Annotated in this window: 124 protein-coding genes, 6 tRNA genes and 1 pseudogene (2 of these 131 cut by a window edge); 100 read left to right on the top strand and 31 right to left on the bottom strand. The window is 36.4% G+C overall.

Annotated elements, in window-relative coordinates; translation table 11 throughout:
- From E4O07_RS04525 to E4O07_RS04750, 46 genes and pseudogenes are all read left to right on the top strand, one after another.
- A protein-coding gene (locus E4O07_RS04525; RefSeq protein ID WP_253687621.1) for a hypothetical protein crosses the window boundary here: on the top strand, positions 1–111 show its end. The gene continues 654 nt to the left of window position 1, outside the view; only the last 111 of its 765 coding nucleotides appear in the window; its start codon lies beyond the left edge, outside the window; it ends in the stop codon at positions 109–111.
- A 3-nt stretch (positions 112–114) separates the two neighbouring features.
- Complete coding sequence (locus E4O07_RS04530; RefSeq protein ID WP_253687622.1) at positions 115–297, top strand: hypothetical protein; 183 nt, start codon at positions 115–117, stop codon at positions 295–297.
- Between the two features lie 329 nt (positions 298–626).
- Positions 627–941, top strand: coding sequence for a BrnT family toxin (locus tag E4O07_RS04535; protein WP_253687623.1), 315 nt, complete (start codon positions 627–629; stop codon positions 939–941).
- Positions 913–1,185, top strand: coding sequence for a BrnA antitoxin family protein (locus tag E4O07_RS04540; RefSeq protein ID WP_253687624.1), 273 nt, complete (start codon positions 913–915; stop codon positions 1,183–1,185). Before E4O07_RS04535 ends, E4O07_RS04540 begins: the two co-directional genes overlap by 29 nt.
- A 146-nt stretch (positions 1,186–1,331) precedes the next feature.
- Positions 1,332–1,649 (top strand): hypothetical protein, encoded by a 318-nt coding sequence (locus tag E4O07_RS04545; RefSeq protein ID WP_253687592.1) that lies wholly within the window; start codon positions 1,332–1,334, stop codon positions 1,647–1,649.
- Between the two features lie 187 nt (positions 1,650–1,836).
- Entirely contained in the window at positions 1,837–2,121 is a 285-nt protein-coding gene (locus tag E4O07_RS04550) for a hypothetical protein (protein ID WP_253687625.1), read from the top strand.
- Between the two features lie 2 nt (positions 2,122–2,123).
- The gene (locus E4O07_RS04555; RefSeq protein ID WP_253687594.1) at positions 2,124–2,537 is read left to right on the top strand and encodes a type II toxin-antitoxin system VapC family toxin; all 414 of its coding nucleotides are present in this window, start codon (positions 2,124–2,126) and stop codon (positions 2,535–2,537) included.
- Positions 2,538–2,659: 122 nt separating this feature from the next.
- Positions 2,660–2,917 carry a DUF3781 domain-containing protein gene (locus E4O07_RS04560; protein ID WP_253687626.1) on the top strand — a complete coding sequence of 86 codons (258 nt, stop codon included), beginning with the start codon at positions 2,660–2,662 and terminating at the stop codon, positions 2,915–2,917.
- A complete protein-coding gene (locus E4O07_RS04565; protein ID WP_253687627.1) occupies positions 2,914–3,486 on the top strand; it encodes an SAP domain-containing protein in 573 nt (190 codons plus the stop codon). The genes E4O07_RS04560 and E4O07_RS04565 overlap by 4 nt, the downstream gene beginning before the upstream one ends.
- A gap of 161 nt (positions 3,487–3,647) precedes the next feature.
- Positions 3,648–4,442, top strand: coding sequence for a chitobiase/beta-hexosaminidase C-terminal domain-containing protein (locus E4O07_RS04570; protein ID WP_253687628.1), 795 nt, complete (start codon positions 3,648–3,650; stop codon positions 4,440–4,442).
- A 135-nt stretch (positions 4,443–4,577) separates the two neighbouring features.
- Positions 4,578–5,375: a TM2 domain-containing protein gene (locus tag E4O07_RS04575; protein ID WP_253687629.1), complete on the top strand. Its 798-nt coding sequence runs from the start codon at positions 4,578–4,580 to the stop codon at positions 5,373–5,375.
- Positions 5,376–5,534: 159 nt separating this feature from the next.
- Positions 5,535–5,717 (top strand): hypothetical protein, encoded by a 183-nt coding sequence (locus E4O07_RS04580; RefSeq protein WP_253687630.1) that lies wholly within the window; start codon positions 5,535–5,537, stop codon positions 5,715–5,717.
- A 166-nt stretch (positions 5,718–5,883) separates the two neighbouring features.
- Positions 5,884–6,162 (top strand): BrnT family toxin, encoded by a 279-nt coding sequence (locus tag E4O07_RS04585; RefSeq protein WP_253679545.1) that lies wholly within the window; start codon positions 5,884–5,886, stop codon positions 6,160–6,162.
- Entirely contained in the window at positions 6,104–6,394 is a 291-nt protein-coding gene (locus E4O07_RS04590) for a BrnA antitoxin family protein (RefSeq protein ID WP_371921951.1), read from the top strand. Before E4O07_RS04585 ends, E4O07_RS04590 begins: the two co-directional genes overlap by 59 nt.
- A gap of 111 nt (positions 6,395–6,505) precedes the next feature.
- Positions 6,506–7,948 (top strand): SEFIR domain-containing protein, encoded by a 1,443-nt coding sequence (locus tag E4O07_RS04595; protein ID WP_253687632.1) that lies wholly within the window; start codon positions 6,506–6,508, stop codon positions 7,946–7,948.
- Between the two features lie 84 nt (positions 7,949–8,032).
- On the top strand, positions 8,033–8,719 hold the full coding sequence (locus E4O07_RS04600; protein WP_253687633.1) for a hypothetical protein: 687 nt from the start codon (positions 8,033–8,035) through the stop codon (positions 8,717–8,719).
- A 135-nt stretch (positions 8,720–8,854) separates the two neighbouring features.
- Positions 8,855–9,895 carry a C45 family autoproteolytic acyltransferase/hydrolase gene (locus tag E4O07_RS04605; RefSeq protein WP_253687634.1) on the top strand — a complete coding sequence of 347 codons (1,041 nt, stop codon included), beginning with the start codon at positions 8,855–8,857 and terminating at the stop codon, positions 9,893–9,895.
- A 46-nt stretch (positions 9,896–9,941) separates the two neighbouring features.
- The gene (locus E4O07_RS04610) at positions 9,942–10,751 is read left to right on the top strand and encodes a hypothetical protein (protein ID WP_253687635.1); all 810 of its coding nucleotides are present in this window, start codon (positions 9,942–9,944) and stop codon (positions 10,749–10,751) included.
- A 329-nt stretch (positions 10,752–11,080) separates the two neighbouring features.
- Positions 11,081–11,395 carry a BrnT family toxin gene (locus tag E4O07_RS04615; RefSeq protein ID WP_253687623.1) on the top strand — a complete coding sequence of 105 codons (315 nt, stop codon included), beginning with the start codon at positions 11,081–11,083 and terminating at the stop codon, positions 11,393–11,395.
- On the top strand, positions 11,367–11,639 hold the full coding sequence (locus E4O07_RS04620; RefSeq protein ID WP_253687624.1) for a BrnA antitoxin family protein: 273 nt from the start codon (positions 11,367–11,369) through the stop codon (positions 11,637–11,639). Before E4O07_RS04615 ends, E4O07_RS04620 begins: the two co-directional genes overlap by 29 nt.
- A 99-nt stretch (positions 11,640–11,738) precedes the next feature.
- Entirely contained in the window at positions 11,739–12,545 is an 807-nt protein-coding gene (locus E4O07_RS04625) for a hypothetical protein (protein WP_253687636.1), read from the top strand.
- Positions 12,546–12,686: 141 nt separating this feature from the next.
- Positions 12,687–13,028 (top strand): hypothetical protein, encoded by a 342-nt coding sequence (locus E4O07_RS04630; protein WP_253687637.1) that lies wholly within the window; start codon positions 12,687–12,689, stop codon positions 13,026–13,028.
- Positions 13,029–13,138: 110 nt separating this feature from the next.
- The gene (locus tag E4O07_RS04635; RefSeq protein WP_253730588.1) at positions 13,139–14,239 is read left to right on the top strand and encodes an ISAs1 family transposase; all 1,101 of its coding nucleotides are present in this window, start codon (positions 13,139–13,141) and stop codon (positions 14,237–14,239) included.
- A gap of 72 nt (positions 14,240–14,311) precedes the next feature.
- On the top strand, positions 14,312–14,578 hold the full coding sequence (locus tag E4O07_RS04640; protein WP_371921952.1) for a type II toxin-antitoxin system Phd/YefM family antitoxin: 267 nt from the start codon (positions 14,312–14,314) through the stop codon (positions 14,576–14,578).
- Positions 14,568–14,882 (top strand): type II toxin-antitoxin system RelE/ParE family toxin, encoded by a 315-nt coding sequence (locus E4O07_RS04645; protein ID WP_253687640.1) that lies wholly within the window; start codon positions 14,568–14,570, stop codon positions 14,880–14,882. The genes E4O07_RS04640 and E4O07_RS04645 overlap by 11 nt, the downstream gene beginning before the upstream one ends.
- A 156-nt stretch (positions 14,883–15,038) precedes the next feature.
- A complete protein-coding gene (locus E4O07_RS04650) occupies positions 15,039–15,776 on the top strand; it encodes a class I SAM-dependent methyltransferase (protein WP_253687595.1) in 738 nt (245 codons plus the stop codon).
- Between the two features lie 105 nt (positions 15,777–15,881).
- On the top strand, positions 15,882–16,571 hold the full coding sequence (locus tag E4O07_RS04655) for a dihydrofolate reductase family protein (RefSeq protein WP_253687641.1): 690 nt from the start codon (positions 15,882–15,884) through the stop codon (positions 16,569–16,571).
- Positions 16,572–16,625: 54 nt separating this feature from the next.
- Positions 16,626–16,856, top strand: coding sequence for a tautomerase family protein (locus E4O07_RS04660; RefSeq protein ID WP_253687642.1), 231 nt, complete (start codon positions 16,626–16,628; stop codon positions 16,854–16,856).
- Between the two features lie 309 nt (positions 16,857–17,165).
- Positions 17,166–17,489 carry a nucleotidyltransferase domain-containing protein gene (locus E4O07_RS04665; protein ID WP_253687643.1) on the top strand — a complete coding sequence of 108 codons (324 nt, stop codon included), beginning with the start codon at positions 17,166–17,168 and terminating at the stop codon, positions 17,487–17,489.
- Positions 17,482–17,907: pseudogene (locus E4O07_RS04670) on the top strand (HEPN domain-containing protein). The gene E4O07_RS04665 and the pseudogene E4O07_RS04670 overlap by 8 nt, the downstream one beginning before the upstream one ends.
- A 377-nt stretch (positions 17,908–18,284) precedes the next feature.
- Positions 18,285–18,767 (top strand): hypothetical protein, encoded by a 483-nt coding sequence (locus E4O07_RS04675; RefSeq protein WP_253687644.1) that lies wholly within the window; start codon positions 18,285–18,287, stop codon positions 18,765–18,767.
- Positions 18,768–18,837: 70 nt separating this feature from the next.
- Positions 18,838–19,146: a hypothetical protein gene (locus tag E4O07_RS04680; RefSeq protein WP_253687645.1), complete on the top strand. Its 309-nt coding sequence runs from the start codon at positions 18,838–18,840 to the stop codon at positions 19,144–19,146.
- A 525-nt stretch (positions 19,147–19,671) separates the two neighbouring features.
- Positions 19,672–20,181, top strand: a complete 510-nt coding sequence (locus E4O07_RS04685) for a hypothetical protein (protein ID WP_253687646.1) — start codon at positions 19,672–19,674, stop codon at positions 20,179–20,181.
- A 17-nt stretch (positions 20,182–20,198) separates the two neighbouring features.
- The gene (locus E4O07_RS04690; protein WP_253687647.1) at positions 20,199–20,759 is read left to right on the top strand and encodes a GNAT family N-acetyltransferase; all 561 of its coding nucleotides are present in this window, start codon (positions 20,199–20,201) and stop codon (positions 20,757–20,759) included.
- Positions 20,760–21,100: 341 nt separating this feature from the next.
- Positions 21,101–21,592 (top strand): hypothetical protein, encoded by a 492-nt coding sequence (locus tag E4O07_RS04695; RefSeq protein ID WP_253687648.1) that lies wholly within the window; start codon positions 21,101–21,103, stop codon positions 21,590–21,592.
- A 74-nt stretch (positions 21,593–21,666) separates the two neighbouring features.
- Positions 21,667–22,152 (top strand): hypothetical protein, encoded by a 486-nt coding sequence (locus E4O07_RS04700; RefSeq protein ID WP_253687649.1) that lies wholly within the window; start codon positions 21,667–21,669, stop codon positions 22,150–22,152.
- A gap of 138 nt (positions 22,153–22,290) precedes the next feature.
- Complete coding sequence (locus tag E4O07_RS04705; RefSeq protein ID WP_253687650.1) at positions 22,291–22,743, top strand: hypothetical protein; 453 nt, start codon at positions 22,291–22,293, stop codon at positions 22,741–22,743.
- A complete protein-coding gene (locus E4O07_RS04710; RefSeq protein WP_253687651.1) occupies positions 22,706–23,497 on the top strand; it encodes a class I SAM-dependent methyltransferase in 792 nt (263 codons plus the stop codon). Before E4O07_RS04705 ends, E4O07_RS04710 begins: the two co-directional genes overlap by 38 nt.
- 12 nt (positions 23,498–23,509) lie before the next feature.
- A complete protein-coding gene (locus E4O07_RS04715) occupies positions 23,510–24,127 on the top strand; it encodes a transglycosylase domain-containing protein (RefSeq protein WP_253687652.1) in 618 nt (205 codons plus the stop codon).
- Positions 24,128–24,167: 40 nt separating this feature from the next.
- Entirely contained in the window at positions 24,168–24,800 is a 633-nt protein-coding gene (locus E4O07_RS04720; protein WP_253687653.1) for a hypothetical protein, read from the top strand.
- A 54-nt stretch (positions 24,801–24,854) separates the two neighbouring features.
- On the top strand, positions 24,855–25,859 hold the full coding sequence (locus E4O07_RS04725; RefSeq protein WP_253687654.1) for a histidine phosphatase family protein: 1,005 nt from the start codon (positions 24,855–24,857) through the stop codon (positions 25,857–25,859).
- 15 nt (positions 25,860–25,874) lie between these two features.
- Positions 25,875–26,159, top strand: a complete 285-nt coding sequence (locus E4O07_RS04730) for a DUF2087 domain-containing protein (protein WP_253687655.1) — start codon at positions 25,875–25,877, stop codon at positions 26,157–26,159.
- 18 nt (positions 26,160–26,177) lie between these two features.
- Complete coding sequence (locus E4O07_RS04735) at positions 26,178–26,843, top strand: HD domain-containing protein (protein WP_253687656.1); 666 nt, start codon at positions 26,178–26,180, stop codon at positions 26,841–26,843.
- A gap of 47 nt (positions 26,844–26,890) precedes the next feature.
- Positions 26,891–27,466 carry a hypothetical protein gene (locus E4O07_RS04740; RefSeq protein ID WP_253687657.1) on the top strand — a complete coding sequence of 192 codons (576 nt, stop codon included), beginning with the start codon at positions 26,891–26,893 and terminating at the stop codon, positions 27,464–27,466.
- Positions 27,467–27,526: 60 nt separating this feature from the next.
- Positions 27,527–28,111, top strand: coding sequence for a hypothetical protein (locus E4O07_RS04745; protein WP_253687658.1), 585 nt, complete (start codon positions 27,527–27,529; stop codon positions 28,109–28,111).
- Positions 28,112–28,170: 59 nt separating this feature from the next.
- On the top strand, positions 28,171–28,482 hold the full coding sequence (locus E4O07_RS04750) for a hypothetical protein (RefSeq protein WP_253687659.1): 312 nt from the start codon (positions 28,171–28,173) through the stop codon (positions 28,480–28,482).
- A 143-nt stretch (positions 28,483–28,625) separates the two neighbouring features.
- On the opposite strand, the gene E4O07_RS04755 is transcribed toward E4O07_RS04750, so the two are convergent.
- Positions 28,626–28,699, bottom strand: a tRNA-Val gene (locus tag E4O07_RS04755).
- A 123-nt stretch (positions 28,700–28,822) separates the two neighbouring features.
- Between E4O07_RS04755 and E4O07_RS04760 the strand changes: the two genes are divergently transcribed.
- The 14 genes from E4O07_RS04760 to E4O07_RS04825 all read left to right on the top strand — a co-directional run bounded on the left by E4O07_RS04760 (position 28,823) and on the right by E4O07_RS04825 (position 38,838).
- Complete coding sequence (locus tag E4O07_RS04760; protein WP_253687660.1) at positions 28,823–29,209, top strand: desulfoferrodoxin family protein; 387 nt, start codon at positions 28,823–28,825, stop codon at positions 29,207–29,209.
- 88 nt (positions 29,210–29,297) lie between these two features.
- Positions 29,298–30,317: a UDP-glucose 4-epimerase GalE gene (gene galE, locus E4O07_RS04765; protein WP_253687661.1), complete on the top strand. Its 1,020-nt coding sequence runs from the start codon at positions 29,298–29,300 to the stop codon at positions 30,315–30,317.
- Between the two features lie 12 nt (positions 30,318–30,329).
- The gene (locus tag E4O07_RS04770; RefSeq protein WP_253687662.1) at positions 30,330–31,013 is read left to right on the top strand and encodes a hypothetical protein; all 684 of its coding nucleotides are present in this window, start codon (positions 30,330–30,332) and stop codon (positions 31,011–31,013) included.
- A gap of 1 nt (position 31,014) precedes the next feature.
- Positions 31,015–32,352 carry a VanW family protein gene (locus tag E4O07_RS04775; RefSeq protein WP_253687663.1) on the top strand — a complete coding sequence of 446 codons (1,338 nt, stop codon included), beginning with the start codon at positions 31,015–31,017 and terminating at the stop codon, positions 32,350–32,352.
- A gap of 124 nt (positions 32,353–32,476) precedes the next feature.
- The gene (rplU, locus tag E4O07_RS04780; protein WP_253687664.1) at positions 32,477–32,788 is read left to right on the top strand and encodes a 50S ribosomal protein L21; all 312 of its coding nucleotides are present in this window, start codon (positions 32,477–32,479) and stop codon (positions 32,786–32,788) included.
- Positions 32,789–32,793: 5 nt separating this feature from the next.
- Positions 32,794–33,183, top strand: coding sequence for a ribosomal-processing cysteine protease Prp (locus E4O07_RS04785; protein WP_253687665.1), 390 nt, complete (start codon positions 32,794–32,796; stop codon positions 33,181–33,183).
- 29 nt (positions 33,184–33,212) lie between these two features.
- A complete protein-coding gene (rpmA, locus tag E4O07_RS04790) occupies positions 33,213–33,464 on the top strand; it encodes a 50S ribosomal protein L27 (RefSeq protein ID WP_253687666.1) in 252 nt (83 codons plus the stop codon).
- 79 nt (positions 33,465–33,543) lie between these two features.
- Complete coding sequence (obgE, locus tag E4O07_RS04795) at positions 33,544–34,692, top strand: GTPase ObgE (RefSeq protein ID WP_253687667.1); 1,149 nt, start codon at positions 33,544–33,546, stop codon at positions 34,690–34,692.
- Positions 34,689–35,945 (top strand): nicotinate-nucleotide adenylyltransferase, encoded by a 1,257-nt coding sequence (locus E4O07_RS04800; RefSeq protein ID WP_253687668.1) that lies wholly within the window; start codon positions 34,689–34,691, stop codon positions 35,943–35,945. The genes obgE and E4O07_RS04800 overlap by 4 nt, the downstream gene beginning before the upstream one ends.
- Positions 35,942–37,183, top strand: coding sequence for an LCP family protein (locus E4O07_RS04805; RefSeq protein WP_253687669.1), 1,242 nt, complete (start codon positions 35,942–35,944; stop codon positions 37,181–37,183). Before E4O07_RS04800 ends, E4O07_RS04805 begins: the two co-directional genes overlap by 4 nt.
- Positions 37,183–37,542, top strand: a complete 360-nt coding sequence (gene rsfS, locus E4O07_RS04810) for a ribosome silencing factor (RefSeq protein WP_253687670.1) — start codon at positions 37,183–37,185, stop codon at positions 37,540–37,542. Before E4O07_RS04805 ends, rsfS begins: the two co-directional genes overlap by 1 nt.
- A gap of 21 nt (positions 37,543–37,563) precedes the next feature.
- On the top strand, positions 37,564–38,151 hold the full coding sequence (locus tag E4O07_RS04815; RefSeq protein WP_253687671.1) for a chromate transporter: 588 nt from the start codon (positions 37,564–37,566) through the stop codon (positions 38,149–38,151).
- Entirely contained in the window at positions 38,151–38,714 is a 564-nt protein-coding gene (locus tag E4O07_RS04820) for a chromate transporter (RefSeq protein ID WP_253687672.1), read from the top strand. Before E4O07_RS04815 ends, E4O07_RS04820 begins: the two co-directional genes overlap by 1 nt.
- Positions 38,715–38,764: 50 nt before the next feature.
- A tRNA-Pro gene (locus E4O07_RS04825) sits at positions 38,765–38,838 on the top strand.
- Positions 38,839–38,915: 77 nt separating this feature from the next.
- On the opposite strand, the gene E4O07_RS04830 is transcribed toward E4O07_RS04825, so the two are convergent.
- Entirely contained in the window at positions 38,916–40,349 is a 1,434-nt protein-coding gene (locus tag E4O07_RS04830; protein ID WP_253687673.1) for a hypothetical protein, read from the bottom strand.
- 12 nt (positions 40,350–40,361) lie between these two features.
- Positions 40,362–42,458, bottom strand: a complete 2,097-nt coding sequence (locus E4O07_RS04835; RefSeq protein ID WP_253687674.1) for a translocation/assembly module TamB domain-containing protein — start codon at positions 42,456–42,458, stop codon at positions 40,362–40,364.
- Between the two features lie 280 nt (positions 42,459–42,738).
- On the opposite strand from E4O07_RS04835, the gene E4O07_RS04840 reads away from it, so the two are divergent.
- Positions 42,739–44,589 (top strand): AMP-dependent synthetase/ligase, encoded by a 1,851-nt coding sequence (locus E4O07_RS04840; RefSeq protein ID WP_253688119.1) that lies wholly within the window; start codon positions 42,739–42,741, stop codon positions 44,587–44,589.
- A gap of 123 nt (positions 44,590–44,712) precedes the next feature.
- Here E4O07_RS04840 and E4O07_RS04845 read toward each other — a convergent pair.
- The 10 genes from E4O07_RS04845 to E4O07_RS04890 all read right to left on the bottom strand — a co-directional run bounded on the left by E4O07_RS04845 (position 44,713) and on the right by E4O07_RS04890 (position 53,171).
- Positions 44,713–44,795 (bottom strand) — tRNA-Leu (locus tag E4O07_RS04845).
- Positions 44,796–44,861: 66 nt separating this feature from the next.
- Positions 44,862–47,441, bottom strand: coding sequence for a penicillin-binding protein 1A (locus tag E4O07_RS04850; RefSeq protein WP_253687675.1), 2,580 nt, complete (start codon positions 47,439–47,441; stop codon positions 44,862–44,864).
- Between the two features lie 203 nt (positions 47,442–47,644).
- A complete protein-coding gene (locus tag E4O07_RS04855) occupies positions 47,645–48,709 on the bottom strand; it encodes a lipid II:glycine glycyltransferase FemX (RefSeq protein ID WP_253687676.1) in 1,065 nt (354 codons plus the stop codon).
- A gap of 10 nt (positions 48,710–48,719) precedes the next feature.
- Complete coding sequence (locus E4O07_RS04860; RefSeq protein ID WP_253687677.1) at positions 48,720–49,631, bottom strand: LysM peptidoglycan-binding domain-containing M23 family metallopeptidase; 912 nt, start codon at positions 49,629–49,631, stop codon at positions 48,720–48,722.
- Positions 49,618–50,034: a hypothetical protein gene (locus E4O07_RS04865; protein ID WP_253687678.1), complete on the bottom strand. Its 417-nt coding sequence runs from the start codon at positions 50,032–50,034 to the stop codon at positions 49,618–49,620. The genes E4O07_RS04860 and E4O07_RS04865 overlap by 14 nt, the downstream gene beginning before the upstream one ends.
- A 54-nt stretch (positions 50,035–50,088) precedes the next feature.
- On the bottom strand, positions 50,089–50,259 hold the full coding sequence (locus E4O07_RS04870; RefSeq protein WP_002670897.1) for a DUF362 domain-containing protein: 171 nt from the start codon (positions 50,257–50,259) through the stop codon (positions 50,089–50,091).
- A 384-nt stretch (positions 50,260–50,643) separates the two neighbouring features.
- Positions 50,644–50,716: transfer RNA gene (locus E4O07_RS04875), tRNA-Phe, on the bottom strand.
- 91 nt (positions 50,717–50,807) lie between these two features.
- Positions 50,808–51,578 carry an exodeoxyribonuclease III gene (locus tag E4O07_RS04880; protein WP_253687679.1) on the bottom strand — a complete coding sequence of 257 codons (771 nt, stop codon included), beginning with the start codon at positions 51,576–51,578 and terminating at the stop codon, positions 50,808–50,810.
- 23 nt (positions 51,579–51,601) lie between these two features.
- Positions 51,602–52,348 (bottom strand): type I methionyl aminopeptidase, encoded by a 747-nt coding sequence (gene map / locus E4O07_RS04885; RefSeq protein ID WP_253687680.1) that lies wholly within the window; start codon positions 52,346–52,348, stop codon positions 51,602–51,604.
- Positions 52,335–53,171, bottom strand: a complete 837-nt coding sequence (locus E4O07_RS04890) for a DnaJ domain-containing protein (RefSeq protein ID WP_253687681.1) — start codon at positions 53,169–53,171, stop codon at positions 52,335–52,337. The genes map and E4O07_RS04890 overlap by 14 nt, the downstream gene beginning before the upstream one ends.
- A 123-nt stretch (positions 53,172–53,294) precedes the next feature.
- Here E4O07_RS04890 and E4O07_RS04895 point away from each other — a divergent pair, with 123 nt between their 5' ends.
- From E4O07_RS04895 to E4O07_RS04915, 5 genes are all read left to right on the top strand, one after another.
- A complete protein-coding gene (locus E4O07_RS04895; protein ID WP_253687682.1) occupies positions 53,295–55,157 on the top strand; it encodes a glycoside hydrolase family 2 protein in 1,863 nt (620 codons plus the stop codon).
- Between the two features lie 89 nt (positions 55,158–55,246).
- Positions 55,247–55,714: a glutathione peroxidase gene (locus E4O07_RS04900; protein WP_253687683.1), complete on the top strand. Its 468-nt coding sequence runs from the start codon at positions 55,247–55,249 to the stop codon at positions 55,712–55,714.
- 23 nt (positions 55,715–55,737) lie between these two features.
- The gene (locus E4O07_RS04905; RefSeq protein WP_253687684.1) at positions 55,738–56,082 is read left to right on the top strand and encodes a cupin domain-containing protein; all 345 of its coding nucleotides are present in this window, start codon (positions 55,738–55,740) and stop codon (positions 56,080–56,082) included.
- A 5-nt stretch (positions 56,083–56,087) separates the two neighbouring features.
- On the top strand, positions 56,088–58,112 hold the full coding sequence (locus E4O07_RS04910; protein ID WP_253687685.1) for a S1 family peptidase: 2,025 nt from the start codon (positions 56,088–56,090) through the stop codon (positions 58,110–58,112).
- A gap of 15 nt (positions 58,113–58,127) precedes the next feature.
- Positions 58,128–58,544 (top strand): OsmC family protein, encoded by a 417-nt coding sequence (locus tag E4O07_RS04915; RefSeq protein ID WP_253687686.1) that lies wholly within the window; start codon positions 58,128–58,130, stop codon positions 58,542–58,544.
- Between the two features lie 41 nt (positions 58,545–58,585).
- Here E4O07_RS04915 and pcnB read toward each other — a convergent pair whose 3' ends face one another.
- Positions 58,586–59,731 (bottom strand): polynucleotide adenylyltransferase PcnB, encoded by a 1,146-nt coding sequence (pcnB, locus tag E4O07_RS04920; protein WP_253687687.1) that lies wholly within the window; start codon positions 59,729–59,731, stop codon positions 58,586–58,588.
- 164 nt (positions 59,732–59,895) lie between these two features.
- Here pcnB and E4O07_RS04925 point away from each other — a divergent pair, with 164 nt between their 5' ends.
- Positions 59,896–60,927: a hypothetical protein gene (locus tag E4O07_RS04925; protein ID WP_253687688.1), complete on the top strand. Its 1,032-nt coding sequence runs from the start codon at positions 59,896–59,898 to the stop codon at positions 60,925–60,927.
- A gap of 89 nt (positions 60,928–61,016) precedes the next feature.
- On the opposite strand, the gene E4O07_RS04930 is transcribed toward E4O07_RS04925, so the two are convergent.
- Both E4O07_RS04930 and guaA read right to left on the bottom strand, forming a co-directional pair.
- Entirely contained in the window at positions 61,017–62,096 is a 1,080-nt protein-coding gene (locus tag E4O07_RS04930) for a family 20 glycosylhydrolase (RefSeq protein WP_371921963.1), read from the bottom strand.
- A gap of 24 nt (positions 62,097–62,120) precedes the next feature.
- The gene (gene guaA / locus E4O07_RS04935; protein WP_371921953.1) at positions 62,121–63,665 is read right to left on the bottom strand and encodes a glutamine-hydrolyzing GMP synthase; all 1,545 of its coding nucleotides are present in this window, start codon (positions 63,663–63,665) and stop codon (positions 62,121–62,123) included.
- Between the two features lie 93 nt (positions 63,666–63,758).
- On the opposite strand from guaA, the gene E4O07_RS04940 reads away from it, so the two are divergent.
- The 11 genes from E4O07_RS04940 to E4O07_RS04990 all read left to right on the top strand — a co-directional run bounded on the left by E4O07_RS04940 (position 63,759) and on the right by E4O07_RS04990 (position 72,744).
- Positions 63,759–64,136 (top strand): VOC family protein, encoded by a 378-nt coding sequence (locus tag E4O07_RS04940; RefSeq protein ID WP_253687691.1) that lies wholly within the window; start codon positions 63,759–63,761, stop codon positions 64,134–64,136.
- A 28-nt stretch (positions 64,137–64,164) separates the two neighbouring features.
- Complete coding sequence (pgk, locus tag E4O07_RS04945; RefSeq protein WP_253687692.1) at positions 64,165–65,424, top strand: phosphoglycerate kinase; 1,260 nt, start codon at positions 64,165–64,167, stop codon at positions 65,422–65,424.
- 5 nt (positions 65,425–65,429) lie between these two features.
- Positions 65,430–66,446, top strand: coding sequence for an N-acetylmuramoyl-L-alanine amidase (locus E4O07_RS04950; RefSeq protein ID WP_253687693.1), 1,017 nt, complete (start codon positions 65,430–65,432; stop codon positions 66,444–66,446).
- A 14-nt stretch (positions 66,447–66,460) separates the two neighbouring features.
- Positions 66,461–66,919 carry a GerMN domain-containing protein gene (locus tag E4O07_RS04955; RefSeq protein ID WP_253687694.1) on the top strand — a complete coding sequence of 153 codons (459 nt, stop codon included), beginning with the start codon at positions 66,461–66,463 and terminating at the stop codon, positions 66,917–66,919.
- Between the two features lie 95 nt (positions 66,920–67,014).
- Positions 67,015–68,064, top strand: a complete 1,050-nt coding sequence (locus tag E4O07_RS04960) for a flagellar filament outer layer protein FlaA (RefSeq protein ID WP_253687695.1) — start codon at positions 67,015–67,017, stop codon at positions 68,062–68,064.
- A 78-nt stretch (positions 68,065–68,142) separates the two neighbouring features.
- The gene (locus tag E4O07_RS04965) at positions 68,143–69,375 is read left to right on the top strand and encodes a tetratricopeptide repeat protein (protein ID WP_253687696.1); all 1,233 of its coding nucleotides are present in this window, start codon (positions 68,143–68,145) and stop codon (positions 69,373–69,375) included.
- Positions 69,376–69,441: 66 nt separating this feature from the next.
- A complete protein-coding gene (rpsT, locus tag E4O07_RS04970; protein WP_253687697.1) occupies positions 69,442–69,711 on the top strand; it encodes a 30S ribosomal protein S20 in 270 nt (89 codons plus the stop codon).
- A gap of 60 nt (positions 69,712–69,771) precedes the next feature.
- The gene (locus tag E4O07_RS04975; protein WP_253687698.1) at positions 69,772–70,098 is read left to right on the top strand and encodes an HU family DNA-binding protein; all 327 of its coding nucleotides are present in this window, start codon (positions 69,772–69,774) and stop codon (positions 70,096–70,098) included.
- Entirely contained in the window at positions 70,088–71,734 is a 1,647-nt protein-coding gene (gene lnt, locus E4O07_RS04980) for an apolipoprotein N-acyltransferase (RefSeq protein ID WP_253687699.1), read from the top strand. The genes E4O07_RS04975 and lnt overlap by 11 nt, the downstream gene beginning before the upstream one ends.
- Positions 71,721–72,137, top strand: coding sequence for a bactofilin family protein (locus tag E4O07_RS04985; protein WP_253687700.1), 417 nt, complete (start codon positions 71,721–71,723; stop codon positions 72,135–72,137). The genes lnt and E4O07_RS04985 overlap by 14 nt, the downstream gene beginning before the upstream one ends.
- 22 nt (positions 72,138–72,159) lie before the next feature.
- Positions 72,160–72,744 (top strand): CinA family protein, encoded by a 585-nt coding sequence (locus E4O07_RS04990; protein ID WP_253687701.1) that lies wholly within the window; start codon positions 72,160–72,162, stop codon positions 72,742–72,744.
- Positions 72,745–72,805: 61 nt separating this feature from the next.
- On the opposite strand, the gene E4O07_RS04995 is transcribed toward E4O07_RS04990, so the two are convergent.
- The 4 genes from E4O07_RS04995 to E4O07_RS05010 all read right to left on the bottom strand — a co-directional run bounded on the left by E4O07_RS04995 (position 72,806) and on the right by E4O07_RS05010 (position 77,058).
- Positions 72,806–73,744 (bottom strand): NADase-type glycan-binding domain-containing protein, encoded by a 939-nt coding sequence (locus E4O07_RS04995; protein WP_253687702.1) that lies wholly within the window; start codon positions 73,742–73,744, stop codon positions 72,806–72,808.
- A 24-nt stretch (positions 73,745–73,768) separates the two neighbouring features.
- Positions 73,769–74,707, bottom strand: coding sequence for an NADase-type glycan-binding domain-containing protein (locus E4O07_RS05000; protein WP_253687703.1), 939 nt, complete (start codon positions 74,705–74,707; stop codon positions 73,769–73,771).
- Between the two features lie 24 nt (positions 74,708–74,731).
- A complete protein-coding gene (locus E4O07_RS05005; RefSeq protein WP_253687704.1) occupies positions 74,732–75,670 on the bottom strand; it encodes an NADase-type glycan-binding domain-containing protein in 939 nt (312 codons plus the stop codon).
- An 86-nt stretch (positions 75,671–75,756) separates the two neighbouring features.
- Positions 75,757–77,058 carry an MSCRAMM family adhesin gene (locus E4O07_RS05010; protein WP_253687705.1) on the bottom strand — a complete coding sequence of 434 codons (1,302 nt, stop codon included), beginning with the start codon at positions 77,056–77,058 and terminating at the stop codon, positions 75,757–75,759.
- Positions 77,059–77,285: 227 nt separating this feature from the next.
- Here E4O07_RS05010 and gpmA point away from each other — a divergent pair, with 227 nt between their 5' ends.
- The 20 genes from gpmA (at position 77,286) to E4O07_RS05110 (ending at position 103,334) form a co-directional block, all read left to right on the top strand.
- Complete coding sequence (gene gpmA / locus E4O07_RS05015) at positions 77,286–78,029, top strand: 2,3-diphosphoglycerate-dependent phosphoglycerate mutase (RefSeq protein ID WP_253687706.1); 744 nt, start codon at positions 77,286–77,288, stop codon at positions 78,027–78,029.
- 14 nt (positions 78,030–78,043) lie between these two features.
- Positions 78,044–79,525 carry a M81 family metallopeptidase gene (locus tag E4O07_RS05020; protein WP_253687707.1) on the top strand — a complete coding sequence of 494 codons (1,482 nt, stop codon included), beginning with the start codon at positions 78,044–78,046 and terminating at the stop codon, positions 79,523–79,525.
- A gap of 19 nt (positions 79,526–79,544) precedes the next feature.
- A complete protein-coding gene (locus E4O07_RS05025) occupies positions 79,545–84,047 on the top strand; it encodes a 2-hydroxyacyl-CoA dehydratase (RefSeq protein WP_253687708.1) in 4,503 nt (1,500 codons plus the stop codon).
- A gap of 85 nt (positions 84,048–84,132) precedes the next feature.
- A complete protein-coding gene (locus tag E4O07_RS05030) occupies positions 84,133–84,717 on the top strand; it encodes a hypothetical protein (RefSeq protein ID WP_253687709.1) in 585 nt (194 codons plus the stop codon).
- Positions 84,718–84,759: 42 nt separating this feature from the next.
- A complete protein-coding gene (locus tag E4O07_RS05035) occupies positions 84,760–85,518 on the top strand; it encodes an ABC transporter ATP-binding protein (protein ID WP_253730589.1) in 759 nt (252 codons plus the stop codon).
- Between the two features lie 15 nt (positions 85,519–85,533).
- The gene (locus E4O07_RS05040) at positions 85,534–87,234 is read left to right on the top strand and encodes a hypothetical protein (protein WP_253687711.1); all 1,701 of its coding nucleotides are present in this window, start codon (positions 85,534–85,536) and stop codon (positions 87,232–87,234) included.
- A gap of 77 nt (positions 87,235–87,311) precedes the next feature.
- Positions 87,312–89,594: a tetratricopeptide repeat protein gene (locus tag E4O07_RS05045; protein WP_253687712.1), complete on the top strand. Its 2,283-nt coding sequence runs from the start codon at positions 87,312–87,314 to the stop codon at positions 89,592–89,594.
- Positions 89,591–90,961, top strand: a complete 1,371-nt coding sequence (aroA, locus tag E4O07_RS05050; protein ID WP_253687713.1) for a 3-phosphoshikimate 1-carboxyvinyltransferase — start codon at positions 89,591–89,593, stop codon at positions 90,959–90,961. The genes E4O07_RS05045 and aroA overlap by 4 nt, the downstream gene beginning before the upstream one ends.
- Before the next feature lie 99 nt (positions 90,962–91,060).
- On the top strand, positions 91,061–94,024 hold the full coding sequence (locus tag E4O07_RS05055; RefSeq protein ID WP_371921954.1) for a ligand-binding sensor domain-containing protein: 2,964 nt from the start codon (positions 91,061–91,063) through the stop codon (positions 94,022–94,024).
- A gap of 60 nt (positions 94,025–94,084) precedes the next feature.
- Positions 94,085–94,621, top strand: a complete 537-nt coding sequence (locus E4O07_RS05060; protein ID WP_253687715.1) for an adenine phosphoribosyltransferase — start codon at positions 94,085–94,087, stop codon at positions 94,619–94,621.
- 142 nt (positions 94,622–94,763) lie between these two features.
- On the top strand, positions 94,764–96,533 hold the full coding sequence (locus E4O07_RS05065) for a V-type ATP synthase subunit A (protein WP_253687716.1): 1,770 nt from the start codon (positions 94,764–94,766) through the stop codon (positions 96,531–96,533).
- Between the two features lies 1 nt (position 96,534).
- Positions 96,535–97,830 carry a V-type ATP synthase subunit B gene (locus E4O07_RS05070; RefSeq protein ID WP_253687717.1) on the top strand — a complete coding sequence of 432 codons (1,296 nt, stop codon included), beginning with the start codon at positions 96,535–96,537 and terminating at the stop codon, positions 97,828–97,830.
- Positions 97,831–97,840: 10 nt separating this feature from the next.
- Positions 97,841–98,455 (top strand): V-type ATP synthase subunit D, encoded by a 615-nt coding sequence (locus E4O07_RS05075; RefSeq protein ID WP_253687718.1) that lies wholly within the window; start codon positions 97,841–97,843, stop codon positions 98,453–98,455.
- Positions 98,452–100,326, top strand: coding sequence for a V-type ATP synthase subunit I (locus tag E4O07_RS05080; protein ID WP_253687719.1), 1,875 nt, complete (start codon positions 98,452–98,454; stop codon positions 100,324–100,326). Before E4O07_RS05075 ends, E4O07_RS05080 begins: the two co-directional genes overlap by 4 nt.
- Complete coding sequence (locus tag E4O07_RS05085) at positions 100,323–100,745, top strand: V-type ATP synthase subunit K (protein ID WP_253687720.1); 423 nt, start codon at positions 100,323–100,325, stop codon at positions 100,743–100,745. The genes E4O07_RS05080 and E4O07_RS05085 overlap by 4 nt, the downstream gene beginning before the upstream one ends.
- Before the next feature lie 335 nt (positions 100,746–101,080).
- On the top strand, positions 101,081–101,362 hold the full coding sequence (gene rpsF, locus E4O07_RS05090) for a 30S ribosomal protein S6 (RefSeq protein WP_253687721.1): 282 nt from the start codon (positions 101,081–101,083) through the stop codon (positions 101,360–101,362).
- A gap of 11 nt (positions 101,363–101,373) precedes the next feature.
- Positions 101,374–101,880: a single-stranded DNA-binding protein gene (locus E4O07_RS05095; RefSeq protein ID WP_253687722.1), complete on the top strand. Its 507-nt coding sequence runs from the start codon at positions 101,374–101,376 to the stop codon at positions 101,878–101,880.
- Between the two features lie 40 nt (positions 101,881–101,920).
- Positions 101,921–102,190 carry a 30S ribosomal protein S18 gene (rpsR, locus tag E4O07_RS05100; protein ID WP_371819637.1) on the top strand — a complete coding sequence of 90 codons (270 nt, stop codon included), beginning with the start codon at positions 101,921–101,923 and terminating at the stop codon, positions 102,188–102,190.
- Positions 102,191–102,318: 128 nt separating this feature from the next.
- A complete protein-coding gene (gene rplI, locus E4O07_RS05105; RefSeq protein ID WP_253687724.1) occupies positions 102,319–102,918 on the top strand; it encodes a 50S ribosomal protein L9 in 600 nt (199 codons plus the stop codon).
- A gap of 56 nt (positions 102,919–102,974) precedes the next feature.
- The gene (locus tag E4O07_RS05110) at positions 102,975–103,334 is read left to right on the top strand and encodes a hypothetical protein (RefSeq protein ID WP_253687725.1); all 360 of its coding nucleotides are present in this window, start codon (positions 102,975–102,977) and stop codon (positions 103,332–103,334) included.
- A gap of 100 nt (positions 103,335–103,434) precedes the next feature.
- Here the strand turns inward: E4O07_RS05110 and clpX are convergent, their stop codons facing one another.
- The 5 genes from clpX to E4O07_RS05135 form a co-directional block, all read right to left on the bottom strand.
- Positions 103,435–104,682 (bottom strand): ATP-dependent Clp protease ATP-binding subunit ClpX, encoded by a 1,248-nt coding sequence (gene clpX / locus E4O07_RS05115; protein ID WP_253687726.1) that lies wholly within the window; start codon positions 104,680–104,682, stop codon positions 103,435–103,437.
- Positions 104,669–105,268 carry an ATP-dependent Clp endopeptidase proteolytic subunit ClpP gene (gene clpP / locus E4O07_RS05120; RefSeq protein ID WP_253687727.1) on the bottom strand — a complete coding sequence of 200 codons (600 nt, stop codon included), beginning with the start codon at positions 105,266–105,268 and terminating at the stop codon, positions 104,669–104,671. The genes clpX and clpP overlap by 14 nt, the downstream gene beginning before the upstream one ends.
- A 43-nt stretch (positions 105,269–105,311) precedes the next feature.
- Positions 105,312–106,667, bottom strand: a complete 1,356-nt coding sequence (gene tig / locus E4O07_RS05125; RefSeq protein WP_253687728.1) for a trigger factor — start codon at positions 106,665–106,667, stop codon at positions 105,312–105,314.
- An 86-nt stretch (positions 106,668–106,753) separates the two neighbouring features.
- Positions 106,754–106,825 (bottom strand) — tRNA-Gly (locus E4O07_RS05130).
- Positions 106,826–106,859: 34 nt separating this feature from the next.
- Positions 106,860–106,939: transfer RNA gene (locus E4O07_RS05135), tRNA-Leu, on the bottom strand.
- 232 nt (positions 106,940–107,171) lie between these two features.
- On the opposite strand from E4O07_RS05135, the gene E4O07_RS05140 reads away from it, so the two are divergent.
- Entirely contained in the window at positions 107,172–107,720 is a 549-nt protein-coding gene (locus tag E4O07_RS05140) for a MarR family transcriptional regulator (protein WP_253687729.1), read from the top strand.
- Positions 107,721–107,798: 78 nt separating this feature from the next.
- Here E4O07_RS05140 and E4O07_RS05145 read toward each other — a convergent pair whose 3' ends face one another.
- On the bottom strand, positions 107,799–108,986 hold the full coding sequence (locus E4O07_RS05145; RefSeq protein ID WP_253687730.1) for a cystalysin: 1,188 nt from the start codon (positions 108,984–108,986) through the stop codon (positions 107,799–107,801).
- A gap of 10 nt (positions 108,987–108,996) precedes the next feature.
- The gene (locus tag E4O07_RS05150; RefSeq protein WP_253687731.1) at positions 108,997–110,373 is read right to left on the bottom strand and encodes an APC family permease; all 1,377 of its coding nucleotides are present in this window, start codon (positions 110,371–110,373) and stop codon (positions 108,997–108,999) included.
- A 197-nt stretch (positions 110,374–110,570) separates the two neighbouring features.
- Between E4O07_RS05150 and E4O07_RS05155 the strand changes: the two genes are divergently transcribed.
- Complete coding sequence (locus E4O07_RS05155) at positions 110,571–111,635, top strand: s-methyl-5-thioribose-1-phosphate isomerase (protein WP_253687732.1); 1,065 nt, start codon at positions 110,571–110,573, stop codon at positions 111,633–111,635.
- Here the strand turns inward: E4O07_RS05155 and E4O07_RS05160 are convergent.
- The 4 genes from E4O07_RS05160 to dnaB form a co-directional block, all read right to left on the bottom strand.
- Entirely contained in the window at positions 111,625–112,527 is a 903-nt protein-coding gene (locus tag E4O07_RS05160; RefSeq protein WP_253687733.1) for a hypothetical protein, read from the bottom strand. The genes E4O07_RS05155 and E4O07_RS05160 overlap by 11 nt on opposite strands.
- A 131-nt stretch (positions 112,528–112,658) precedes the next feature.
- A complete protein-coding gene (locus E4O07_RS05165) occupies positions 112,659–113,699 on the bottom strand; it encodes an OmpL47-type beta-barrel domain-containing protein (protein ID WP_253687734.1) in 1,041 nt (346 codons plus the stop codon).
- A gap of 40 nt (positions 113,700–113,739) precedes the next feature.
- On the bottom strand, positions 113,740–114,243 hold the full coding sequence (locus E4O07_RS05170) for an OmpA family protein (protein WP_253687735.1): 504 nt from the start codon (positions 114,241–114,243) through the stop codon (positions 113,740–113,742).
- 86 nt (positions 114,244–114,329) lie between these two features.
- On the bottom strand, positions 114,330–115,343 hold the 3' portion of the coding sequence (gene dnaB, locus E4O07_RS05175; RefSeq protein ID WP_253687736.1) for a replicative DNA helicase. Its footprint extends 324 nt past the window's final position; 1,014 of the gene's 1,338 nt are visible here — the last part of the coding sequence; the start codon falls outside the window, past its right edge; it ends in the stop codon at positions 114,330–114,332.

The following is a 115,343-nucleotide window of genomic DNA, read 5'->3' on the forward strand; positions in this document are numbered from 1 at the left end:
CCGATTGAGCAAAAGAATGGATATAAGGCAATAGACGCTATAACTGTAACTAATTTTGAAGATACTTGTTTTAAAGAACAAGAGTTAATAAATAATAATTTTAAGGAGTGAAAAATGAAAAATCAAAAAGAAAATGAAAATAACAAGAATAATGGAACTGGAAAAATTGAGAATGCCGCGAAAAAACCTGAGAGACCTCAGTTAAAGATGGTTAGAGAAGATTATAATCCTTTTGACGATTATATACAAGATAAAAAAGGAAAAAAAATTTCTAACGAAGAAAGAGGTAACAGCTAACACCCGCTTCAACCTGACATTGCGGACGAGCCGCAAATGCAGGTCAAGCGGTAGTTAGGTTGACAAGCTAACCGCTTGCGGAAAGACTTGTACTTAATCTGCAAATATATTAATTTGTATAGAAATTTATATATTAATAAAGTCTAAAACTGAAAATATAATTCTTAGATTTGCTAAGAATGAAAACAGCTTAATATATGCTAAAATAAAAAGTTAGCTATGGAGTTTATTTGAAATTTGTTAAATAAATAAAAGTTTCGTTTTTCATAATTTAAGCATATGCTTGACAATATATCCTTATAAATATATACTTTTGATAGGGATATTTTATGGGTAAAACTGTTATAAGTGAAAATCGTCGTTTTGAATGGGATGAAGAAAAGAATGAAATCAACTGTAAAAAACATGGTTTCGGGTTTGAAGAGATAACGGATGTCTTTGATGATCCATATTTTCTTGTCCGATATGATAAAAATCATTCTGTTGATGAAGAAAGATGGAATGGTATAGGTTGTATAAATGGAATGTTGGTTCTTGTAACTACTTTTACGGAACGTGAACGAATTAGAATTATTTCAGCTCAAAGAGCAGATAATGATTTGAAGGAGGTCTATTATGATTACATCAAAAAAATTAACGGCTGAACGAATTGCAGAAATTGAGAAATTCCCTATTACCTATGATGAAGATTCTCCGAAATTCTCAAAGGAAGAATTACAGGAATTTGTTCCGTATCATAAAGAGTATTTCGACATAACACCAAAAAAGGTATCAATTTCATTTAAAATTGATGCTGATATTCTTGCAATGATGAAGGCAACTGGTAAAGGTTATCAGACAAGAATAAACAAATGTCTTAGAGATGCTGTTTTCGAAGGTAGATTTTAACCTAACACCCGCTTCAACCTGACATTGCGGACAAGCCGCAAATGCAGGTTAAGCGAATGTTAGGTTGACCTGCCTAAAGGCAGGCAGGTGCGGAACCGACCTATAACATTTATTTCGATCTAAAAATAAATTTATAGGAGATTGTGATGGAGAAAGAAGATGATAAACTTGCTGAAAAACTTGCAGCAGGTACTGGAGCCGCATTGGGTGCTGGAGGTGCAATAGCAGGAGCTGGGGCTGCAATCACGGCAGCAGGTACTGGAGCAGGAGCAGCTGCAATAACATCAGGATTAGCTGCAGTAGGCGGTTCAATGTTGGGAGGAATTGCTCTTGTTGCGGCTGCCCCCGTAGCAGCTGCAGTTGGATTAGGAGCTGCAGGGTATGGAATTGCGAAATCCATAAAAAATAAAAAGAAATTGGAAGAGGAAAACAGAAAACTTAGAGAAGAACTCTCTAAAAGATAAGGTCATAGTTAAAAACTCAGGTTAGATTTTTACAGATGACTAGTGGGTATTTTATCAGCTTTTATTTATAAATGGCATATAAAATATGTAGTAAATTAAACCAAAGTGCAACCTTTAAAAACTTTAGTTTTTAGAGGTTGCCATAAAATTCATTATGAATGTATTATAATGGAAAAAGGAGGGAAATATGTCTGATGCAATGATAAATCTATCAAAAAAACAATCTTATCAAGTTCCATATGAAGTTTTGGAAAAAAGACTTGAATCCATTCCTGTTGAATTTCTTTCAGATGTTTCTGATTTTTTTGATTTACTGGATTACAAAATAAGTGTCATAAAATCTAAAGAGAAAGATAAACTCTCAACTGAAGCAGGAATGGATTTATTGAAACAAATTACAGGTTGTGTTTCTTCAGATATAACTATTGAAGATGCCAAATCAGAGTATTTTTCTAAAAAATATGAATCATAAGTATGAAAATATTAATTGATACAAATATTATTCTTGATATTGTTCAAAATAGAAAACAATTCTTTGATGCATCAAATCAAATTTTTAAAGATTGTATTTGTAAAAAACACGCCGGTTTTATTACAGCTCATTCAATTTCCGATGTATTCTTTATTTCCAGAAAATCTCATAATATTGAAAGCAGGAAAAGTATAATAAAACTACTTTGTAATTTTTTTACAATTTTATCAGAAAGAAAAGAAGATTTTCTTGCTTTTGTAGACAATGCAGACTGGAATGATTTGGAAGATGCACTTCAAATGAAATGCTCGGGAAATGCAAATCTGGATTATATCATTACACGAGATGGTGAAAATGGATTTAGGAATTCTCCTGTCAAAATAATTAGTCCGGAAGATTTCTTAAATCTAAAATAGAAATAATACCTAACACTCGCTTCAACCTGACATTGCGGACGAGCCGCAAAGCAGGTTAAGCGAATGTTAGATGGACATGCTGTCGCATGCAGAAGAAAATAATATGCGGATATAAAATCATTATGGAACATAATTCGGAAATTCTGTGTAAAAATTCAGAAAAAATTCATACAACTGAAATGGGTATTGAGCAAATAAAACGCAATCTTGATTTAAATACCCAAGATGTTGTTGAGTGGTGTAAAAATAAAATTCTTGATAAGAGAAGTTCAATAATCAGAAAAGGAAAAAATTGGTATATAAGTATTGAGGATATTGTGATAACTGTTAATGCATACAGTTATACAATAATTACAGCTCATAAGAAAAAAGCTATATGACAATAAAAGAATTCGAGAATAAATATTGGTACATGAGTGAACTCAAAGCATTAGCAAAATTACTTGAAATTCCTTTTCACACAAAAGTACGAAAGGATCAGCTTGAAGACATTATTATTCGATTTTTGGAAACAGGAACTGTAAACAAAAAGAATAGTTATCAGAGTAAAAGCCGGAATAAGGACATATTGAATAATCATAGTTATGTTGAAAATTTTAGCAACAAAAAAGAAACATGGGAATTCATAAATAGTGAAATGGATAGACGAGTTCGAGGATTAAAACCAAAATCAGGGGCGAAATATTGGCTTAATCGCTGGATTGAAAATAAACTTTCTAATTGCAAAAAAATAACATATAATGATGTCATTTGTGAATATATTCGTTTAAATAAAACTGAAGGAAAACTTCCGCAAATCCCGTCCTGTAAATTTAATAACTTTATAAGCGATTATTTAGCAAATGAAAAAAATGCAACACGAGAAGATGCTTTGCAAGCATGGAATAGGCTAAAAGATATGAAGGCAAAAAAAGATTATATAACATGGAAAAAGAATAAAAATACATAGAAAATTTCATCTAACACCCGCTTCAACCTGACATTACGGACGAGCCGCAAAGCAGGTTAAGCGAATGTTAGGTTGACCTGCCTACGGCAGGCAGGTGCGGAACCGACCTATAACATTTATTTCGACCAAAAAATAAATTTATAAAATCATAGGAGGATTTTATGAAATTATATTTTGTTAAGGTATGTAGTCTTGTAGCATTATTGTTTATAGGATGTAAATTGGAAAATCATGATGCGATAAATGCAAGTATTGGTATGGAAAATACTGAGAATTTATCGTTGCCTGAAATTACAGTATCTTATAAAACAGCACCTTCTGAAGTAAAAACATATTGTAATGAACTACTAGAAGCAGGGTGGGGCTGTGATATTTACAGACTTGATGAATTGGGAACGGGAACAATAGTTTCTTTTTCCTGTGCTGATAGTGATGTTTCATTTTATTATACATTAGATGGAACGGTTCCGACGAAGCAGAGTTTGAAATATACTAACCCATTTGAAATCATAACTATTTCGGAAATCCGTGTAAAAGCATTTAAAGATAATGCATCAAGTAAAGTTTCAAGTCTAAAGATAAATACTCCATATGGAAAAACTCAGTCGGAATTCAAAACACTTTTTGCAGGTGATGGGTTAGCTGGTATTTATATAATCTATGAAGCCTTAGATGACCATTCCGGGCCTAATTTTTTGAAACAACATTTCATATTAGACCTTGATGATGGTAATAGGCTATCAGGTGATGGGATACCAGGTGAAGGTATAATTACATTCGATAGTTACAATCAGAATAATTTTATGGATATGATTGGTACTACGGATATTTTTCAAAATAATATTTTTGAATCTCAAGGAAATTGGAAAGGTACTTTGTGGACAGGAGATTTATACAAAATAGATTGTATGAGTGATAATTATCATAAATGTATATGTTGTTCTGTTGGTGGGTAAGTGATTGATATATAAAAGAAATTACAAACATAACCTAACACCCGCTTCAACCTGACATTGCGGAGTAGCCGCAAAGCAGGTTAAGCGAATGTTAGGACGACACGCCTAAAGGCGTGCAAAATTTCAGGAGAATTAATGAATAAGTTTTCAAAAGTTACAGGATTAATTGCATTTTGGGTAGAATTAAGTTTAATTATTGCAATAATTCTTTTAATCTTTTTTCAAAAAAGTATTGCTGGAATATATTTCTCATCCTTAGATGAGTATAAAGATATATTTATTGTTCCATGGCAAGAAATTATTAAGAATTTTATTTTTTTATTTTTACTGGGAATTTTCTGTTTAAAAAGTAATTCAAATGAAAGAGTTTATGGAATTCTAATACTTTATTTTTATATTCTCATAACAATAATATTTGATAATCCTTTTTCGGCTTCTACCTCATTTATCGCTATGTCAAAGAAAGGGGTAAATTACCTTGCCTTTTTTTCTGCATTTAATTCTGCACAAAATTCCATTTTATATATATTTATTCTGATAAGAAATATTTCTTTTATTTTATCAGCGGGTAGTATGATTGTAAAAAACGAAAGCCGATATTTAGAGATAAAAAATGATGAAAACATTTCACGAAAAAGTAGAACTTCTTTAATACTTTATTCTGCATTTTTAGGTTTTTTAGGAATTGATAGATTTTATATAGGACGAACGGTAATAGGTATTGGAAAATTATTACTGGGATTGATTACTATTACGGAATTTTTCTTCGTTTTTCGCTATTGGTATTCACTTCTTCTTGTAGATAGAAGTGTGCTTATTATATTATTAGTAGGTTTTGTAGGTATGTCAGTGCTGGTAAATAGCATAGATTTCATTCTTGCAGCTCTTGGAAGAATGAAAGATTCTGAGAAAAAGTTAGTGAGAACTTGGTAGATTGTCCTAACACTCGCTTCAACCTGACATTGCGGAGTAGCCGCAAATGCAGGTTAAGCGAATGTTAGGTTGACAAGCTAATCGCTTGCGGAAAGACTTGTGCGGAACCGGCCTATAACATTTATTTCGATCTAAAAATAAATTTATAGGAGGCCAAGTATGGCATTTTGGGAAATGTTTGCAAATCAAGATTTTTATGATGGAAAAAAATGGCGGAATAAGGGTGAAAAGATTGAATTTACAACCCGTGGCGATCAAAGACCAACAGTCTTTGATATTTCTAAAGCAACTAGAGAAAAATATGGGAGAGATTTGAGTAATTATTTTAAGTTTCGTGATTAATTTTAGAAGATTATAATATTTTTTAAAATTTAATTATTTCTGCCACTTTTTTGATTTTAAGATAAATTAAAGTCAAAAAGTGGCAGTATAACTATATAAAATATTTTTTTATATAAAATAAAAATATATGTATTGAAAATATTGCAAAAAGTATGTATAATATATTATGACATTTGAATGGGATAAGAATAAAAATCAAATAAATATAAGAAAACATGGTGTTTCATTTGAAGAAGCTCAGGAAGCTTTTTTTGATAAAAATAGAGTTATATTATATGATGAAAGACATTCGGATAAAGAGAAAAGATATTTTTGTCTTGGTAAAGTTGAAGACAAAATATTGACGGTGCGTTTTACCTTACGTAATGAGAATATTAGGATAATAGGTGCCGGATATTGGCGAGAAGGAAAAAGAAGATATGAAGAAGAAAATAGAATACAGTGATGCTCCTAAACAAGTAGCTGAGTCAATATTGTTATCGGAAAGGATTGATGATTTTCTACCACCACCGGACAGATTAATAAGAAAATCTGAAAAAGTAAAAATTACGATAACGCTGGATAGTGAAAGTATTGCATTTTTTAAAGCTTCAGCAAAGAAAAATAATGTAAAATATCAAACAATGATAAATGAAATATTAAGCAAATATGCTGAAAGATATAGTTATACTATTTGATAATTATAAAAATAAACCTAACACCCGCTTCAACCTGACATTGCGGACGGAGCCGCAAATGCAGGTTAAGCGAATGTTAGGTTGACGCCTTTGGCGCAAAGGAGATAAAGTATGAAAGTATTTATATCATACGCTTGGACAAATCCTGAGTACACCTCAAAAATATTACTACTGGCTGAAAGATTAATGTCTGATGGAGTTGAAACAATTATTGACAAGTGGAATCTTTCTGCTGGTCAGGATAAATATGCATTTATGGAACAGATGATTCAAGATAGTAGTATCGACCATGTACTGATAATGCTTAATCGAGAATACAAACAAAAATCCGATGAGAGGAAAGGTGGAGTAGGAACTGAAGCACAGATTATTAGTTCAGATTTGTATAATAAAGTCGACCAAACTAAGTTTATTCCTATCGTAATTGAAAAAGACGATAATGGAAATGCGTACCTACCGATATATCTTAATAATAGAATTTACATTGATTTATCAGAAAATGAAAATTATGAGTATCGGTATGAAGAACTACTTAGATCAATTTATAAACGTCCTCAGTTTCAAAAACCTAAGCTTGGAACTGCACCTTTATGGATTTTTGAAGATAGAGAAAATATATCAAATATAAATATCAAAGAGAGAGAATTAATTGCTTCTATTGAAAAAAATGATAAAAGGAAGATCATAAAAACAAGAGACTATATAGAAGCAATACAAAGCGAGTTAGTTAATGCAGAAATTACTGAAGAATATGATGGTCAGAGTGATTTTGGAAAGGTTGCACTTGATTCATTTACTGCAATGACTCCTGTTAAAAATAGCTTATTAAATGTATTAAAAAACATAGCCATATATGATGAAAGTATAGAAACTTTCGATGAGTTTTTTCAATTTTTTAGAAATATTGAAAAATTTTATAGACCAAATACTAAAAAAAATAATTCATCATGGACACTGGGGCAATACGATAATTATGCATTATTTTTTTATGAACTTATAATAAGTTCAATGGCTATTCTATTAAAATTTAATAGGTATGATCTTGCAAATAAATTTTTAAGTAACGTTTTGATAAAAGATAATGCTACAAATTGGATGTATGGTGGGCTAGAAAAAAATATTGAAACCATTTATGATAAATTCGAAAGCTTACATATAATACCAGAATATTTTCAATCAATTACTGGTAAAAATTTTTTACAACCTGTTGTTGAAATACTAAAAAATCGAGTTTTTCCCAGTTTATATTTCTCAGATATCATAGAAGCAGACTTGGTCTTACATTACTATCGTACATTTACATCTAAATATAATCAATATTTTCCACGTTTTACTGTGTATTTAGGAGAATGCAAACTAACATTCCTTATCAACCTTATTTATAAAGATAAATCGAAGAGAGTTCTTACTGTTTTTGGTATTGATAATTTGGCTCTTCTGAAGGAAAAAATAGATAATGGCTATTTCCTTTATGATAAAGTATATACCGATTATTATAATAGAATTCCAAAGTTGACATCATTAATAGATCAAAAATTATGGGGAACTAAATAATTATGCCTAATATCTACTTCAAGTTTTTGACGTGAAACTTGAAGTAGATATTAACAGAACGATTTCCCACAAAAAGGAGAAAATATGGATTCAACAATAATTGGAGCATTAATTGGAGTCATAGGAATAATTATTGGTGTTTTACTGACTTACTCTATGTCAAAAGTAATGGTCTCAACGAAAAAGAAGTCTGAGTATTTCAAAAAAGTGCATTTAAAAATATTACCTATGGCTGAAATTTGGTTTATGGCAAAAACTCAATTTCGAGGCAGTTATGGTCTCAAAAGAGATTATGAAGAGTCGCAGTTTATTTCCTTTTTCAAATCAACTTTAGAAGAAAATATTGAAATTATTGAAGGTAATTTATACCAAGTTTATATTGATTTAAAATATATGGATTTTGTAGAAGATTTTTCTGGGTTTATAATGCATTTAGATGCAATCGAAAAATTAAATGTAGTTATTGATGAATTAATTAAAGAAAATAAAAAACTAAAAATTTGTAAAAATGAAATAATGGATAGATATAAAAAATTAAAAAATTCGGTAAATTTATGGATATGGTTTTCAAAAAACATTCATGAAGTCGCTGCCATAAATACAATTATGACAATGAAATGGAACTTCAAAATTCCAATTGATGAAATTTTTGCAGATTCATATTTTAATACGGTAATTAAGCCTCAAACCGATGAGAATAAAATACTTGAGTTATTTAAAAATAGATACTATAAAGAAGAGAAAGATAACCTAACACCCGCTTCAACCTGACATTGCGGACAAGGCCGCAAATGCAGGTTAAGCGAATGTTAGGTTGACGCCTGTCGGCGCGATTCGTATTAAAAATTTGGTTAGTTGACATTAAAATTTGTTTTTGTAAAATTATGGATATATTAGGGAGTAAATATGTATCATCCAAGATTCAAAGGCAATCATTATGCAATGGGGCAAAAACTAGGTTCTATATTAAAGCAAAGTAATGTTTCATTTCCGATAAATCTCGATTCATTTCAAAAGAAATTTGGAAAGGAAAGTGGTATAATTCTAAATGATATGTTTCCAGAGATAGTTGCAGAAATTAAAGGAATAACTGACCAAATAGGAATAGATAATGCTATATTTACATCTTGGTTAATGTGTATGGGGTGTTGTCTTGATGTATATGAAAATGAATCTACTGAGATACGAGGTTGTACTGCTTTTACTTTTATTCATGATGAAAAAGTTTACTATGCAAGAAATAATGATTTACCCCCATTTCTGGAACCAATCAGTAAAAGTATTTATTATAGACCTGAAAATGGAAATAGTTTTATTCTAAATACTTCTTCATTTGTTAATGGCGAAGAAGGTATTAATGAATATGGGTTGGTTGCAGCTATGACATTTGTAAAACCTATCATTGAAGAAATTAAGCCGGGAATAAATTCTGTTCTTATTGTTCGATTGGTATTAGAAAAATGTAAAACAGTAATTGAAGCCGTTAAATTTATTGAGGAATTACCTATTGCTTCAAGTTGTAACATTTTGCTTGCGGATAAATTGGGAGATATGGTTGTGCTTGAATGTCATCCGAAAAAAATCAATAAAAGAATGCCAACGATAAGTAGTATAAATGGTAAATATATTGTAACAGTAAATCATTTTACTTCAAAATCTATGTGGAAATATGATGAAAGTAATCGTGATATTTTTATGTCAGATGCTAGATTTAAAACAGTGAAGTTAGCATTTGATGCTTACAAAATTACGGATGCCGTTCAATATGCAAAAGATATACTCATGGGTAAGTATGGCTTTATGTGTCAATATCCAGATGATGGGAATTTTACTACAATATGGGCATCCTTAATGAATATTTCTGACGGTAATATATTAAGGGCTGAAGAACATCCTTTAAAGCGCAAGTTTGTGCCAGACAAGCGATTAAAAATGGATTTACACTGACAAGCACTTCAAGTTGACATTGCCTTTGGCATGAAAAGGGGAATAAATGAATATTAAAACAGCAATTATTGTTTCTTCAGTTTTATCGTTAATTGTGTTTGTTGCATTTGTAATTGGCGTGTTTTTTAGTGGGTTGACAATATTTTCTGGCAAGTATAATTATGATGCGCTATCAGCTTTAGCTACCTTATTTGCAGCAATATTTGGTCCATTAGTTTCATTAATCGCCGCATTCCTTTTCTATTCATCACTTCTCGCTCAGAAGGAATCAATTAAACTTCAAAGAGATGAGTTTTCTGAATTTGTTAAATCAAATGACTTTAATATTCAGAATATTAACTTTTCCTTGGTTTTAAAAGAAATTAAAGAGTTTAATACAGATTCAAGTCTTAGAGTAGAAAATCATTACTCATCAACAACTGATGAAATGCTCACAAAAATCGATCTTATAAATGAATTAAAATTGCATCTTATCAATCCAGGAAAAGCTATTAAAAGATCGGCAACAATCCTAGATGGAGATATTTACGAAACAAAAGAATTTATCCATTGTAATGTCGGAGATAAAATTTGGTATAAAGATCATAAGTGTGAGATTGTTCAAAGAAAAGAAAAAGAGATTAAAGAACTTGAAAGAATTGAAAGAAGATTCTGGATTATTTTTAGCACAATGTACTCTTTGATTAATACAAGTAATAACAAGGATATTTTTAGAAAAGTTTTTACCAGTATATTACCTTACGAATATTTTGAATATAGCATGGGCTTATTTGGTAAACGAGGCGGACATCCGGACAATCAGATTATTGTGGAATTGCTTGATTACTATAAACATGAGATAAGAAATTTGACCTAACACCCGCTTCAACCTGACATTGCGGAGTAGCCGCAAATGCAGGTTAAGCGAATGTTAGGTTGACAAGCTAACCGCTTGCGGAAAGACTTGTACTTAATCTGCAAATATATTAATTTGTATAGAAATTTATATATTAATAAAGTCTAAAACTGAAAATATAATTCTTAGATTTGCTAAGAATGAAAACAGCTTAATATATGCTAAAATAAAAAGTTAGCTATGGAGTTTATTTGAAATTTGTTAAATAAATAAAAGTTTCGTTTTTCATAATTTAAGCATATGCTTGACAATATATCCTTATAAATATATACTTTTGATAGGGATATTTTATGGGTAAAACTGTTATAAGTGAAAATCGTCGTTTTGAATGGGATGAAGAAAAGAATGAAATCAACTGTAAAAAACATGGTTTCGGGTTTGAAGAGATAACGGATGTCTTTGATGATCCATATTTTCTTGTCCGATATGATAAAAATCATTCTGTTGATGAAGAAAGATGGAATGGTATAGGTTGTATAAATGGAATGTTGGTTCTTGTAACTACTTTTACGGAACGTGAACGAATTAGAATTATTTCAGCTCAAAGAGCAGATAATGATTTGAAGGAGGTCTATTATGATTACATCAAAAAAATTAACGGCTGAACGAATTGCAGAAATTGAGAAATTCCCTATTACCTATGATGAAGATTCTCCGAAATTCTCAAAGGAAGAATTACAGGAATTTGTTCCGTATCATAAAGAGTATTTCGACATAACACCAAAAAAGGTATCAATTTCATTTAAAATTGATGCTGATATTCTTGCAATGATGAAGGCAACTGGTAAAGGTTATCAGACAAGAATAAACAAATGTCTTAGAGATGCTGTTTTCGAAGGTAGATTTTAACCTAACACCCGCTTCAACGCTGACAAACGGGACTGAGCCCGTTTGCAGGTTAAGCGGATGTTATGTGGACTGCCCTTCGGGCAGCAAAAGGAAGAATTTGTGAAAGTAAAAATAATGTTATTCTTTTTTACTATTACTCTTATTTCTTGTATAGAAAAATCTGCAAATGACTTATTTGAAAGTTTTGTGCAGAAAGAATCTAATGAAAAATATCTTGTATTAAAAACAGCTGATTTAAACCCTACGGAATCACTAGACGGTAATTACCTGAAAATAATAGAAAACCACGGCAATACAAATTATTTACTTGAAAAAGCCGAATCAATAAAAGAAACAAAATATTGTATTCCCAATTTGGTTTGTCCGATGACAGAGGGTGATATTGCTGTTTGTATGCTCATCGACATGTATCAAATGTCCGATAATTATTTTGAAACTGTAATGTATGAAAATATAAAAAGAAAAACGGATAGTGCTAAAGATTTTTGGGATTATATTCATGCTTCCGAAAATAATCGAAAAGAAATCATTCGGAAAATTACGGAATGGATTATGATTTATAAAAGTAGTGATTTATTATTACCTTGGACTGAAGACGAAATTATCAATCATCGCTTTGAACTTATATCGGATACTAAAATAGAAACTTTTGTATTTCATCAAACAGATGATGAAATACAGATAGTAGATTGTATTTATGATAAAAAAGATTCTTTTGTTACAGGTCCAATTGAATATTGGTGTATAGAAAACGGTTTACTTTGTATTTATCAGGATGAAAATATGCTTTTCAAGAAACGAATTATAATCGGTAAAATTCGAATTGATGAAGAAAAAGAGATTTTATATGCCTATAGAAATAATAAAAAGATTGAATATAAATATACAAAAAATAAAAGCACCTAACACTCGCTTCAACCTGACATTGCGGACGAGCCGCAAAGCAGGTTAAGCGAATGTTAGGTTGACCTGCCTACGGCAGGCAGGTGCGGAACCGACCTATAACATTTATTTCGATCTAAAAATAAATATTATAGGAGAAATTTTATGGACGAATTTGTAGAACGCCTTGCAGGTATAGGAATCCCAGCATTGATTTTTATAATCGTAATGAGTAGTACTGGTCTTGTAGGGGCCGCAGCAGTAACAGCGACATTGGCGTTACTTGGACCTGTTGGAATGATAGGTGGAGTTATAACATTAATAGTTATAGGAGCTGGTTCTTCAGTAATAGCCAAATATGGATATGAAGCTATTATTTCTGCAACTTGTAAAAAAATCATGGAAAAAGAACATCTTTCAAAAGATGATATGTGTGCAAGGATAGATTCATATTATATTACTAAAGGTTTACGAGAAAAAATAAAAGCAAAAATTAGAGAATCATAAGTTTTAAGTTTTCTCCCTATGATTATGTAAAAATTCATAGGGAGTTTTACTGTAAGAAAGTATTTTCTATCACGGCTTACGCATGAAAAAAAATAGCCGATATTTAAAGTATGAAAACATTAAAAGAATATTTTAACGAACTTAATGATAATCGTCAGTCGGGCAAAGTAAAACATCTAATCAGCGAAATATTGGTAATAGCACTGTGTGCTGTTTGTAGCGGAGTTCAAACTGTATTTGAAATAGGGGAATTTGCCGAAGTAAAAAAGGATTGGCTAAAAAATGAGGTAGGACTCTTGTTAGAAAATGGAGTTCCTTCGCACGACACCATAGGAAGAGTCCTTGCGATGATTAATCCCAAACAATTTCAAAGCCTTTTTATCTCGTGGATTGAACAATCCCTTAATATTCCAACAGGTTCATACATTCATATTGATGGAAAAACATTACGTGGAAGTGCAAGTGAACAAAGTAGAGGTATTCATTTGGTAAGTGCATTCGCTCACGAAGCGGGAGTTGTACTAGGACAAATAAAATGTGCTGAAAAATCGAATGAAATCACAGCAATTCCTGAACTCCTTAACCTTTTAAAACTAAAACACTCGATAATTACTATAGATGCCATGGGGTGTCAAAAAGAAATAGCAAAAGAAATCACAAAGAAAAAATGTGATTATGTATTGGCTCTAAAAGAAAATCAGCCGGCAGCGTATAATGATGTAAAAGATTATTTTTCTATAGAAGATAAAGACTTTCAAAACACACTTTTAAGATTTGAAACCTTGGATATAGGGCATGGCAGAGAAGAAAAAAGAGAATACTTTCTTTCAACTAATATAAACTGGTTTGCAGATAAGAATAAATGGGCAAATTTAAAGAGTTTTGGAATGGTCAAAAGCACTGTAAGGTGCAAAGGCAAACAATACAGTGAAAAGCGTTACTTTATTAGCAGCATAGAGGATATAAATGAGTTTGTAACAGCTGTAAGAACACATTGGACAATAGAAAACACTTTACACTGGTCGCTGGATGTAATATTTAGAGACGATGAATGTCAAATTCGAGAAAAAAATACTGCTGAAAACATAGCAATTTTAAGGAGGATTTGCTTTAATCGAATAAAAATGTATCAAAATGGTAAAACTCTGAAAAGGAAGAAAATGCTTTGTACTTTTGATGATTCATTTAGGTTTAATGTTTTATTTAGCTAAGGAATTCATGCGTAAGCCGTGATTTTCTATAGACATAAAGGTATTATTATGGTATAATAAGGTCACTAGGAGGTGCATATGCCGCAAATAGTACCAATTAGAGACTTAAAAAATACTAGTACGATTTCAAATCTTTGTCATGAAACAAATGAGCCGATTTTTATAACAAAAAATGGCTATGGTGATATGGTTATTATGAGTATGGAAACATATGAAAAAAATGCTTTTTTTAATGATCTTTATAGTAATTTGGAAGAAGCAGAAATGGATTTACAAAACGGCAGGGTTTCCGGTATTGATGAGGCCGTAGAGGAGATAAAAAATCGGTATGATTTATGATGTTCAAATCACTGATAAGGCAAAGAGAGATTTGAATGAAATTGTAAGATATATAAAAGAGATACTTGTAAATTCAAATGCTGCATCAAGTTTATTAGATGATTTTTTTAGACAAAAATCTTTTTTAACTGAAAATCCATATATGTTTCCTAGATGTTCTATTTTGAGATTGCATAAAAAAGGTTATCATCGTTTTATATTTAAGAATAATTATCTAGCATTATATTTAATTGATGAAGAGAAAAAGATAGTTACTATAATGCATATATTTTATGCAAAACGTGATTATGGAAAATTATTATAAAAACCTAACACTCGCTTCAACCTGACATTGCGGAGTAGCCGCAAATGCAGGTTAAGCGAATGTTATGTGGACTGCCGTCAATAACGGCAGCAAGTTTTAAGTAAAAAACAAACCATATAGCATATTTTTCCCCATAATAATTTGTGAAGGAAGATTATGCGAGATATTGAAAAATATGCACTGGATTATAGTGCAGATGGCTTTGAAGTTATTCAGGAAAGTTTTAGACGAAAAAAAATATTGGAAATTTTGAGGAGATATGAGCTGCAAGAAATATTAGATATAGGCACTGGCATGCAACCAGTTTTTACTGAGCTTGGAAATATAAAGTATAAAAAATATACCTGTATAGAGCCGAGTTTGCAATTATATGAAAATGCGAAACAAAAAGCAATTGGAAATAAAAAAATCGAATGTATAAATGATTTTTTTCCAAGTGAAAAAATGAATAATAAAAAGTATGACTTTATAATCTGTTCAAGTTTACTACATGAGATAGAAAATCAGGAGGAATTTCTAGAAGCAATAAAAAGAAATTGCAAAAAAGAGAGTAAAGTATATTTTTGTGTTCCCAATGCAAATTCTTTTCATAGAATTCTTGCAAAGAGAATGGGGATCATAAGAAATATTAATGAAAAAACGGAGCGCAATGTAGAGCTTCAGCAGAACAATGTGTTTGATGTAGATAGTCTTAAGGAAATGTTAGAAGATAAAGTTTTTTTTATAATGGAATGCGGAACATTTTTTATGAAGCCTTTTACCCATAAGCAGATGTATATGGCATTTAAAGAAAAAATAATAGATGAAAAAGTTTTAGAGGGATTATATAATTGTAGTGAAGAGTTTTCAAAGAATGGCTCAGAAATTTATATGATTGCTAAAGTAATCACATAACACTCGCTTCAACCTGACATTGCGGAGTAGCCGCAAATGCAGGTTAAGCGAATGTTATGTGGACGCCCGCACTGGGGCGCTTAATAGTAAAATGGAAATCAAAATATGGAAAATAAGAACAGACCAATAACGACATTGTTTATGCTGGTATCAGTTGATGGAAAAATAAGTACAGGCTCGACTGATGAACTTGATGTAGATAAAGATTTTCCTAAAATCAAAGGTTTAAAAGAAGGCCTGCATCAATACTATGAAATCGAACAAACTACTGATTTATGGTCTTTTAATACAGGTCGAGTTCAGGAAAAGATGGGAGCAAACAAAAATACTTTACCTCCAAAAACACCTGTTTCATTTGTTTTGCTAGATAATTCACATTTGGATGAGCGAGGAATAAAGTATTTTTGCGCCAAGTCAAAAGAATTTGTTCTTATGACATCTAACAAAAATCATCCAGCTTATTCAGTTAATGAGGAAAATTTTCATATATTGTATCAGGAAAAATTTTCTTTAAAGAATGGTCTTTACCAGTTAAAAAATGATTTTGGCTGTGAACGTCTTACCGTTCAAAGCGGAGGCACTGTGAATTCTATTTTTCTACGAGAAAAGCTGATTGATTTTGTAGACATAATTTTGGCTCCTGTCCTCATAGGCGGAAAAGATACATCCACACTTATAGACGGTAAATCCATAATGTCTGAAAAAGAGCTTGCATCATTAGGAGTATTGAAGTTATTGGAGTGTAAAACTTTAAGCAATTCATACATTCGTCTTAGATATAGGGTAATCAGCTGAAGTTTAGGGCTAAACAAGATAGCAGCAAACCCCGCTTTAATTGGAGGAAAATAAATGCCACACGTAGAAATCAAATGTTTTCCTGGAAGAACAGAAAATCAGAAGAAATTGTGTGCTAAAAAAATTTCAGAAGTATTCGCAGAAACATTAGGATGTAAAACTTCAAGCGTTTCAGTAGCAATTAAGGATGTCCCAGAAGAAAAATGGAAAGAAGAAGTTTGGAACAAATCAATTATTTCGGAAAAGGAATTTTTATATAAGAACCCAGAATATACATGTAACTGAAAATCTTACAAAATAAATAGTACGGTATAACAAAGGTTCGTAGCCGACAGCGGGTCGAGCCCGCTGCGGTACAACCAATTGTTAGACCGATGCCTCATGGCACAATTAACTGCAACTTTGAAAAAATAGGGTGCGTTTTTTATAAATTAAAGCATAAAACCAAAATTAATAGCTTAAATTTTTTTGGATAAAGTTGTATTATAATATCTACTTGGATAAGGAAAAGTAAACTTTTATCTGAGGATTTTATTAATTCTTATTTTCTGACAAAAAATTCAAAATATGGTATAATAGAGGGAGAGAGATGCTATGAAAGCAGAGATAAAGAAAGAATTGGATATTCTTGTTAATGCGATATGTAACAATATGAAAGTTAATGAAATTTACCTCTTCGGATCTTACGCATATGGAAAACCAACAAAAGATAGTGATTTTGATCTTTATGTTGTAATTCCTGATAATTCTGTCCGTCCATTGATAGCTATGCAAGAACTTGGACTTGCAATTTCATCATATCAAAAGCGCCCGGTGGATTTACTTGTTTCAAACAGTAGTTCCTTTAATAAAAGGAAAAACATTACTTCCTGTATAGAAAGTGAAGTTGTAAAAAAAGGAGTAAAACTATATGAATAATCCATCGGAAATTTCAAAAGAGTGGTATTCCTATGCAGAACGGGATTTAATTACTGCAAACCATCTTGTCAAGACTCTTCATCCTGTTCCGCTTGAAATTGTCTGTTATCATTGTCAACAGTCATCAGAAAAATTTTTAAAAGGCTATATTGCAGATTAAAATAAAGCCATTCAGAAAACTCATGATTTAAAATTGCTTGTAAACGAATGTATGCAGACAAAAGCGGAGTTTAAGACTATTGAACGGGAATGTGCTCGACTGACACCTTATGGAGTTCAGTCAAGATATCCATTTGCAATGGAAATTGAAGAAGAAGACATGAAAAAAGCATTAAATGATGCTAATAAGATAAAAGCATTTGTAAACAATATTTACAAATCGGATGAAAATAATCAAATATCTGAAGAGAATATCTGATAAAAAGACAGCCTCTAACTCATTTTGAAGGTTTTCTAAGTATTTTAAACTTGCTAAGAATATCAATGGAATATAAGACCTCCGGATGGTTTGGTATTTAGAATATAAAGCTGTTAATTTATATAAAATTTTAGCTTTTTATTTAAGAATGTATAGTACTAAAAAGCAAAGTAGTGTAAAATTAAAAGCATAATTGTTAATATAAGCGATTAAACAAAATAAAAGTGTCTAACACCCGCTTCAACCTGACATTGCGGACAAGCCGCAAATGCAGGTTAAGCGAATGTTATGCTCACATGCCACTGGTGTGGTTGAGAAAGAAAAAAGTAAGTGACTTTTGTCTCTTGTAAAAAAAAGTAATTTTAGAGGAGGATTAAATGATATTTAAAGAAATCAAAAAAGATTCAACATGGGTTGAAGTTGATTATATGGCAACATGGAAATATGGATATGATTTTATTCTGGATGCAGTTCAAGTTTTAATCGATATGGATTTCAGAGATAATACTCAAAAAGCAGCTACTTTTTTTATTGCCGGAGCCCCCGATAAAGATCATATCGAGGAATTAAGAAAATCCAACCTTAAAGTAAGAGAATGTCCTGTATTTCAAAAAGAATGTGGGGGAATTTCGATTGCAGGAAGCAGTTCATTTATGGAGGTCTTATTTCAAATTTGTTTCTTTAACCAGACTAATGTTATTAAATTGTTTTGTCCGATAAAAGAATACTTCGAAAAAAATGGTGATCGAGTCTTTGATAACTATCTTAATAGTATTGAAATAAAAGCATATTGTGCAGATACAGAAAGGAGAGTAAGAGAAGAATTGAAACCTAAATTAAAAAAAATAAAAACCACATAACACAGTTTTCAAATCCAAAAAACCGATCAAGGCTATTTGCGTTTTAAAATAATGTTATCTGGATTGCCCAATGGACAACGGAGGAAAAAAAATTAAATTAATTGTTTCAGGAATTCATTTTTATTCTCAGTTGGATGAAGAAGCTTTTGATTTTTGCTTAAACAATATTTCTAATAAATTTATTAAAATTGATTCAAAAATCATAATCCATATAGAAAGAAAATCCTTAAATATAGAAAAACTTAGAAATATTTTCGGCTTAAAAGCAAGGTATAACATTACGATTGAAAATATAGATGAATTAGTATACGAAAAAAATAAAGATTTTATATTAAATCCTAATAGTTATTGGTATAAATATTTTAATAAAAAACAATAGTTAAACAAGTCAAGCTTGCTGAGTAAAGGAATAAAAAAAAGGATTATATGTTTGAGTTGAATATACTTTGGGCACTTATGTGGCTCATGCAGGTGAAAAAAATGATAAAGAAGTATTTAAGCAAGGCTTTTATGGTTTCACCTTTGATAGTATTCATCTGAATACTTTATAAAATTCATTAAAATAAAGAACTATGTACAATTAATAACTGCTTTTGTTTATATTTTAATTTTTTATTTGTACAATAAATAGAATTTTCAAAATATTTGTAAGCAAAAATAATAATAAATTCTTGAATCAAAAAGTAAATATCTTATTTGATTATTTAAAAAATACAGTAAAACAAAAAAAGAAGGAAATTTTGAATCTTCTCAAACATATGAATCGGACTTTTTTAATTTAGTGAAAATAAATCAAAGAAATAAAATACATAACACAGCTTTCAAATCCAACAAACTGGTTAAGCGGTTTATGGGCTAAAATTATGTTATGTGCATAACAAAAGGCGTTGGAAAATATAAGTAAATGAATCTCACATTTGGAAATATAAGAAAGTCTAAAAAATTAAAATATTACTACACGGAAGATTTAGACGATATTGAATATTTGAAAAAACTGGAAGAGTATCATCTAACAATTGAAAATAATTTTTATAGTTCTTTTATAGAAATTGAAAATTATTTGCATGATTCAAAAATCAAAATTAAAAAAGAAGGTAATACGGTTATTTTAGATGTACATAGTTGTGATAATGATTTAAATGAACCAATAAACTTTCATATAATTTTTGAAGAAGCAAAAATTATATCCTGGAATTGTGTAAAAGAAAATGGACATATTTCACGATTAAACAAGAAGTATATTCCGACAGAATATGGTTATGAAGAATTTTATGAGGATAATGAAAAAAAATATGTATCAATTATCATGTTTGGTAAAAAAAATAAAAAAACTATCTATTATCCTTTTGTTACAATTCAGTTTCAAAAAATTAAAATAGAAAGATATGTAATTGGAATTAGGAATAAAAATTAATTATTATTATTATTATTATGAAAGGAGTACATTTTAATATGGTTATTGCTAGCTCAGAAAAGTGTAATTTAGTAAGTAGAGAAAAGGACGACTTTGAGTGGTATTGGTATTGGCTAAACAATGGTGATTGGAGAAATACTGATGCTCCATGGGAAATAACACATCCAAATGAAAAGGAAGAAATTAGAGAGTTATTTTTAAAAAGTATTGATGAGGAAAGAAATGGAATAAAAAGTAGAGTTTGGATTGAATCAAATAATACTAGAATAGGTAGTTTAAACGCCTATGGATTCAAAAAAGAAACTAAATCGATAAAAATTGGAATAGGAATATATGAATCGCAGTATCGAGGATTAGGAATAGCTCAATCTGCATTAAAACTTTGGATGAAGTATTTTTTTGAAAATTTAGATATTACTCGTCTTGAACTTGAGACTTATGATTTTAATAAACCGATGATTCGTGTGGCAGAGAAAATAGGATTAAAATTAGATAAGATTGAAATGAATATTAGAGAGTGGAATGATTTGATGGTTGATAAGTACTATTTTAGTATTAATAAAAATGAGTACAAATAAACATTTCTAATGGTTTATTAATACTATTATGACAATTATTACGGTGGTAATTACAAAAACCTCTGTAGAAATGCTAAAACCATTAAGAGTAAAAGTGGTAAAAATATTCAAACAGCATATTAGTGTTTCTGTGCTTATTAGTGCTGTTATATTTGGGTTGGGATATTTAATTTTTATAACAACAGGTATAAGCAGGAATTTGGTATTTCGAATAGTTATTTTTACAACAAACATTGTTTAACAAATAAACCATTAATTTTTACACCGACAAAATATTTCGACTTGATTGAAGAAAAAGTCTAACACTCGCTTTAATGCTAACGGTAAGGAGGTATGATACAATGACAATAACGATAATATCAACTCTTATGTTGATGATTTTTTATTTTCTTTTGTTGTATGGAGGGGGCGCTTTTGTTCAAAACAAGAAGTTTTTTTCTTCAGCGCCCAAAGAGGTTTATGATGCCGTTCCGGACAGAAAAGAACGATTTCACGGTGCCCATGTGATCGGTTGGGTTATAATTGTACTTGCTTTTCTTATCTTTTTGGGTGCATTTATACTTGGTGCATGGAATGGAATTCGTAATGATTTTAGCTTCATTGAGTTTTTTATAAGATTTCTAATCATGCTTTATGGGATGGAGACTTTCGATATTGTGTTTTTTGATTGGGTCCTTCTCTGTCATTCAAATTTCTTCCCTCATTTTTATCCGGAAGTTAAGGATATCGTCAGACCGCATTTGTTTGGATTTAATTGGAAAGCACATATTATTCATTACATTGTATATATTCCCATTTGTGCCGCTTTAGCGTGGATATGCACTCTGATATAACTCTAAGATAATAAATTAGAAAATATAAATTATGAAGTTAGATGTATAGCTTGTAACACCGGAAAGGAGTGGAAATGAAAAAACTATTTTTAATATTATTAATTTTAATTATAAATATTCCCTGTTTTTCGCAAGTGATAAATATAGATTATTTTCCAAAAAATAATGATATTGATAAGCAATATGAAATAGATATGCAATCTTGGAGTACTAATTATGAATGGCGGATTATTATTGGAAAATATTTATCTATTTGGAAAAGACAAATGTATTTGGAAATGGAAAGACTTATTTCAATCATTCCACATTTTGAAAAAGAAATAATAAAAAATCAAAAAAAATGGGAAGAAGCTATAGAACAGGATTTTAAATTAATAGCTGAAAATGTTGATCTCAATAAAATAGGACGAGAAGTATATATTGGTGAATATTGCACTGCAAGAATAGAACTTTATAGAAACAAAGCAATATATTATTTATGTCTTTATTACACAATCAAAGATCAGATATCAGAAGATAATTTATATACTGATATTAAAAAAGCTGAACTAGCAGAATAAATATTAACTTATTTAATCTTATTATTGTTTCAAAGATGAATTATGTTGCGGTTCGTGAAAAATTCATTCAGCTTGATATTATTTTTAAGCCGTAAAAGAAATCGGATAATATGAAATTGATTAATAGGATGTAAGCTCATGAAATATGATTTTAATTTTCTTGAAGATTATTTTAAAGATTACAATGTAACTATAAAAAAAGATGGCGATATATCTTTTAAAATTACTTTAGATCAAGAAGTTACAATATATTTTCAAAATGCAGAGAATGAAGATGATTCATTAATTGCGTTTGTAAATGGTGAGTGGCATTGTCATGATGATATAATTTTTTCCGGAAAAAACGGCTATTATATATCTTTAAATTATATTGATTTTATTTCAGAAATAATTGAAGGGAATGTATTAATTTGTTTATTATATTCAGCCGGAAAATTAAAAGATATTTTTCCTATTCATAAAAATTATTTTGATGAACTCGATTATATGGAATTTGGTGAAGGGTTAAGAATAAAAAAATTGAAAATAGAAAAAAAATTTGGAGAACTTAATTATGAGCAAGAGAATCGAAATATTAAATTCTTTTTATGATGATATCGATGAAGACTCTAGGTTGGACAGAAGTCGTCATGGACAATTGGAGTATATCACTACAATGAACTATATTCACCGATATGCAAAAGCCGGAGCGAAGATATTGGAAATTGGAGCCGGTACAGGCAGATATTCCATTACCTTGGCAAAGGAAGGATATAAGGTAACGGCTGTTGAGCTGGTAGGGAGCAATCTTGAGGTGCTGAGAAAAAACGGCAGCGGTATTAAAAATATCGTTTCTTATCAGGGGGATGCCTTAAATCTTGATAGATTTGAAGATAATAAATTTGACATTACATTATTATTCGGGCCGATGTATCATTTATATGATAAAAAAGATGTACACAAAGCATTGGATGAAGCAATTCGCGTTACAAAAAAAGGCGGAATAATTTTGACGGCTTTTCTTTCCGTATATGCCATTATGAACAACAATTACCTTAAAGAAACTCTTGCCGCAGGTATAAAGATGAACTTCGATGATGATTATAAAGTTAAACATTTTGAAGAACAGCTGTTTACAGGCTATGACATTACAGAATTTGAACAGCTTTTTGAATCTCATAAGACAAAGTATCTGACTACCGTTGCTGTAGACAATATTTTGGAATCGGCAGAAGGTAGAACCGATTTTAAAATGCAGGATAAAGATTTTGATTTATTTGTTAAGTATCACTTAGCGACATGTGAAAAACGGGAATTGCTTGGAGCTTCAAGTCATCTATTATATATATGCAAAAAAGAAGATTGAACTTATATGAAAATGAATAAATATTTTGCTATTTTAATAAAATCTTTTATCTCACTTATCATGCTGTTAATTTTTAGTGCTATAGGTTTATATATTTTTCTGAATATTTATATAAATTCAAAAGCAATAGAAATAAATTCGCTTCTATTAAAAAATGAATCTTTGGTTGAGTTATCTTCAGAACAAATAAAGATTGCTGCTTATATTTATACAAATGATAAAAATCCTAAATTTACAAAATTGCCGTTGATTGCAAATTTGCTTTCTTCAAAAAATAGAGTAGCATATATGATTGCAGAAACTTATTTTTGTTTAACCGATGAACGAGCAAAAAAACTAGGTCATATGGAACGGAGATTTATTATTTTAGGAACTAGAAGAAAAATTGAAAAAACTTTAGACTATAAAGAATGTTACAACTATCTTTATATAAAGTTATATTTTGGGAATGGAATTTATGGAATTAATAATGCATCTGAATTTTATTTTAAGAAAAACTATAAAGAATTAAACTGTGAAGAATTTGTAAAATTAACATTGATTACATTAAATCCTGTAATCTATGATTTAATAAATGGAAATCAAAAGAAAATTGAAAGAAAAGTTTCAGAAATATGTTCTAAATTGTAAAATAGACATGTAAGTATAAATAAATTTATGAAGGTATAAAATGAAAGATAGGCGTGTAGTTTTAAAGTATTTTGTTGTGATAAATTGGACTGATAGACAAAAGTACACTGAAATATTTAAAAAATTTATAAATGAGTTTAATAAGTTCCTACATAATAAAGAAATTGATATTATTGACAAATTTGAAATAAATTATAAAGTACAAAAAGATAATTTAGAAAAATTCAATAATGCAAAAGAAATTGTTGATGTTTTTGCTAGTAATGGACCCAAGAAAATATCTGTTATACTGGAAAATCCGGCTTTGAACCTTATTAAAAAAGATAGAGAAAAATATTTAATCGGTATTATTTTAGATTTTAAAGAAGGTATACCGGAATTTGATATACAGGAGATTACAAGATTCGTTGATGATATTTTTCATATTACATACGGGTACGGATTTTTTCCCGGTAAAAATCAAGATATAATTACGGAAAGTTTTATAAAACAAGGTTTATTCAGTGCTTCGATAAAAGGAAAGCAAAACGACTGTAAGGTGGATGAAAGCATTGCAATGGGGAATGTAAATAAATTTTATGAGTATAATTTTCTCAATAAACTACAAATAGACAAAAATACAATTTTAGACTATAAATCTATAGGAAATAATTTATTTTACTATAAAAACTGATTGATAGGATACGCTATGAATTATAAATTTATATTTTTACGGCACGGCAGATCATTGGCCGATGATGAGGGTAAACATGAAGGGCAATATGATTCTCCTTTAACTGAAATAGGAATAAGGCAGGCTAAGAACATCGCCGAAATATTGAAAAGTTATGATTTTGATTTGATTATATCTTCTCCATTAAAACGAGCCTTGCAAACTGCCGAAGTTATTTCAAAAACATTGAATATCAAAATTGAAGTAAATGACTTATTCAAAGAGCGTGATAATGGTATTCTTGCAGGCTTAACATTTGAAGAAGCCGAAATAAAATATCCTGAACCTAAAAATCAAAGTATTTATAGAAACTTTCCTTGCGAAAGCGGTGAAAATGAAATTCAACTTAATCCCAGAGCCTTATTATGTATAAATTCAATATTAAAAAGAAAACCCGGAAAATATTTAATTGTCGCTCATGGAAAAATCCTCAATGCGATCATCAAACAAATTTTAAAAATGCCTATAGGAAATCTTAATAATTCTGCTATTTTTAAATTAAAAGATACCGGATATATTGAAATGGATTATTATATTGAAAAAGATTTATGGGTATTCAATAAAATGGAAAATCGGATAAAAATATTTATGGATAGTACTATGTTTTTTCAAATGGTTGTCGAACAAAGAAAAAATGATGAATTTAGAAATAAATATGATGATAAACTTAAGTCTTTTATTAAAACAAAGTATAAGAGCTTATTGTATGAAAGAAAATATAACGGGGTATATGGTTGGATAGTTGGATACGGCGAACCTCCTAAAAAACACCTGGATGTATTATTGCTGACCAATAAAGAATACAGTCTGGGCGATATTATAGAAATAAAAATTATCGGGGTATTTTTACGAAATGATCATGATAATAAATTTATTGCATTGGAAAAAGAAAGAGATGAAAATGATTTTTCTGAATTAAAAGAAAAAGATAAAAATATGTTATTAAGATTATATCCCAATATACGAGATGGAGAAGGGTGGTTTGGGAAAGAAAAAGCTTTAAGGTTGTTAATAGTGTAAGGACTAAATAGTTTTATGGATTCACCTATTTTAAAAGAAGAAATTTCACAATTTCTTGATAAAGATGGCCGTATTATCAGGTGGCCGAAGAAAACTTATGATAAAATAAATATCTTAAAATATTTGCAAGAAAAATTCGATCCAGATAAAAAATACTCTGAAATTGAAGTAAATGAGCTCTTAAAATCTTGGCATACTTTCAATGATCATGCGCTTTTAAGGCGTGAGCTTTTTGATAAATTTTTATTGGAACGGACTCCTGATTGTAAAGAATATTGGGTTACTAGGGAGAAAGTTTAAACTTTGTAAGATTTTATTATGATTAATGAAGAAAAATTTAAAACAGAAATTATTAAAGATGCGGAAAAATATGTAGAAAAAGTCTTTAATGAAGATTTCAGCGGTCATGATTTTTTCCATACGATGAGAGTATATCGCACGGCAACTTATATTGCTGAAAAAGAAAATGCCGATATTTTTATTGTTCAATTAGCAGCCTTATTGCATGATGTAGATGACAGAAAACTTTCACCTAAGACAACTGCAAATAAGGATAGGGCTGTTTTATTTATGAAGTCTAAAAATATAAGCGATGCTTTATGTAAAAGTATTGTTTCTATTATTGCAGAAGTTTCGTATGCAGGTAAGGATTCCAAGACGCCTTCTTTAATTGAAGGGATGTGTGTTCAAGATGCTGATAGATTAGATGCCCTAGGTGCAATAGGAATTGCAAGAGCCTTTGCTTACGGAGGAAGCCGTCATAGACAAATGTATAACCCGGTTGTAAAGCCGTGTATGGACATGGGAAAAGAAGAATATCAAAATCATGTATCGACTACAATTAATCATTTTTATGAAAAATTATTTTACCTTAAAGACTTGATGAATACAGCTACAGCAAAGAAAATTGCAGAAAAAAGAGAGTTGTATATGAAAGACTTTGTTTTGGAATTTTTAAATGAATGGGAACTAAAAGATTTATGATGTTTACACAGACGACTAAATTCGATTAATATTATGAGGGGGGTAATATGAAAAAAAAGTTTTTACTTTTAATTTTTTTTATTTTATGTATTGTGAGTGTCTATTCTTATGAGAAAAAATTTATAAATCCATTAAATGGGAATGTTGTTATATACAAAGGTGATGAGCATCATGGTAATGGAAAATATTACCTTATTGAAGATGACAAAGAAGTATTAATTATTGAAGCTAAATGCTATTATGGACCGCAAGTGTACTGGCATGGAAATAATATTATAGAAATATATATTCCATTTGGAAGCCCTTTTAATGGTTCATATATTTATAATTCTAGAACAAAATCAATATCGAGTTTTATTGAAAATGTTTTAATGGTGTTTCCTAACGATGATGTTTTAGTTTGCAGCGATGGTTTTGAAAAAATTATTTTTATGAATATAAATACTCAAAAAATTTTGCAGGAGATAAAGATAGACGGAATAACGGGGGCTTATTTGTCAATTCGTACAGCCTTTGACATAAAATTAAAGACCGACATAATAATGATAGGACTTTATTTTGATCCTAAGTCATTGAAAGAATTTAAAACTATAAAATATTATAGCTTTAAAAAAGAATTTTAAGTTATGGCTAATTTATATTGGATCTAATTTTTAAAACTCTTCTGTAAATCGGAGGTTTGAATGCGTGAGTATGTATATATTTGGAATAATCCAAATAAAAATTATATTATTGCTTCCGGTATTGAATTTAAAGATATTGCAAACATAGATAAAAATTATCTTTTATTATCTCATGAATCTGAAATCGCAGAATATGATTTAAATACTCGATTTGATTATATCAGGTCTAATAAAATAGACGGTTTATTAAAAGAAGATATATATAGTTTTGGAAATTTTTCTTGGGTCCCATATACGGGAGAAACATTTCCTATACTTTCAAAAAAAACTGTTGCGGAGCTGCTTTATTTTAACCATATTACAGAACCATTTGATAAAATCATTTTTGAGGAGCTATTAAATGAATATTTAGCCTTTGCACATGATGACGGCTGGTTTTTAAAAATGTATTATGATAATTTTCAGTTTATAAATAAAATACTTGAAAAGATAAATAAGAAATTTTCTTGTTACATTAACACATCGGAATTCCAAAAAGGACTTTATGCCTATTGGATAGATAAAAACGGTATAGAAACAGAAATTATATCTGATGATATAGATAAAATTTTAAATAAAAGGAAATGGAAACATAAGGCGATATAATATATATTATTCACATACCAATAAAATATATTCCAATAAAGGAGTTGAAGATTTTTAAAATGAAAATAGTATTTTGTAAAAAAGAAATCGTGATTTTGATAGTCTTTTTATTATGTGTTGCTTTGTTTTTTTTGGGTAAAAAATATGAAAATAATTTTATAAATAATATTTTAGATATAGCTTTTGAAAAACACAATAAATATTATGGAGATCAACAATTTACAATTGAAAATATGTATGTTTATAAGGAAAAATATGTTATTGTAAGGTTTATTTTAAAAGATGCGGACAAAATAATGCAAGAAGAACAAGCTTTCAATTGTTTTGGACAATGGAGAGGTTGTGATATTATTGAAATTACAGATGATTAAACAGTCAATAATCGGCCTAAAGATACGGAATAACTGATAATCTTTCAAAATTTATGCGACAGTCCATCAAAAAGAGGAAAAGCAGTGAAGTTTTCTTACGGTTTGAAAAAGTGTAAATCTATACAGGGTATAAACTTACAAAATGGGCAATACTGGAATCGAACCAGTGACCCCAAGCGTGTCATGCTTGTACTCTAACCAACTGAGCTAATTGCCCTTAAAATTCATTAAGATAGTGAGATAATATATTATTTTTCACTTTACGTCAAGCCCCTTTTTTGTTATATTATATATGTTGCAGATTTTATTCTGTGAATTTATAAATTTTAGGAGTATGACAATGAAGAAAGAAATAAGCTTTTTTTTATGTAAAGAGCAAAAGGGAACCATTATAGGGCTTGATTGCTGCCCGGATGCTGAAGTTTCATGCTGTGGAGAAAAACTTTCAGCAGTAAAAATCGGAAGTGTTGATGCTGCAAAAGAAAAGCATGTGCCTGTAATCGAAGTAAACGGAAACACCGTAAAAGTTAAAGTAGGCTCTGTTGCACACCCTATGACTGAAGAACACCATATTGCTTGGATATGTCTCAAGACTGAAAAAGGGCTTCAGTTTAAGGAATTGCCTGTTACCGGTGCTCCCGAAGTTGAATTTGCCCTTACAGCCGATGATAAAGTTATTGAAGCTTACGAATTCTGTAATCTTCACGGAGTTTGGTCAGGAAAATAAGGTTTAATTTTTTATGAGCCTCTAAAAATGAAAGTTTTAGAGGCTTTTTTTGTGCTTGAGTATGTAAGTTTAATTTTTGAGGTTGATTTTGATTAAAAGAGTATTAGTTACAGGAGGAGCCGGTTTTATAGGTTCCCACATCGTTGCAGATTTATGCGAAAAAGGCTATGAGCCTGTTATTTTGGATAATTTTTCTAATTCTTCTCCCAAAATAATTCCCGTATTGGAAAAAATATGCTCTAAAAAGTTGGAGCTTGTACAAATTGACATAAAGGACAAGGAAAAACTCTTTAATTTTTTTAAAGATACCTCTGTCGATGCGGTAATTCATCTTGCCGCTTATAAGGCTGTAGGAGAATCCGTCGAAAAACCCTTAAAATACTACGAGAACAATATTTCAGGCCTCGTCAATCTTTTATCCGCCATGCAGGAACACAAGGTCAAGAAGTTTATATTCAGCTCTTCGGCCACGGTTTACGGCGATGCAAAGGTTGTGCCGATCCCCGAAAATTCTCCCATTTCGGCAACAAATCCTTATGGAAGAACCAAACTGATTTCGGAAGAAATTTTACAGGATACGGCCTTTTCCGATAAGGATTTAAGCATAATTGCCTTGCGTTATTTTAATCCCATAGGTGCCCATAAGAGTGCCGACATAGGGGAGCTTCCTTCAGGTATTCCGAATAACCTTTTTCCTTATATTGCTCAAGTTGCCTTGGGAAAACTGCCTCATCTAAACGTCTTCGGAAACGATTATGACACCCCTGACGGAACCTGTATCCGTGACTACATCCACATTTTGGACCTTGCATCAGGACATACCGCAGCCCTAGAGAAATTAGATTCAGGCTTTAAGGGCTTTGACGTATATAACCTTGGAACAGGAATCGGCTATTCTGTTTTGGATATAGTGAACGCCTTTAAAAAAGCTTCCGGTATCGATCTTCCCGTAAAACCGGCTGCACGCCGTGCCGGAGATGTTCCACGCTCTTGTGCAAATCCCGACAAGGCCCACAAGGAACTCAACTGGAAGGCAAAATACAACCTTGAAGAAATGTGCAAAGACGGCTGGGCTTGGTATAACAAACACCCCGAAGGCTTTGTGTAGCAATCGGCTAAGATGAAAAATAAAAAATCGGCTCCCAATCTGATAGTAATGCTTACAAGAAATGACTTTACGGTCAATAATGCTTATGATCTGTTTAGTGAGTGTAAGCATTTGGGCGTTAAATATTGGGGAATAAAAGAAGCTCCTTTGCCTGAATCAGAGATAAAACGCCTGTTTTCCTTTTTTCATCAGTACGGTAAAAACGCTGTTCTTGAATCGGTTACTTATTCTGAAGAAGAAGGTTTGGAATCTGCAAAAAAAGCGGCAGCCTGTGATTGTGATATTTTGATCGGGACAAAATATCATGATTCCATAAATGAAATTTGTAAAAAAAATAATATAAGGTATATGCCTTACATCGGAAAGGTATATAATCGTCCTTCCATATTGGAAGGAACTTCCGATTCTCTTATCGAAGAATCAAATAAATATATTGACAATGGTGTTTATGGGGTAAATTTTCTTGGATATCGGCACAAAAATACTTCCGATGAGCTTATCAAAAATGTATTACAAAAAGTAAAAACGAATATCTGTGTTGCAGGCAGTATCGATGACTTTCAGAAACTTAATGAAGTGATAAAATATTCACCGTGGGGATTTACGATAGGTAATGCTTTTTTTGAGAACAAATTCGGTTCAGGTTTTTCTCAACAGATTGAAAGACTGTGTTCCTATCTTGGTAAAGAAGAATAAAATGTTAAAGAATTTTTTTCCTCACACATATACAAAAAATGTCTTTTGTATAGATTACGAAAAACTTTTTCGGTTGGGCTATAAAGCCCTTATATTCGATATTGATAACACCCTTGTCCATCACGGCGGTGATGCGCCCAATGAAGTTAAAACCTTATTTTCTACTTTAAAAAAAATAGGCTTTAAACTAATTTTGCTTTCGGATAATTCTAAAGAAAGGGTTGAAAAATTTGCGAGGGATATTGGTTGTCCTTATATTTGTGAAGCTTCTAAACCCGATACTTCTCCTTTTTATAAGGCTTTGGAGATACTTGGGACAAAAAATAACGAAACAATAGTTATCGGAGATCAGATTTTTAAGGATATCTTGGGTGCAAACAAAAATAACATTCCGAGTATTTTGGTGCAGTTTATAAGGCTAAAATCCGAAAAATGGATTGGATTTACGCGATATGTTGAAAAGCTTATTTTGTTTTTATATAAATTTGCCGGAAAATATAATAATAGAATTGGGAATATAGAGATCAAAACGGCAAAAAAACGAAGGCTTTTTTGCGAAATAAATCCGTTTTTTTATAAAATTTCGGTTCTAAAAGAAAGACTCAAACGGCATTTAACGAATTCGCTTTCAAAAACATCCTTTGCGAAGGATAAGTCTATTGATAGGCTTCCCGTAAGGATATTCCGGTATAGTTCAAGCCTGATTAAACGCGGAAAAGACATTGATCCCGTTTTACAGCAAAATAAGGCCTTGAATATCGATATTTCGGCAAACAAAATTAACGGATTATTGATAAATCCCGGTGAGGTTTTTTCTTTTTGGCATATACTGGGAAAACCTTCAAAACGAAACGGTTTTAAAGAAGGAAGAATTATAGTAAACAATAAATTGATTGCCGGAGTAGGGGGCGGGCTTTGCAATCTTGCAAACACAATTCATCAGCTGATTTTACATAGCCCTCTGGATGTCATTGAAGTTCATTTTCATTCCGATTCATTAGCACCCGAGGAAGGTGAACATAAAATCTTGAGTTCCGGAACTTCCGTAGATTATAACTACATTGATTTTAGATGTAAAAATAACACGGAGCAAACTTTTCAATTACTGACTTGGTGCGAAAATGAGCATCTTTTTGCAGAGTTAAGAAGTGTTACGGATATTGCTTATAGCTATCGGCTTTTAGAGGAAAATCGCCGTTTTGTGAACGAAAACGATAAATATTTTTGCATGTCGGAAATTTATAAGATTACGTGCGAAAAATCTACCGGCCGAGTTCTAGAAAAGAAGCTGATAAGGAATAACCGGTCCGAAGTTATGTATGATTATTCTTTAATATGAATTATTTCTCAAGCCTATTGACATTTTATGCGGTTTTTTGCTATACTTCGCTCCTAGTGTTTAAATTTGTTTGGTATAAACCCGTTAATATGCCGGCAAAAGATTTATTTTATGAGGTATAAAGATGTACGCACTTATTGAGTATAAAGGCAAACAGTATAAGGCTGAAAAGGGAGCAAAGCTCGTTGTTGATAAGCTTTCTGCAGAAATCGGAAGCAAAATCGACATCGACACCGTTCTTTTGATCAGCGATGGCGATAAGGTTACTGTAGGAACTCCCTATGTAAGCGGAGCTAAGGTTTCAGCTACAGTAGGCGATTCTTTCCGAGAAAGAAAGATTATTGTTTACAAGCACAAGGCTAAGAAAAACTACCACAGAACCCAAGGTCATAGACAGGCTCATACCTGCATTACTGTTGACGATATTATCGGGTAAGAAAAGTGGTAAAAATTCGGCTTCTTTCAAATGCTGAAAACTGTTTTTCGGCCTTTGAATCATCAGGCCACGCTTTGCGTGGCGGCCATGCAAGCAGCGCTCATGCTCTGAGCGGCAATGATGAAGGAAAGTCGGAAAAAGGCGGTAACATAGTTTGTGCCGCCGTTACTATTTTGCTTAAAACGGCCGTTTTAAGTCTGAGCTCGGCGCAAAAAGAGCGTTCAAGCTTAAAGGCCGAGATTAGGGCAGACAATCCGGGCTATCTTTCGGCAAAAGTAACAGCTTTTTCGGACGACGATAGACCCGAATTGCAGTATTTACTGAAATTTTTAACAATAGGTTTAATGGCCATTGAGGCAGAATATCCCGATTGTTTGGATTTACAGATAGCTTAAAGATTTGATAATTTTTTTGGAGGATTATTATGGCACGTAAAAAGGGCGGCAGCGGTGCAAAAAACGGAAGAGATTCCAATCCTAAATATTTGGGTGTTAAGGTTTACGGCGGAGAGGAAGTATCGGCCGGTTCAATTTTGGTTCGCCAGAGAGGTACTTCAATCCATCCGGGTAACAATGTAGGCTGCGGAAAAGACTATACATTATTTGCAAAAACTGACGGTGTAGTTACCTATCATGAAAGAAAGGGTAGAAAACTCGCCTCAATCGAAGCAAAATAATTTTGCTCTTCGAGCTTAAAATGTATAAATTTGAAAGCCGGTTTTTGCCGGCTTTTTTTGTAGGAAAAAAGAATCAATTATGGTAAAATTTGCAGATGAATCTAAGATAAGGGTTTCCTCAGGAAAGGGCGGCAACGGCTGTATTGCCTTTCGACGGGAAAAATATGTTCCCATGGGAGGACCGTCAGGAGGTGACGGAGGACGGGGCGGAGACCTCATCTTTGAAATACGCCGTAACATGCGAACCTTGGTTCATTTAAGGCATAAAAGGGTCTACAAGGCAAAAAACGGCGGAGGCGGCGAAGGCTCTCAGCGTTTCGGCAAAAAAGGCGATGACTGCATAATTCCTCTTCCTCCTGGCTGCGTTATAAAAGACCCTGAGACGGGAAAAACTATCTTGGACTTCGGAGATGCGGAAGAAGGCCGATTTGTTTTTCTCAAGGGCGGAAACGGAGGCTGGGGAAACTGTCATTTTAAGACCTCCACGAATCAGGCCCCTAAAACGGCTCTTCCCGGACAAGAAGGGGAGACACGGGAAATAATCGTCGAGCTTAACATAATAGCCGATATCGGCTTGGTAGGCTTCCCTAATGCCGGTAAATCATCTCTTCTCGATTATTTTACAAATGCAAGGCCCAAAATCGCTCCCTATCCCTTTACCACTAAGATTCCGAACCTCGGAGTTTTGCGTGTGGATGAAGAAAGGGATGTTATCATTGCAGATATACCGGGAATCCTCGAAGGTGCTTCTGAAGGTATTGGGCTCGGTATAAGATTTTTAAAACACATATCCCGCTCGGCGGGGCTCGCCTTTTTAATCGACCTTTCAGACGATAACTATCTAAGGGCATACGATATTCTTTGTAAAGAATTGGAAAGCTATTCAAAAGAATTGGCCCAAAAGAAAAGAATAATAATTGCAACAAAATTGGATTTACCCGATACAAAAGAAAGATTTGCGGAGCTTAAAAATGCAATCCCCGATCAGGAAATTTTGGGTATCTCGCTTTACAATGAATGGGGATTGGCTGAGGTAAAAAAAGCCTTTATTCGATTGGCCGATGAAATGCAAAAATCAAAGCCCAAAAAAGAAAGCCTTGACCCATACGAACAAAATCAGAATTTTATGACGGCGGAACTTGATGATCTTTCTTATGAAGAACAAAGCGATGATGAACACTTCGGAGCAACAGTCAGCCTAAGCCGCAAAAGGAAACCTAAAAAATGAGATTGGCAATCTTAGGCGGTTCTTTTAATCCCATTCATCTTGGACACTTAAATTTAGCTTTTCACTCTTATAAAGAATTAGCCTATGATAAGATTGCTATTGTTCCGGCCTATATTTCTCCCTTTAAAATTTTTTGCAATGATACGCAAGTTGAAGACAGGCTCAAGATGATTGAGCTTGCTATTGCAGATAAGCCCTACATGTACTGCGAGCTTTATGAGATTGAACGCAAGGGCGTTTCTTACACAATAGATACAATCGGCTATCTCTATCAAAAATTTCCCGACATCGAAGGAAAAATAGGTCTTATTATCGGGGACGATTTAAAAGAAAATTTTTTCCGCTGGAAGGATGCGGAAGAAATTATAAAAAAAACCGACATAATTATCGGTAAAAGAATAGGGGGTAACGGTTCTTTTAATCTCTCGGATATCGAGCCTGAAAAGGCTTCTATCAAAGAATTAAATAACGAAATTTTAAATATTTCTTCAACCCAAATAAGAGATGCGGTTTTAAAAGATGAAGATTTTTCTTCTCTTGTTCCAAAACTCGTTTACGACTATATTATCGAGTGCGGCCTTTATAAGAAAAAAGAAATGCCTGTTTCTGATATTAAGAGCAGTAGTTCGGATATGAAAGACGGTATTTCTCAATTAATCAATGCCGACGATATAAAATTAAAAACGCAGGAAATAGACAGCTTTGCAAAAAGCGTTTTAAATGAATCCCGCTATGCTCATTCGGTGCGCGTTGCAGAATATGCCCGTCATCTTGCAGAAGAGTATAAAACCGAAGGCGTTCCTCCTGTTCTTGCTTATTTTACCGGCCTTGCTCACGACATCTGTAAAAAATGTTCCGATGAAGAGCTTGTAAAACTTGTAGAATCCGATAATCTCGGAATTGATGGGGTTGAAAAGACCCGCTTAAATCTTTTACACGGAAGGGCTGCTTCCGTGGTTTTGCAAAAAAAATTCGGCATCAATGACAAGTCTGTCTTAAAAGCCGTTGCCTTTCATACCTTCGGGTATGAAGATATCGATGCCTTAGGAAAAATTATTTATATAGCCGATAAGATAGAACCGGGCCGTCCCGATACCGAAAACTTTAGGGAGATGGTAAAATCTTCTTCTCTTAATGAGTTGATGCTTGCAGTCTTGGACTGGAACCTCAGCTTTATCGAAAAAAAGAGCGCAAGAGTTCATCCTGCAACAATAAAAATGTATGAGCAAATACAAAAGGAGCTTAAAAAATGAAAATAAAACTCATGGATACGGGTAAAAATATTATCTTTCTATTAGTAATTCTTATAGTTTTAATTACCTCCTTTGTTTTAGTTCTTTTAAAAATGCAAAGAGATACCGTTCAAGATTATCTTTCTTCCGATAAAATTTTAAAAGTTCTTTTGGTGGTTGAGGACGAAGGCGTTCCGATTTCTATAAGTATACTTGCCTATTATCCCGAAACTAAGAGGGCGGCCATGTTCGATGTACCTGCAAATATAGGTTTGATTATTCAATCCTTAAACCGCACCGATGCTATCGGAGCCGTCTACACCGAAAAAGGTATATCGAGTTTTAAAGCCGAAATAGAAAAACTTGCAGGCATTTCCGTGCCCTTTTATTTGACATGTACCTTGGATAATTTTTCTATGCTGACCGATATGCTTGGCGGGCTTTCCGTTTTTATTCCTTCGCCTGTGGATATAGAGCTTGATGATAAGAGAATTCTTTTGCCGTCAGGTTCGGTTTCTCTAGATGGCGATAAAATAAGAGATTTTCTTGTTTATGAGGATGAGTTGGATGCAGAAGGAGAAGCCGCTGCAAGAAAACAAAAAGCCGTTCTTGCTCTTTTTAGAGCAATAAGCGATAACTCGCCTGAGATTTTTTCTAAGGAGAGGTTTTCGGTTTTAAGTAATAACTTTAAATCGAATGTTACAGGCTCAGATTTAAAGAATTTAATTGAGTCTATAGGAAAGATGGACTCTGAGCGCTTAGTGCCCCAAAGGCTTACAGGGGCTGTCCGGATTATCGAGGATAAACGTCTTTTGACCCCTTTCCGTGAAGGCCAGCAGATAAAAGAAATTATACGTCAAACTATTGCCGTATTGGCATCAGATGATTCTTCTGCCCTTGAGCGTGTTTATGCCTTGGAAATTTTAAACGGAACAAATGTGCAAGGACTTGCAAAGAGCACCTCAGAGCTTTATCAAAGCTTTGCCTATGACGTTGTCAGCATAGGAAACTCAGAAAATCCTGTAGCCGAAACGGTTTTGATAGACAGAATCGGAAACCCTTCAGTCGCTAAAATTGTTGCAAAGGTTATAAGATGTAACAATATTCAAACTACACAGCTTCCGGCCGAAGGCGAATACGGAAGCGAAACCAATGTTGACTTTACCCTGATTTTGGGTTCGGATTTTAACGGTTTTTTTGTTGTCGAGAAAAAAGAGGACAAAAAAGATAATGATGAAAATGATAAGGATAAAAACTGATGATAAAAAATTTTGACTTTTATGCTCCTGCCTTGGAGCTTGGAAAATTATTGCGCGATTTTAAGGGTGAAAATGTTGTTGTCTTTGATTTACGGGATAAAAACATTTGGACCGATTTTTTTGTAATTTGTACCGTAACCAGTGCCGCTCATTCGGGAGGCTTGGAAAAACGTGTGTACGAATTCTTACCTGAACACAACTTGGAAGAATATCACACCAAGCGTAAATCTCCCGACGGCGATGAGTGGAGACTTATAGATTTGGGCGGTATTGTTGTTCACCTTATGAGCGAAACGGCCCGTAATTTTTACAGCCTTGAAAAAATTTGGTTCGATTCAAAAAATATTCTTGAGGACTAAATCCGATAAGAAGATTTAAAAATGAAAAAATCGGAGCGTTTTAAAAATTATCTTTCTCTTTTTGCCGGTTTTTTTAAGATAGGTCTTGTAACCTTCGGCGGCGGCCTTGCTATGCTTCCCATATTAAAAAGAGACTTGGTTGATTCCAAGGGCTGGGTAACCGAGGCTGAAATCTTGGATTATTTTGCAATAGGGCAGAGTACTCCGGGAATTATAGCAGTAAATGTTGCAACCTTTGTCGGATATAAAAGGGGAGGACTGATAGGTTCCGTTTTTTCTACATCCGGAGTCGTTTTTCCTTCCCTTATAATAATTACGCTCATAGCTGCCTTTGTGTCAAATTTTAACGAATTAGTCTGGGTTCAAAAAGCCTTAAGAGGAATAAATGTTGCCGTTGCAGTTTTATTGGTCAAGGCGGTTTTTTCTTTTGGAAAAAAAACGGTTTTGGATTTATGCACGTTTTTAATTGCAGCTCTTTCGTTTGTGTTTATGTTTGTTTTTAAGGTGCAGGGCATCTGGATAGTAATAGGTTCGGCTCTTTCAGGCTGGCTTTTTCAAACGTTCAAATCAAGGCGGCTTTTAAAAGAGAATAGGGGAGAAGAATCCTGATGAGCTTGATTGGTTTGTTTTTTTTGTTTATGTACATCGGGCTTTGCACCATAGGAGGCGGTCTTGTGGCTATTACTTTGATGCAGCAAGAGTTGATTACCAGAGGGCTTATAAGTTCCGAAGATTTTTTTGCAATGGTTGCCATTTCAGAATCAACTCCCGGTCCGATGGGGATCAATATGGCAACCTATATAGGCTATGAACTTTACGGAGTTTTGGGAAGTATAGTTTTGACTACCGGAATTGTTCTTCCTTCACTGATAGTTATAGTTTTGATAGCCCGCTTTGCCTCAGCTTTCCAAGAAAAGCCTTTGGTAAAAAAAAGTTTTTACGGCTTAAGAGCCGGAGCTGTCGGTATGATTGCTGTCGCTTGTTGCCAGGTAATAAATATTTCGATTTTAAATTTACCTGTCTTTAGGGCAAGCGGTAAAATAACAGACATTGTGCATATAAAACAATTTGCTTTTTTTGGGCTCCTATTTTTTGTAAGTATTTTCTTTAAAAAGCTTCATCCAATAGTTTTGGTTGCCGCCGGAGCCCTGTTCGGCATTCTGTTTTTATAAGCAAAACCTATTGACATTTTTTGTATTTTACTATATTATATCCAACGTTACGGGCAATAGCGCAGTTGGTTAGCGTACAAGTCTGGGGGACTTGGGGTCCCCGGTTCAAATCCGGGTTGCCCGATAAAGAACTTCGTTTTTTAAAACGAAGTTCTTTTTTTTTTGCAAAAAAAAGGCAGTCTTTTAGACTGCCTTTATCTTTTAATAGCCGAATACCATTTTTATTGTTGCTTCGGCTCCTGTTCCTTTAAAACTTCCTGTAAATGAAGGAGATGCTGCCGAAACAGCCGTTTCAAGCCTAAATATTCTTGTTTCCAAAAAAAGGCCTCCCGTATTTTTCCATACCCTGTCTTCATAACTCATTCCTATGTAGGCGCCCAATACTTTTAAAAAACGGCTTTCCAATTTTAAGCCGGCATCTACATAAAATGGCTTATAGCAATGGCAGCCTAGGCTTGGTGTAATAATCAAATAATCGTTTAAAAAAGGCCTTATATCCGAACTTACTGCGAGTTTTAAGGGACGGAATATTTTTTTTTGCGGTAAGTTATATGCTAAATTTGTCTCATTAAAAGATCCGCTGGGCGGTTTTATTTGGGCTGCTTGATCAGGTGTTATAAAGTTATTCATATATTGAATTAAAGATTCTATTCTAAAATCACCTTCATATATTTTTGAAATACCCTTATTTAATCGTGCCGGAAAAATAGGAATATTTATGACATTAAAATTCAGGTTGGCTAGTTCATTAAAAGTATAGGTACCGTAAAAATTAAAATCAACGCCTCCCCTTGATAAAATATCTCCTAGATCGAATTTGCTGTTTGGGTTTCCGAATATGGGAATATGAGAGTACATATTTAGTTTTAACTTACCTCTTGCAGCTATACTGCCTGTTATAGGATCATTGATAAACTCATAATCGCCCATATCAGATTCCATATAAAATGCGGGTATAAAATAAGAAGTGCTTACTCTAAATTTAAATGAATTAAATTTCATTCCGTAAAAAATACCGGTATCTGCAAAGGCTTGCCATGAGCCCATGATTTTTCCGTTAAAGCTGTTTGAAGAAAGATTTCCCTTTGCTGCAAAATCGATTATATTTTTGGGAATATTTGAAAATCCGTAAGCATCTGCTTTTATAAAAAAACCAAATTCGGCCTTTGATTTTATATAAATATCCAAGTATATATTTGCGGCTGTAGCTGCTGATACTCCGAATCCGGTCTTAGGTAATTTATTCGACATATCAACTAAATCTACTTCAAGACTGTCTTTAAACAAATCCATAATTTTAAAATATGAATTGGAGGCTCCAACTTTAATTTCGACACCGAAGGCAAATGCTTGTCTGCCGTTTTTTAAAAAAGGCTCCTTAGGAGGCTTTTCGATTTCCGCTTCTTCATCTTCGTTTTCACTTGTAACAGCGGTTTCGGGTATTTCGGGCTCAGTTTTTTCGGTTTCATCTTGGGATAGTTCCTCATCTTCAGCCTGAGCCTCAAAATAATCTACTCCATTCCTGTTTCTAATTTCATTGAGCATATTTTCAGTTCGCTCGTTGATGACATCTTCAGAATAAGCATTAAAAAAAATAAGTGAGATAATACTGAATATAAAAATGTATTTTTTCATCTGCCTTACCTCCTAAAATTCATAAGTTACATCCATATTTGTTATAGTGTAAGCTGAAAAGTTTAATGTGCCGTTTTTGATATTTATTTCGCTGTCCTTAGGAAGCTTTACTTCAATAACAATGGGAAATTGGTTTCTTTTTTTTATATCTTGTATTTCTTTCTTTGATAAATTGATATGTATAGATCCCTTGTCTTTTAACTTTAATTTTTTTTCAAATTGGAATATACCGCCTTCTTTCCATTCGGGATTATAAATTCTTGCATCAAAAATCATCCCTGTATTATTTGTGTATTCAACAATAAGATTTAGTTCTTTTATTGTATCAGTAATTTTATCGAACTGACCCGGTATATTTTCACCGGCCTTTCTTGATAATATATCTTTGATAGATAATACCTTTTCAATTATGTCATTTTTTATGCTTACAGTTAAAGGTACGTCAAAAAGAGCATGGGCTTTAATTACAGCCTTGTTATTATTTTTTTTGATGTTTTCTAGTGCATTATTTGTAACTGTTATTTGGTTTAGGTTCATATCAATCTTAAATTCAATTTGTTTCGGTTTTGATTCAAAAATATCTTCCAGTTTTATCTCATTTTCATTGATGCTGGCTTGAGGAATTTCACCCTGATTAAAATTAGGATCGGATACAAATGGTGTGCTTTTATGATCCTCATTAATAATATTTTGTGTTTTGGTGCTGTATAACAGGTCTATTTTTGTAGTTAGTATAGGAGCTTCACTACCCGCTAAATCGGAAACAAGATAGATATAAGCATTAATAGGTTTAGGATTCATCTTGCTTAAAATTTCATTGTTTTTAAATATGTCTGTATTGACAGGATATTGGTTATTTATTTTAAAATTTTCTCCTGAGGGCGTAACTACAGCTTTTTCAAAATCGAATTTAATATTTGCCTCACCTCCGAATGAGTATTCATTTTCCGGAGCAATATTTTGAAGTGTTAAGGTTTTGTTAGCCTGATCATATCCTTTAATTTTAAGCGTAGCCTTAATATCCAAGGAGCCGGTAGGAGTCAGTGTTCTTGATTCTTCGAATATAGTTTTTTTCTGACCTTCATTACTATCCGGATTTGCCTTAAATTGCACAAGTCCACTGTGAATATTAAGAGCATCGGAATCCAATTTTATTTCTATATCGGTATCTTTAGGTAATTTATTTTTTATATTAGCCTTTATCGAGATAGGATTTAAAGTTATTTCCTTAACGTAAGTGCTTACATCGGCATCTAGGGTTATATCTTTAGTAATAACTGTTGTAATGTCTTGATTTTTAATTTTGATCTCTTCAAATGTTTCTATTTTAGCTTCGATTTTTAGTTTTAAATTGTTTCCTCCTGCATAGCCGGCAGGAATTGTGCCGCTTATATTTATTTGGCCGGAAACTTCAATTTTTTCGCCGTTGGTTATTTTTTTACCGCTTAAATCAAGTTTGCCGGTCAGCTTGTCCTTGTTTTTGATAGGGGTTAACGGGCCCCCGTTATGATTTATCTTGATATTTTCATAGTTTATTGTAAGTGCTTTTTTTAAAGTGTCGTCAAGACCTTCTACAGTTATTTCTATATTCCCGTTTTGAATTACGGCATAGTCTAAATTCTCGACATCTATATCTACTTTAAATGGCGTTATAGAAAATGCGCTGTTTTCTATGTTTATATTTCCGGTACTTGGGTTATTAATATTTAAATTGAATGATTTACTATTTCCGCTAACTTTGATATCGGGAATAGTTACCGATTTGTTCGGAATATCTATTTTGTGAGACTCGGACAGCTTATCTATTTTTGTAATATAGTTTCTCATATCTATTTCTTTTTCAGGCATAGCATAGTGAACTAGATAGTGAAGAATATTGTCATGGTTATTTTTTGGTGTATATTTATAAACATGTAAATTATCCTTGTCTTTTAAGGTCTTGTTTATATTATCATAAACAATATTTCCTACATTTACTTCCTTGCTTCCAAGATTAACCTTTATTTGAGGATTCGCCTTTATCTTGACTTTTTTAATAAAACCTTGTTTACATGATGCTAAAATTACTACTAGTGCAATACAGCAAAGAAAAATTTTTTTGTGGTTCATAATCTTCTCTCCTTAAGTTAAGCATATATTATGATGGTCTAAGAGGTAAGATAAAAGCAATTTACCCTAAACCCGATAATAATATCAATTTTCTCTATATAAATCAAGCACTTATGACAATATCTTTATTTATTATTAATATAAATTATTGACATTTTTTATTTAGATATTGATATATTCTTACATTTATGATAGCATTTACTATATGAAAACTCTAGACAAATCATTACCGTTATTATTAAAACGGATTTCGGAAAAATATCCCAATATAAGGGCTCAGATGTTTAAGGGTGAAGATAAGGAATTTAAAAGCCTTTCTTACAAAGAGCTTTACGAAACTGGGCTTGATTTTGCGGCAGGCTTGCTTTCTATAGGGGCAAGACCCAAGGATCATATCGGTCTTATAGCCGATAACCGTAAAGAATGGCTTCATTCAAGTTTCGGTATTATGAATATCGGGGCAGCTGATGTTCCGCGGGGCTGCGATGCTACCGAGCAGGAAATTACCCACATTCTTTCGTTTTCGGAATGTAAATTTGCAGTTTTAGAAAATGAAGCTCAAATCCGAAAAGTCCTTACCCATCTGGCAGAAATCCCCCTTTTGGAGTCGATTATCAGCATTGATAATGCCGATTTTAAAAAACTTGAAGAAGAATTCAAGCTTAAAGAAAGAAAGATTGAATTTCATACCTATGCCGATATTATTAATCTGGGGAAGACTGCAAGAATTGAAGGTAAATTTAAGCCTGAAGAATATGCCGAAAATGTCGATACCGATGATTTGGCTTCGATAATCTTTACATCAGGCACTACGGGCAATCCTAAGGGGGTTATGATGACCCATAGGAACTTTATGACACAGCTTGTTGAGCTTCCCGATAGGATTATCCTTAAACCCGGACAAAAGGCTATATGTGTTCTTCCTGTCTGGCACTCATTTGAAAGAGCCTGCGAGTACGTTATAATAATTTCAGGCGGTACTATTGCTTATTCAAAGCCTATAGGAAGCGTTCTTTTAGCAGATATGGTAAAGATAAATCCGACTCTTTTCCCCTCTGTTCCTCGAATTTGGGAAGCAGTTTACGACGGTATTTTTAAGGTGATGAAAAAAAGAGGAAGACCGCTTTACTATCTTTTCTTATTCTTTGTTGATGTAGGAATAAAGACGATGCGCTTAAAGCGCAGAGTTACCGGGCAGTGCCCGCATTTCCAAAGAAGAAGCAAGTTTATATATCCCGTATTGGCTGTGCTTCCTCTTTTATGTATAGCCCCTCTTTATTATATAGGAGATCTTATTATTTACCGCACGATCCGAAAAAAATTCGGTAAATGCTTTAGGGCCGGCGTTTCAGGCGGAGGAGCCTTGCCGCCCAATGTTGACGAATTTTTTTGGGCAGTCCGCATAAATGTCATGGAAGGCTACGGTATTACCGAGACGGCGCCCGTTATTTCGGTCCGTCCCATGCCGAGACCCGTGTTCGGCACTCTGGGTAAGCCTCTTGCATGCTTTGAGACGAAAATTATCGACAAAAACGGAAAAGAGCTTCCTCATAACCGAAAGGGTCTGCTCCTTGTAAAAGGAGATGCCGTAACAAAGGGCTATTATAAGGACCCTGAACGAACTGCAGAAGTTATCGATAAGGACGGATGGTTTGATACCGGAGACCTTGCAATGAAGACAATTGACGGAGAGCTGATTCTTAAAGGGCGCCGAAAAAATACGATAGTTTTACGAGGCGGCGAAAACATAGAGCCTGTTCCGATTGAGGTAAAACTGCAAGAATCTCCCTTAATTTCGATTGCTGTTGTTTTAGGACAGGATCAAAGGTCTTTGGGTGCCTTGATAGTTGTTCATAAAGAAAACCTTCAATCATGGGCCGCAAATAACGGTTTACGAAACGTTCCCGTATCAGAGCTTGTACATGACTCTAATGTACAAAAAATGTATGAGGCTGAGGTTGCAGAGCTGGTCAATTCTAAAACGGGCTTTAAGCTGTTTGAAAGGATAAACAAGATTGTGCTTCTTCCGGAAGAGTTCCAAGCAGGAAGGGAGTTGTCTGCAAAGGGCGAGATGATGCGCCATAAGATAAATCAGCTTTACCGCAAAGAAATATACGAGCTCTTTAAATAAGATTTTAAAACAAAGTGTATAAAGCTTAGCATAAAGCCCTTATAAGATTATTTCTTATAAGGGCTTTTTTGTGTTAAAAAAAATTATGCAAAAAAAAAGAACTCAAAACTTTGAGTTCTTTTTTGCGGCGAACTGGACTTGAACCAGCACACCCGTTAAGGCATCAGCACCTCAAGCTGACGTGTCTACCATTCCACCACCGCCGCAACTGAAATGGATTTTATCAGATAATCAAAAAAAAGTCAATAGCAAGATAAAAACTTCTCAATAATTTATATCCATGGATTTTCCGATTCTCCGCCTTCTTCAGTGTTTTGTTCGTTAGATTCCGATTGCGTTGATGCTTCATCGGTATTTTCAGTTTCGCTTACGTTTTCACCGTCTGCCGGAGGATCCATAAAAACTGAAGGATCTATTTCAATAGGTGCCGTGTCTATTTTGATTTCTTCTTCACCTTGAGCCATGCCTGAGTCCTTTATTCTGTCTATACCTATGTCCCTTAATTTTATACCTGCTGTATGTTCAGTACATACCTCGGTCGGTTCGGTTCCGTATAAAAAGGGAAGGGTAATGGTTTCATCTGTGCAGTTCTCCGAAGGAATCATTCCCGATTTTTTACATACATCAACCATAATTACGCCTTTTTCCGGTCTTACAAAGTCTTTAAAAGGCTTATTTTTATGAACCTCACGCATAAAGTTTGCCGCTACATAACCAGAAAGAGCGGCTCCGGTATTATCGGTTCCTAAAGAGTATCCTCCCCTGTCAAAACCGTACCATGCAATCGCAGAATAATATGGAGAATATATCGCAGCCCATGAGTCCGACCAGTTCTGTGTTGTTCCGGTCTTTGCGGCCATCGGCATCCTAAAGACCTTTCCTGTTTTTTCATCTTTATAATCGAATTTATTACCGCCTGAAGAAGCACTGAACAAGGTTCCCAAAGTAATTGTCTTTTTTAAAATTTCGGTCATTATAAAGGCATTGCTTGGACTTATAACCTGCATAGCCGTTCCCCGCTTTCGCTGCTCAATGCGAAGATCAAGTTCAGGATCCATGATTGTAACTCCGTCCCTATTTTCTATCGCTCTTACGGCTATCGGATCTACGGCACGCCCCTGATTTCCAAAGATTGCAAAGGCTCTTAAAAGCTGGACAGGTGTTACGGCACTTATTCCGAGGGCTAAAGGATAAACCTTTTCAAAGGTTTTATCGATTTCGACAGGATCTGTGATGCCCATAAGGCTTGAAATGCGGTCTATGGCCCTATCAAAGCCTACTAATTCGAGAGTTTTTATAGCCGGAATATTTAATGAAAGGGGGAGCGCCTTATATACCAAAACAGTTCCATTCCATTTTCCGCCGTAGTTGTTCGGAATATACTGTACTCCGTCGACTGACTCAAAAACCTGAGGTGTATCATCCAGCCTTGTAGAAGCTGTAATTACCTTTTCGTCTACGGCTGCAGAGTATATCAGAGGCTTTATAGTACTTCCTACCTGCAGTTTTGATTGGGTTGCCCTTATAAGCTGGTTGGTTTCACTATATTGACTTCCTCCTATCAAGGCCGTTATATATCCGGTTTCATTTTCGATAGAAATAAAGGTACCTTCTACCACCCTTTCCATTAAGACTTCCTGCATCTTAGCAGTAGATTGTTTTGTAAGAGTTTTTAAATTGTCTATACCGCACATTAGGGCAAGCACATCTATCGTATTATTTAATTCGTTACGGTAATAGGAGTGAGTTTTTACCTTGAGCTGTTTTTCTCCGACATTTAGGGATTCTATTCCGAAGCATAGGCTTAATAGGGCCGTAAGGTTACTGTATTGCTCCGCCTGACTGAATGATGTGGATGTTGAGGCCGAAACCCTGTCATTAGCTATTGCAATGTATTTTTGAAACTCCCTATCGGCTATTTCTTGATGCCTTAAATCGCAGGTTGTATGTACGGTATACCCGTCCTTATAAAGGTTCATAGTTCCGTACATCATATTATCCGCTACTTCACGCCTTACATATTCCGAAAACCATCTGGCTTTGTCCTCACGGGTAAGCCATGCCGACAGGGCAATTCGGGTATAGTCAAAGTTAGCCCAGTAGTCTTCAAAAGATTCAGCAGCCTCTTCCTTCGATATAAAGCCTAAGCCTATCATACCTTCAAGGACATTTTCCTGTCTTTCCTTCGCCCTGTTCGGGTAATTAAAGGGATTATATCTTGTCGGGTTTGAAAGTTGAATGATTAAGATGGCAGCTTCTGCCGGCGTAAGTTCAGCAGCAGAGTGTCCGAAGTAAAAACGGGAGGCTGCGCTTACCCCGTTTGTTCCGCCTCCAAAATAGGCTTCATTTAGGTAGAGCATCATTATCTCGTCTTTTGAGTGCCGCCTTTCCATCTGGATAGCCCACCAAAGTTCTTTTACCTTTCTTTTTACGCTTTTATCGGTTCTGTCGCAATATAGGAGACCTGCAATTTGCTGAGTAATTGTACTTCCGCCTCCTAAGGACCTTCCTGTAAGCTGCCCTATGACAGCCCTGATGATTGATTTGATTCTAAAACCCTTGTGTTCATAGAAGAGGCGGTCCTCACGGGCTAAAAGAGCCGCAATCAGGTTAGGCGAAATATCTCCGTAGTTGATAAGCTCCCGTTTTTCGTCCAAAGAAAATTCGGTGATTAGATCCCCTCTGATATCCAATATTCTTGACGGCAGGGCCGGATTGAAGTCGACAAATAATTCACTCTGTTTTATATTTTTTGTCATTGCCAGTATTGTTCCGAGGGCAAAGGCTCCTCCTGCCAGGATCAAAAAAATTAAAATAAGATATAGATATACTATCTTGCTCAGCTTATTCATAGTGTTATATAAGAACACAATTTTAAGTTTTTTACAAGTAGGTAGGTTTTGACAGTTTTAAAAGCAGATAATTTTTTTGTTAAGGTAAAAAAAAAGAGCCGGTTAAAAAACCGGCCCGCCCATCAGGCTATCGGCAGACGGTGGGTGGGAGGGGAACCGCCCGCCGATATTTATTTATCGGCTAAGTATCAAAAAACTTAAAGCTATCTTTTCTTATTTTTTAAAATAATCCATCTGATTTTATCTGCAATATTAAACAACTTGTACATAAGAGGTTTATAAACAAAGTCGAAGGTTCCTATATATTCTACCAATTGCGGATTATATCCTGCCTTAAATTTATGAAAGCCGTACCATGAATTTTCGGTATCCGGATTAGGCCCTAAGCAGCCCCAAAGATCAAAAATAGAACAATTTAAATTTTTTCCGTATTTAATTGCTTCCCACATTATGAGGTTATTGGGCATCAATTCCCTATGATTATTGCTTGAGGCTCCGTACGGATAGTAAAGTTTTCCGTTAAATTTAAAAAGGATCCATGCAGTTAAGACTTCTTCATTATAGACGGCTTCAAATATTCTAAGGGTATCCTTTGGGAAAGCTTTGAACATCCGCCTAAAATATTCCCCGTTATGATTAAAAAAGCCTTGTCTTTTTGTGGTTTCTTCCATCAGCTTTATATAATCTTCCATGCCTTCTTCGGTGCTCTCATCGATTATGGTAACCCCTTTTTTTTCGGCAAGACGGATATTATACCTTGTTTTGGAATGAAAAGAGGCTAAAAGCTCTTCTTCCGTTTTTTCGATATTTAAAAGAAAATTATATCTTTCAAAAAAAGGCTTTCCGTTTTTTGCTCCGTTTTTAAATAAGAATTCTTTCTTTTCTTCGATAAGAGTTTCTAAAGGATCTGCCTCATTAGAAGCTTCTTTTAAAGATCTGTCTTTTTGTACGGGCTTAAAGAGATCCGGCTCTATTTTTATAAAGACAGCTCTATGTTTTTTTGCCGCTTCTTTTAAGGCTTCGATGTGTTCTTGTTCCGGCATTAGGGTTTTTGAGGCTATGCCGACCGTATAATTAGTTTTGGGTATTTTAGAAAAAATAATCTGAATTCCGCTTTTTAATTTTCCGTCTTCAAAAAAACCTATTCTTTCAGGAATGGCTCCCATACTTTTTTTAAAGTCACCCCAAATCCATGATTGAATTGGATGAGATACAAGTTTGTCAAATTCTTCTTTATAATCATCAGTTAACAATTTAGTTTTTTTCATGTATAACCTCTTATTTTTTGTCGTTTACAAAATTGGCAGGATTTTTGGGTATACCTTGCTCATGTATTTCAAAATGAAGATGAGGTCCTGTTGACATTCCGGTAGAACCCACAGCGCCGATAATTGTACCCGATTTTACTGTTTCATTCAAGCTCGCATAGACCTTGCTTAAATGACCGTATAGGCTCGCTCTTCCGTCTGTGTGGGCTAAAATGATGTAGTTTCCATAAACGGCGCTGTAAGATATTTCCTTTATCCTGCCTGCAGCACAGGCCATAACCGGGCTTCCTGTGGGAGCTGCAAGGTCTATTCCGGGATGGTAATTTGTTTTGCCTGTAAAGGGATCCTGCCTTTTACCGAAGCCTGAAGTCATAACTGCCTCTTTAAGAGGAAAACGGTAGAAGGGCATAAAGAAAAAGGCCCTTACGGTTCCGTCAAAAATTTCTCCCGGGAAGCAAAATATCTCCCGTTTTTCTTCAGGGCCGTATATTTTTATTTTTAGAGGTTCGGCCTTATACTTTTTAAAAAGAGCTTGAATAAGTTTTTCGATACTCGAAAGGGCTTTTTCGGGAAGATAAACAGCAGGTAATGTCGGAAGAATGAGAATCCGCCCTGCAATATCCGTTTGAACGGACTCAATTCTATTTAATGTTACAATTGCATCATAGGGAATAGAGCACCGGGCTGCAATTTTTATTATGGTGTCTTCACTGTTGGCCTTGTATGTATAAAATCTGATAGGAAGTTCATTTCCTGTTTTTGCTGCGGCTAAGGCCTTACGGGCCTCTGCCACATCATCGCTGTATTGAACAAAGATATAGTCATCAATATTTAATTTTTCTATCTGAGGATAGGGTATTTGGGCCTTTAATACCGAGGCCGAGAAAAAAAATAATAGAAATAGAAATTTAAAAGCCTTCATTACCGTTATTTTTTGACTGGTCTATTCCGAAGGCTAAAAACCCGTAGATAACAAAAATTAAAACAAGTACAATTAGAGCCGGTATCTTATTAAAGTTCAAAACTAAGTTGACACATAAGATAAGACCGCCTATTACGGTTATTTTTTTTAAGATTGAAATGATGAGTCCGCGAGGGCTTTTTTTATATGCTTTGATTGCCATCTTTACCAAAAGGTAAAGAATTGCGCATACAAAGATACTTATGGAAATTATTGTGTATAAGCTTACATTTACCGTAGCTAAGAGCCACAAGGGGTAGGCTACCGCAATACCTGCAAGTACGCACACTCCGGCAATGGCCGAAAAGGTCAACAGGCCGAAAAAAACGGATCCGTATCCCTTAATAATTTTTCCAAAACTCATACAACCCTCCGGACTCGTGATTAAGGTTTAACCCGCCTAAAAATTTTAGCCGGATTATTCCTCTGAGATTGCTTCAACAGGACAAACACCTGCGCAAGCACCACAGCTGATGCATGTATCTGCATCAATCACATGTTTGCCGCCGGCTTCGCTGATAGCGTTTACGGGGCATTCACTTTCGCACGCGGCACAGTTCGTGCATTCGTTAGAAATTTTATAAGCCATTTGCATACTCCTTATTGTAAATTTCCGTGATCCTATTATAACATTTACATATAAAAAAGACAAGGTATCCGATTTTAAAAAAAAAGAGATTGGCACCTTTGCCAATCTCTAAATTAAACGTCCTTGAAATAAGATTCAAAACGTATCATTATCGGTTATAAAAAACGGCATCCGGATGTCAAAATAATGCCGTCTGTAACCCCGACCGTTAATTACATTATCGGGTGTATATAAAAAAAACTTAAATTTTTTACTTAAAATATGCAAAAAAAGACAAAATTTATGATAATTTTTAATCAACATACCCCGACGCATAGCATCGGGGTATTAAACCCTCCGTACGAATAAAAAAAGGGATATAAGAAAATCTTATATCCCTTTAAGTGCCGTCGGACAGAATCGAACTGTCGACACAAGGATTTTCAGTCCTTTGCTCTACCGACTGAGCTACAACGGCGTAACACAGGCGATATTATCAGTTTTTCCAAATTATGTCAATAGTTTTTTCAAATCTTTTTCCAATAAATTGCCTTGTTTAAATAGATTAGTTAATATATCAATTTGACGGGGCAGTGATCCGAGCCCATTACTCCGTCCAAAATAATAGAATCCTTTATCTTAGGCAAAAAAGAATCGTTTACACAATGGTAATCTATACGCCAGCCTATATTTTTCTCTCTGGCTCTAAAGCGGTAGCTCCACCATGTATATTTTGCAGGTTCTTGGCAAAAATGTCTAAAGGTGTCCGAATAACCTGATGAGGTAAACTCATCCATCCAGGCCCTTTCTTCGGGAAGGTAGCCCGGATTTTTTTCGTTGCTCTTGGGGTTTGCAAGGTCTATCGGCTTATGGGCTATGTTGTAGTCGCCGCAAAGGATTACGTTGTTTCCTTTTTTTTGAATTGAATCGCAGAATTCGAGGATGGCTGCACAAAAGTCAAGCTTATAGCCTAGGCGGGCTCCTCCGTCCTGCGAGTTGGGAAAATAAGCCGAAATAATAGAAATCTTGTCAAAGTCGGCTACCAAGACCCTTCCTTCATCATCAAATTCCTTTAAACCCATGGTTCTTACCTGCAAGGGTTCTTTTTTTGTAAAAATGGCAGTTCCCGAATAGCCTGCCTTCTTTGCAGAAGCCCAATAGGCAAAATATTTTCCGTTCGGGAGATCCGGTTCCGTAAGCTCCTTGCTGAGTTGAGGCTTTGCTGCCTTTGTTTCCTGTACGCAAAGTACATCCGGGTTTTCGGTATTTAGCCAATCCAAAAAGCCTTTTTTTTCTACAGCCCTAATGCCGTTTACATTCCATGAAATAATCGAATTCATTATAACCCCTATAAAAATGTTTTTTATAACTGAGACAAAATTTCCGTGTGGTCTTCAAAGATTGCAACGGTATGTTCCATGTGGCATGAAACTGACCTATCGGCCGTTACTACAGTCCATCCGTCTTTTTTTACTTCGACATCGGCTGTTCCCATGTTAATCATGGGCTCTATTGCGACCACCATTCCGGCTCTAAGGCGGGGATTCGGCCTCATTCTTTCAATCACGTTCGGAATACTCGGATCTTCGTGTACGCCGAGGCCTACTCCGTGTCCGCAATAGTCATAAACCACCCCGTAATTATGGGCTCTTGCCAGATTAAAGACAGCCTTCGAAATATCTGAAACTCTTTTACCTGCCTTGCATGCTTCGATTCCTGCGTAAAGGCACTGAGTAGTAACTTCCAAAAGTTTGAGGTTTTCCTTTGAAACATTTCCGACAGGATAGGTTACGCAGGCATCGCTTATGTAGCCTCCAAGGTCGATTCCTATATCCATCGAAACAAGGTCGCCGTCTTTTACTATTCTTTTTCCCGGAAGACCGTGAATTACCTCTTCATTTATCGAAATACAGGCTGCTCCCGGAAAACCTTCAGAATACCAGGCAGGAACACCGCCGATTTTTTTTATATAGTTGACACAAAAATCATCAAGCTCTTTTGTACTCATACCGGGTTTTATTACCGGTTTTAATTCTTCGAAAAGTTTGGCAAGGGCCTTACAGGACTTTCTGATGCCGTTAATTTGTTCTTCCGTTTTAATTATAATCATAGCGATTCTCCAATTGATTTTGAATAATTTTAACGCCCCTTAATTTGGGGCTGAGCAGCATTGCCTCATTTAAACATTGAGAGGCTCTGTATGTGTCTCCAAACCTATAATATATTTCGGACATACGCTTAAGGATGTTAGCTTTATCTATCTTTTTAAAGCCTAGTTCCAGAGCAGCTTCATAACAGTCTAAGGCAAGCTCGTCTTCGGTATACCTATGCAGTTTATCGCTTATTATGGATTTTATCAAGCCGGTAACCTCAGGAAAAAAATGTTTAAAATAAGGCTTTTCTTTTTCCATATAAAAGATTTCTTCCAAAAGCAAAAAAGATTCGTAGTATTCTCCGCGGAAATAAAGTTCTTCTGCAAGGACAAAGCCGCAGTCCATAAAATCTTCTTTATTAAAATACTTTGAAAGATAAAAGCCTCCTGCCTCGCTTCTTCTTTTATTGTATTCTTCTACGGCAGACTGTTCCAATCCGTGGAAAAGATCAAAAAAGATGAGTTTAGCCCGGCTTTCGTAATCCGTTTTTTTTAAAAGCCAAAGCCTGTAGTCAAAGCTTTCCGCCGCATTTTTCTTTGAAAAAAAATTGAAATAATCAAATGGGTTTTCATCAGCAGTTTTTTCTTTTAAAAGACTTTGATAGGCATTTAAAAGAAGCCTCATAGCCGATTCGGATTTTTCCTTTTCTTCTTTAGTTTTATTTTGAGTTAAGTCCGGATGGTGAAGCTTAGCTTTTTTTCTAAAAGCCGTCTTTATTTCGGCTGCCGAGGCTTTCGGTGAAACTCCTAAAATGGCATAATTATCGTTTTTTTTCATCATAGAACCCGTGATGATAGCATTTATTTAGGCCGATGTCTAGTAGAAATTGAAAACTAACAATAAAGAAATTTGTCCGGTCTATAGCTTGACAATACATCTCCCTTATTTTAGAGTATAAATTCTATGAGAAAAAATAAACCAGTAAAACAGCTTTTAACTCCCTGGGGCGAAAACTTAAACCCTGACTGCCCCCTAAACGAATATCCGCGCCCTCAGCTTGTAAGGGAAAACTGGCAGTGCTTAAACGGCCCCTGGGACTATGCAATCACTGAAAGCTCCGTAATAACGGAAACTTATGCACTATCGGAAAACGAAAATATTCCCGAAACATGGGACGGAACAATAATCGTTCCCTTTTCGCCTGAAAGCCTTTTGTCGGGTGTCAAAAAACAGCTTCTTCCCGGACAAACGCTGTGGTACCGCAGAGTCTTTGCCTTTGAAAAATGTAAGGAGGGCGAAAGGCTTTTATTGCATTTCGGGGCGGTCGATCAGCATTGTTCCGTATACATAAACGGCAAAAAGGCAGGCTCCCATTCGGGCGGTTACTGGCCCTTTTATTTCGATATAAGCGACTTTTTAAAAGACGGTAAAAGCGAAATTATAGTTTCCGTTACGGATGATACGGATTCAGGGGATGAAGCCTACGGGAAGCAAACCTTAAACCGCGGAGAGATTTGGTACACGGGACAAAGCGGTATTTGGCAGACGGTATGGTGCGAAAGAGTTCCCGCCTCCTACATCGAGGATATAAAAATCACCCCGCGCTTTAAAGAAGCCGAGGTTGAGCTTGAGCTTTTTATTGGCGGAGGCGGGGCCGTCCCTCTTGGCTCCAATTCTTCTCTTACAGACAATGCTTCTTTGACCTGCAATGCTTTGGTTACAATCTTTGACGGGAAAAAAACGATTGTAACAGGAAACTTTCAAAATAACCGCGCACTTTTAAAGATGCCTGAAGACTTTAAAAGCTGGAGCCCCGAAAGTCCTTTTTTATATGACATTGAAATCAAAGCGGGAAAAGACTGTATCCGCTCTTATTTCGGTATGAGGGAATTCGGGATTCTATATAGTAAAGCGGGGCCTGTTTTAAGTTTAAACGGAAAGCCGATTTTTCATCACGGCCTTTTGGATCAAGGCTATTGGAGCGACGGTATGTACACCGCACCTTCCGATGAGGCAATAATATGGGAAATTAAAACGCTTAAAAACATGGGCTTTAATATGCTAAGGAAACACATAAAAATAGAACCTCTTCGCTGGTATTATCACTGCGATAAAATCGGTATGCTTGTATGGCAGGACTTTGTAAGCGGAGGAGGCCCTTATAAAGACCTCTTCGTAAAATACGCTCCCTGGCTCGGCTTTAAGTTTAAGGACGGAAAAAGCCGTTATGCTCTTCACGGAAGAAAAAGCGAAACGGGCCGTAAAATTTTTATGCGCGATGCGGAACGTACCATCGATTTATTGTACAGTGTAACTTCTCTTGCAGTTTGGGTTCCCTTTAACGAGGGCTGGGGGCAGTTTGATGCCGCATCTACAGCTTCCTTTGTACGCAAAAAGGATGCAAGGCGTTTAATTGACCATGCAAGCGGTTACTTTGATCAGGGCGCGGGCGATTTTCACAGCTACCATATTTATTACAAGGCTTTTAGGCCTAAAAAAGACAAGCGGGGCAGGGTACTCGCCCTTACTGAATTCGGAGGTTTCAGTTTGCCTTTTCAAGGGCGCATGAGCTCCGATATTTTATTCGGCTATAAAATGTTCAAAACAAAAAAAGAATTGAATGAGGCCGTATGGAGGCTTTATTCAAAGGATGTTTTCCCTGCTGTAGAAAAGGGCTTGAGCGCTTCAATCTATACTCAGGTAAGCGATGTAGAAGATGAAATAAACGGCATATTCACCTATGACCGCAGGGAAACGAAATTTAATGAAGATTTGGGATTAAAAATTGCAAAAACATTAAACGAAATTTTTAAAAAAAATTATTAAATTTCCAACTATTGAATTTATTTACGGTCTTTTGTATAATTTTAGCGGCTAAAATAGCTTTTTTCTATAATTTTTTAAGGAGAAATCTAATGGGAATTTATAACTACACTGTTAAAGACAGCTTAGGAAATGACTTTTCTTTTAAAGATTATAAAGATCATGTCATTTTAATAGTGAACACGGCTTGCGAGTGAGGCCTTACCCCTCACTTCCAAGGTTTGGAAGCCTTATACAAAGAATACAAGGATAAGAACTTCCTTGTTGCGGCCTTTCCCTGTAATCAGTTCGGAGGCCAAGATCCCGGAACAAACGAAGAAATAAGAAATTTTGCTCAAAGCAAGTACGGGGTTTCTTTCCCCATAATGGCAAAAATTGAAGTAAACGGTGAAAATACCGAACCTCTTTTTTCTTTTTTAAAAAAAGCTTCAAACAGCGAAGATATCAAATGGAATTTTGCCAAATTCTTAGTAGACAAAACAGGAGAAAGAGTTACTGCCTATGCACCGACTGTTGCTCCTGAAGAGTTAAAAAAAGATATCGAAAAACTTTTGGACTAAGAGTCTTGATTGGAGGTAATTATATGATAATAAACAAAAATGAAGTGCCTAAAAAGCTGAAACCTAATTTACGCGGCGGAAAGGGCGAAATAAGCGTAATAGAATTTTTAAGTGTCAGAACTGTCGAAAACTGCCGTATGTTTTCCGAAATGACTGTGCCGGTTGGAGCAAGTATAGGAGAACATGTTCATACAGGTGAAACCGAAATCTACATTATACATGAAGGTACCGGACTTGTTACCGATATGGGTGAAAAGCAGGAAGTAGGCCCGGGAGATGTAGTAATCACCGAGGATAACCAGCTTCACAGCCTTGAGAACACCGGCTCTGAGCCGATGGTTTTGACAACTATAGTAATTAAACATTAGGAGTTATGATGAAATTTAAGCACATTTTTATGGTTTTATTTTTTGCGGTACTTTTTCAAATTTTGGGAGCTCAGGCTGTTTTAAGTCCTGAAGTTCTCAACAAAATAAATGGAGCCGTATTTGAAGTTGTTGTTTTAAAACCTGAAGAGGGGAAGGTGGAATATGAAAAAAAACTTCCTATGGACAGGATTCCCTTTGCAATACGAAACGACAAATACATTCCTATCGGAACCGCTTTTTTAATGGATGACGGTAAATTTTACTCGGCCGCCCATGTTTTTAATCTTTATGAAGAAAGTTTTTATAACGACTATTATCTCCGTGCCGTCTCCGGTGCAATCTATAAGGTAGGATCGGTTTTAAGCTACTCTGTAGAAAGGGATTTTATAGTGTTTGAGGCAGAAAATTATAAGCATGTAAAGGGCGAAGGGCTTTCGGTTTTAAATGAGTTTAATTTAAATACTCCGACCTTTTCCGTAGGCAATGCTTTAGGAGAAGGTATTATTATCCGTAACGGACTTCTTACAAGTCAAACCTTTGAGGAAAGAAACGGAGAATGGAAGTGGCTTAGGTTTTCGGCAGCAGCAAGTCCCGGCAATTCCGGAGGACCTCTTATTTCACCCGACGGAATGGTCTTGGGTATTATTACCATGAAAAGCGAAAACGAAAATTTAAACTATGCACTTCCCTTTGCCGAGACAAAGAATATTGCAAAAAATATCGGTACGGTATATCTTCCCATTTTTTATAACCTGCCGCATATTCTTGAAGAAAGAGCTTTTTATGAATATCGAAATGAACAAAAGCTTCCAAAAAAACTGACTGAGCTTCGTAAGTCTATTATCCTTGATTACAAAAATTTCACCTTGGATATAATTAAGGATTTAAAGAAAAAATATGATTTTTTGGGTAGTGAGAATTTTATTAAAGGAGAAGGCTCTACAGAACTTTTGTATGACTCTTGGAATCCGAGTTTTTCTCTCATCTTAGCAAGAGAAGAAAATAAAAGATGGGATCTTTTTTTGCCTAATGATATAAAAGAATATAAGCTGCCTCAAAACGGAAATGTAATTTACGGTAAGATGCTTGGTTCTGTTATGGCAATTGTAAAAAAGCCTAATGACATTGATCAAAAAACTCTTATAACATCTCCAAAACTATATATGGATTATATTTTAACTGCATCCAGAATGTATAGATATATAGCAGGAGAAAAAATTGCAATATCTTCTTATGGAGAGCCCTCACGAAGTGAAAGTCATGTTGACATTTACGGAAGAAAATGGCTGGTAAATTATTGGGAGCTTCCATTTGCCGATTCTGAGGTAATATCCTTTGCTCTTCCTGTTCCGGGAGGCATCTTTGTTATAACAAGGATCGATTCCATTTCTTCGATCAGAAACGGTCATAATTATGATTATGCATTTTTATCGGATTATATCCTTCCATCTTATTCCGGAACCTTCGGCGAATGGAAAGAATTTTTAAATCTGCCTCCAAAAACTTATCCCATAGATCCTATATTCTCTTCGATGAAATTTAATTTTGATTCCAAGAATACGGCTATAAAGGCCGGTGACTATGACTTTGTAATTTCTCAAAAAGATTTTGCTGCAGATAAAGACACAAACATGGATCTTTCCTTGGGCTTTTTTGTAAAAGACAACAAACCTGCCTTTGATATATGTGCAGTTAATATGTATTCAAATTCTCGAAGTGATGATTATACATATATACGTTTTGCAAAAACCCTAAGACCTCCCAAAAATGCTCCCCAAGATTTCCTTGAAGCATGGCAGCAAAAAATAGATCAGGCAGCTCCTTATAATGCAAAACCTTATAACCAAGATCAGTATACTTGTTATGATGAAACTATTTTTATGGGAGATATAAAAAAATCCGATAAGGAAAAACTTGATAAGCTGTATTATATAAGCTTGGAGTTGAAGCAGCAGAATAGGTTAGACGAAATTCAAAAACTTGCTTCTCAAATTAAAAAGAATCTTAAAATATCCGTTAAAAATAAATAAATTTGGAGGTTTATTATGGCAAATGAATTTAAGGCAAAGGCCGAAATCGATTTGGGCGAAGGTTTTAAAGTTGAATGCGAGGCATCCGGTAAGAAGATTATTGTTGACGAACCGGTCAGCTTCGGCGGAACCGATTTGGGTATGAACCCGATCGAAGTTCTTTTGAGCGGCCTTGGAGCTTGTAAGTGCGTTATTTCAAAGATGCTTGCAAAGAAAAAAGGTCTAAAATTGGATTATTTGGCTGTAGAATGTATTGGTTCTTTCGGCTCAGGGAAGGTAGGTCTTTCCGAGATTGAAACGATATATCATATTAAGTCGGATGCTTCCGATGAGGAACTTGAAAAGTTTATGACCTTGGTTGACAATAATTGTCCGGTAAACGACACACTCAAAAATCCGCTCCCCATAACTCACAGGCTTATTAGAGCTTAAGTCTTTTGTAGTTTTCTTGGATATGAAAGATACGGGTTTATTTAATCCGTATCTTTTTGTGTTTCTTGTTTCTTGACCTTTTTCTTTCGGCGGACATGCTTAACCTGTTTACCGAGTTTTGCTGGGCGGGCTTGAGTTCTTTCCATTGATACCTTAATTCCCAAATCATTTAAAATACTCTTTACTGCAAACTCCAACTCTTTTCTTTGCGGATTCATCGGAAGAATAAAATGCCTGCATTCTTTATACACATAAGTGTAGACCTCTTGAGGAAGGCCTTCAGGATCTGCAATCAGCCTTGTATAATCTTTTAATAAGGATTTTAAGCATTCTCCCTGTTTTATTTGAGGTTTAGCATCGACTTCCTTATCCAAAAGGGCTAGATTTTCTAAATACATCTTTTTGAATTTGGAAGAAGAATCTATAAAGGCACAGGCTCCCGGCTGTATGTAAACATAGAGTTTAAAGTCTAAAAGTTTTTTTATGATATCGCTTGAGTGCCCGCTAAAAATAATCTTGTTTATTTCTTCCGTTATTCTGGAGGGGGAAACAAATTCCAAAAGATGGGCATTTTTACGTATTTGAAGTTGAACAAAAAACGGAATGCTCGAATCCGTCATTGCGGCATACTTGATTGCACGTATCATTCTTACAGGGTCTTCCGAAAATATAAGTTGAAGCGGAATAATAGGTCGTATTTTTTTCGATTTTATATCCTTAACACCGCCTACATAATCGATTACGAGCTCATGGATTGGGTCATAATAAAGAGCATTTAGGGTAAAGTCTCGTCTATGTACATCTTCGTCAATTGTACCGAATTTATTTCCTATGCTTCCGTCTTCGGTAGATCTAAAGGTGCTTACTTCATATATCTTTTCTCCAAAAAATATATGAACCAACCTGAACCGCCGTCCTATAATTCTGGAATTCCGGAATATTTTCCGTATTTTTGAAGGTTCTGCCGAGGTTGCAATATCAAAATCTTTTGGAACATTGCCTATCAATAGATCCCTTACTGCTCCTCCTACTATGTAGGCTTCAAAACCTTGAGAATTTAAACGCTGTATAATTTTTACGGCTTCAAGGTCTATTTTTTCGGGGGCAATGTGGTGCTCGTCCTTAGTATAGACTAAAGCCTGCCGAACCTGCTTTCCTTCGGCATTTTGACCGTATCGAACTAACATTTTTGAGTGAATATATTGCATGTAAAGGGGATTTATGTCAATGAGTACCGATTATTTTTAGTAAAATTTTATGCTTTTAGATAAAAAAGCCCTTTAAAAATTCATCAGAATGTAGTAAAATGTTCTTTCCATAAAATTGCATATTGGAGAAGTTGCGAAAAAATATGACAATAAATAATGCCGGATTCGGAACTATAATCTCTACAGATATCGTTGTTCTAAATGATCACGAAAGAACCTTGGTCGAACATGCTTTTGAACGTTTGAGCGGTGAATATAAGGCTGCTGTTTTAGAAATAGGAAAAAAGCTCATGGACTTGGAAAGAATGTCGTCTGCTATTTCCCGGTTTCCTTCCATTCATGAAACGAGCGTTCTTGCCGGCGAAAAACGCAGCCAAGAAACCCTCATAGAAACTTTATGTAAAACTCCTTCCGATGCCCGTACGCTTTCAATGCCCACAAAGGCTGTATTGGGACGAGGCTTTCTTGTTGCCAAATTCCATATTTTTTCGGCTCTCAGCAAGGTTGCTTCAAATTCCTCTTTTTCGGAAGAGGAAATAGAAGAGCTCAGAGCGGCTACCATGAATATCATGTTTACTATTATGTCCGAAGATGTGTATATTTCGATTTTGGACAGTAATATCTTGGATAAGCAAAAACAAGAAAAGGTTGCAAATGCTTTAACCTATCTTTGGGAACACCGTTTGGATCAAAACACCACTTCTTTCGCTCCGGTCTTAACCCGTGTTTGGACAGCCCGTGACACAGTCGCCCCCGTATTCGGTACGATGATGGGCACCAGCGAGCTTTTTTTGCTTTCTTCCAAACTGGATGACTCATGGCAAAGCTTTATGCTTGCAAAACTTTCAAATAAAACGGTAGGACAGTCTCTGGAAGAGTTTTTATTCGGCATTTCGTATGAGGACATTCTCTATGTCCGAAATCAGCTGGTAAGTTGTAAAATACCGGCAATGGGAAGGGACGATGTGTCAAAACTCTTAAACAAACAGCTTGATTTTGATAACTCCGACCCGCGTCATTTTTACTCTTCTTATGTTCAGCGCCGAAACAATGCCGATGCCCGTAAGCGCCTCAATGCCGCCGGCCCTAAAAATACCATCGAAGACTACTACATCAGCTTCCTATTTGAAAAAGGCTTGGAGCTGAAAGACGGGAAGACTGAAGGAAAAAAATGAAACCTATTCTCGTCAAGTATTTTTTTGGGGAGAACTGACGAGAATGGGGAGAATATAGTTTATTTCAAAATCTTGTTTAGAACAAATCCTTATTTTCCTGATTCTCTGTTCGATAATCCGCTGATCAGTTTTTCGATCGTTTTTACCATAGGCTTATACCTCGCGAGGTTTTTGTTCGTCATATTGTCCCATGACGTGTATAAGTGCCCGAGCATAGCAGGGTTATTCTTATACAAAAGCGAATAGCCGATAAGAGCGTTTACCGCTTTAATGTTTTTGTAACTGGTAGGGAGTACTCGGAACCCCTTGTTTAAAAAAAATGGAATGGAGCCGTAGCGTTCCAGAGCATCGTAGTGCCAGTCGCAAATGATGATGTCATTAGGAATGTGGTCGACAGCAGAAGCAGTGCCGTTACATGAGCTTTCGTATTCACCCTTATAACCGCTGTCTTCATCATCACAGTCGAGGAGGCGGTCACCCCACATATACATTGTAAATCCCTTTTTTTTGACACAGTGATCATAGAGTTTATTCACTGCCCCTGCAAAAAGCTCGGCCTTGTCTTTTCCTCGGCAAAGGGGACAGGCATCTTCGCCTATCAAAAACACCTCGTCCAAGCCGACATGGATTTTTTTTACCGAAAATACTTCGGTAATTTCGTCGATCAGGGCGAATAAAATTTGGTAGACTTTTTCGTTGGAAGTGCACAGGCTTCGGCAATAAATGCCCTTATTACCGGGGTAGAGTCCGGGTGTTTCGTCCAGTTCCGGGTAGGCTTTAAGCAGTCTAAAAGTTTGATCTTTCCACGACTGATGGCCTATGCAGTTTATTTCGGGGATGAGGTCGATGGAAAGCCTGCGGCATTCAGCCGCAATTTCGCGTGCCGCAGATTCGGAAAGCCCGTATTTGTTGTAGAGTTTCGGATCGCATTTCCATTGATAATTGGTACCTATTGATAAAAAAAGCGTGTTGATTCCCCGTTTCTGCAAGCCCGGCAGTTCTTTTATCAGGTTTTTGACCGTTTTATCGGAATTGACATGTGTGTGAAAAGCAATGACGGATTTGCTTTCAGCTGCCCCGTTTGTTTGACTGTAAACAGCCGTCTGCAAAAGCAACAAGAGAAAGGGTATCAATATCCTTGATTTTTGTTTTAGGTTTATTGCTAGAATAATGAACCTCCTCTATTAGTTCAATCACTCCCATTCTATTGTAGCAGGCGGCTTTGAGGTTATGTCGTAGACTATTCTGTTGATGCCCCTTACCTCGTTTATGATACGGGAAGAAACCTTGTCCAGTATCTCGTAGGGGATGCGTACCCAGTCGGCTGTCATAAAGTCCGAGGTTTTTACTGCGCGTAAGGCGAGTGTATAGTCGTATGTTCTAAAGTCACCCATAACGCCGACCGTCTTTGTGGAGGTAAGCACGGCAAAATACTGGCTTAAATCTTTTTTGATGTCTGCCCGTTCAAGTTCGCTTCGCCAGATTGCATCGGCTTCACGCAGGATATCGAGCTTTTCTTCGGTTATCTCGCCCATGATTCTTATGGCAAGGCCGGGACCGGGGAAGGGCTGGCGATGTACGAGATAATCGGGGAGGCCGAGCTCCGTTCCTAACTTTCTTATTTCATCCTTAAAAAGGGTTTTTAGGGGCTCAATCAATGACTTAAAACTTATGTGATCGGGAAGACCTCCGACATTGTGATGGCTTTTTATTACGGCAGAGCCCTTGGCTCCGCTTTCAACTACATCGGCGTAAATTGTGCCTTGGGCAAGGAAGTCCACTGTTCCTATTTTTTTGGCTTCTTCTTCAAAAACGCGGATAAACTCTTCGCCGATTATCTTGCGTTTTTTTTCGGGATCCGAAACGCCTTTTAGCTTTCCTAAAAAACGGCTTTCTGCATTTACGCGGATAAAGTTCATCGGAGCGTCCCTAAAGGCTGCCTCTACCTCATCTCCCTCGTTTTTGCGCATAAGACCGTGATCCACAAAGATACAGGTAAGGTTTTTTCCCACGGCCTTGTTTAAAAGGGCTGCAAGCACCGAAGAATCTACGCCTCCCGATAGGGCTAAAAGCACCTTGCCGTCACCGACCGTATTTTGTACATTTTTTATTGCCTCTGTCAAAAAGCTTTTCATGTTCCAATCGCCCTTAGCCCCGCATACATTGTATAAAAAGTTTTTGATTATATTTTGACCTTCTTCGGAATGTTCAACCTCGGCATGGAATTGAATACCGTAAAGCTTTTTTTCCTTGTTTGCCATGGCAGCATTTTTTGTATTTGCCGTTTGAGCTGCCGAGATAAAGCCCTCAGGGAGGCGGGAAACACAGTCTACATGGCTCATCCAAACCGAAGATTTGTCTTTGATGTTTTTAAATAGCGGCAGAGCCGTATCGAATTTAGTTAGGGTTTTACCGAATTCTCTTTTTAAGCTTTTTTCGACCTTGCCGCCGAGGCAATGGGCCATTGCCTGCATACCGTAGCAGATGCCTAAAATCGGAATACCTAATTCAAAAATTTCTTTTGGAGGAAGGGGAGCATTTTCTTCATAAACGCTGTTGGGCCCGCCCGTAAAAATAATACCTATAGGCTTATTTTCTTTTATGTAATCAAGGGCCTTTGAGGCTCCCACAATATCCGAATAAACATTCAGGTCGCGTACCCGCCTTGCTATGAGCTGATTATACTGACCGCCGAAATCTACAATTAAAATCTTTTCCGTAATCTTCATAAAAAACATTTTAGCCTATGAGTCTTTTTTTTTCAAGATGTAAAACTTTTAATTGACTTATGATAGTGATTGTGTTATACTTTTTTTTAAAGAGGTATACAAATGTTTTTAAACAGTGTAGCCATCCGCACGGATGAAATGGAAAAATCACTTGAGTTTTATGAAAAAGTGCTCGGATTTACTTTTAATTATATGATGTCGGCTGCTCCCGGCAAAAGGATTGCCTTTTTGACGGAGCCTGACAGCGGAATGAATTTGGAGCTTATCAGCCATGATGTTCCTAAGCCCCAAAACGGCAGCCGCCTTTCACTTACCGTTCAGGTAGATCAGATAAGCGAGGCTGAAAAGTACCTAAAATCTAAAAACGTACGCATTACGGCTCCTCCCAGAACCGTAAAAGACGGTAAAAAGATTTTAACTGCTGTAGATCCTAACGGGGTTGAAATAGATTTTATCGAATTCAAAAAAGAAAACGACTAAAGGTCATAAAAAATTATTTGGAGTTAATATGATTAAAACAGTAAAAGATGTAAATTTAAGGGATAAACGCATAATAATGCGTGTCGACTTTAATGTCCCTATGAAAGACGGAGTAGTGCAGGACGATACCCGAATAAGGGCCGCCCTTCCCACAATAAAATATATACTTGAACAAGGAGTAAGATCCCTTGTTTTAATGAGTCACTTGGGCGATCCTTCAAAGGATGCTAAAAAAGCCAAGGAAAAGGCCGAAAAAGACGGAAAGACCTTTGATGAGGCTTCCTACATTAACGGAAAACACAGGATGAAGCCCGTAGCCGAATACCTATCCGATCTTTTAAAGCTTCCGGTTGATTTTGCTCCTTCCTGCTTGGAACAGCTCGAAAGGGTAAAGTCCCTTCCTCAGGGCGGAATTTTAATGCTTGAAAACACCCGCTTCCATAAGGAAGAAACTTCAAAGGAAAAGGCCGAACAGCAAGTCTTGGCAAAAGAACTCAGCCTTTACGGGGATGTGTTTGTAAATGATGCTTTCGGCACGGCTCACCGTTCTCATGCTTCTACAGCCGAAATCTCGAACTTTGTCAACACAAGGGTTGCAGGCTTTCTTATGGAAAAAGAAATCAAATATCTTGAACCCATGTTAAATAATCCTGCAAAGCCCATGACTGCAATCATCGGCGGAGCAAAAGTTTCTTCAAAAATAGCAGTTTTGGAAAGCCTTTTAAAAAATGCATCTTTTTTAATAATAGGAGGAGGCATGGCCTATACCTTCTTAAAGGTTCAAGGAAAGAAAATCGGTAAGTCCTTGTTTGAAGAAGATTTTATGGATACAGCTAAAAATCTTTTGAATGCAGCCGAAAAGAGGGGGGTAAAAATAATCCTTCCTGTTGATCATGTATGTTCCGAAACCTTTTCGCCAAATGCTGAAGCTGTTTTAGTCGATAACACCGATATTCCCGATAATCTTATGGGAATGGATGTAGGTCCTAAGACCTTGGCTCTTTATAAAGACATTGTTTTGAAGTCAAAGTCCATTGTATGGAACGGCCCTGTCGGTGTTTTTGAATTCGATGCCTTTGCAAAGGGTACCGAAAAAACTGCCTGCCTTGTGGCGGAAGCAACCGAAAAAGGCGCTTTAAGCATTGTAGGCGGAGGCGACTCCGTTGCTGCCGTAAACAAGTTCAATCTTTCCGATAAGATGAGCCATGTTTCCACAGGCGGAGGAGCATCCCTAGAATTCCTTGAAGGAAAGGTGCTCCCGGGCATTGCATGTCTTGACACTATTTAATTTTAATGAGCAATAAGGCAAATAAAAGAGCTTTTTTTTCTGTTTTTCTCTTGATTTTTCTCTATGTGAGAGCTTTTTCTGCGGGTGTTTCGGTTACCGACGCTGCTGGAAGACTTGATCTTGATATCTCATGGGATCCGCTTTCTCAAGAACTTATTTTTATGAAAAATAACTCTGAAGTTAGCTGTAAGGTAGGTGAAAATCTTATAGTCTTCGATAACGAAAAAGCCGATTTTATTCCGCCTCCATATCAAAAAGACGGCCTTACCTTTATAAGCGGTGAAATGTACAAAAAGCTTGAAACATTTTTTGCCGTACCTCAAAAAGAAACAAAGTACAGGGTAGGGGTTATCTTGATAGATCCGGGGCATGGAGGGAAAGATCCCGGCTGTGTCGGCTCCTATGTCGAAAATAAAAAAACGTTTGTCTTGTACGAAAAAGATATAGCCTTAAAGGTTAGTTTGAACCTATATAAGATGCTCAAAAAAGCCTACCCGAACAAAAAGATTCTTTTAACCAGAAATAAAGATGTCTATCCGACCCTTGAAGAAAGGGTAAATATGGCAAATTCCGTAAAATTAAAAAAAAATGAAAGCATCCTCTATGTTTCAGTCCATGTAAATGCCTCCCTTAACTCAAAAGCTTCCGGGTTTGAGGTCTGGTATCTTCCTCCTGAGTATAGGCGGGAGGTAGTAGATAAAAAAACTGTGCCGAAAGAAATTCACTCCATACTTAATTCGATGATGGAAGAAGAGTTTACAATGGAAAGTATTTTAATGGCCCAAAATATTTTGGACGGTTTGGATGCCCAAATCGGAAAAAAAAGCCCTAAAAGAGGTATCCGCGCAAATCAATGGTTTGTGGTACGTAATGTAAAGATGCCCAGTGTGTTGATAGAATTGGGATTTATTACCAATAAAACGGAAGTTAGACTTTTAAATTCCCCTGACTACTTGAAAAAATGCTCCTTGGGTATATATAATGGACTCTCTGCTTTTATAAGTAATTTTGAAACTAATTGATTTTGGAGTATGTAATGAATTACATAAAAACAAAGATTATTACAGCCTCTTTATTGCTTGTGGTAATAATTATTGTGCTTTTTACATCGAGTTTTAATAAAAAACATGATAGATATGTGCTTTTTTTTAAGAATTCCATAACCGGTAAGATTGATACCGAAATCCGCTATGTCCCGTTACAAAATATAACGGAACCGGAAGCTGCTTTTTTTGAAGAATTAATGCTTGGGCCGGTTAATCATCATTGTTATTCTTTTATCCGGGCCGGATCTAAGCTGTTATCATGCTTTGTAAAAGACGGTATTTTGTATGCCGATTTACCTTTAGCTTTTGTCGAAGATATAAAGCGAGAGTTTGATTCCGATGAAATTAAGGCTCTTTTGCAAAAAAATATATTTACAAATTGTAAAGACTTAAAAGCAGCTCATATCTTCATTGAGGGTATAGAGATTTACGAATTATTAAAAAAATAACACTAAAAATCAAAAAAAAGTGTTGACAAAATTGAATTATTACGTATACTTATAGTATACAGGGCATAAATTAAGTGCATAAAAGGAGTTTTTGAATGAAAAAAACATTTATACTTGTTGCTATGGCATTCCTTTTAATGGGTGCCGTTGCGGTTGCTGAGGAAGCGATTATTATTGATTTCGCACTGTTGAATGCAGATATTATCGCAGATCCTAATGGTAAGATGACACAAAACAGAAGAACCGTTATGGATTACGGTCAAGTAGCCGGTGCCTCTTACACAGATGAGCAAAAAGCTTTGATGAGATCATCTTTAGCTCTTGAGCAGTGGGAAGTTGAATTGAATTCTTCCGCTCAGAACCCTCTTTCAGTTGGAGTTTCAACAGTTAAGGAAGCTGAAGTAAGAGCTGAAGGCGAGAAATTTGCCGGTCAGAAATTGATGGGCGTCCGCATCTTGTTCCCCGAGTGGGCAAACAATGCTAATGCAAAAATTAAGCCCGGATTTTTAATTCCTGCTTATGAAAGAATGGCCCAGGTTGATGATCAAGGAAATTTGCAGGAGCCTACTGCAGAAGAGAAGGCTTCCGGTAAATCAAGATTTGAAGAAGGCTATGGTGTTGTTCGAAATACCGGCGTTATCAAGTCCATTGCAGTAAATACCTATGGTATGAACTTCCCTCATGGTCTTTATGTTCTTCTTAGAGATCAGAACAATGTAGTTAAGAGATACTTCATGGGTTACCTCTTGTTTGATGGTTGGAGAGAAATGGTATGGAATAATCCTTCATATATTGCACATGTAAAGGCTAGGGAATTAAGGCTTTATCCTGTTTACCCTGTAGCTCTTCCTCATGTAGCTTTTGAAGGTTTCTTAATTACCCGTGACGCTGCTCATGACGGCGGAGATGCTATCGCATACTTCAAAGATGTTAAGATCATCTATGACAAAGCTGTTTTGACAACAGTACGTGACTTTGCTGATGAGGACCTCTGGGGTATTCAGACAGAAAGAGAAATGAAGAGAAAGAAGATTGAAGTTGAAAAATTCGGTCATATTCAAGTTTTACGATTCCTCGAACAGGAAAAGTTGGCTACAGAAGAAGGCTTCACACCATCTGAAGGTTCCGAAAAGAAACAACAATAAGTTCTGAAAAATTATAAAGCGGTCGAGACTGCTCGGCCGCTTTTGTTTGATGTCCCTGTAAAATGATTTTACCAAAATATGTTGTCTGAAGACTTGCCTTGGCTCCCTAAAAAAGAAAAATTAAGGGAGATTTATACTTCTTATGTGCCTCACTTAAATGTTTTGATAGTGCGCATAGAGGAGTTTCTACGTTCTATAGTAAAAATAACTTCTGCTCCTACATATAAAACGCGGGTCAAAAGCTTTAATAGTTATTATTTGAAGCTTTTAAAATTTCCTCCCAAAAAGGAATCTTCTGATCTTCCTGTACTTACGGATATTATGGGAGTAAGGATTATCTGTCCTTTTTTGCAGGATATAAATGAAGTTGAGACAATTTTACTAAAAAATTTTACAGTAATAGAAGTGGAACGTAAGGGTTCTGAAAGAACTTTTAGAGAATTCGGGTATGAATCGGTACATTTTTTGCTTGAGATACCGGAGGAATTTAAGGTAGGACTTGTTTTACCCAAAGATTTGATTTTTGAGATTCAGCTTAGAACCATTCTTCAAGATGCTTGGGCTGAGGTTGAGCATGAGCTGGTATATAAATCGGAGTTTTCTCCCTTTGATCAACCTTTAAAAAGAAAGCTTGCTTCGATAAACGCAAGTTTAAGTTTAGCTGATATTATTTTTCAAGAAATTCGCGATTATCAAAACAAACTTAATACCGAGCTTGAAAAACGGCGCTTTGAATTTTATTCTATGGCTGATGAATATACGGCTCAAGTTTTACCTGAAACAAATACTGTTCAGCATGATAATTTGGAGCATAGCGGGGAGTTGAAAGTTGCCGAAACTATAGACGATTTGATTTTAGCTGCAATTGAAGCTCATAATCAAAATCTTTTTGATAAGGCCGAAAAGATTTATACAAAGATAATTGAACAAAATCCTAACGATATAGTTTTGTCGGTTGTATTTAAACACAGAGGTATGGCCTATTTTGCCCAAGCTAATTATGAAGATGCCTATGCCGATTTTTTGCAGAGTTGTAAATATAATCCTGCAAATTTTCGTTCTCTTTATTATGTTGGAATTGCTTTAACTCTCTTAAACAGAGATGATGAAGCCATTGAATATTTTACAAAATCGCTTGAAACAAATAAATTTCAAGCCCATGTTTATTTTAGGCGTGCCTTGTCCTATTTTAAACTGGCCTTATATCCTGAAGCTGCCAAGGACTTGGATTCTGCCTCGGATCTTGGTTTAGCTGAAGAAGATGCAAAAAAATTGCGTATAGCTATTGCAAAAAAAATTGATATGGTGTAATCTAAGCGGCTGTATTATGTCATATACAATAACTATAGTTTTAAATTAATTACGGAGGTACCTTAAATGAAAAATCGATCTGCGATTAAAAGACATAACCAGAGTGAAGTCCGCCGAATGCGAAACCGCTCTGCAAAGAGTGAAGTACGTACAACAGCTAGAAAGTATACTGAGGCTGTTCATGCAAAAAATGCAGAAACTGCTGCTGCATTACTTCGTGAACTTTCCGGTCAGCTTGATTCTGCAGCCCGAAAAGGAATTTTAACAAAGAATTCGGCAGCCCGCAAAAAGTCAAGAATGCAGCTCTTGTACAACGCTTCATTTGCAGCAAAATAAGAATGAAGGAAAACCGCAAAACCGATTTTGGGATTGCGGTATTTTTTTTACTTTACTTAAATGAAAAAAAAACAGTCGAAAATCGACATAATAGATTCCGTTTATCGAAATAATCCTCAATATCAACTTAAGCAGATTAATGCTATAACTAATTTGTTTTTAGAGGAGCTTTCTATACTTTTGCAGCAAGGAGTACCTGTAGAGATACGCGGTTTGGGTTCTTTCGATTTTACTGTTTTACATGGAAGGAAAAATGCCCGCAACCCTAAAACGGGAGAAACCGTTTTGACTGATGATAGATGTAAAATAAGGTTTAAGCCGGGAAAAGAACTAAAAGATTCCCTTAATAAAATAAATATAAAAGAGTTTTTTGATAATGAAAAATAAATTTGTCTTTTTTTGTTTGAATCTCCTGCTTGCCGTTTTAGGTTCTATTCTTTTTGCATTATCTCACCCTAATTATTTGAATCTCAACGGTTTCGGTTTTTTAGCCTACATAGCCCTTATTCCGTTTTTTTTATTGCTTAAAAGGACTAAGCTAAAGTTTTCGTTTTTATGGGGTGCTTTTTCAGGAAGTTTTTCATATTTTATATTTAATTTTTGGATAATATTTTTTCATCCTCTTGCTATTTATATAATACTTGCAAAGTATTGTATTTTTTATTCCTTTTTGTTTTTTGTTTTAAAAATAATAGATTCATATGCTTTAAAATATGGCTTTATTTTTCAAGCGATAGCTTGGGTCGCGTTTGAATATTTAAACACTCTAGGTTTTTTAGGTTACTCCTACGGTATAATTGGCTATACACAATGGAATTTTCCCATATTAATTCGAGTATCTTCAATATTTGGAGTATGGGGACTCTCTTTTTTACTTGTTTACTTTTCATCTTGTTCAGCCTCCTTTCTTTTTGATTTTTATAAAGAAAAAGACATAAAAAATGTTTACAAAAGATATAAATTACCTATGATGATTTGGATAGGTACATTTTTTGCCTTTATTTTATATGGAGCTTTTACAAAAAAAAATCTTTCGGAAATTCCAAAAACAAAGATTGCTCTTGTCCAGCCTAATAGGGACCCATGGCTTGGAAATTTGGAAGTTTATAGAAATAATTATGAAGAACTTAAAGATTTATCGGAAAAGGCTATTGAAAATTTTCCTGATATAGAATTAGTAGTCTGGCCGGAAACTGCTTTTATTCCTATGATAAGATGGCATTATAAATACACCTCAACCTCTAATCCTAATTCTCTTTTGGTGCGGGAATTACTGAATTTTTTGAATAATCAAAAAGTTTCTTTTTTAATAGGAAATGATGAAGGTGTTTTGGATAAAAAATTTTTAGATAACAATTTTGACAGTCTTGAGGATAAGAAGCTTGACTATAATGCAGCCTTACTCTTTATTCCTAAAAAAAATGTTTTACCTCCTGAGCCTCAAGTGTACCGAAAAATGCACTTAGTTCCTTTTACAGAGCATTTTCCTTATCAAAAACTTTTTCCGCAAGTTTATGAATTTTTAAAAGAAAACGATACTCATTTTTGGGAAAAAGGTAAAGAAGCAAATCTTCTTGAATTTAAGAATTTAAAAATAGGAACTCCAATTTGTTTTGAAGATACCTTCGGTTATATTTCAAGAGCTTTTTCAAAAAAAGGAGCCAATATAATCATTAATCTTACAAATGATGCTTGGGCTCAAAGTGCCGTAAGTCAGTACCAGCATTTATCTATGGCAGTTTTTAGGGCTGTCGAAAACCGTCTTCCCGTTTTAAGAGCTGCAAGTTCAGGTCAGACTGCTTTTATCGATCAAAACGGAAATATTCAAAAAATGCTTCCGCCATTTACCAAGGACGTTTTGGTTGCAGATGTAACCGTCTTGACAGAAGGGTATAAAACCGTTTACTCTTATCTTGTTGATTTTTTTGGATTGCTTTGCACCGTGGTTTTAATTTCAAATTTGTGCTTTATCATAATTAATAAATTTATTAAAAAAGATCGGAGGTCAAATGAAACGGAATAATAAATATAAGGAAAAGAATGTTACGGTTTTAGGTAAAGAAACCGTATTTGACGGGGTGATGAAATTCTCCGAAACTTTACAAATTGAAGGAAAATTTATCGGGGCCATAGATTCTCAAGGCTCTTTATACATTTCAAAAAATGCAGATTGCAGAGTTCAATATGTTAAGGCTGCTTCGATAGTTGTTGAAGGTGCTGTTGTAGGTTCTCTATCTGCTGCCGACAAGGTGGATCTAAAATCAGGATGTTCCGTTAAGGGTGATATTACGGCCGGACGTCTCAGGATAGCCGATAAGGTTTCTTTTGAAGGTTCTGTTAGAATGATTAAAAATAACAGTTTCCCCGAAAAAAATTTTTTTTCTATAAAGTCCGATCAGCTTAAAGAACAGCTCAGCCGTGAATAATGCTTTTTTTAAGGAGGCTTAAATGATTGATTTTGAGCTTATAAAAAAAGTTTTTTTAGTTCTAAAAGAAAGGAAGATTAAGCTTATAACTGCCGAATCCTTGACCGGAGGCTTGATAGCTTCCGAATTCACAAAGATACCGGGAACGTCAGAGGTGTTTTGGGGCGGTTATGTTGTGTACACGGCTCAAGCAAAAATAGCTTTTTTAAATATAGAACCTAAGTTAATAGAAACATTTGGCGTAATAAGCCCGCAAACCGTAGAAGCTATGGCCTTCGGTGCCGTTAAAAATTTCTTTGACACGTCTTTTACTCCTGAACCTGTAGTTTCTATTGCCGTAAGCGGAGCTGCCGGTCCTTCAAGTCTTGAAGGTCATCCTCCCGGAACAGTATGTATTTCTTCCGCTTTCTTTTATCCGAAATCTTTTGATTCTAAAAAATCCCATGATTTAAAAACTTTAAAAAAAGAAGATCTTGTTTTTAAAACTCATACTTATGAGTTTTCAGGTTCAAGGGATGAGGTAAGGGAACAAACTTTAAATAAAGCTTTTTTTCATATTTTATCCTTAACGAAAAGAACGGCAGCCCCCGGGTTGGAACTGCCGTGATTTTAAGTGTTGAACCGAAATTAATATATAAACTGTTTTTCTTAAGACTCCTCCAAATCTTTTATTCGTATGGGATAATCTCGGTTCTCCACAAAATCATAAAATGAATAGCAGTGTCTTCGTACTTTGTTCCCTTGTAAACATCCAATATCGTAATCTTAACATCTTCTTGTTCCGGCAAGAAACTTATGTCCACAGTTTGCGGATGGGGCGTATCCTTTACGGTAAATTCTTTTTTCTTGCCGCTTATAACTCCCTCAACCATTATCTTTTTAATTCTCCCATTTTCATCGTAAAGCTTAGGATTCGAAGCGGAAATGTAACCGTTCATCAAGAGTATGTATTTATAAAAAGATCTGTTTTCGGTGCTTATTGTAAAGGTCTCTCCTATACCCCAGCCGTCTACACCTTCTACCCAAGGGGTGTCTTGTTCCATGATCGATAAATTTTCTATTTTATATTCTCGTTTTCCTTCTTTTGTTTCTTCGATAAGATACGAACTTACATTTTCATAATTAAAACAAGGATATTCTCCTGTTCCTCCCATGGGAAATCTTGTAAAAAAGCCTGAAGCTTTTTTACCCTTGCGTGCTGGCAGCATACCGAGGCCTATAACGGCATCCTCGTTTTCTCCCCAAGCTTTTTTTGCTAATCCCGTTAAAAGCATAAATTTATTGCCTAAATATTCTTTTGATTTTGGATCAAGGTTTGCATATAGGTCATCGGGCATATCGGTATTCAATTCAAATAATGGAAAACGGCCTATGTACTTTTTTTTGTAAGTATAGACCTTTTTTACCTCTTCTTCTTTTGCATTATACCAGCTTATTTCGATCTTATTTCCTTTTTGGAATTCGATAAAATAACCAAGTGGAACTCCGCCGGTATATCCGAAGCCTGCCAAATCAAAGTTTTGCCCCATTGCAAAACTACCCATAATTAAAAAAAGACACAAAAGTGAACTTTTTTTTAATAAACCGATCTTTCTTTTTAAAAACATTTTCTTCATCTCCTTATAAAAGTTTTATTCGTATGGAATAACTTCGGTCCTCCACAAAATCATAAAATGAATAGCCGTGTCCTCGTATTTTGTACCCTTGTACACATCCAATATGGTAATCTTAACATCTTCTTGTTCGGGTAAAAAACTTATGTCCACAGTTTGCGGATGGGGCGTGTCCTTTACGGTAAATTCTTTTTTTCTGCCGCTTTTAACACCTTCAACCGATATTTTTTTAATCCTTCCGTTTTCATCATAAAGCTTAGGGTTTGAAGCGGAAATGTAACCGTTCATCAAGAGTATGTATTTATAAAAAGATCTGTTTTCGGTGCTTATTGTAAAGGTCTCTCCTATACCCCAGCCGTCTACACCTTCTACCCAAGGGGTGTCCTGTTCCATAATTGATAAATTTTCTATTTTATAGTCTCTTTTTCCTTCTTTTGATTCTTCGACAAAATACGAACTTACATTTTCATAATTAAAACAAGGATATTCTCCTGTTCCTCCCATGGGAAATCTTGTAAAAAAGCCTGAAGCTTTTTTACCCTTGCGTGCTGGCAGCATACCCAGTCCTATAATACCGTCCTCGTTTTCTTTCCAAGCTTTTTTTGCCAATCCCGTTAAAAGCATAAACTTATTTCCGTAGTAATTTTTTGATTCGGGATTAAGTCCTGCATATAGGCCTTCAGGTATATCGGCATCCAATTCAAATAAGGGAAACCTACCTATATATTTTTTTTTGTAAGTGTAGAGCTTTTTTACTCTTTTCTGATTTGCATTGTACCAGCTTATTTCGATTTTGTTTCCTTTTTGGAATTCAATAAAATAGGGGCATGGTACCATACCTGTATATCCGAAGCCTGCCAAATCAAAGTTTTGTCCTATTGCAAAACTCCCCATAATTAAAAAAAGACACAAAAGTGAACTTTTTTTTAATAAACCGATCTTTCTTTTTAAAAACATTTTCTTCATCTCCTTATAAAAGTTTTATTCGTATGGAATAACTTCGGTCCTCCACAAAATCATAAAATGAATAGCCGTGTCCTCGTATTTTGTACCCTTGTAAACATCCAATATCGTAATCTTAACATCTTCTTGTTCGGGTAAAAAACTTATGTCCACAGTTTGAGGATGGGGTGTATCCTTTACGGTGAATTCTTTTTTCTTGCCGCTTGTAACTCCCTCAACCATTATCTTTTTAATTCTTCCGTTTTCATCATAAAGTTTAGGATTTGAAGCTGAAATATAACCGTTCATCAGTAAAATGTATTTATCATCACTGCTCTTCCATGTTTTTATAACAAAGGACTCTCCTATACCCCAGCCGTCTACACCTTCTACCCAAGGAGTGTCTTCTCTCATGTCGCATAGATTTTCTATCTTGTATTCTCTTTTTCCTTCCTTTGATTTTTCGACAAGATGAGAACTTACATTTTCATAGTAAAAATAAGGTGTTTCTCCTGAGCCCCCTGAGGGAAATCTTGTAAAAAAGCCTTCTGCTTTTTTACCCTTGTGTGCAGGCAGCATGCCAAGACCTATAATATCATCCTCGTTTTCTTTCCAAGCTTTTTTTACCAAGCCCGTTAAAAGCATAAATTTATTGCCTAAATATTCTTTTGATTGAGGATCAAGGTTTGCATATAGGTCATCGGGCATATCGGCATTCAATTCAAATAAAGGAAACCTACCTATGTACTTTTTTTGGTACTTATAGCTCTTTTTTACCTTTTGTTCTTTTGTATCATACCAGCTTATTTCGATCTTGTTCCCTTTTTGGAATTTAATAAAATAAGCAACGGGAGGTCCGTCCGTATATCCGAAGCCTGCCAAATCAAAGTTTTGTCCTATTGCAAAACTACCCATAATTAAAAAAAGACATAAAAATAAGTTTTTTTTAAATAAACCGATTTTACTTTTTAAAAACATTTTCTTTTCTCCTTATAAAAGCTTTTAAGTAATTTTTTAAACCGAACAGGTCTTTAACCTGTCCGGAAGATGTCGCTAGTAAATAATTATATATCTACATGCCGTTTAGATGTTATGGTAACGTTGATATTTTCGGGAGTGATTCCTGTCAGCATATTCATAAAATCATCATGTGTGGACTGTCCTCCTGTTATGGACGAAATACATCCTGCAGACCAAGGATTAATCCATATCCTATTACCCTTTTTCGGTATAAAACCTTTTTTATATTCGGTAGCATGAAAAAGATAGTATTTGGAATTTATATCATCCCTAATATTTTTAGGAATGTTTGAATCCTTAGTTTGCAGTCTCAATGTATTTTGAAAACAATCAGAATTATATGTACCATCTGATTGCTTTGTTAGTTTTTTTGCCGTAAAATAATATTTGCCGTCAGGTAAGGTCATACCTTTATGTTCATCAGCAAAAGCCTTACTTTCTGCATTAGCACCAACCATGTCCTGAATATTGCACTTTACAACCTGGCCATTTGCTAACTTTACGGTCTCAATAGTCCGAACCGAATCGAATTTATTTCCGTACCCGTCATGCTCACGCTTAATCGAAATATCCATACCATCTACCTTAAAATCATCAAAGGTAACGTCCTGCCCCCTTATATCGCTGGCAACAACGAGGCTTGAAGGCTTTTTGTTTGTATACTTATCAAGTATATCTTTTTTTGTTCCTCCTATAGCATCATTATAAAAATCATCTTCGGATGACTTTCTTTTGGAGAACAAAGCCATCCTCGCTCTCTCACTTGGTGAAAGAGGTTTAGGGCCCGCATCGGCTGCTTGTGTTGTCTGCGTAGTATTGTTTGCTGCAGGCGGGGTGTTTGTTTGTCCTTCGCTTTCTCCGGTTCCGGTTTCACTGTTTCCATCATCATCCGTAGGAAGATTTATGTTTCCTCCTGTTTCATCATCACCATTATCCGATGTATCTCCTGAAGAATCATTACCGTCTCCATCATTGTCCGAGTTATCGGCCGGCGGATTATTATCGTCTACCGGATTGCCCGGGCTCGGCGGATTGTTGCCGTCTACCGGATTGCCGGGTTCAGATGTATCACCGTCAGGATTTTCACAATCTCCGTTTCCTCCATCATCATTGCTGTTGTTCGGCGGATTTCCAGGGTTGTCTGTGCCGGGCTCCGGTGCAGGACTTGGATCAGGGCTGGGCGTGGGTGCATAATGATGGTTTCCGTCATCATCGATTATATGGATCGGGTCCGGTGACGGATTGCATACATGGATATCCCTTGTGTTTACTGTGGTGGCACCTCCAACTACATTCATCAGATCATCCATTTCTAATAAGTGATATAAATCTTTCCCATTTTCCATAAATTTCTCCTTGTAAAAAAATATTTTTTCCATGCATAGAAAATATGGAAGCTTTCGGAAATCACTTAATTTTCCTCCTGCCTCCATTATATTATAGCTTTTAGCTAAAAACAATAGTACTTTTTTTAAAAATATATTTTTTTTTATTTTTTTTATCTAAGCTTATTTTTTTCTCTCTTGACACTATGACACCTATCGTATAATATTAACCTTAATTGGAGGACTATATGAAATTGGTTTTGGTCAGGCATGGCGAAAGTGAATGGAATAAGCTTAATCTATTTACCGGCTGGACGGATGTAGATTTAAGCGAAAAGGGTGTAGAAGAAGCAAAGGAGGGCGGAACTTACTTAAAAAAAGAAGGTTTTGACTTCGATATATGCTATACCTCCTATCTAAAAAGGGCAATCCACACCCTCAATCATATTTTAAGCGAGATGGATAGAGAATGGCTTCCCGTCATAAAAACTTGGAAGCTGAACGAAAGGCATTATGGGGCCTTGCAGGGCTTAAACAAAGCAGAAACAGCCGAAAAATACGGAGAGGATCAGGTAAAAATTTGGCGCCGATCCTTTGATATTGCCCCTCCTGTCTTGGAAGGAGGAGATAAGCGTTGTCCCTATTTGCAGGAACAATACAGGGGTATTGAAAAAGCGGAGCTCCCTCTAACCGAAAGCTTAAAAGATACCATAGCCAGAGCCGTTCCTTTTTTTGAAGAGACTATAAAGCCTCAAATGCTTGAAGGAAAAAGAATTCTTATAACAGCCCATGGGAACTCCCTCAGGGCATTGGTCAAGTACTTTGAAAATTTAAGCGATGAAGAAATCATTTCCGTAAATATTCCGACAGGCGTTCCCTTGGTCTACGAATTCGATAAGAATTTTAAGGTTATGAGTAAACGCTATCTGGGAGACCAAGAAAAAATAAACGCAAAAATAAATGCAGTTGCAAATCAAGGAAAAAAGAAATAAGGTAAGAATATAAAATGAAGCGAATTTTAGTAGGATGCATAAATCACGAGTCGAACAGCTTTAATCCTATTATTACGGGTATTGAAGATTTTGTTATTTTTAGAGGAGAAGAAGTTTTAACAAAAGGTTTAAAACCCTATTACTCTTCTACCGGAATTATCGAAACTATTCAAAAATGGGGCTGGGAGGTTGTTCCTGCCGTAGTTGCAAGGGCTGTTCCGAACGGCTTGGTGGATTATAATCTATATACCGAGCTTAAAAAAGATTTTTTAGCCTATATAGATAAGGCCCTTTTAGAAGCTCCGATTGACGGCATCTGCTTAGGCCTTCACGGTTCTTTAAAGGTTCAAAAAATAGGACCTGCCGAAGGAGACCTTTTAAAAGCAATCCGCGAAAAGCTTCCCCATATTCCTTTAACGACAGCTTTGGACATGCATGCTACCGTAACCGATGAGATGATTAAATATTGTGACGGTATCGTAGGTTATAAAACCGCTCCTCATATTGACTGCTATGAAACCGGTGTCCATGCAGCCGAACTTTTAAAAGCTGCCTTAGAGCCTTCAAATAAACTTTGTATAGGAAGGGTAAAAATCCCCATGCTGGTGGCAGGAGAAAAAAGCGAAACCGCCGCCGAGCCTATGAAGAGTTTAATCGCCTCTTGTGTCGAGGCCGAAAAGGATAATGGCTTGCTTGCCGCCTCCGTTCTTTTGGGCTTTCCGTGGGCAGACAGCAAGGATAACGGAGTAAACATTGTAACAACTGCCTTAAACGATCAGGCCCTTGCAGACAGGGCAGCCTTAAAGATAGCCAAGGAATTTTGGGCCGAGCGTCATAATTTTAAATTTAAGGTAGAGCATTATGATTCCTTTACTGCAATAAAAACCGCAGTTGAATCGGTAATGCAAAATAAAGAATGCCCCGTCTTTGTCTCCGATTCGGGAGATAATCCTACAGCCGGTTCTACCGGAGATTCCACCGAGTGCTTTGAGGCTCTTTTAAAACAAAAAGAAGCTTTAAGAGCTCTACCCACTAAGGTGCTTTATTCCGGATTTTTCGATAAGGCTGCCGTTGAAAAATGCTTTGAGGCAGGGGAGGGCTCTTCCTTAGAAATAACTATAGGCGGAACATGGGATAAAATCAACGGCAAAAAAATTCCTTGCCCCGTAAAGGTTTTAAAACTTGTAAAAAACTACGGCGTTTATGATTCCCGATTGGCTTTTGTCGAAATGGAAAACATAAGAATAGTTTTAACCTCAAATCACATAGGCTTCGGAGATGAGGAGCTCTTGCCTGCCTTGGGTGTAAACACAGAAGATTATTGTATAGTTATTGTAAAGCTGGGTTATCTGGAGCCCTGTTTTCAAAAAATAGCAAAAAGAGCAATTTTAGCCGAGTCTAAGGGCTGTTCAAATGAAGTTTTAGAAACCTTGGATTACCCTCAAACTCCGCGCCCCATATATCCCTTGGATAAGGACATGGATATAAAATTATAATTTAAAATCGGTTGGTATTATGAATAAAGAGAGTGTGCTGCGTTTTGGAATCGATGTCGGATCGACTACCGTAAAGGTTGTTGTTTTAGAAGATGACGGAACGGTTTTGTTCAGTAAGTATCAAAGGCATAGGGCCGATATACGGACAACTATTATATCCGTTTGCGAACTTGCTGTTGAAGCTGTCGAAAAAAAATACGGAGAAGATGTAGAGCTCTCCCTCATTGTAACGGGATCAGGAGGGCTTGCCGTTTCGCACTGGCTCAATATTCCCTTTATTCAAGAGGTCGTAGCCTCAACTGCCGCCGTAAAAAAAATAATTCCTCACACCGATGTTATAATAGAACTCGGCGGCGAGGATGCAAAGATTACTTATTTTGAGCACGCCAATATCGAGCAAAGAATGAACGGAACCTGTGCAGGAGGTACGGGCTCTTTTATAGACCAGATGGCCGCCCTCTTGGAAACCGATGCCTTGGGCTTAAACGAGCTTGCAAAAAATGCTAAGACCATTTACCCTATAGCCGCCCGCTGCGGAGTCTTTGCCAAGACCGACGTTCAGCCCCTTATAAACGAGGGCGCAAAAAGAGAGGACATAGCAGCCAGCATCTTTCAGGCTGTTGTAAGCCAGACTATTTCGGGCCTTGCCTGCGGTAAGCCCATAAGGGGAAAGGTTGCTTTTTTGGGAGGCCCCTTACATTTTTTAGATCAGTTAAGGCACAGGTTTATCGAAACCTTAAAGCTTAAAGAAGATGAAATTATCACTCCTGAAAATTCGGAACTCTTTGTAGCCATGGGGGCAGCCTTGAGTGCCGCCGGAGGCTTTAAGATACCTAAGACTTCAAGCTCTCCCTTTAACCGGTCTGCTCTCTTGGACCTAAAAAAGGCTCAGTTTAAAACCTCTACAAAAAAGGACGAAAATAAATCGCCTCTTGTTTTTGAGGAGGAGCCTGAGACAAAACCCCGGTTTATAGCACTTTCAAAATTCAAAAAAGATATTTATAAGATAGCTTCTTCCGAGATGCCCGAGGTTCAGCGCCTTCCTCCTCTTTTTAAAAATGAAGAAGAACTTGAGACTTTCAGGATAAGGCATGCAAAGGAAAAAGCTCCCTCGGCCGATATTTCCTCTGCTTCCGGCCCCGTCTTTTTAGGGCTTGATGCAGGCTCAACTACCACCAAGGCCGTTTTAATTGATGGGGAAGGAAAAATTCTCTGGCGTTTTTATGATGTAAATGCAGGAAACCCTGTCGAACTTGCAGTAAGGGTTTTAAAAGACCTTTACAAAATGCTTCCTCCAAAAGCCTATATAGCCCGCTCCGTTTCTACAGGATATGGGGAGGGGCTTTTTCAGGCTGCTTTGGGTGTAGATGCAGGAGAGGTTGAAACGATCGCACACTACCGTGCCGCAGAATTCTTTTTACCCGGAGTAGACTTCCTTTTGGATATAGGCGGTCAAGATATGAAGTGCCTCCGCATGAAAAACGGAGCCATAAGCTCTATTCAGCTGAATGAGGCTTGTTCCTCAGGCTGCGGAAGCTTTTTGGATAACTTTGCCCGATCCCTCGGAATGAGCATAAGCGAATTTGCGAGCATGGCTCTTCTTGCCGAAAAACCCGTAGATTTAGGTACACGATGCACGGTTTTTATGAACAGCCGAGTTAAGCAGGCTCAAAAAGAAGGAGCCTCGGTAGGAGACATTTCTTCAGGTCTTTCTTATTCCGTTATAAAAAATGCCCTCTTTAAGGTTATTAAATTGCGCGATGCTTCCGAGGTAGGAAGCAAGGTAATAGTGCAGGGCGGAACCTTTAATAACGATGCCGTTTTGCGTGCTTTTGAGCTTGTTTCGGGAAGACAGGCTGTCCGCCCGGATGTCGCAGGGCTTATGGGTGCATACGGAGCTGCCTTAATTGCAAAAGATCAATGGCATGACCTTGACGAAGAAAATCTTTCTGAAGGAAAAATAAGATCGAATATTGCCGATATGGAAGGCTTGGAAAACTTTAAGGTAAAGCTTGATTTATTGCGCTGTCCCAAATGCCCGAATAACTGCCTTTTAACAGTAAACACCTTCGACATTTGCGGAGTAAAGCGCCGTTTTATTACGGGAAACAGATGTGAACGCGGTGCAGAACTCGATAAAAACAGCGGAATTGAAGAGTGTTCATCTCAAGTTTCCTCTAAAGATCAAGAAGATGTAAACAAAAAAGATATACCCAACCTCTTTGACTGGAAGTATAAGAGGCTTTTTAAATATAAGCCCATTCCTAAAAATGAAGCACCCAGAGGCGAGATAGGAATTCCACGGGTTTTAAACATGTACGAAAACTATCCGTTCTGGTTTACCTTTTTTACTGAGCTGGGATTTTCGGTTAGAATTTCTCCCCGCTCAACCAGAGGTACCTACGAGATGGGCCTTGAATCGATTCCGTCCGAATCGGTTTGTTATCCCGGAAAGATAGCTCACGGTCATATTGAGGCCCTCTTAAAATTAGGCGTAAAAAATATTTTCTATCCCTGTATTCCTTATGAGAAAAAAGAAGATGACGGAGCCGGAAACCATTATAATTGCCCCATTGTTACAAGCTATCCTGAGGTTCTAAAAAACAATATCGATGTTCTAAGGCAGGATGCAAATATAATTTATTTAAATCCCTTTTTACCCTATTATGACAAGAACCGATTGATAGATCGTCTTCATGAGGAGCTGGGTGCAAAGTTTTCGATACGTTTGGAAGAAATAATGACTGCCGTTAATGCGGCATGGACCGAAGAAGAAGGCTTTAAAAAGGAAACGGAGGAGAAGGGAGAAGAGGTTTTACGCATAATGAAAGAAAAAAATCTTAAAGGCATTGTGCTTGCAGGCCGTCCCTATCACCTTGACCCCGAAATAAACCACGGCATCCCTGAAATGCTCAACGGTCTCGGTCTTGCGGTTTTAACCGAGGACTCGGTTGCCCACTTAGGAAAAATAGAGCGGCCCTTGCGTGTCGTAGATCAGTGGACTTATCATAACCGTCTCTATAGGGCCGGAAACTTTACTGCAACTCAAGATAATCTGGAATTTATACAGCTTACCAGCTTCGGCTGCGGTTTGGATGCGGTAACGGCCGATCAGGTTCAGGAAATAGTTGAGTCAAAGGGGAAGATGTACACCCTCATAAAAATAGATGAAGGTTCAAACCTCGGAGCCGTGAGAATAAGAGTACGTAGTCTTTTGGCTGCTGTCAAGGAAAGAAAGAGGCATAAACTTTCTTTAACAAGAAAAAGCTCGGCCTATGAGCGCATAGTTTTTTCAAAGGAGATGGAAAAACGATACACTATTTTAGCCCCTCAGATGTCTCCCATTCATTTTGACCTTATAGGTGCCGCTATTTCGCACTCAGGCTATAACCTTGAAATTCTTACCGAAATCGATCAAACTGCCGTAGAGTACGGCTTAAAGTATATAAACAATGATGCCTGTTATCCTGCCATCATAGTTGCAGGACAGATGATAGCAGCTCTAAAATCGGGCCGCTACGATTTACGCACCACAGCTTTGGCGATTACCCAAACAGGGGGAGGCTGTCGGGCCACAAACTACATAGGCTTTATCAGGCGGGCCCTTATAGATGCCGGTTTGGGCTTTGTTCCGGTAATAGGTATCAGTGCCCAGTCCATCGAAAAAAATCCCGGTTTTAAATTAAAGCTCCCTGTTTTACACAGGGTTGCTCAAGCCATGTGCTTAGGCGACCTTTTGATGAGGGTGCTTTACCGTACCCGCCCATACGAAAAGGTTCCCGGTTCTGCAAACGAAATATATAAAAAATATGCCGTCCGTATCAAGGATGAGTTAAAAAAAATGTCCTCTAAAAAATATAGGGAAATAATAAACGGTATTGTAAGCGAGTTCGACAATCTCCCCTTAAGAAATATCCGAAAACCGAGGGTCGGCGTAGTAGGGGAAATCCTGGTTAAATTCCACCCTGCAGCCAATAACGATATCTTTAGTACAATCGAAAGAGAAGGAGCGGAATGTGTCGTTCCTGATCTCTTGGACTTTTTTCTTTATTCTTCTGTTTCGGGTATCTATCACAATACCTATCTCGATTATTCGTTTAAAAAACGATTCATTGCAAATTTTACAATCTGGGTCATGGAAAGATACAGAAAGCCTATAAAAAAAGCTTTAAAGCGAAGCAAGCGTTTTACTCCTCCTGAGAGCATATACAGACTAGCTGATTCAGTAGACGGAATTTTGCAGCTGGGTAATGTGACGGGAGAAGGCTGGTTCTTGACGGCTGAAATGATAGAACTCATTCATTCAGGCGTTTCAAATATTGCCTGTGTTCAGCCCTTTGCCTGCCTCCCCAATCATGTAACCGGCAAGGGAATGATAAAGGAGCTGCGACGCCGTTACCCTGAGGCCAATATCTCTGCCATCGACTTCGACCCGGGGGCGAGCGAGGTAAACCAGCTCAACCGCTTAAAACTCCTCCTAGCCAATGCCAAACCCGGCCTCCACCCCGATGAAACAAAGTGAGAAGTCCTTTGTACTTTTCTCCCCTTCTTGACACTAAACTTTTTATTTTAGTATAATTTTAGCTTATAATAATAAGGAGTTTACTTTGACAAGAGATTTAGGAATATTAAAGGGAATTTATCTTGCTCCTTACATGCAGGTTGCTACCGCCTTAATCGGAAAGGCCCGTCATGCAGGAGGAAATATGTTCCGGCATCAGGTAGATACTATGGGCATTCTTATAGACTACGGATACATCGACAGTGTTCTTTTAAAGGCTTCTTTAATTCATGATGTTATCGAAGATATAGAGGATTTTAATGTAAACGAAATTTTAAGTATCGATTCCGAATCAGGACAGGTTTATGAGCTTGTTTTGGAGGTTACAAAGAAAAAGGGTCAAGAGAAGACCGAATATCTAAAAAACATAATAAAAAACGGGTCCGAAAAGGCTAAAATTTTAAAATGTGCCGACAGAATAAGCAATATGATAAGTTTGGGTTTTGTGACGGATCCCGAATTTATTGAACGCTATTGCAATGAGACGGAGCTCTATATTTTTCCTATAGCTTTGGAAGTTAATTTTGAAATGTACAAGGAGCTTATGGCCTTGGTAGTTTCTCGCAGACAATATTTGGTTGAGTGCGGTTATCTTGAAGAAAGTATAAAAAAAATGCGCAAGGCACGGTAAAACAGTTTAGGGAATTACGATAAACAGTTCACGGGGGTATTTATGATTGAAATTTCAAATGTTTCAAAGGCTTACGGATCTTCTAAAACAAAGGCTGTAGACGGTATTTCGGTAAACGTAAAAAACGGCGAAATCTTCGGCTTTTTAGGGCCGAACGGAGCCGGAAAAACAACTACAATTAAGATGATAACGGGTGTCCTTAATCCCGATTCCGGAGCAATAATTGTTGACGGCATAAACATAGCCGATGACCCTATGGAAGCAAAAAGAAGAATAGGCTATGTTACCGATAACCCGGAACTTTTTTCTCAGCTTAAGGCTGCCGAATACTTAAATTTTATAGGCGATGTTTATGGAGTACCCGCAGATTTAAGACAAGAAAGAATAGAGCGGTATACCAAGCTTTTCGGCATAAATGAAGCCTTAAACGGGAGTATAGGAAGCTTTTCCCACGGAATGAAGCAAAAACTTTTGGTTACCGGAGGCCTCTTATCCGATCCTCCTGTTTGGATCTTGGATGAACCTATGGTCGGCTTGGATCCTAAATCCGCCTTTTCCCTAAAAGAAATTATGAGAGAGAGGGCTGATGCCGGAAAGGTCGTTTTCTTTTCGACCCATGTCATGGAAGTAGCCGAAAAACTTTGCGACAGGCTTGCAATCATAAATGCAGGTAAGATTATGTTTGAAGGCTCTTTACAGGAGCTGCGTGAAAAAAGAGGCGAAAACGCTTCTCTTGAAAAGCTCTTTTTGGAGCTTGTTGACGATAAATATTCTTCTGATTTTGAAAACGGGGACGCTTAAAGAGAGCTAAAAGTTATGAAAGTTTTTTTTAGATTGGTTAAAATTTATTTGGCTTCGGTTTTTAATTTTAAAAATTTTAAGGCTCAAATTCAAAAAAGAAAAAAGAAGGGCGGTCAAACCGTAACAAGAAATTCCAAGGCTAAGATACTCGGCATGGCGGTTTTGTTTTTAGTGGTTTTTGCCGAGTTTTTGTTTATCTTCGGCTTTTTTATTTTCGGCCTATACGGAACGGCACAGGCTGTAAACAATATAAGTATTCTTTTTGAGGTAACGGCTGTTATTATCTCTTTTATGAGTCTCCTATTCGGCTTTATGCTTACTGTTTCCACCTACTATATCGGTGAAATTGAAGAACAGTTTTTGTCTATGCCAATTAAGCCTCGTACCTTGTTCGCATCAAAATTTTGTGCAAACAGTATTAACTCTTTAATTACTTCTTTTGCATTTTTTGCAGTTTTGATGGGAATATACGGCTATATGGAGTCTCCGCCTCTTATATTTTATCTCTGGGCCCTCATCTGCTCCCTTGCGATTCCTCTCCCCATGATTTCCGCCTGTTATTTTGTTAATATCCTAATTATGCGTTTTAGTAAGGTGTTTAAAAATAAAAATGTTGTCATGGCTATAAACGGAATTTTAGGTATGGCCTTGGCCCTGGGCTTCAATTATATAATCCAATCGGCTGCTGGTTCCGATCCTGAGGCTCTTTATAAAATAGTCGAATCCAATGCTGTTATCTTCCAAAATTACGGCTTATACTATCCTCCCATAAAACTTGTAGGCCATATACTAAGTGAACCGGCTTCCATTACAAGCTTTTTATATCTAGTAGTCCTTATTGCCCTTTGTGGAGCCCTTCCGGCCTTGGTCATCGGTCTTATGTCAAAACTTTATACCGAAAGCCTTATAGGTTTTAACGAAAAAAGCGTAAAAAAACTTGAAGCAAAACAGGTTTCAGCCTTTTTACATAAAAACATAAAAAGCTCAAGCCCCTTTATGGCCTATTTAAAGAGGGAATTTAAAATGATGAACCGTACTCCGGTTTATCTTTTAAACGGCCCCTTTTCGATTATATTTATGCCGACATTGATAATCGTTATAAGTATTGCAAAGGGGACAAACTTAAATAATGTGCCGCCTCATGTACTTGATTTTATGCAGGGAAATGCGGGCTTTGTAATTACGGGCCTTGCAGCAGGCTTTTTAGGTTCTATGACTAACATTGCAGATACGGCTCTTTCAAGGGATGCCAAATTTATCCCTTTTATTAAGAGTTTACCTATTGATATTGCAGCTTATATGTACGCTAAATTAGCCCATGCCATGATTTTTGCAGTTTTTGCCATAGTAATAGGGGTTGGTTTTGCAGGCTTTGTATTTAAATTCGGCCTTCTGCATATAGTTCTATCGGCCTTGGTAGCCCTTTGCTTTTCGGCCCTTGTCAACCTTGTTTCCTTATTTTTGGATACGGCCCATCCTAAACTTCATTGGGATAATCCTGTGGCAGCAATGAAGCAAAATACAAATGTTGTTTTTATCATGTTTTTTAATATGATTATTTTGGCTATTTCTGCCGTTGTAGTATTTTTCACCATGAATTCCTATCTCTGGGTAATCTTAATATATTTTTGCGGTATACCTGCCGCTGTCTTTGCAGTTTTGATTAAGCCCTATGGAATATATGCGGAAAAAAAGATAGAAAGCATTGAATTGTAATTACCTGCTGTTGTTAATAGAATTGTAATTACCTGCTAGACTAAAATGCGTTTTTTTTGTAATCTCTATAAAGCATTATGGAACGACTTAAATTATATTTTTATTATTTTAAGAACAAAATTCTAAAAAAGTATGAGGGCAAAAAATCTCAGCCGGCGATAGACACGGAAGAAATAAAAGAAGAGATATGGGAAGCCGATTTTTCTAAAAAAGAAAATGCCCGTTTTTTAGAAGAAACAGGAGACGGTTACCGGTCTTTGTTTGAAGAAAACCTTGACGGTAAACAATCTTACTCTTTGGAGCTTAAGCGCAAACATCTTTATGCTTGGTCCTTAAACCCTGTATTTAGGTATAAGGACTTCGTGCTTGATGCCGAAATTGAGCTGCCTGTTTTTACCGATAACTTTTTTCCTGAAGAAAATACAAGTGCAGGCTATTGTGCTGCCGGCTTTGTGTTTAGACATATAAGCGATAAGGCCTTTTACTCTCTTCTTATTTCCGACAAGGGGTGGATAAGGCTTGAAGCTGTTGTAAATTCTACTCCCATGCCCATCCTAGGCTGGACAAAGCCTTTAACCGATGTTGATAGTTCAAAATTTAAAATAAAACTAATCTGTGCAGGAACAAGTATAACGGTCCTTGTAAACAATACTTGGCTTGGTAAATTCGATTCCGATATTGTCCAAGCTGCCGGAAAAATAGGCTTTGCCGGTCAAAACTGGGAATCGCACTCAAAGGTAAAATTTTATTTAAACGAATTTAAAATTATTTCTCAGCCCCTCCTTGTCGAAAATACCGATTCCGCCGCCAATAATCCTGATGCTATTTCTCCTGAGGCCTATATCAACCTTGCTTCAACATATTACGCTATGGGACAATATGTAGCCGCTGTTTATCAAATAAAGCAGGCATGGAAACTACGTGATCCCGGTATTCAAGATCATATTTTGGCAGGAAGAATATATTTTGCTCAGCGTTTAAATGAAGAAGCTGAAAAAGAATTTTTATCGGCCCTTGATATTGAACACGATAATTATGAAATAATGGCTGAACTTGCCGGCCTTTACTACCAATCGGGAAATATGAAAAAATTAGGAGATCTTCTCAAAGATATTCCTACTGAAGAAATTGAAAAGTCGGTCTTGCTTTGCTCTTTACAGGGGCATTTTTTAAATTCTCAAGGAGAACATGAAAAATCGGCCGCTTTCTATGCAAAGGCCTTTGCATTAAAACCTGAACAGGGCGTATTAAAATATAATGAGGCAAACGAATTAAATCTTGCGGGAAAGAAGTCAGAGGCTATAGAAGCCTATACTGAAGCCGGAAAAATCTTTTTGGCTTCCGAAGAATATAACGAAATGGCCGATGTAATAAACGCCCTTGAGCGTATTGCTCCGGAAGATGAGCGTACATGGGCCTTAAGCGGTAAATTCTATTATGCTGTAGACAACAAATGGGAAGCCAAGGTTAATTTTAAAAAACTCTGTGATGCAAAGACAAGCGATTCTACGATATGGTATTTGTACGGCCTTCTTATCCACGATGAAAACCCTGACGAAGCTATCAAATTCTTTAAAAAGGCTTGTAAGCTTGGACCCGAACACGGCCTTTATCATTTCCGTTTGGCAGAGGCCTTGTATTTAATAGGGGAAGACTGCTCTGTTCCTCTTTTAGAGGCTGAAGCCCTTGAGCCTAACAATGGCTGGATTTTTAATTTAAAAGCTCTTTGTGCCATTGATGAAGATGCCTTCTTTGATGCTCAAATCGAAATTGAAAAAGCCCGTAAGATGCTCCCCGATGAAATAGTTATTTTGGAAAACTATGTAGAAGTTATGCGTCTTCAAGGCCGTTTAAAAGAATGTGCCCCTCTTTTTGATATAGAGGCTGGAACTGCAGACTTGGCGGCCGAAAGAAATCGGGGCGAGGCCTTTCATATTTATGCAAATGCCTTATTCTTTGACGAGCAATATGATGAAGCCGATATTTGGTTCCAGAAAGCCTTAAAACTAAAACCCGAAGATCCTGTCCTTTTAACCGATAAGGCCGAAAATTCCATCGAGATAGGCTATTTGAACGATGCCGACGGTCTTTTGGTCAAAGCCCTCGATATAGAACCTACAGAAAGAATATACAGGCTTATTTCTCTTCTTGCAGTAAAAAAAGGCGACCATGCCCGTGCCGAAGTAAGCTTAAGGAAGGCTATCGATGAATTCGGTGAAAGCGAAGAGCTTTTATTCGATCTTACAAATCTTTATATCCAGACAAACCGGAAAGAAAAGGCTAAGGAAACGATAAAGCTTCTTGCCGGCTGTGAAGACCAAGAACGCCTAAAAGAACTAAAAGCTCTTTTAAAAAAATGATTTTAAAGATTAAAAAATCTTCATATCTTTCTCCGGTACAGATAGAGGTTCCGCCCTCAAAGAGTCATTCGATGAGGGCCCTTGTTTTAGCCTCATTTGCAGAAGGTTCTTCCGAGATTAAAAATCTTCTTATGAGCGGAGACACTAAAACGGCCATTGCGGTATTTGAATCCTTAGGCGTAAAATTTAAAATCGCGCAAAAAAACACATCTTCTGCAGATATAGTTGTTTTTCCTCCGAAAGAAGGCTTAAAAAAACAGATTAAAAAGCAAAAATCCGTAAAAATAGATACCGGGAATTCCGGAACTCTTTTTTATTTTTTAGGTTCTTTTCTTTCCTTGATGCCTTCAGACTTTGTTTTAACAGGCGACTCGTCAATTCTAAAAAGACCTGTCAAACCCTTAACTGAAATTTATGAGGGGCTGGGTTTAAAATACGAATTTCTTGACAGCCCCGAAAGAGCTCCTATACGGGTTTTAGGAACTCACATCAGACGTTTAGGAACAGCATCTTTAATCACATGCCTTGAAGAAAAAAAAATCTGTCTTGAAGGAGATTTTTCGCAACCTGTAAGCGGCCTCTTGCTTGGAGCCGGCTTATTAGAGTCTTCTTTACAAATAAATTTAAAAAGAGCAGGGGAATTGCCCTATTTAAAAATGACCCTTCATTGGCTTAAAACTTGCGGTATTAAATTCGATGCTTCGGATGATTTTAAGGCCTTTAGACTTAACGGAAATCAAAAACTTTCGCCCTTTTCGGCAAGTATCCCGGCTGACTGGTCAAGCGCCGCCTTTCTCATTGCCTTAGCATTGATTACAGCTTCTCCTTTCAGTATAAGCAACATAGATATAAATGACGTACAAGGGGATTCCCGCATAGTCGAGGTCTTAAAAGAAATGAACGCCGATATCCGCTTTGAAGAAAAAACACAAACCCTTAAAATTTACCCTTCAAGCTTAAAGGGCGGAACCTTTGATTGTTCCGATATTCCGGATGCGGTGCCGGCTCTTTCTGCAATCGCATCCTTTGCAAATGGCGAAACCCTTTTAAAAAATATAGAAATATGCCGTTATAAGGAGTGCGACAGACTTTCTGCAATTGCCTCAGAATTAAAAAAACTTGGAGCAGATATTGCGGAAGGCAGGGATTTTTTACTTATCCGAGGAAGCGGAGGAAAGAACTTAAAACCTGCTAAAGTTTTTTCGCATGGGGATCACCGCATAGCTATGATGCTTACGGTTATGGGTGCAGGTATCGAAAATAAAGAAAAATCGGATTTTATCCTTCAAGATGCCGAATGCTTTAATATAAGCTATCCTTCCTTTTTGGAAGATCTAAAAAAGATAGGGGTTAATATTAGTCAATAAAGGCGCTAATACTTTTAGTAATGAGCAGTTGACTTTTTCTTTTTAATGTTTTAGACTTTTTAAGTCATGTATTGATGTTTGATATAAAGGATGGGTAATGTGCATAAAAAAGTAATTCTTTTCTTTCTTATTTTGTTTACTTTTAATTTATTCGCTGATGAGGATGTTTTTGTTTTTTATTCTCAGCCTTCATCCATTGCCTCCAAATTTGTTACCGGTATTTCGCAGGATTCTCACGGACGCCTTTGGTTCGGGACTAAAGAAGGTCTCGGCTTTTATGACGGTATTAAATATAAAAATTATGAATATATTCCTTTTTCTAAAGATTCCATTCAATCCTCTCAAATCCAATCCTTATATAGGGACCCGATAAAGGCAAAAAACGGAAGCGATGTTTTTTGGCTTGGCACCTTTGACGGAGTTGAAAGGTTTAATGTCGATACCGAGACCTTTACTCATTTTGATATGACAAACTCGATTGTTTTCGGCTTTTTAAGGGATTCTCACGGCCGCCTATGGGTGGGAAGTTTGGATGGTTTATATATCTTAAATGAAGATGACGGATCCGTTATAGAGTTTTCTCAAACTGCCGAATTTTACATAGGAAACAATGGAATAGCCGATATTTATGAAGACTCTGAGGGACGGATATATGCCTGTACACATGGGGGCTTGTGGGAGTATGATGAGCCCAATAAAAGATTTAAACCGTCACGGCTTTTTGGAAACGATAGCAGCCTTATGGAATCCCTTGTTCATAATATTTTGGAAGAAGACGGAATATATTGGGTATCCGTTTGGAATACCGGACTATTTCGAATTGATCCTAAAAACGGAAAGAGAGAACTTTTTTCATTTTCAAACAATAAAATATCCTGCCTATCAAACAAATTTTCTGATGATGTACTCTTGATAGGGACTTGGGGCGGAGGCTTAATAAGTTTTGATAAAAATACATATTCTTATACAGAATATACTTCAAAGCAGCGTTCGTATAATCTTTCAAACGATTTTATTTTTTCGATACATGTAGATAGTTACGGTTCATTATGGGTCGGCACAAACGGAGGCGGAGTAAATATATATGACACTAAGCGTATGTGGTCAAAGCTTATATTGCTTCATGAAAATAAGGTTACCGGCAGGGAAAATTCGGTCTTCGATTTGAGTAAGGATAAAAAAGGGAACTTATGGATAAGCCTTTTAAATAACGGCATCACTTATTACGATGTAAACACAGGAAAAAAGAAGCACTATCGTTATTCCGAATCTAAAATTATTTCCAACTCCGTATTTAAATTTTACATAGATAAAAATGAAGATATATGGGTCGGGACGGACATTGGCTTATGTAAGTACGATAAAAAAAAGGATGCCTTTGTCGGGGTTAATCTGTATAATGATAATATAATTGAAGACGGTGAAAGAATTATATACAGCATTACAAGCGATGATAAGGGCCTTTTATGGATAGGTACTTATGATGGAGGGCTTATTAAATTTTCACCTTCATCCGGAATTCTTAAAAGATATAAAAATGATCCTAAAAATCCGAATAGTTTATGCAGCAATCTTATTTTTAGCCTGCTGATAGATTCCTCCAAAAAACTTTGGGCAGGAACAAACAAGGGGCTTGCCGAATATAGACCTTCATCTGATGACTTTATGATATACCGATATGATGTAAATAATAGAGATGGTATTTCTTCAGACAGAATAACCTCATTATTTCAAGATGTTTCCGGTAAGTTGTGGATAGGAACCAGTGACGGCGGCATTAACATATTTGATGCCGAAAAAAAAATGATCTTAAATTATACTTCAACTGACGGTCTGCCCGCAAATTTTATTACCGGCATTACCGATATGGATAATAATTCCATATGTGTTACTGCAATAAAAGGCATGACGATATTTAATCGAAATAGTGAAATTATATACAGCTATACTTTCTATAACCATGAAAGAAGGTTTACAACAGTTCCAGTTACAATTGGAAATGAATGCTTTGTGGGAACTCAAGAAGGTGTTTTAGGCGTAGATATTAACTATCTTTTATCTTTTAAAAAACAAGAAGTTCCTGTAAAAATAAGAACTATAGGTATAAACGGAAATCAGACTCCTGCATTTAAAATTGATCTTCAAAAAGCTTCTAAATATAAGTATTCCGAAAATAATATAAGCTTTGAGTTTTCATCGATGGATTTATCTCCTCTTTCAAGGCCTTCTTATGTTTTTATGCTTGAAGGTTTTGATAAAAATTGGATAAATGCCAATATGAAAAACTATGTTCAATACACTAACCTTAAATCGGGAAAATATACATTTAAAGTAAAGGATATTTCAAACCCCTATCCTGAGCCGACGTCTTTTACCTTTATTATAGAAAAACCTTTTTGGCTTTCGATGCCGATGATTGCCGCCTATATTTTAATTTGTTCAGGCTTAGCCTTTTTAGCTTGCAGGCTTCGTCAGCTTTTTCAGTATAAGGTTGTCAATAAAAAACTTCAAGAAGAACAAAAAGATCTTATATCCGCAAACGAACAGCTTACGGTTTTATCTACAGTTGACGAGTTAACAGGAGTAGGAAACAGGAGACAGCTGGACACATTTGGTAAGGAGCTTTGGCGCAAGGGGCTTGATAATAAGCAGCAGATATCTTTAATAATGATAGATATAGATTTATTTAAACAATATAATGACCTATATGGACACCAAGCCGGGGATAATGTCCTGCGGAGTGTTGCTCAAACCTTGCAAAAAAATCTTAGAGCAAAACATGACTTTCTCGGAAGATACGGGGGAGAAGAGTTCTTAGTCTTACTTTATAATAGTTCTGTGTCTGAAACAATGAAGATAGCCGAAAAACTCCGTATTGAAGTTAAAAATTTACATATTGAACATTCGGCGGCAAAGGACAAGATCTTAACTATAAGCTTAGGAGCTTATGCCTCCGTTCCGGCTAATGAACTTTCATATGAAACTATGCTTTCCTTTGCCGATGCCGCTCTTTATAAGGCCAAAGAAAGCGGAAGAGATATCTGCAAAATGTACACAGAGTAACACTTATAAAATATTATCTTCCTATTGACCATTGCAAAAATAAGGTGTAGACTGTCTCTTATGAAAGACAAAATAATAGATGCAGCCATAAGGCGTGTTCCTGACTTCCCAAAAAAAGGAATTCTTTTTTATGATATTACCGGTGTTTTGGTAAATCCTCAAGTTTTTAGCTATTGCCTTGATAAAATGACGGAAATGTACAAGGATGAAAAAATAGATGCTGTTGCCGCCATCGAAGCAAGAGGCTTTATCTTTGCTGCCCCCTTTGCCTATAAAATGGGGATACCTCTTATTTTAATTAGAAAGAAGGGGAAACTTCCCGGAGAAACTTATTCAGCCTCTTATGACCTTGAGTATGGACAGGCGGCCGTTGAGGTGCATAAAACCGATGTAGTAAGAGGACAAAAAGTCCTTCTATTGGATGACTTGATTGCCACAGGCGGAACCTTGAGCGCAGCCAGAAAAATTTTGGAAGAGGGCGGTGCCGAAGTGGTTGGTTTTTGCGGAGTTGTCGGTCTACCTTTTTTAAATTATAACAAAGTACTCAGCGATTTACCCGTAAAAACTCTTATAGAATATGACAGCGAAAAAATTTAGTTCTATTTTTAAGATTTTTGATTTTTTTTTCTTGCATATTTTTTATTTATATGATAAAATCTAAAAGTTGCTTTGTAAATTTCTACAAAATGACTTTTAAACTTAGGATTTATGCTTTATCTATAGTATTTGGAGTTATGATATGACTAAAACAAAAGGAAAGGTAGTCGGTATTAACGGTAACATGATAAGCGTTTCTTTTGAAGGCTTGGTTACCCTTAACGAGGTAGGCTATGTTGAGGTTGGTTCAAAAAAACTAAAAAGCGAGGTAATCCGTATCGGGGGTGATATAGCTCAGCTTCAAGTATTTGAAATTACAAAGGGAATAAAGGTTGGGGATATCGTAGAATTCACCGAAGATCTTCTTTCCGTAGAGTTGGGCCCCGGTCTTTTAGGCCAAGTTTATGACGGACTGCAAAACCCCTTACCCGAGCTTGCAGAACAAGCAGGATACTTTTTGGAGCGCGGTATCTACCTAAACGCTCTTTCCCGAACGGCAAAATGGCATTTTACTCCTTCAGCTAAAGAAGGAGATACCTTAAAGCGGGCTGACTTTTTGGGAACCGTGCCCGAAGGCAGCTTTACCCACCGTATCATGATTCCTTTTAACATGTATGGCTCTTATAAATTAAAATCTATAAAACCTGAAGGTGACTATACCGTAGATGACACAATAGCTGAGGTTACTGACGAAAGAGGAAATGTAATACCTCTTACCATGAGCTTTAAGTGGCCTGTAAAACGCCCGATTGACTGTTATGCAGAGCGATTAAAGCCTACGGAAACCTTGGTAACTAAAATGCGCACAATGGATACATTCTTCCCTGTTGCTAAGGGAGGAACCTATTGTATTCCCGGTCCCTTCGGTGCAGGAAAAACTGTTTTACAGCATGCTACCAGCCGAAATGCCGATGTCGATATCGTTATTATCGCAGCCTGCGGCGAGCGTGCAGGTGAGGTTGTAGAAACTCTTACCGAATTCCCCGAGCTTAAAGACCCCAAAACAGGCCGAACCCTCATGGAGAGAACAATAATTATCTGTAATACTTCTTCAATGCCTGTTGCAGCCCGAGAAGCTTCGGTTTATACAGGGGTAACTCTAGCGGAGTACTACCGCCAAATGGGCTTGGACGTTCTTCTGCTTGCAGACTCTACAAGCCGCTGGGCTCAGGCTCTTCGAGAAATGTCGGGCCGATTGGAAGAAATCCCCGGTGAAGAAGCCTTCCCGGCTTATCTTGAATCCTACATTGCCGCTTTCTACGAAAGGGCCGGTATTGTCCGTCTAAGCGACGGCTCAAAGGGCTCCGTTACAATCGGAGGAACCGTATCTCCTGCGGGCGGTAACTTTGAAGAGCCTGTAACTCAGGCCACGTTAAAGGTTGTAGGCGCCTTCCACGGTCTTTCACGCGAAAGATCCGATGCCCGAAAATACCCTGCAATTCACCCTCTAGATTCTTGGTCAAAGTATCCGAGCGTTCTTCCTTCGGAACAAGTCAGATACGGAAGAAGCTTTTTACGCCGAGGTACCGAGGTCGAACAGATGATGAAGGTTGTAGGTGAAGAAGGAACAAGTATCGAAGACTTTATCATTTACTTAAAAGGCGACTTACTCGATGCCGTTTACTTGCAGCAAAACTCCTTTGATAAGGTAGACGATGCAGTTTCGGTTGAGCGCCAACAGCATATATATAATATCTTGGTTGAGATTTTAGGCTCTTCATTTAAATTTATTTCTAAGGATGAAGCCCGCTCTTATTTCAGCAAACTTAAACTTATGTTCATCGACTATAACTACTCGCCTTGGGGCTCGGATGCATTTAAATCCCATGAAGAAGGAATTAAAAAGCTCATCGCCGAAAAAGCGGATAGCTTAGATGAAAGCGCAAAAAAATTATTGAAGCAGGCGGTGTAAGATGAAAAAGGTATATAGTAAAATAGAATCGATTAACGGTTCGGTTATTACGGTTAAGGCCGACGGAGTTTCATACGGAGAATTAGCCGAGGTTCAAACCCGCTTCGGAGCCTCCCTTGCCGAAGTCAATAAGCTTGACGGTGACTTGGTTTCCTTGCAGGTTTTTGCAGGAGGTCGCGGTGTTTCGACCGGAGATGAGGTGCGCTTTTTAGGTAAGGAAATGCAGGTAAGCTATTCCGAGGATTTGCTCGGCCGAATATTTAACGGTTCAGGCGATCCCAGAGATTCGGGCCCTGCCTTAAAGGACAACATGATTCCTATCGGCGGTCCTTCGGTAAACCCATCAAAGCGTATTCTTGCAAACAGAATGATCAGAACTGGTATTCCGATGATCGACGTATTTAATACCTTGGTTGTCTCTCAAAAGCTCCCCATATTTTCAAGTTCCGGCGAGCCTTACAACGAGCTTTTGGCCCGAATAGCCATGCAGGCCGAAGTAGATGTAATTATCTTGGGCGGAATGGGCTTAAAATATGACGATTATCTTTATTTTAAAGACACCCTTGAAGAGGCCGGTGCTTTAAGCCGAACAGCCATGTTCGTTCATACGGCAGCTGACCCCACGGTTGAATGTCTTATGATTCCGGATATGTGTCTTGCAGTTGCAGAAAAGTTCGCCATCGCTGGTAAGGATGTTTTGGTTCTTTTAACGGATATGACAAACTTTGCAGACGCAATGAAAGAAATAGCCATTATTCAGGAACAGGTTCCTTCAAACCGAGGTTACCCCGGAGACCTTTACAGCCAGCTTGCAGCCCGCTATGAAAAGGCTGTAGACTTTGCCGATGCAGGTTCGGTTACGGTCTTGGCCGTTACAACAATGCCCGGAGACGACGTAACACACCCCGTTCCCGATAACACAGGTTATATTACCGAAGGCCAGTTCTATCTTAAAAACGGACGAATAGAACCCTTCGGAAGTCTTTCACGATTAAAGCAAAACGTAAACGGTAAAACAAGGGATGACCACCGTGCTCTTATGGACAATATGATTAAGCTTTATGCTTCATATAAAGACACTTTGGAGAAAAAATCCATGGGCTTTATGATGAGCGAATGGGACGAAAAACTCTTAAAATACGGTGCAAAATTCGAATCGGGAATGATGGACTTGTCGGTAAACATTCCGCTTGAAGAGGCACTTAGCCTGGGCTGGAAGATTCTTGCCGAATGCTTTACCCGTGAAGAAACCGGTATTAAATCCGACTTGGTAAATAAGTACTGGCCGGCAAACTAAAGGGTAGGCTATGGCAATAAAACTGACAAAGAATGAGCTGAAGAATCAAAAAGAATCTTTAAAAATGTACAGAAGATACTTGCCGACTCTTCAGCTTAAAAAACAGCAGCTTCAAACCGAAATCCGCACCATCGAAGCCCGGGCTAAAGAGGTCAGGCTTCACAGGGATGCCCTCAATCAGGAATTCGAAGACTGGGTAGCGGTATTCGGCGAGCAAAATGTTTTTAAACCCTCTATGGTTAAGATAAAAGAGATTCTCACCTCAACAGGGAACATTGCGGGGGTGAGCATTCCTGTTTTTTCCGGTGCGGAATTTGAACGTGCTAAATATGATCTTTATAAGACTCCTCTTTGGGTTGATACGGCTGCCGAAAAAATGCAGGAAGTTTTGAGCTTAGACCTTGAGGCAAAGGTTCTTGATGAACAGGTGCGCCTTTTGAATTCCGAGCTTAGAACTACCACTCAGCGAGTAAACCTCTTTGAAAAGGTTAAGATACCCGAAACGAGGGCAAACATAAAGAAGATAACGGTTTATTTGGGAGATCAGCAGGTTGCAGCTGTTGTTCGCGGTAAAATTTCTAAAAAGAACCTTGAAAAGGTTCATGATAAGGATGAAGCTCTATGATTGTACCGATGAAAAAAGTAACTCTTTTAGTCTTAAAAAAAGAGCAGCGGCATGCCTTAAAGGATTTAAGAAGCTTAGGCCTTGTACACATTGAGGACCGCCCTGCAAACGGTGCTCTTATAAACGAGTTAAGATCCGAAAAAAACGACATAACTCTTGCTATGAGTCTTTTGACTGAATATCTTCCCAAAAAAGAGAAAAAAGGCGTAACGCCTCCCTCTCTTTTAAGTGAGGAGGATACTCTTACCTTTGTAGACTCCGTCTTATCTCTTACATCTTCATATAAGAGCAATATGGAAGAATCTGCAAGGCTGTCAGGTGAAATTGCATCATATGCAGAGTGGGGCGAAATAAATACTTCCGATTTCACTTTTCTGGCGGAAAAAGGCATATATCTTTTCCCTGCAAGTACTTCGGTAAAAACATATAATTCGCTTCCCAAAGACATTAAGACTATTTTGCTTGGACATGGGAAAACCGGTGTGAGGTTTTTAATCCGGAGCGAAACAAATGCTCTGCCTGCGGATTTACCTCAGGATGTTATTCCTTTAAAGCTGCCGGAGACTTCCGTTAAGGCCTTAAAAGAAAAGTTAAAGAGCTTACAGGCAAAGATTGCCTCCTACAAGCAGGAAATGACAAAGATGTCGGCATACTTAAACTCTCTCCATGCCTTGGATGAAGTTGTAAGCAAAAAGCTTCAATTTGAAATAGTCCATGACGGTATGCAGACGATAGATTTCGGGGATCAAGATGATGAGGAAAGAGTCCGGCTTGTTTGGCTCACAGGATATATTCCCTGCGAAGATGAAGCTAAGCTTTCTTCCCTTGCAAAGGAAAAGTCTTGGGCCTATCTTTCTCAAGATCCTGAAGAAGATGATTCCGTTCCTACAAAGATAAAGAGAAATAAGCTTGTAAACCTTATTTCTCCCTTAATAGACTTTTTGGGGACTGTTCCCGGTTATACGGAACCCGATATCTCTCTTTGGTTCTTGCTCTTTTTCGGAATTTTCTTTGCAATGATTTTCGGAGATGCAGGCTACGGTGCCGTTTTGCTCTTGATTGCTGTTATTTTGATTTTAAAAACAAAGGCAAAAAAACAAAAGGTGCCGACAGCATTTTATATGTTCGGCTATTTGGGATTTATGACCGTTATCTGGGGTACCTTGGTTTGTAACTGGTTCGGTATGCCTACCGAAATTGTTCCGGCCTTTCTTAAAAAGCTGGCCGTTCCTGCGATTGCAAACTTTACACCTGAGGATATACGCAATCAAAATCAAATCTTACTTTGCTTTACCCTTGGTTTAACCCAGCTGATGATAGCCCATATAGTAAGTTTATTTAGGAATATTAAGTCTCCTAAATTCCTTGCTGATGTAGGCTCTCTTTCGATGCTCGGCGGAATGTATTTTGTAGTTTTAAACCTTGTTGTAGATTCCCAAAAGTATGCAATTAATAATGCCGTACTTCTTGCAATAGGTGTAGGTTTTGCTTTAAATTTTATCTTTGTAAACTATTCAACAGGAATAGTACAGGCAATCCTGGAAAGTTTAAAGAATATCATAAATATGCTTTTGGGCGTAGTAAACGTGTTTGCCGATATTATGAGCTATATAAGGCTTTGGGCTGTAGGTCTTGCAGGAGGCGCTATAAGTGCAACCGTAAACGAGATGGCAGGTCCCGCCCTAGGAGGCGTAATAATCTTTGCAGGCGTTTTACTTTTATTGTTCGGACACGGTCTTAACTATATTATGAACGTGCTTTCCGTTATAGTCCACGGTGTTCGATTGAATACCTTGGAATTCTCTAATCATGTGGGCTTGACTTGGTCGGGCTTTAAATATGAACCCTTTAACGATGGAGGAAGGATATGACTTTTGGTTTTTTTGGTGCTGCTGCTGCGTTAGGTATTTCAGCTATCGGTTCTGCAATCGGTCTTGCCATTGCAGGTCAGGCAACAATCGGTGCATGGAAGCGCTGTTATTTAAATAACAAGCCCGCTCCCTTTAGTTTGGTCGCCTTTGCAGGTGCCCCTCTTACACAGACTCTTTACGGATTCTTGCTTATGAACAGGATGCTTACATCCTCCCAGAGCGATTGGTTCTTATTGGGCTTAGGTCTTGTTTGCGGTGTTTCTATCGCAGCATCGGCTATTGCTCAGGGTAAGGCCTCTGCCTCAGGTTCCGATGCTATGGCTGAAACAGGAAAAGGCTTTGTACAGTACATTACTATCGTAGGTCTTTGCGAAACTGTTGCGCTTTTCGTAATGGTCTTTGGCATGATGAAGTGCTAAAGCATGCTTAGTATCATGGTAGCCGCACTATAATGCTTTTGAAGTAGTTGGCTTCCTTCTGTGAGAAATTTTGAACAAAATTTCGCACATTTTTCAAAAAAGGGCAAACGCATCATGAGGGTAAATAAAATAGCAAAAAAATAGGCTGTGAATACCCCTCTTGCAGCCGCATAGCGGCGAAAGGCGGGTTGAGCAGCCTATGTTTTTTGCGAAGATAAAATTATGATACGTTTGCCCTGAACTAGGTATTGACTAAGATAGTATTTTTTGATATTCTATAAAAACTCCGGCTCGCAGAAAATGCGGGCCTCAGAAATGTGTCCATAGGAGGGAACATGAGAAACTATGAACTTATGACGGTTTTTCCGGTTGAAGAGGATCTCTATAAACCGGGAATAGATGCTCTACATTCAATTCTGGCAGATTTCGGTGTTCAGATCAAGTCTGAAGAGCCTTTCGGCGATCGGGATTTAGCTTATGAAATCAAAAAGAAGACAAAGGGACGCTATGTTCTTTTCAATCTTGAAGCAGATCCTTCAAAGATGATTGAATTGGATAAGCGTTTTAAGCTGATCACTCAGATGCTGACCTATCTTTTTGTCCGTTTAGAGGACTAAAAGGAGACTTTATGGCAGATATAAACCATGTAGTATTGGTAGGCCGCTTAACCAGAGATGCTGAGCTTAAATATACGTCTTCCGGTATTGCTGTTTGTAATTTTGCTATAGCTGTCAACAGAAGACGAAAAACAGGCGATGACTGGAGCGAAGAAGCAAGTTTTTTTGACGTGGTTCTTTGGGGCCGGCAGGGTGAAGCCCTAAATCAATACCTTGTAAAAGGTAAACAGGTTGCTATTGACGGTGAGCTTAGGCAAAACCGTTGGGAGCAGGACGGGCAAACCCGCAGCAAGGTTGAAATTGTAGCAAACAATATTCAGCTTGTAGGCGGCTCGGCAGGTCAGGGCGGACAATCACAGTCTGCAGCCCAACGCCAAGGATCATATCAGGGCGGTTCCAATAATTCGTATCATGATGGAAATCAAGCCCCTTCTGCTTATCAAAGGAGACAGGAGCCTTCATATGACGATTACCAGCCGGATATGGGAAATTCAGATTTGGATAATATTCCATTTTAAGGAGATTTAAATGTCGGACGAAACAATGAATGATGTAGACATGGAAGCTAACATGCAGGAAAATATTCGCGAAGGCGAAGACAAAAGAAAAGGTAGATCTTTTTACCGCAAAAAGGTTTGCCGCTTTTGTACACAAAAGTTAAAGATCGATTATAAAGAGCCGGATGCTTTACGCCGCTTTATAACCGAGAGAGGTAAGATTCTTCCCAGAAGAATTACCGGAACTTGCGCGAAACATCAGCGAAAACTTGCCGTTGAAATTAAACGTGCAAGAGCTGTTGCCTTGCTTCCTTTCGTTATGAACGAGTAGAAATTTTAATGTAAGCAGCTCCCTAAAGCCTTTTGCTTTAGGATCTTTGCTTACATTAAAAACAAACTATTTCAAAAAGCCCTTTCCGACTCCCGGAATTGGGCGGATATTTTTTTAGGAGCTTGTATATGAAAGTAATTTTGAATGAAGACGTTAAGTATCTCGGAGAAGAAGGGGATATTAAGAACGTAGCAAAGGGATATGCCCGAAACTACCTCTTCCCCAGAAACTTAGCTGTTCCTTGTAATGAGTTTACTCTGGCTCATTTTGAATCACGCAAAGAAGAAATTGAAGCTAAAAAGGCTGCAAAACGCCAAGATGCTGCAGGTCTTAAAGAAAGACTTGAAGCTCTTTCAATTAAGATTCTTATGCCCGCAGGACCTAACGGAAAACTTTACGGTGCCGTTACAACTCAAACTCTTTTTGATGAGCTGCAAAAGCTTGATTTCGATATTGAAAGAAAGCGTATCGAAATTCCCGGACAGACCGTTAAGAGCACAGGTGTGCATAAGGCCCTTGTAAAGCTTTATGAAAATACCTCTGCAGAGGTTTCTTTTACTGTCGAGGCTCAAATTGCTGAAGAAAAGCCTGTAAAACCCTCTGACAAAAAAGGACGAAGGCCCCGCAGGGATGAAGAAACTTCTGATGAACAAGTTTCAACAGAGGAAAATTCTGTTACTGAAGAAGCCCTATCTGAAGCAGTTCAAAATTCGGAATCGGAAAATTAACATTTTATTAATATGCGGATATTTTATCCGCATATTAAACTTATATTTCAAAATTTATGGATAGTAAAGATATAAAACCTCATTCCCAATATAAACAGTTTACTATTCGCTTTTTAGACCGCTCAATAAGGTTTTTGAGTGCCTCTATCTTTGCTTTTATTATTTTTTATGTTCTAAGCAGTTCTCAAGATTTTTTGGACTCCAGCTTATTTATAATATTAAATGTATTGATGAGTCTTTGTATCTTACTTATAATTTTTACGTTTGCAGCAATTGTAGTTAGAATTTTTTTTATATTGCGGTATAAAGAAATTAATATTATAAGATTCATTACGGATATATTTTTATTGCTTTTATCGATAATATTGGCCGTTCTTTTTTCTTTTCTTATAGTGGTTGCAAAAGGAAACGTATAAAAAAAAGACTGCCTGAAAGTTTTTTTCCTTTCGACAGTCTTTGTAAGATTATAAGTGCTTGAGAATTTGAACGCTTAAAATAAGCATTTAAAAGCTGCTTTTAAGCCGTTTTTTCGTCGAGAAGTTTTATCTTTGGTTTTGATGACGAGTTTCCTATCATTTTTTTATTGATTATAAGTTCCTTTCTGCCTTTTAAGGAGGGGGCTTCAAACATTGCATCAAGCATAAGCTTTTCGACAATGGAACGTAAGCCTCTGGCTCCCGTATTTTGGTCTATAGCCTGCTGAGCAATAGCTGTAATTGCATCTTTGTCAAAGTGAAGGTCCACATCATCAAGTTTAAAGGTTGCCTGAAATTGCTTTATTATGGCATTTTTAGGTTCAACTAATATGCGCGTTAGGTCGTCTTTTGTAAGCTCATTTAGGGCTACCTTTATCGGGATTCGGCCTATCAGCTCAGGAATAAGACCGAATTTTACCAAATCATCGGGAGAAACCTGATCATACAGTTCCGTAAGATTCTTTTCGTTAAGTTTTTTAACCTCGGCTCCGAAACCTATGGGTTTTGTAGAGATCCGGGCTTCCACTATCTTGTCTAAGCCTACAAAGGCTCCTCCGCAGATAAAAAGAATATTTGTTGTGTCTATTTTAAGCATATCCTGATTCGGATGCTTTCTTCCGCCTTGCGGAGGAACGGAGGCTGAGGTTCCTTCTATTATTTTTAAGAGGGCTTGCTGTACTCCTTCGCCCGATACATCCCGGGTAATGGAAACGTTTTCGCTTTTTCTGGAAATTTTATCGATTTCATCGATAAAAATGATACCCCTTTCGGCTTCCTTTATATCCCCGTTTGCATTTTGAATAAGTTTGAGAAGAATATTTTCGACATCCTCTCCTACATAACCGGCTTCAGTTAGGGTTGTTGCATCGGCTATGGCAAAGGGAACCTGCATTTTTTGTGCAAGGGTTCTTGCTAAAAGAGTTTTACCCGAGCCTGTGGGGCCCAGCAAAAGGACATTTGACTTTTCTATAACCACATCATCATGTGAAGGAGGATTCATTATCCGCTTATAATGATTATAAACTGCTACAGATAGAACTCTTTTTGCTTGTTCTTGGCCGATTACATATTCGTCAAGATATTCTTTTAGTTCTTGAGGAGTAGGAATAGGCCCTGTACGGTCAACAGGCCTGACAGTCTTATAGGACTTTATATAGCTTCCGCAAAGGTCAACACATCTATCGCAGATGGCAATACCTCCGGGACCGGGAACCACGAATCTCTCCGAGCTTTCAGGCTTATTACAAAAAGAGCATATCAAAGCTCCATTCATTCTATTTCGAGCCATCTTTTCTCCTATTCATAACGGTATCTATAATACCGTAGGCTAAGGCTTCTTCAGCCGACATAAAAAAGTCCCGCTCCATATCGGCTGCTACCTGTTTTTCCGTCTTGCCTGTATTTTCGGCAAAATATTTGATCGTAAGTTTTTTTAATCTTACGATTTCTTTGGCCTGTATATTAATATCTACAGCCTGACCTTGAACTCCTCCCCAGGGTTGGTGTATCATAACGCGGGAGGAGGGGAGGGCATAGCGCTTGTTTTTTGCTCCTCCTGCTAAAAGGACTGCACCCATACTGGCACATTGGCCCAAGCAAATTGTTTGTACATCGGAGCGGATATGCTGCATGGTATCGTAAATAGCAAGACCTGCCGTTACAGAACCTCCGGGACTATTAATATAGAGGCTGATATCCTTATCCGGATTTTGTGCTTCTAAAAACAAGAGCTGGGCTACAACCAAATCAGCAGACATATCATTGATTTCTCCGTCTACAAAGATAATCCTATCCTTTAAAAGACGTGAGAATATGTCATAGCTGCGCTCTCCGTTTCCTGTTTGTTCAATTACATAAGGTACAAGTGTACTCATTTTTTTTCCTTAAAATAGCCGGCTAAAATAACCGGATTTAAATTTAATCTTTTAAAAGCTCTTCAAAGGTAATTTTTTTGCCTTTTTTGATTGTACATTTTTCATAAAGAGCTTTAAAAAGTTTTTCTTCTTTTAAGCCTTCGCTTAAATATTCTTTTTCACGGGGGTTGGAATAATATTTTTTCAGCTCATCAAGAGCAATGTCCATTCTTTCCGATAAGCGTACATATTCGGCTTCGATTTCATCATCGCTTACTTCAATATTTCTATCTTTAAGCAGGGTCTCGATTAAAACTCTTTCTTTTAAATTCTTTTCGGAATCTTCTCTCCAGCCTTCCAAAAGAGTTTCTTTTGACTGCGGCCCTTTGCCGAACATTTTTTCAAGTTCCTCAGGTGTGGTTCTAAATTGATTGGCCATCATCATCCATCGTGATTCAAGCTCAGCCCTTACCATCGATTCAGGAAGGTCGATTGTGTGCTCCTTTACCATCTGTTCGGTTAAAGCATTTTTTTGTAAAGACTTGATTTTTTCTTCTACACTTATTTCAAACTTTTTCTTGATATCGGCCTTTAGTTCGTCCAAGTTCTTGTACTTTTCGTTTATGTCTTGGGCAAAGTCATCATCAAGGGCCGGTAAATCCTTGTATTTTAGAGCTGTAAGAGTTACCTTTATCTTCTTTGTTTTTCCGGCTAGCTCCTTGTTTGAATCATCTTCAGGGAAGGTCTTGGTGATTTCCTTAGATTCACCTTTTTTCATACCTATGATATCATCATCAATTTTATAGATATTTAATCCTGAGCCTATTGTAAATACAAAGTCTTGTCTTTCAGTGCCTGAAACTGTTTTACCTTCATCGTCAAGTTCGCAATAATTTATTGTAGCAATGTGGTTTTTTTCGGCTCTGCTGCCTTCTTTACAGGCTGTAACGAGGGCATTTCGCTCTTGAAGTATTTCAAGCTCTTTTTTTATGTCTTCTTCCGAAACGCTTGCTTCAGGTACTTCAACCGTAAAGCCTTCCGTCTTTTTAATTTCGACCTTGGGGAAGACATCGTAGTGGACTGTAAATGAAAAGTCTTCTTCAATTTTTAATTCTGGTTTTTCTTGAAGTTCGGGATAGGAGTAGGGGAGAGGCCTTTCATATTCATCAAGAGATTCAAAGATTTCTTTTAAAGAATCTTCAATGAGGTCTCCTGCCAGATCTCCCTTTATGGCATCGCCGTATTTTGTTTCAAGTACCGATACGGGAACCTTTCCTTTTCTAAATCCCGGTATTTGAAGCTCTTTTGAATATTTATTGAGCAATTTTTTATAGTTTTCTTGAACTTCAGCCTTTTTGATTTTTACTGAAAGTTCCGCATGTGATTTTTCTTTAAGAGTTACGTTCTTTTCGTAGTCCATTTTTCCTTCCTTAAGAGTTGATTTTGAGACTGCCCTTTATACAAAAGGGTAAAAAAAAAGCGATCCGTTCACCGAATCGCTTTAGAAGCGGGAAACGAGGATTGAACTCGCGACATCCACCTTGGCAAGGTGGCGCTCTACCACTGAGCTATTCCCGCAATTCTACTCCACTTTTTTGTTTTTGTGGAATTGTGCGAGAGGAGGGACTTGAACCCTCACGCCGAAGCACTAGATCCTAAGTCTAGCGTGTCTGCCAATTCCACCACTCTCGCTTAACAGTGAGCGTGTGTATAATATACATAAACCCAAAAAATGTCAAGTATTGCAATTTAATGAGCAGAATTCAACCTAAATGCCGCTCACAGAAGGGAGTATATTCTTTTTGTTTGTTTTTGTCAAGTGTTTTTATAAAAAAAATAAAAATAATTGACATTCATTGTAAAAATTGATATCTTTGTAAGTACGGTTCGTAAAATTTTGAACCTAGCTGCTTGGGAGTTCTGAATGCTTGAAGATATTTATAAAAATGAAATAGTTAATGCATGGGTAGAAGATAATGAACCCATCGATTTGATTGAAAAAAGGTACAAAAATATAAGCTCTGTTGTTGATGGTATGTATGATTTTGTATTGTCATTTTCTTATTATTATACCATAAGAAGAGATTATGGCACGGATAGGAAATATACGATGATTGAAATGCATATTTTAACGGATATTTACGATCATGAAAATATCACGGTTTCAGCCCTTGCAAAAAAATGGAATAGAACGTCAAGTGCGATTTCTCAAATCGTACATAGACTTATAAAATGGGGATTGGTTTATAAAGAAGTTAACGAATCCGACGGTAAAGTCTTTTTTTTACGAACTACAGAAAAAGCTAAAGAAACGGTTTTAAAACATAAAGCTTATGACAATAAAGATAATGTCAAGACTCGAAAAAAACTTTTGGAATCTTTTACTGTGGATGAAATGGTTGCCTTCGATAAAATTCTAAAAGCCTATACACGAATTCTTGAAAAAAATAACAGTAAAAATAAGCCTTTATAAAAAATCCCCCTTATGCTTCACAGATGAAACACAAGAGGGCCTAAATTTTACTTACGGTAATATTTTATTTTTTTAATGTCATTTTTTTCGTTCCTTTAATGCTTTGCTCAATCTTTCTAATGTTTCTTGAATAACGGATGAAGGAGCCGCCAGATTTATTCTTTCAAATCCTATTCCTCCGTCTCCGAAAATATAGCCTTCATCAAAAAATATTTGAGCCTTATGAATCATAAATTCTTCCATAGCCTTATGCTCCATTTTTAATGCTCTAAAGTCCATCCATTGCAAATAGGTGCCCTCAATGAGAGGTGCTTTTATTTCGGGATGATTTAGTTCAAAAAATTCTTTTACGATTCTTTGATTTTTGTCTATTACCTTTATACATTCATCAAGCCATTTTCCGCATTCTTTATAGCAAATTTCGCAAGCCTTATAGCCGAGTGTTGTAAAGGGCATTCCGCTTGTAATATCCCGTGATTTTTTGAATCTTTCTCTCATATCAGGATTTTTAATTATTATGTTACTCATACCCATTCCGGCTATATTAAACGTTTTAGATGGTGCAGTAAAAGTAATCATCTTGTCGGCAAGTGCTTCATCAATAGATTGAAGTACTGTATGCTCATAGCCGGGCATAATTAAGTCGAAATGAATTTCATCTGACCAGAGCAGAAGATCACTATTTAAAACTATGTCCTTTATTTTTTGAAGTTCGTCTTTTTTCCAGACCCTGCCTACAGGATTATGAGGAGAACAAAAAAGCAAGGCTTTATTATTTTTATCCTTGGATAGTTTTTCCAGTTTTTCAAAATCGATCGTATAGTACCCGTTTTTTTCAAGCAGTTCACATTCTACTATCTTGCGCTCTTGATTTTTTACAGCCGTAAAGAAAGGATAGTAAACAGGAGTTATTATAATAACTCCATCTCCAGGTTTTGTAAATTCCCTAACAGCATTGTACAATGCAGGAACGACTCCCGCCGTATTTATTATCCAGTCTGTTTCAATATTCCAGTTATGTCTATCCTTCATCCATTTTTTTACGGTTCTTTTATACTCTTCAGTTGGGCCTGTATATCCTAACACGGCTTCGTCAAGATATTTTTTTAAACCTTCAATAAGTTCCGGCGGATTTTTAAATTCCATGTCAGCCACCGAAAGAGGAACCACATCATTTCCAACTTGGGGATTTTGTGAATACATTAAGTCCCATTTGACTGAACCTGAGTTTTTCCTTGAAATTTTTGTTGTAAAATCGTAAACCATTTTTTTCCTCCTATTCTTCCGTTTCGGCAAGTAAGGCATCTTCTATAATTTGCTTTTTATTTGCTTCCAATTCTTCAATTTTTACATTTCCGGCTTTTAAATTGTAAATTGAGAGGATCGATATTATGACCATAATACCTATCATAAAAAGTTTTTCTTTTGTAGAAAGCATCATAAATAAGTTATAACAAACGATTGCCGCACAAAGTGCAGAGAGTATGCAGATGATATCCATAATTATTCTAGGCATATGCAATACAGATTTTTTCCATTGCTCCGGATAATCTCTTATTACCTTAATACATTTTATATTTGTATATAAATTTGTTAACATAGCAGGTATCATTACCAAAGAGACGATCGCATCTAATTTTAACCCAAGCAAAACCGGTAAAATTGACAGGATATAGTAAATACCGTAAACAGCCCATGGATAACCTGTTTTAGTTGTTTTTGTAAAAAATTTCGGCAGCCAACCTGCTTGTGCTACTTTTAGTATTGGATATCGAACCATTATTATACCGGTAATCATTGATGTTGCTATTGCAAAAACAGCTCCGCCCATTATAAAGAGAATGAAAATTGATCTTGGAAAAATCTCGGCGGCTACAAGTGAGAGATTTTGGCCTGCGACCTCGCTTATGGGAAGAACTCCTGCCGATACATAACCCATTAACCCATAAACGATAGCAATTGCTATTGTTACAAGAAAAATACCATAAGGTATATTTTTTTTAGGTTTCATTGTAACAGCCGATACCGATACCGGGCCCATTGTGGTTCCCTGACATGCCCATCCCATAATTGCTATTCCTGCAATAACTCCTTTAAATCCATCAGTAAAAAAATTAGGATCGGAGAAATATCCGGGTTTTACCTTTGGAATACCGAATACAATATAAAAGACAATTGCTGCAATTAATACTACAGTCATTATATTGTTTATTGTAGATATAAACTTTGAGCCTCTTATTGTTGCTGCAAAAAATAAAGTAATAATTATGATTGCAATTAATTTTGTGTATGGTATAATTTGCGGTAATACTATTCCTGCATAATTTACCATTGCGAGGCCATACATAGCGACAGAAAAACCATTAATAAATGTTATATATCCATTTACACCTGTAAAAAAAGGATTAAAAACCAATGCTTTTTGACTATAATCACCTCCTTCAAACATAAACATTGATGATAAAAGTACATTGTAAAAATATGCTAAAAGCATAAAAATACAACCAGCCATAATTGATACCAATATGGATTTGCCGGTAGCGGCAATACCCAATCCGGTTAGCACAAAGATCCCGGAACCTACAGCTCCGCCAAAACCTAGCGAGAAAATGTTAAATAAATTTAAATTTCTCTTTTCTTTTGTTGTTTCCATACTACACTCCTTTCACTGATTTATAGTTAAGATTATTTACATCCTTAACTATTAAGTATATTATAAAATATCTTTTTTAAAAGCGCAAGTCTTGTAATTGTTTTTCTTTATTTTATGCTGACAAAGTTACAAAAAAAGCTTATATTATTAAGCAAAATACTTTAACATTTATATATAAACAGGGAAAATAGCTAAAAATGCGTGAAGATTATAATTTAGGTTTTATTTTGCAATATGAAAATGTTGCTTGGTTTGATGAAGAGTACGGAGAGGTGCGTATTTTAGACAGGCGTATTTGTCCGGCAAAAACGGAATTTTGTGTGTGCAAAAAATATGAGGAAGTTGCAAAGGCTGTTGCCGATATGGTGACTCAAAGCGGCGGCCCATTTGCCGCGGCTGCTATGGGGATGGCTCTTGCTGCCTATCAAGGGAAAAAGCTTTCAAAAACTGAATATATTAACTTTATGAAAGAAGCTGCTTATTCTTTGTCTCATGCCCGGCCGACTACGAGTAAGGCAATGCAGTTTGTTACAGCAGAAGCATTGAGCCTTTTTGAATCTCTAATAAAAAATGGAACCTCCTCGAATGACATTATTAAGGCCTTAAAGCAAAATGCCGTAGACCAAAATAATGACCGGTATAAAAAAAATACGGCAGCCGGCGCCATTTTTGCAGACTTGGTTCCAAACGGTTCTTCAATTTTAACCCAATGTTTCGGTGAAACGACTGTAGGCGGATACTTACGCAGATTTAAAGAGTCTAATAAAAATATAAAGGTTTTTTGTGCCGAAACCCGTCCATATTTTCAAGGGGCCCGTTTGACTGCGTCCTTGGCCTATGATATGGGCTTTGATACGACTGTTGTTACCGATAATATGCCTGCTCTTCTTATGAGTGAAAAAAAAATTAACTTCTGCGTTTCAGCTTCTGATGTTATAACCCTTGACGGCTCTATAATAAACAAGATAGGTACACTTCAAATGGCTATAGCTGCAAATTATTTTGGTATTCCTTATTATGCAATAGGCTTTCCCGATAAAAACTATGTTTCGGCAAAAGAGGTAAAAATTGAATATAGAACCCCTGAAGAGGTTCTTTATGCTATGGGAGAAAGGACGGCGATTTTACCTTCGGATTGTAAAAAAGAGAAAAAAACTAAGAGCGGTTCAATTTCAGGACTTTATCCTGCCTTTGACATAACGCCTTATGAACTTTGTGCAGGTATAATTACGGATAAAGGATTTTTTAAACCTATAGTTTAAATATAAGACTGATTGCAACGGATTCAAAGAACATATCGATATTCTTTTTTGAGTTTATTATTTTTTGTGTAAAATGAGCTTCATCTTTGTAATTATAGTAAATAGGGGCTGTCTTCCAAACCGCTTGAAGTTTTATGCGCGTTTTTTCGGAGACTTTAAAAAAAAGCTCATTCTTTAGTTCAAAGGTCCATAATTGTTCGGCTTTATTTTTGGTAAAAGGAATGGTTTTATATAGATTTTTATAGCTAATAAGCTCTATTCTTATAGTATTTAAGTAAAGAGGCATATTGTATTCTATAGAGTATGTTCCTGCATAACGGGCTCCATTTCTGTTTTCACCTAAATCATTATCGAAAAACCAAAAATAGGTATTTTTTAAAGGAATAAGAGCAGTATAATTTATAATATGAGAGGTCTTTAAGATAAGATTTGCCCATTCATTTTTTATTTGAGAGTTTAGATCAAAATACAGCTCAATCCCGCCTTGTGTGCTTAAAAATAACTTTGAAAAATATAAAGGTTTGATAACTTGCAAATTATTGACATTTTGATTTTCTGCAATGCCGTAAAAATTTAGGGCAGGGTAGGCCCAGCCTGTCCCAAGTGCGGTTCCTGCAATAAAATTTATAAAAGGTAAATATGCCAGCTTTAAATTAAAAGATCCTAAAAGGTTTGCAGGTTTTAAGCTTAAGCTAAAACCAAGTTCCGTATATCTTGATTCTGTATTTGGTCTATAAAATTTTAAAAAATGAGATATTGAAATATTAAAATTTAAGGGATAGTTTAACTCTGCTTCAATTTCCGTTTTTGTTTTCTGTAAATCTGTATTACCAAAAACATACGAAAAATTTATGAAAATTAAAACAAAAAAACATATCTTTTTTAACTTCATAATCTTACAAAATAAAAAAGCCGAAGTCGGGAAGTCCCGTTTAGTTCGGCTTTTTTTTTATATCACCGATTATATCGGAAACCGGTAATCCTTATATCGGAAGCCGATTGATCGGTGATGCCTCAATTTTTTTACTGGGCATTTGCGGGGGTTGTGGCCGGAAGAAGATTCCCGGTCCTGTCGATTATGTCAACCTCCGAGTTAGGTGTAATCTGATCAACATAGAATGTGTATAAGACCGGATCAGAAACGTTACCTACATTATCGATAGCCTTGACTTCGATTTTGTAAACTGCATTTTGTGTAAATTTGATCGGTTCTACATACTTAGTATATTCTCCGTCATTTACTTTTACATAAATTGCATCAACACCTGAGATCTCGTCTTGTGCTGCAAATGAAACGGTTTCACTTGTAGAAACAATAACTCTGCCTTCTTCATCTACAACATTATTGCTGGGGAATACTAAGTATTCATCATCCTTGTTGATAAGACGGTTAGAATTTGCAATAGTTACAACAGGTGCTGTTCTGTCGATAGTAACAGCGATTAACTTAATAGGAGCAAGGTTTCCTACATTGTCAATTGCTGTGTAATAAAGATTTACAGGTCCTTCAGCATCCAATGAAACATAGGTTTGCTCGGATTCTTTTCCATTTCCTGACATTTTAAGAGCGTTTAGATCTGTTCCCATGTAACCGGCTGCTACACCTGATCCTCCGACTACGTCGGCGGCAGAAACATACCATTTTGTATTTGATGAGCAGTAAAGTACTACACCGTCATTGTACAAAGGTTCTGTTGTCTTGATCATTGTATCGGGAGCTGTATTGTCTACAATTACTGACAAGGTTTTGGGCAATTCCAAGTTTCCGCTGTTATCAAATCCTCTGTATGAAATATCAAATTTTCCTTCTTCTAGGAGTTGGAAGGGGTTCTTATATCTCATAAAGGCTGCACCATTCAAGGCAAATTCTACAAAGTCAAGACCGGTATCCTTATCGGTTGATCTGAGTTTAAAAAAGACATCACTATTTACATAATTGGTGCCTTCTTCAACATAGTGAATTGCGGGTCGGACATAATCTGTTCCGACAATAGAAGGAGCCTGTGCCCAAGCTGAAACAACTAAAAGTGAACATACGGCTGCAAAAAAAATTTTTTTAATCATTAATTACCTCCAAAATGATTTTTTTTAAATTTCATAGTGTTTATTTAACACTGTGAATTTCTACTCTTCGGTTTTTGAAGCGGTCAGTAATCTCTGAATGGCTTCGGGCCGGTTCACGAGCGCCTTTGCCTTCAACGATTATGCTGTTCGCATCAAACAGCTTCATTTTTTGAAAATAGCTTGCAACAGCAATTGCCCGCTGTAATGCAATACGATCTTCATCCTTTTGCGAGTCCAGTTTTGCACTGTGACCGTAAATGACGATTTTCCTTACATTTTTTGCTTTTAGATCTTCGCCTATTTCTTTTAGTCTTTGTGCAGTAAACGGATCGATTTGATAAGTCTGCGGTGCAAAATATACTGTGTAGTAATCATCAGACATATTTTTGTCTTCCGTTTTCTTATCTTTTTCTTCTTTTACCACTTCTTGTTCTTGTGTTTTTTCAGGTTCAGCCGGCTTTTCTTCTTTTTGCTTGGGAGCAGACTTACATGAAAAGATAAAAAGAACAGACAAGAGTAAAAGTAATACTTTTACTTTTTTCAAAGAAACCTCCTTAAAATAATAATCTTAAGTATATTATCCTTCTTTTCCTGCCAATAGTCAAGAACATTTTTTGATTTTTCTGTAAATCATTTCTCTTTAGCTTCGGTAACAAAGGTTGTATATTGGGATAAAAATAAAAGAGGCACAGTGCCTATAGGGCCGTTTCTTTGCTTTGCTAAAATTAGTTCTGTGGGAATGGGTTTTGCTTCACCTTCGCTTGTGTCGGCCCTTTCACGGTGTAAAAACATGACCACATCGGCATCCTGTTCAAGAGAGCCGGATTCCCTTATATCCGCAAGCCCGGGTTTTTTTCCTTCCGCATCCCTTGTCAACTGAGAAAGGGCGACAACCGGAATATCCAGCTCTCTTGCAAGACTTTTTAGAGATCTTGAAATTTCTGCGATTTGTTCATGGCGCGGTATGCTTGCATTTTCTCCCGTAATAAGGGTTATATAGTCTATAAAAATAATTTTTACATTATATGGCGGACTGCAAAGCTGGCGGGCTATTGCTCTTAAATCCAAAAGCTTCATATTAGGCATATCTACAAGGTAGAATGGTGCTTCATAGAGCAAACCGCAAGTTTCAGATACCTTTCCGAAGTCTCTTGCCGTCAGGTTTGCAGACCTTATTCTGTTTGAATTTATTTTTGCTCTTGAAGCTATCAAACGCTGTACAAGCTGCATATCCGACATTTCTAGAGAAAAAAAGGCTGTAGGTATTTTTTCATCAATAGCTATGTGGGCAGCCATGGTCATTGCAAGGGCAGTTTTTCCTACGGAGGGACGGGCTCCTATTATGATAAATTCCGAATTTTGAAATCCGTAGGTCATATTGTCCAAATTACCGAAGCCTGAGGGAACCCCTGTGTATTCTCCCTTGCGTTCGTGTAGTTTTTGGAGAACCTCCAAAGTGGGCATTATGACCTCAGCCAAGGACTTAAATGTCGCCGAATTCCCGGCTTCAGTAAGGTCAAAGATGCTTTTTTGAGCCTCTTCCAAGACTGTTCGGCTTGATATACTGTCATCAAATACATCTGCAGAAATTTTATTTGAAACTTTTAGCAAGTTTCTTCTTATTGCAGCTTCCAATACGATTTT

Source organism: Treponema sp. OMZ 798 (assembly GCF_024181385.1).
In the GTDB taxonomy this organism is placed as follows: Bacteria; Spirochaetota; Spirochaetia; order Treponematales; family Treponemataceae; genus Treponema_B.

Bases quoted from the DNA above. Each gene is read 5' to 3' on its own strand.
- E4O07_RS04610 (WP_253687635.1), top strand. From the start codon at position 9,942: ATGAATATTAAAACAGCAATTATTGTTTCTTCAGTTTTATCGTTAATT.
- E4O07_RS04545 (WP_253687592.1), top strand. From the start codon at position 1,332: ATGGAGAAAGAAGATGATAAACTTGCTGAAAAACTTGCAGCAGGTACT.
- map (WP_253687680.1), bottom strand. From the start codon at position 52,348: ATGATTATAATTAAAACGGAAGAACAAATTAACGGCATCAGAAAGTCC.
- E4O07_RS05060 (WP_253687715.1), top strand. From the start codon at position 94,085: ATGAAAGACAAAATAATAGATGCAGCCATAAGGCGTGTTCCTGACTTC.
- guaA (WP_371921953.1), bottom strand. From the start codon at position 63,665: ATGTTTTTTATGAAGATTACGGAAAAGATTTTAATTGTAGATTTCGGC.
- E4O07_RS04585 (WP_253679545.1), top strand. From the start codon at position 5,884: ATGACATTTGAATGGGATAAGAATAAAAATCAAATAAATATAAGAAAA.
- E4O07_RS05010 (WP_253687705.1), bottom strand. From the start codon at position 77,058: ATGGAAAATGGGAAAGATTTATATCACTTATTAGAAATGGATGATCTG.
- E4O07_RS04690 (WP_253687647.1), top strand. From the start codon at position 20,199: ATGAAAGGAGTACATTTTAATATGGTTATTGCTAGCTCAGAAAAGTGT.
- E4O07_RS04715 (WP_253687652.1), top strand. From the start codon at position 23,510: ATGAATAAATATTTTGCTATTTTAATAAAATCTTTTATCTCACTTATC.
- E4O07_RS05160 (WP_253687733.1), bottom strand. From the start codon at position 112,527: ATGAAGTTAAAAAAGATATGTTTTTTTGTTTTAATTTTCATAAATTTT.
- E4O07_RS04865 (WP_253687678.1), bottom strand. From the start codon at position 50,034: ATGAGTTTTGGAAAAATTATTAAGGGATACGGATCCGTTTTTTTCGGC.
- E4O07_RS05155 (WP_253687732.1), top strand. From the start codon at position 110,571: ATGCGTGAAGATTATAATTTAGGTTTTATTTTGCAATATGAAAATGTT.
- E4O07_RS04580 (WP_253687630.1), top strand. From the start codon at position 5,535: ATGGCATTTTGGGAAATGTTTGCAAATCAAGATTTTTATGATGGAAAA.
- E4O07_RS05040 (WP_253687711.1), top strand. From the start codon at position 85,534: ATGAAAGTTTTTTTTAGATTGGTTAAAATTTATTTGGCTTCGGTTTTT.
- E4O07_RS04680 (WP_253687645.1), top strand. From the start codon at position 18,838: ATGGACAACGGAGGAAAAAAAATTAAATTAATTGTTTCAGGAATTCAT.
- E4O07_RS05005 (WP_253687704.1), bottom strand. From the start codon at position 75,670: ATGTTTTTAAAAAGTAAAATCGGTTTATTTAAAAAAAACTTATTTTTA.
- E4O07_RS04535 (WP_253687623.1), top strand. From the start codon at position 627: ATGGGTAAAACTGTTATAAGTGAAAATCGTCGTTTTGAATGGGATGAA.
- E4O07_RS04565 (WP_253687627.1), top strand. From the start codon at position 2,914: ATGACAATAAAAGAATTCGAGAATAAATATTGGTACATGAGTGAACTC.
- E4O07_RS05145 (WP_253687730.1), bottom strand. From the start codon at position 108,986: ATGGTTTACGATTTTACAACAAAAATTTCAAGGAAAAACTCAGGTTCA.
- E4O07_RS04660 (WP_253687642.1), top strand. From the start codon at position 16,626: ATGCCACACGTAGAAATCAAATGTTTTCCTGGAAGAACAGAAAATCAG.
- E4O07_RS04975 (WP_253687698.1), top strand. From the start codon at position 69,772: ATGAAAAAAAAACAGTCGAAAATCGACATAATAGATTCCGTTTATCGA.
- E4O07_RS04730 (WP_253687655.1), top strand. From the start codon at position 25,875: ATGGATTCACCTATTTTAAAAGAAGAAATTTCACAATTTCTTGATAAA.
- E4O07_RS04605 (WP_253687634.1), top strand. From the start codon at position 8,855: ATGTATCATCCAAGATTCAAAGGCAATCATTATGCAATGGGGCAAAAA.
- lnt (WP_253687699.1), top strand. From the start codon at position 70,088: ATGAAAAATAAATTTGTCTTTTTTTGTTTGAATCTCCTGCTTGCCGTT.
- E4O07_RS04665 (WP_253687643.1), top strand. From the start codon at position 17,166: ATGAAAGCAGAGATAAAGAAAGAATTGGATATTCTTGTTAATGCGATA.
- E4O07_RS04735 (WP_253687656.1), top strand. From the start codon at position 26,178: ATGATTAATGAAGAAAAATTTAAAACAGAAATTATTAAAGATGCGGAA.
- E4O07_RS04750 (WP_253687659.1), top strand. From the start codon at position 28,171: ATGAAAATAGTATTTTGTAAAAAAGAAATCGTGATTTTGATAGTCTTT.
- E4O07_RS04800 (WP_253687668.1), top strand. From the start codon at position 34,689: ATGAGATTGGCAATCTTAGGCGGTTCTTTTAATCCCATTCATCTTGGA.
- E4O07_RS04720 (WP_253687653.1), top strand. From the start codon at position 24,168: ATGAAAGATAGGCGTGTAGTTTTAAAGTATTTTGTTGTGATAAATTGG.
- E4O07_RS04840 (WP_253688119.1), top strand. From the start codon at position 42,739: ATGTTTAAGGGTGAAGATAAGGAATTTAAAAGCCTTTCTTACAAAGAG.
- rpsR (WP_371819637.1), top strand. From the start codon at position 101,921: ATGGAAGCTAACATGCAGGAAAATATTCGCGAAGGCGAAGACAAAAGA.
- E4O07_RS04955 (WP_253687694.1), top strand. From the start codon at position 66,461: ATGAATTACATAAAAACAAAGATTATTACAGCCTCTTTATTGCTTGTG.
- E4O07_RS05150 (WP_253687731.1), bottom strand. From the start codon at position 110,373: ATGGAAACAACAAAAGAAAAGAGAAATTTAAATTTATTTAACATTTTC.
- E4O07_RS04700 (WP_253687649.1), top strand. From the start codon at position 21,667: ATGAAAAAACTATTTTTAATATTATTAATTTTAATTATAAATATTCCC.
- E4O07_RS04835 (WP_253687674.1), bottom strand. From the start codon at position 42,458: ATGAACCACAAAAAAATTTTTCTTTGCTGTATTGCACTAGTAGTAATT.
- rpsF (WP_253687721.1), top strand. From the start codon at position 101,081: ATGAGAAACTATGAACTTATGACGGTTTTTCCGGTTGAAGAGGATCTC.
- aroA (WP_253687713.1), top strand. From the start codon at position 89,591: ATGATTTTAAAGATTAAAAAATCTTCATATCTTTCTCCGGTACAGATA.
- rsfS (WP_253687670.1), top strand. From the start codon at position 37,183: ATGATAAAAAATTTTGACTTTTATGCTCCTGCCTTGGAGCTTGGAAAA.
- E4O07_RS04540 (WP_253687624.1), top strand. From the start codon at position 913: ATGATTACATCAAAAAAATTAACGGCTGAACGAATTGCAGAAATTGAG.
- pcnB (WP_253687687.1), bottom strand. From the start codon at position 59,731: ATGTTAGTTCGATACGGTCAAAATGCCGAAGGAAAGCAGGTTCGGCAG.
- E4O07_RS05075 (WP_253687718.1), top strand. From the start codon at position 97,841: ATGGCAATAAAACTGACAAAGAATGAGCTGAAGAATCAAAAAGAATCT.
- E4O07_RS04550 (WP_253687625.1), top strand. From the start codon at position 1,837: ATGTCTGATGCAATGATAAATCTATCAAAAAAACAATCTTATCAAGTT.
- E4O07_RS05165 (WP_253687734.1), bottom strand. From the start codon at position 113,699: ATGATTAAAAAAATTTTTTTTGCAGCCGTATGTTCACTTTTAGTTGTT.
- E4O07_RS04685 (WP_253687646.1), top strand. From the start codon at position 19,672: ATGAATCTCACATTTGGAAATATAAGAAAGTCTAAAAAATTAAAATAT.
- E4O07_RS04880 (WP_253687679.1), bottom strand. From the start codon at position 51,578: ATGAATTCGATTATTTCATGGAATGTAAACGGCATTAGGGCTGTAGAA.
- E4O07_RS04960 (WP_253687695.1), top strand. From the start codon at position 67,015: ATGAAAAAAACATTTATACTTGTTGCTATGGCATTCCTTTTAATGGGT.
- obgE (WP_253687667.1), top strand. From the start codon at position 33,544: ATGGTAAAATTTGCAGATGAATCTAAGATAAGGGTTTCCTCAGGAAAG.
- rplI (WP_253687724.1), top strand. From the start codon at position 102,319: ATGAAAGTAATTTTGAATGAAGACGTTAAGTATCTCGGAGAAGAAGGG.
- E4O07_RS04655 (WP_253687641.1), top strand. From the start codon at position 15,882: ATGGAAAATAAGAACAGACCAATAACGACATTGTTTATGCTGGTATCA.
- E4O07_RS04555 (WP_253687594.1), top strand. From the start codon at position 2,124: ATGAAAATATTAATTGATACAAATATTATTCTTGATATTGTTCAAAAT.
- E4O07_RS04855 (WP_253687676.1), bottom strand. From the start codon at position 48,709: ATGAAAAAAACTAAATTGTTAACTGATGATTATAAAGAAGAATTTGAC.
- E4O07_RS04950 (WP_253687693.1), top strand. From the start codon at position 65,430: ATGAGCAATAAGGCAAATAAAAGAGCTTTTTTTTCTGTTTTTCTCTTG.
- E4O07_RS04815 (WP_253687671.1), top strand. From the start codon at position 37,564: ATGAAAAAATCGGAGCGTTTTAAAAATTATCTTTCTCTTTTTGCCGGT.
- E4O07_RS05020 (WP_253687707.1), top strand. From the start codon at position 78,044: ATGAAGCGAATTTTAGTAGGATGCATAAATCACGAGTCGAACAGCTTT.
- E4O07_RS05095 (WP_253687722.1), top strand. From the start codon at position 101,374: ATGGCAGATATAAACCATGTAGTATTGGTAGGCCGCTTAACCAGAGAT.
- E4O07_RS05110 (WP_253687725.1), top strand. From the start codon at position 102,975: ATGGATAGTAAAGATATAAAACCTCATTCCCAATATAAACAGTTTACT.
- E4O07_RS04530 (WP_253687622.1), top strand. From the start codon at position 115: ATGAAAAATCAAAAAGAAAATGAAAATAACAAGAATAATGGAACTGGA.
- E4O07_RS04620 (WP_253687624.1), top strand. From the start codon at position 11,367: ATGATTACATCAAAAAAATTAACGGCTGAACGAATTGCAGAAATTGAG.
- E4O07_RS05140 (WP_253687729.1), top strand. From the start codon at position 107,172: ATGCTTGAAGATATTTATAAAAATGAAATAGTTAATGCATGGGTAGAA.
- E4O07_RS05070 (WP_253687717.1), top strand. From the start codon at position 96,535: ATGAAAAAGGTATATAGTAAAATAGAATCGATTAACGGTTCGGTTATT.
- E4O07_RS05035 (WP_253730589.1), top strand. From the start codon at position 84,760: ATGATTGAAATTTCAAATGTTTCAAAGGCTTACGGATCTTCTAAAACA.
- gpmA (WP_253687706.1), top strand. From the start codon at position 77,286: ATGAAATTGGTTTTGGTCAGGCATGGCGAAAGTGAATGGAATAAGCTT.
- E4O07_RS04650 (WP_253687595.1), top strand. From the start codon at position 15,039: ATGCGAGATATTGAAAAATATGCACTGGATTATAGTGCAGATGGCTTT.
- clpX (WP_253687726.1), bottom strand. From the start codon at position 104,682: ATGGCTCGAAATAGAATGAATGGAGCTTTGATATGCTCTTTTTGTAAT.
- E4O07_RS04940 (WP_253687691.1), top strand. From the start codon at position 63,759: ATGTTTTTAAACAGTGTAGCCATCCGCACGGATGAAATGGAAAAATCA.
- E4O07_RS04745 (WP_253687658.1), top strand. From the start codon at position 27,527: ATGCGTGAGTATGTATATATTTGGAATAATCCAAATAAAAATTATATT.
- tig (WP_253687728.1), bottom strand. From the start codon at position 106,667: ATGGACTACGAAAAGAACGTAACTCTTAAAGAAAAATCACATGCGGAA.
- E4O07_RS04595 (WP_253687632.1), top strand. From the start codon at position 6,506: ATGAAAGTATTTATATCATACGCTTGGACAAATCCTGAGTACACCTCA.
- E4O07_RS04710 (WP_253687651.1), top strand. From the start codon at position 22,706: ATGAGCAAGAGAATCGAAATATTAAATTCTTTTTATGATGATATCGAT.
- E4O07_RS04635 (WP_253730588.1), top strand. From the start codon at position 13,139: ATGAAAACATTAAAAGAATATTTTAACGAACTTAATGATAATCGTCAG.
- E4O07_RS04915 (WP_253687686.1), top strand. From the start codon at position 58,128: ATGGCAAATGAATTTAAGGCAAAGGCCGAAATCGATTTGGGCGAAGGT.
- E4O07_RS05080 (WP_253687719.1), top strand. From the start codon at position 98,452: ATGATTGTACCGATGAAAAAAGTAACTCTTTTAGTCTTAAAAAAAGAG.
- E4O07_RS04905 (WP_253687684.1), top strand. From the start codon at position 55,738: ATGATAATAAACAAAAATGAAGTGCCTAAAAAGCTGAAACCTAATTTA.
- E4O07_RS04760 (WP_253687660.1), top strand. From the start codon at position 28,823: ATGAAGAAAGAAATAAGCTTTTTTTTATGTAAAGAGCAAAAGGGAACC.
- E4O07_RS05045 (WP_253687712.1), top strand. From the start codon at position 87,312: ATGGAACGACTTAAATTATATTTTTATTATTTTAAGAACAAAATTCTA.
- E4O07_RS04890 (WP_253687681.1), bottom strand. From the start codon at position 53,171: ATGATGAAAAAAAACGATAATTATGCCATTTTAGGAGTTTCACCGAAA.
- E4O07_RS04860 (WP_253687677.1), bottom strand. From the start codon at position 49,631: ATGAAGGCTTTTAAATTTCTATTTCTATTATTTTTTTTCTCGGCCTCG.
- E4O07_RS04870 (WP_002670897.1), bottom strand. From the start codon at position 50,259: ATGGCTTATAAAATTTCTAACGAATGCACGAACTGTGCCGCGTGCGAA.
- pgk (WP_253687692.1), top strand. From the start codon at position 64,165: ATGATTAAAACAGTAAAAGATGTAAATTTAAGGGATAAACGCATAATA.
- E4O07_RS04850 (WP_253687675.1), bottom strand. From the start codon at position 47,441: ATGAATAAGCTGAGCAAGATAGTATATCTATATCTTATTTTAATTTTT.
- E4O07_RS04705 (WP_253687650.1), top strand. From the start codon at position 22,291: ATGAAATATGATTTTAATTTTCTTGAAGATTATTTTAAAGATTACAAT.
- rpmA (WP_253687666.1), top strand. From the start codon at position 33,213: ATGGCACGTAAAAAGGGCGGCAGCGGTGCAAAAAACGGAAGAGATTCC.
- E4O07_RS04910 (WP_253687685.1), top strand. From the start codon at position 56,088: ATGATGAAATTTAAGCACATTTTTATGGTTTTATTTTTTGCGGTACTT.
- E4O07_RS04775 (WP_253687663.1), top strand. From the start codon at position 31,015: ATGTTAAAGAATTTTTTTCCTCACACATATACAAAAAATGTCTTTTGT.
- E4O07_RS04895 (WP_253687682.1), top strand. From the start codon at position 53,295: ATGAGAAAAAATAAACCAGTAAAACAGCTTTTAACTCCCTGGGGCGAA.
- E4O07_RS04985 (WP_253687700.1), top strand. From the start codon at position 71,721: ATGAAACGGAATAATAAATATAAGGAAAAGAATGTTACGGTTTTAGGT.
- E4O07_RS04740 (WP_253687657.1), top strand. From the start codon at position 26,891: ATGAAAAAAAAGTTTTTACTTTTAATTTTTTTTATTTTATGTATTGTG.
- E4O07_RS04995 (WP_253687702.1), bottom strand. From the start codon at position 73,744: ATGTTTTTAAAAAGAAAGATCGGTTTATTAAAAAAAAGTTCACTTTTG.
- E4O07_RS04675 (WP_253687644.1), top strand. From the start codon at position 18,285: ATGATATTTAAAGAAATCAAAAAAGATTCAACATGGGTTGAAGTTGAT.
- E4O07_RS05065 (WP_253687716.1), top strand. From the start codon at position 94,764: ATGACTAAAACAAAAGGAAAGGTAGTCGGTATTAACGGTAACATGATA.
- E4O07_RS04645 (WP_253687640.1), top strand. From the start codon at position 14,568: ATGATTTATGATGTTCAAATCACTGATAAGGCAAAGAGAGATTTGAAT.
- E4O07_RS04630 (WP_253687637.1), top strand. From the start codon at position 12,687: ATGGACGAATTTGTAGAACGCCTTGCAGGTATAGGAATCCCAGCATTG.
- E4O07_RS04770 (WP_253687662.1), top strand. From the start codon at position 30,330: ATGAAAAATAAAAAATCGGCTCCCAATCTGATAGTAATGCTTACAAGA.
- E4O07_RS04830 (WP_253687673.1), bottom strand. From the start codon at position 40,349: ATGAAAAAATACATTTTTATATTCAGTATTATCTCACTTATTTTTTTT.
- E4O07_RS04925 (WP_253687688.1), top strand. From the start codon at position 59,896: ATGACAATAAATAATGCCGGATTCGGAACTATAATCTCTACAGATATC.
- E4O07_RS04695 (WP_253687648.1), top strand. From the start codon at position 21,101: ATGACAATAACGATAATATCAACTCTTATGTTGATGATTTTTTATTTT.
- E4O07_RS04805 (WP_253687669.1), top strand. From the start codon at position 35,942: ATGAAAATAAAACTCATGGATACGGGTAAAAATATTATCTTTCTATTA.
- rplU (WP_253687664.1), top strand. From the start codon at position 32,477: ATGTACGCACTTATTGAGTATAAAGGCAAACAGTATAAGGCTGAAAAG.
- E4O07_RS05000 (WP_253687703.1), bottom strand. From the start codon at position 74,707: ATGTTTTTAAAAAGAAAGATCGGTTTATTAAAAAAAAGTTCACTTTTG.
- clpP (WP_253687727.1), bottom strand. From the start codon at position 105,268: ATGAGTACACTTGTACCTTATGTAATTGAACAAACAGGAAACGGAGAG.
- E4O07_RS04575 (WP_253687629.1), top strand. From the start codon at position 4,578: ATGAATAAGTTTTCAAAAGTTACAGGATTAATTGCATTTTGGGTAGAA.
- E4O07_RS04560 (WP_253687626.1), top strand. From the start codon at position 2,660: ATGGAACATAATTCGGAAATTCTGTGTAAAAATTCAGAAAAAATTCAT.
- E4O07_RS04600 (WP_253687633.1), top strand. From the start codon at position 8,033: ATGGATTCAACAATAATTGGAGCATTAATTGGAGTCATAGGAATAATT.
- rpsT (WP_253687697.1), top strand. From the start codon at position 69,442: ATGAAAAATCGATCTGCGATTAAAAGACATAACCAGAGTGAAGTCCGC.
- E4O07_RS04965 (WP_253687696.1), top strand. From the start codon at position 68,143: ATGTTGTCTGAAGACTTGCCTTGGCTCCCTAAAAAAGAAAAATTAAGG.
- E4O07_RS04820 (WP_253687672.1), top strand. From the start codon at position 38,151: ATGAGCTTGATTGGTTTGTTTTTTTTGTTTATGTACATCGGGCTTTGC.
- E4O07_RS05085 (WP_253687720.1), top strand. From the start codon at position 100,323: ATGACTTTTGGTTTTTTTGGTGCTGCTGCTGCGTTAGGTATTTCAGCT.
- E4O07_RS04615 (WP_253687623.1), top strand. From the start codon at position 11,081: ATGGGTAAAACTGTTATAAGTGAAAATCGTCGTTTTGAATGGGATGAA.
- E4O07_RS05025 (WP_253687708.1), top strand. From the start codon at position 79,545: ATGAATAAAGAGAGTGTGCTGCGTTTTGGAATCGATGTCGGATCGACT.
- E4O07_RS04570 (WP_253687628.1), top strand. From the start codon at position 3,648: ATGAAATTATATTTTGTTAAGGTATGTAGTCTTGTAGCATTATTGTTT.
- E4O07_RS04990 (WP_253687701.1), top strand. From the start codon at position 72,160: ATGATTGATTTTGAGCTTATAAAAAAAGTTTTTTTAGTTCTAAAAGAA.